This is a genomic window from Duganella phyllosphaerae (assembly GCF_001758785.1).
Classification (GTDB): Bacteria; Pseudomonadota; Gammaproteobacteria; order Burkholderiales; family Burkholderiaceae_D; genus Rugamonas; species Rugamonas phyllosphaerae.
This window is the reverse complement of the sequence record NZ_LROM01000050.1, coordinates 1-105,783: the sequence shown is the minus strand read 5'-3', so window position 1 is coordinate 105,783 and position 105,783 is coordinate 1. Positions and strand designations below refer to the sequence as shown.

The window sequence follows — 105,783 nt, the reverse complement described above, 5'->3', positions numbered from 1 at the left end:
CCGGTATCGTGACCAGTGATTCCGGTCACCCCATCAAACTGGGCACGATGGACCGGAATGGGTGGGCGCGATGGACCGGAATCGCTGGGCACGATGAACCGGAATCAGTGGGCACGATGGACCGAAATACCCAGTAATTTCGGATTAATCGAGAACGCTAGGAAAATGAGGGTGAGCAGGATTGACCCAGAGCTGACCGCATCAAGCTGCTGTCTTTCTAAGCCATAGGCACGCGCTGGCAAAAATCCATCCACGCCAGAGCTGCGGCTGACTGATATCAAGGCCAACGGCGCGGCTCGGGGCGTCTTCGCGTGCCCGCATTGCGGCGGCAAGAGGGGCTTTCAGACCAACGTAATGTTCAAGGCCATTCGGATGACTGGCTGGGATGGTGATGACGTTGACACTGAAGGCTATGTGTTGGCGCCGACCGAAAACTGACCCAAGTGTTCACTACTCTTGCCTAATCATTAGGCAGGAGAAATAATAGGTGATCACCATGGAAATGTTAGGCAAGAATCGACGCCAACACTGAGTTGGCTCCTTCAGTTCATTTATGTGGTACAAGTTGCGCCTCTTTCGCCCAACTTTCCTGCTCGCGCAGGTCGATTCCATAAGGCGGCTCGGGCCAGTCTTCGCCACAGCCCTCCTCGTACTCCATTGATGTTGTCCAAAAGCATTTGGTTTGTTCTGAAAAAGCCTCTCTCCAGCGGCTTTCGTCATCGAGTATCGCTTGTGCTTGTGCTGATAGGGGCTCGCTCTTCCTGCGCTGCTCGACGGCAGCGACTGCGGCAAGATACTCCCAGTAACGGCATTGATGGAGCGGCATGCTGATGGAATCGTCGTAAGGATGCGGCTGCCATCCGAACCAGCCGGTCAGCGCTGTAGCTCCTTCAAAGAGTGTGAGTGCCTCAGCGGCCACCTCCCCGCATAGACCGAACTGCCTCCGCACGAATTGATGGTGAAATAGGTGCGCATATTGCTGTAGGGCAGCATGACGAAGGCGTCCGTTGCTTTGCGCTTGCGTTTCCCTTAGCCATTTCGCGTAAGACTGCACTAGAGCAGCTGGGTGACTGTGGCGGCAGTAATGCGCCTGCCATAGCTTCGCTACAGTAGGATCCCGCATCAAGTTATCGGCCTGCGAGGCAAGCGGGCTTGTCGCAACTGCGGCCTGCAGTTTGGCCCAGTGCGCGTCGCAACCCTCCATGCGTAGCGCGAAGCGCAAGTGGTAAAGCTGGAAGTCAGTGGAGACTCTGCTACCCTCGATGATGTCAAAAAACTGCTGAGGCTTATCATCGTAGACAGCCAGGAGTCTAGTGATGGCTCGCGTTTCCTCTGCGGTGAATGATGAGCTTCCCGTCAATCCACTGCTCGACGCATATGGCTGCTTTCGGTGCTCAAGTTCCCATTCCAGCTCCAGGCCGTTCAGATGCGCCCACTGCTCCCGTGAGCCTGCTCGTTGGACATCGTGCACAGCAATCGCGAACATTCTTCCGACGAATACGTTGCGAACCTGCTTCCATAAATCGCCGTATTCACATCGCCCTGCATTTTGGGGCCAATGCAAAATGGCTTGCGGCAGTATCGCATCCAGAGACTGCTGGTGCTCCCAGGCATCGTTAGCTGACTCGTCGGCTTGTTCATTTGCCCATCGTTCATGCCCCGAGAGTGATTCCGCAAATTCCTGCGCCTCCATCCTCTTCCGATGGAATGTTCGCATTGCCGATTGACGGCGTCGGAGCGCGATCGCGACGCGGATAAACCAGCCTCGAGCGCAAGCTGCGTCTTGCGCGATAGCTGAGCAGGCATTTCTATCCGCATTCACCAAGTCGTCCAGCGCGAGGTAAGCATCCGCCCTTGATACAAACTCAGATGCACTTGGCAAGCCTGTCCGCGCCTTCGTTTCACTCGCCTCCTGCACTTGCAGTGCATGCAGCGCAAATGGAGCAATAGTAGGTATCTCAGTATTCCTGGCAGCCAACAACCTCTCATCCAGCCTGTCTACCTTTAAATTCAAATGAGCGTCAGCAAGAACGGAGCGCACTGACGAGATACGATCCAGCCAGTAGCGGTAGATATCGAGGCGTTGCTGCATGCTTTGCTCGACATCATTCAGCCGTTCGTTCAAGATATTCGCATCTATCGCACCAGTGACGACGTCTATCACCGTGGTTGTCTCACCGCTGAAGAGCGCATCGAGGTCCAGCAGGTTACGCACGAGGTTGTCAGTATCTGGGCCACGTAGCTGTCCCAGCTGTTTACGGCGACCATGTGTATTCCCCGCAGTCGCGCCTTCAAATAGCTGTTCCTGGTACAAATACTTGTTCAGCGCACTCCGTAAATACATAGGGCAAGGCACTTTGCCTGTCAGTCGCTCGATCGTTGCCAAAACTCCGTCATTATCCTTTTTTCTTGCCATTGCACACTCCATTTTGGAAGCGGGGCCCGCAAATTGATGCTGCCCGCCCCAAGATATTGCCTTCTATTTTATTTGCGTTCCACGGCCGGTTGCTGAATGGCTCTGCCTTTGTCATGCACCGGGCTTGTGGGATTTACCTGATTCGAACGATTGTCATTCACCTGCTTGTGCGTGATGTTGTTCGGGTTATGCTGGTTAGCGTTATGATCAGCTCGTTTTTGGTTCATTAAATGCTCCTTTTAACGTTGATGGAGCTTGCAGTGTAATTATGTGACCGTAACAGAAAAGCATTTTCTCGCGGTTCTGCCTCCAGCGGTCCAAATCCGTTCGTCGATGCCCATTTCGGGTGCTTTTCAGACTTTCCTTTCTGTGCTTATTTAGCCTGCTGATTCAATCGATCCTCCGATTGTCCGCCTAGGTTTGAAGCCATCTCGCAATAGGTGAGGACGAACTGGATGTCTCTTTCTGAGCCAGTTTGCCTGGTGCTGGTACGGGCTTTGCCGTTTCGCGAACTTGGGTTGCGCTCGCAGCCTCGACTAGGCGCGGCGCTCCGGAAGTGCTTGGAGTAGCCACCGTCGGTTCTTCCCGCCCACTTCGGAACCTCAGCCATGTCGAGATGGCATGGATCTGCTGTTCGATGTCACCTGCTGGATGACCTATCGCCGCGATGTATCGCTCCAAGGCCAGGCGCACGAGCTTGCCTCGTTCGCGCACTGGCGTCATCGCCAGCAGCGTGTGGACGTCCGGCGCCTCCTGAAAAGTCAGGCTGATGCGAACGGTGATCTCGGTGCCGATTTTCGGCGGCTTATCCATTGGTGTCGACATGGCAGATCCCTGGATCAGGACTGCAGCAGTGACAGCAGTCCGAGACGGCAGAAGCCTTCCGCGACCATCATCCGCGGCTCGTCGCTGGTGACAGCATTGGGATATCGTTGTTTGAGTCCATCAAGCATCATTTCAGCTCCTCCACCGCCAATGATGATGCCGTCCAACCCGGCCGCCCTTTGCCCAAATACCCGGTTCGCTTCATCCATGACGACCGCTTCGAAGCCTGCTTTCGCCTGATTGAGCAAGGTAGAGACGTCGACGCGCTGCCCGAAGTGTTTGATGCTTCCGCTGCGTACTGCTGCATCGACCACGTCCAGTGATGTTGGCAGCTTGGCCTGCGCCAGCGCGCTGGACATGCCGTCGTAGACCAGATGCATGCCTGCGCACGATATGGCCGCGTACTCCATCATGGAGCCGCGATCGCAAAGCGCGAAGTCGGTTGTGTAGTGGCCGATTTCGATGACGCCCCAGGCCTCGTTGTCGAGATCTCGCTGTGGGTGGAGACAACCGTTATTTTGAATCGAGAGCCACTGCAGTGGTGCATCCGCCTGGCTCTGCACCATTACCTTGAGCGTTTGGCCGGGTAGTAGGCGTGGAGTCAGCAAAGCCACGATGCGGTTGCGGAGCGTGTCGCGCTGCGACCCGACGAACTTGGCCGGCAAGCCCATCACCAGATGCATCCTTGCCGAAGGATTGCCGAACGCCTGCATGGCCTTGCGCCATGCTCCCAGTACCAGTGCATCGTGCTGGGGACTCTCGATCCAATCCGCATTTTGTCCCGTGTACACTTCTGAGCGGCCTTGCCGCAACGCGGTATCGCCGAAGAAGTATCTGCACCCATCCACCTCGACAGTCTCGAGCTCAGCTTTTTGTCGTGTCTGCTCGTTCGTCAGCGGGATCGCGGGGATCACGACAGTGGGAATCTGAAACGAATGACGCTCGTCTGGCGAAGCCAGCGAGGCTGCGCGTATTTTGAACATTGAGTGGCCTCCATCGATTGCGATTGAGATGTTTTCCATTTAGAACTCCAAGTGTCAGTGAAAGATTTAATGTAAAGCGCAAGCCGGCGTACGCAAGTCAGGTTTCCCTCGTGACCTGAAGATGCAACCGGAACCGGGAAGCAGTCCGTGTCGAATATCGAGGTTCGAAAATGCGCCTTTATTAGCTATCACCAAGTGCGGAAATCCAGACAAGCGGCGCAGCAAAAAATGTGTCTTGACACGCTAGCTACGCTTGTATAAATTACGCAGCGTCGGCCTTCGGCATTTTTGTTCCCCCGCAATTTCAAGTTGTTCTGTCCAGAGAGAGAACAGCTTTTCGCAACGCCAAGCGTCTGGCATCGCTCGCTTTCATCTGATCGCGAGCACTCATCACAATCAAAAAATCCAGTTCTTACTTGGCCAAGTCTTGTCTGCAAGGCTCTACAGGCAGGTACAGAGTGATCCCCAAAAGATGTCGTTATCTGCTTTCCAGCGCAATGGCAGGGAAAACCCGATCACAGATCGTCCTTCCTGCTTGAGTGGTTAGCGCAGACGGCCACGCTACAGCCATATCTCCATCCCTTCTTCGCTCCGAAGAGCACCAGCCTCCAACACGTCAACTGCAAACATCGTGATCGGGTTAGTTCCCCCTCAGTCCGCATGTGCATCAGGCACGGCGCCTGAGAACGTCACGCCAGCTCTCACTGGTTTTCCCATAACTGGAGGCGCGCACCCTCAACGCCCGGACCTAATCCGGGAGTGCGCAGCGAGAAACTGCTCAATGTTCAATTCTTTTCCCAGGAAGAGAAACCGAGTACCGCAAGGGCTCGGCGCATTCGTGGTTGGCAGTAAGGTCCACTGATGTGAAACCGGCTTATTTAAGACGGGAACCTTACCCCCGCCTGCCTGTTTTATCTGCCGCGCTTCCGCGTCTGCTGATAAGAGGTATCGATGGTTTTTTGGAGGACATATGTGGCAGCAAAAAGTGAACGACATCATGAAGCTAGCAGGCACACGCAGAGTCAATGGCAAGGTGTCGTCCGAACGCACCCAGACACTCACGAAAGAAGTTTTATATGCATCGATCCGGCGGCTACATGTACTCGGTTACAAAATTCAGGATCCGAAGAACCTCGGTGAACGGCATATCCAAGTGCTCGTCAAGCACTGGTGGTATTGCCAGCACAAAAAAGCCAAGACCATCCAGAACGACCTGTCCCGATTACGGGTTTTCTGCGCAATGCTCGGCAAGCCAGGAATGGTTGGCGCCGTCCAGAAATATCTGCCGGATGTAGATCCTGAATTGTTGAAAGTGCGTTCGGCCGCACGAACCACGAAGTCCTGGTCAGGACATGGCATTGATCTGGTCGAGACGTTCCGCAAGGTTGACGAGCGCGACCCATGCCTCGGTCTGATGTTACGCCTTGAGCTGGGCTTTGGACTGCGACGCGAAGAGGTCCTGAAATGCAATCCACACGTTCAGGACTACGGCCATTACCTGCAGGTTTTTCCGGGGATGGGCAAAGGCGGTCGTTGGCGAAATATTCCCATCGCGTCACACGCGCAGCGTGATTTGCTCGACTACGTCAAAGCACGCGTGTCGAAAAACAAAGCGCTTGGTTGGGGGTATTCCCGCTCAGGTCAGACAGCCAGTCTGGAGCAGAACATCCGCCGCTATGAGAACTTGATGACGTCATTCGGTTTCACCAAAGCCGATGCCGGCATAACAGGACATGGATTGCGCGCGCAATTTGCCGAGAACCATGCGTTGCTGCTCGGGATGATCCCGCCCACGATGGGTGGCACGGCAGGGCAGCTGGATGGCGCCGATAGCGGCGTCGTGAAGGCGAAGGTAGCGCAAGCATTGGGACACAACAGGGTGTCTGTGACGAGTGCGTATATCGGTTCCTCCGAGCCGTCTTCGGCACCTTTTCCGGACAGCGATCAAGGGATCTTAACGATTCAGAAAGCACTTCGAGTTCTTGACGCTGTTGCACTTCCCGAAGTCCCAGCCGATCGGTTGGAGGATTGTCGGCTTATTCAGGAAATGATGGCTTGCACAGGCCTGGCTTTGACTGCAGACCAGGCGCATATGTTGTTTGCGAAGCATGCCCGGCGTCACGGGGTGGAATGGATGTCTCCTGGACTGGAGACTCCTCTGGCGCTGCGCACCAGCGCTGAAGCGATGTTGAACGATTTTTTGTTGTGTTAAAAGGAGAAGTAGAGTGAATACCAATCGCGATATGGAAGTGAATGAAGCGGCGAGGAATTTGTTGATCAGCGCGTGTCCCGTACAGCTTGGGATGCCAGCAAAGCTTATACGGAAGCTTGTCCACGGCAAGTATTCATTTCTTGCTGCTGAAGACATGTGTAGTCTTTCCAAAGATGGATGGGACCTTAGCATGCTCGACGAATACCTGGATAAACAGGGGTATGTTTTTTCCTGGGGAACGTTAAGCGAGGTATCGAAGCCGAGTGATCCCGATGACGACAAGAGCCCGGCGATTTTGCGCTTTGAGTTCATGCCAATCGAGCTCCTGCTGGCTTTCCCGCAAAGTGCGCAGTTGGAAGACCTTTTCATGTGGCTGTACCGCAACCATCCCCAATATTATCCCGAGTTCGACTGTGATGAGGGGGGGGAGAGCTGGTCAGTCATTTCGTTTCAAAGTGAAGAGGGGGGTGGAGAAACGCTAAGGTCCTGGCTTGCCAATGTGTTCCTTCCACTCATCTGGCATGACCTGCTTGGCGAGGCAACACGGATTGTTCAAGAGAAGATCAAGGCAGCTGTCGCCCAGTCCCCGGATGGGTCGTTTCATGAACTTCTTGTCGAACACGATCGGTGCCAGCTGTGCATTGATCCTGCTGAGCTGCAGTTCGAGGTTGATGCGTTTTTAGAATAGGAATAACGGAATAGCTGGCCAGAGATGCTGCTGATTTTCCTCATGTTTAACCGGGGTTAAAATACTGGCCATTTTCGTGTTAGTGCCCGTTGCAGCCGTGCCCTACGCGAGGCACTAGTCAGGTTGGTGGCATCCGTTCAAGGGCGGCTGCAGTATCAAGCAGGCCGCCCAGAATTTTGTAGGCTACCTTTTCCGAAAAACCCACAGGCAGTTCGCTGCGGACCTTTTCCACGATGGCGGGTGTGCGGGCAATGAAATCGAGCAGGAGCGGTTCGGCGTCCGTACCGTAGCCGACCGCTTTTGCAGTGCTATTGAAGTGTCGCCGCTGTATGCCATGCGCGAGATAGTGCCGGTTTGTTCCGAGTAGCGCCATCGCCATCTTGAGCTTGCGTTCGGCCCACTGGTTGGGTCCTGGGCCGATCACAGGATAGCCGGACATCACATCATAGATGGGCGTCAGCTTGAACCGGCCTGCGCCTGCGAGTAGCTGGATGCTGAAGTTCTTGGCGTGGCCATCTGGGGCGCGCAGCATCCAGAACAGAAGTTGCGAGGCCATCAGCGTGTGCATGTCGGCAGCGCTATGCTGCGATTGCTGCAGCAGGGTAAACATCTGTTTTAACCCCGGCCCACCGTCATTTTCGTATTTCAGCAGCGGTGATGTTCCCGTTGCCTGGCAAAAATCCTCCTGAACCAGCCGGAACAGCTGCTTGCCATCGTTTGATCGCACGCGGTCAAAACGCTCGACAACGAGCACCCTTTGCGCGCCGAACGTCGCAATCTCGGCATTCGCCGTGGGTAGCCCGTACTCCTTGAACAGCCGCAGACATAGCCACTCGTTATCGACCGACGTGCTGAAGTCGGCTTTTTTCCCGCCTACCATGCCGATCGGGAGCTTGAAGATGTGCGTTGTTGGCGTCGCGCCGCGCGGCTTCATCCACTTCCCATTCCACCACAAGAAGGCGTCCTTCTCTTGTGCGCCAGCGAGCGAAATGCGGAAATCATCGTCGGCATCATCAGTGGCGCCGTGTCGCTCCGAGCTGACCACTTCGAGCAAGTGCCGCTCGATGTCTTCCTCGTCAAGGACGATGCCGTCAACCTGCGCCAGTCCTTCCGGTTTGCCGCCTTCGGGCAGCAACTGCAAGGCGCCGACGCAGTCCCGGCCGACAGCCGCGAGCAGATCGAAAGGCTCGAGAGAGCCCGTCTTGAACCGGGTCGCAACGCGTTTGCGAATGATGTCACTGTCCGGCAGCAAGCCCTCAAAGTAGTTTGCCACACTGGCACCCTTGAGCGGTTCATTGCGCAGATTGAACGGCAGCGACAGCGAGATCGGGCGCCCGAGCCTTGAGCTTTGCCAGGACGCATCGTACTGGAGTTCGGAGTCGCCGTTGGCCTTGACCGTCCAGCGTCCGACGTAATCGCCATTTGCCCAAAGATGGAGCGTCTGGCTGTGTGAGCGGCGGCCCATGACTACCACTCGGCCGTATTGCTTGCGGTGGACGTATCGCGCTCGCCCAACTGCAGTTCCAGCTCGAGTGCGGAGCACCAACTGAGTAATTGCTTGACGCTGATTTCGTCAGGATGGCTCTCCAGGTAGGAGATGCGATTCTGGCTCAAGCCGACACGCGTGCCTACAGTCGCCTGGGTGATCTTGTGCCGTTTGCGGGTGGATGCAAGCAACTGGCCGAGCTGCGACGCCGTGAGGAGACGGTGGGGGAGAGGCGAGAGGGACATATGCAGTATCCGTTATTCAGATATATCAATATTATCTGAAATGCAGATAAAGTCAAGATATCTGAATAACGGATGTAGTGAATATCCGGGAAGCAAGTAGATAGGAGCGAGTTGACGAACAGTGGGCTAGAAGATGCTACTGACTCCCTCGCGTTTCACCGCGGTATGCGAGGCACAAAGCCGACTGCCACGCGACGGTCGGCCTTGGCTGCTCAATCAGTCGTAGAAAGTGTATTCAGTCTCGTCCGGTTGGAGTTTCAGCAGAAGCTCGGTGTACTTTGCCTGAAGAATGGAGGCGCTGAGCGACACCAAAAAGAAGAGCGCAGCAATCACGATAATGCCCACCCAAGAGTCGTTGAAGAACATTCCGACCAACGTGATGATTGCGAGGAAGCCGCAGACCCGACACACAATTGTAAGGAGGATCTTCGCTATTGGATGGAAGTAGAGCAACAAATAGAAGGCGCCACTTCTCATTGGTCATCGTCCTTCCTGTCTCTTGGCTTCGATCGCCTGATCCGAGAAGTGATGGCCGTGGCCACGCGGCGAATCAGGCGTTTCACTGCAACGAGTGGTTCGAAAAAAAGGCGGGTGTCTTCGATCGCTATTTTTTTTATATGTTCAATAAGTTTATTCATTTTTTTCTTCATGATGTTCAGGGTGAAATCACTATGTCCCGACCACGCCAATCACATGTGTTGATCGGCAAGTGGATGTCAGGAGAGATGCGAGCACGCAGTTCCTTCGGACAAAGGTGTCTTGCAGGCTGAGGAAATCGCGAGTCGAATGCCTGCTACGACTCCCTCGGACTGGATTGCCTTTGCCACCTCCTGCACGTAGGCTTGATATGCCAAGTTGAACAGAGTGAGTGTTTGGTGGCGCGAGTGGAAGCAAAACATGATCTTCTCGAGCGAAGCTCTGGGTCTGAAATGCTGGTGAATGAAACGATTGATGTTCCACCACAGGACCCTGCCGTCGCCTTTGCCATTGAGGTAGGCCTTCACGGATCGGCGATCTTCTTTCGCCCAGTCGGTAGTAAAAATAGTTAGGTTCGTGACTTTGTCTGTACTCATCAAATAACTCCCTTAGTGGGGTTGGTTGAGCGGCATATGTGACCGCGACAAGAGTTATCGTAAGTCCAATTTGTCCCTGCGCAAGTCGAGTTTTTAAGGCAAAGTGAGTATTTTCCTTAGGTCGGACACCTATTCTCACCCGACATCGGACATTCGATGGCATTGGAATCCAGATACCATTTCTCTCAGTCATACAGTACCAAATGTGGTGAGGCCGGATCGGGATGTGGATGTTCTTACTGCATCGCAAGAAATAGGAAATTCCTCGAATTTTCTAAACTCTCCATGTTAAAAATTTGATACTATCGACTGTTATCGGAAATTACCGATAATTGCGCTTTTATAAATGTTAATAGTTTTTTATGTTAGGTTGGATCGGCTATTAATAATTCAATTAAATAGACAGTTAAAAACGAAGGGATCACGAAATGGCTAGATGCACCGCTCCAGTAAGAGGACATAGCTCAGCCTCTGCAGCTGCTGAATGTCCTGCATGCCGTCACAGTTCTAGGTACGCTTACAGTAGAAGCAGCTCGTCCTACGCTCCATCAGGAAGCACCGCTGGCTACAGCACTAGCGGTGGTAGCAGTAGTGTCAGGTCCAGTAGCGGTTCAAGGCCGAAGTGGTCGAACGCAGGCTCATCTATCGTCTACACTCCTGCCCAAGTACAGTCGCTCACACCAATCCGTGAAACAGTTGAGACGCGGGCGGAAACGCAACCTGATCTTCGTGATGTTTTCCTTTGCCATGCGTGGGATGACCGACAGGGGCCAGCAAAAGAATTGCACGATTTGCTTGTGGCGGCAGGTGTCAAAGTTTGGTTCAGTGAAAAGGATCTTGGACTCGGAGTGCCAATGATGCGCGCTATCGACAAGGGTTTAGCTAAGTCGCGAATCGGGCTTGTACTGGTAACTCCTGCATTGCTCGCTCGCCTTCCAAAAGAAGGCGTTGCCGACAAAGAGCTTTCAGCTCTCTTAGCAGGTAACCAACTTGTTCCCATCGTGCATAACACAACCTATGTAGCTCTTCGCGATATCAGCCCTTTGCTCGCCTCGCGCAGTGGCCTAGATACTGCAGAAGATTCAATGGCTGTAGTCGCGCGGAAAATTGCAGAGTTGGTTACTCTATAGATGCTTGACGAAAAAAGCAGCTACTGGCTGCTTCTGCACGGAATTTGTCAATGACGGCTATTAGCAGGAGCAGTCGTTCGTGATGGTTTCAATTATGAGATTTATGCAATACGATGTAGTTAAGATTGTGGAATTCAATGTTCCCCAAGCCGTATTTTCTGATGAATCTAATCTTCGGTATGCTGCAGCCGATGATATCGCACCATCATTGAAGTTTACTCATCACCTCTGGATTACGACTTGGAACGCAGTGATGCGAACCGTATTAAACAAGGGATAGTTGCGTTTCGACCTGAAGATGTAGTGCTAAACTTGCGCTACTAATTCAGCCGAGATCGGCCATTAGCGATCGTTGCAATTTACTGGAATATTTATTGGTGTAACTATGCGGCCGCACCGCGTCAACGTCGTCACCTTCGCGACGTAATGGAGTAATGGGGAGCGGTGCATGGTAAGTAATTTCGAACAGGGAGACAGCATGAAGGTAATTGTAAGTAATCCGTTTCTTTGTAACGGAGCCGTCAAAGAGAACTTAGCAGCGCTTAGGGAATTGTGTAGGCCGTACTCTGAGGAAGACGATCCCAACTTCGATCCGTTCAGCAACACTCCAATGGTCACCGCACTCAATTACAGGCCGCCAGAGTCTCTAGTGCTGCAGTCAGGAAAATTTGATATTGAAGAAGCATTGTGCGTCGATTTTGTGCGAAATTGGATCAAAAACGGCGGCCGACTTGTATTAATTTTGGGAATGTGGAAAACCGGATCACAAGGATTTACAAAAAAAGATGCAGGTACTATTTTGAAAAACCTGAATCAGAGTCTCGATGGTACTATTCTGTTCGGCCAAGATCCTATTCAGTTCTACTGCGTCCCAAAAATGCACGCAAAGTTAACAGCTCGATGTAAATATGATTCCGTATCAAAGAAACATTTGGCAACGAAAGCCATTATCGGCAGCACGAATCTGACGACAGGGGCGCTCGGAGGAAAGAATTATGAGCTTGATCTCTCATTTGATAGAAATTGTTCTGAGGATGTTGCGCCATTGGATTCTATTTCAGAGACTATCAATGATCAATTGAAAGACTTTGCTAACGGTTTGGGGGTTGATCAGAGTATCACTCGTCAAGTTCAGAGGGTTTTCGAAGTCTGGCGATTTAATCAACAAGTGCGTATCGCAGGGTATACGAATTCCAATTTACCGCCAGACGCCTAATCCAGTCGAGTCTGTGCTTTCTCCTTAGACTGTCAGAGGCATTTCATCTGCTGTGCCTGTGCCACACTTCTGGCTGGGCCCTTGACGTATCTGTCTTGCAGTCGTGAGCGAAGCCTTGTCCTTGTCGAGACTGGCTGCGTGATCGACAGCGTCGGGGCGACAGCGGCGTGTCGGGGCAGACCTTGATGTTTTCGCGACGGCAACATGCTATGCTGGCGCGACCGGCCGAGAACGGCCAGGCGCGGATGGTCAAAGCTGAATTTTTCCGGAACAGATTTTGAGGAGATTTTTGTGGATATTGAGCAAAACTAGTGGATCACTTCGAGAACATTGCAAAGACGCTTTTGGAGCGGGAAGGATATTGGGTCATCCAGTCCTTTAAGATCAATCTCAGTCCTGTACAGAAGGCGCAGATTCATCCCTCCAAATCTTCGATTCCACGCCCTGAAATTGATTTGCTTGCATTGCATGTACCTACGTCGACGATCATCGCGTTCGAAGTAAAGTCGTTCTTTGATTCTGTCGGTGTCAAGCTTGTTGATTTAGCAGTCGACCATCAAGTCCCGGAAGGCCGGTACAAACTTTTTACCTGTACCCCTTATCGTGAGATCGTCCTTCATCAACTGCGCACTGACCTGCTCGCTTTGGGACTGATGGGGCCTGCGTTTCAAATTCGCCTTGGTCTTATCGCTGGGAACGGCCGAAAAGCAGACATCGAGGCGATGCGGAACCATTTCGCTGAACGCAACTGGGAGTTTTGGGGTCCGGGGGATGTCAAGGAGCGTGTCCAGCGGTTTGCAAATGAAGGATATTGCAACGACCCAGCAGTTATAACTGCGAAAATTCTGCAGCGTTAAAACTGAGTGGACTAGTGAATCGTGTGTTCGGTTTGTGGCGAAAGCGGTCATTGTCTTGACCAACTTTTTCGCGTGGCAGAAAACTAAGTCCGTCATGTGAATGCTCGACCAACTTTACTTGGCACCTCTATAAGCTAAGAAAATTAAAGGTTTAGCCTCTCAGACCAACTTTATTTAGCTGCTCAACATTGATCGCGGCAAATAGAGTTGGTCGGGCTGGAATGACGTTGGTCGCTCACGTGAGGGCATACATGTAGCGCGGTCGAGGTTCGTAAGACGGATGTCCTCAGCACTCCTCTGTTTTGGCTACGATCTGATTGAGGTACGTCCGAAGCTGCTTGCGCAGAGCGGCGTCAGGTCATATAGGTCGATAGCATTCAGTTCGATCAAGTGATCAACTCAACTTCGCTTTCACCAAACCAGCCGTATTGGAGGATGGCGTCACGAGCCAACCCTGGCTCAGGCGAGTAGTAGACGATGGCCAAACTCTTCTCCGCTCGGCTGCAGGTAACGTAGAACAAGCGGCGGGTCCGGTCTGAACCAGTCTCACGGCCAACAGCTTCATTCTCTAGGTCCGCCTTTGTTTTCGCCTTGGTGCCAAAGAACTTGTCGTAGGCAAAAAGGAAGCCTCGCGCCTCGTCGTCGTTGATTACGACCAGAACTCGCGGGAATTCAAGCCCTTTGACGCCCTGATGCGTCCCGAACTGCGACTGCCCCCGCACGTACAGGTCATAGTGTTCGATCTGGTTAAGCGGAGCCTCAAGCGACTTGCCCCATGCGCTCAGCTCAGAGCTGGTATCTTCGGTTTCTTCGCCCTCGATCCCCTCGACCTGACCTCCCTGCTTTGCCTCGTCCTCGGCTGCTGCGGCTTTGGTGTGGGCGTCACCGCGAACGAAGGGAGCCAGGGTGTCCGGGATGGCAAACAGACCCGTCTGCGCAACAAGTTCGAGCACCGTCTGAGCCGTAACCTCGGGCCGTTCCGTGATCAGCGCCAGAAGCCCGTCGCATGCTGCCTTGGCCTTGCTAAGTTGCGCGACCTGATTCGATCCAGCTGCCTGAAGCGTTTCGTGACTTAAAAGTGGCGATGATGCCTTAATGATCGCCGTAGCCGCAAACCGGTCGTTAGCGCGAAGCGCCTTGACCAGCGGCAGCACACCCCGGATGAAGAATCCAAGGCCTGCGCCTGCGCCTTGCAGGAGGCTGGTCCTGAGCCTGTCGATCCCCCAAAGCGGTTCGAAGAATTCTACGAAACCGAATCGCCGGGCAGACATCAGATGCTCAAGGGCCAAAGTCTTCACCGTGTCCGAGCTATACCAAGCTGGATCACCAGCGATCGTCTCCATCCGCTGGCGCACCGCTGCTTCTATGGCGAAGGGATCGGCACCCGCTTGAGGCGCAATGAAGACGCGAACCACGCCCACATCAGCGTCGCTGCGGGGGACTTGTTTCTCGCCGTCGACATCATGGCGGATGCTGTTGATGACCTCGATAACCCGGGACGGACATCGATGGTTCATCCGCTTGCGTGGCATGGCCCATCTGGCAGGAATCGCTTTGTCTAGCCGGTCTTTCCCGTCCGAGTAGATGCGCTGCATCATGTCACCAAAAAGACCCAAGCTGAACCGGTCATGGAATTCTTCTTCCAAATTCAAGAAGGCGTCCATGAGGGCTTTGTTCGTGTCCTGGCTCTCATCAATGAGCAAGACCGGACACCTACTTACCAACATACGCCTTAACCCAGGTTTGTTGGTCAAGAAGCTGGCCGTCATGGCTATGACCTCTGAGTGGTTCAGAGAGTCGTGCGTGCGGTTGTCGCTTGTCGGGCTGTAGATGAACTTGATGATGGATTCCAAATATGCCAGACGGCGACGCTTGACCTCCATGGACCGGAGCCTTTCAATGCCCGCCTTTGTATTGGGGCGGCCCTTCCTGTGCTGTTCCTCGAGCTCGGCAATCTCTTCTTCAAGATTCTTCGCGACCCACTGACGGATCTCGACGTTGAAGCCCTCGATCAGCGACCATGAGAATGCGTGGATCGTCATGACCTCGACCCGGGGATCGAACTCGAGACGCTGCTTGATTTCGTCGCACGCAGCGTTGGTGTAGGTGATGATGCCAATTTTTTTGCCCGTCAAAGTGAGCTGCCTGCCGTGCTCACCATCGATCGCCTGTCTTACTGCGCTGACTAATGACCGAGTCTTTCCTGATCCAGCGCCAGCGTAAAGGAAGAAGCTTCTGGGCTTGCTCAGGTCAAGACATTCAATAATCGTTGCGTCAGCCTCGGCATCGAATTGATCGTCGGCGTCTGTCATGGTGCGCCCCCCGGCGCTGAGCCTGCGGCAGTCGTTATTGAAACGGCCGTACCCGGTGCTGTAGTCAGGATTTCCACTTGCTTCTTCTTCATCTGTTCCAGAAGCCACACCAAGCCTTCTGCGATGTACTGCGGCACCTTCAGATTATTGAAGTCATCCGCCATCAAGACATCGAGGGCGAACTCCGCTTTCTTGCCGTCCTTGAGCGCGGTGTACATGCTGGCACCTACCGCAGTTGCACCGCCCCCGGTGGCGATGGCAGTCCGGAACTTGGCATTTAATCCCGGTCCCGGAAACGTTGCGAAGAACTCCACGTTCTCGAAAACGAGCGCGTCTTCAAACGTGTAGGGGTAGGCTGTTTCCTTGACAGTGGCGCCCGGCATCGTGACCTCAACGGGTATCTGGTACGCCGCGCGGACGGCGAACAGCGTGTCACCAGCATCCGCGATCGTTTTGGCTGCAGGCGGCGCACCAATGAGGGTGTCGATATCGTCCAAGGCTGGTACCCAGGTTTTTAGGGTGGAGTTGTTGGTTTTTTGGCCAGTGCCCAAAGCGGGCTGGACTGATGAGCCGCCAGTCGCTGTCAGACTGTCCAGGTCGGTAACGATCAGCGTCAACAGACCCAGATGATCAATCAAGGGGCGCAAACGATGTGCGTGGCTACCGCCAATCTCCAGCAAGGTGACGTAGCTTTGGTGCAGCACCTTGTAGTGAGCACGAATGAAGTTTGGGATGAGCATGCGCTCGGCCGGACCTTCGACAAGGATCGCTGCGTCGGCGAAGAACAAGTCGGCGTGCTGCGCACGCAAGTACCGGGTGACGAAGCGCTCGGTCTCCGTGCCCTCCCCAAATACCTGTGACAGGTTGATGACCGTCGACACTGGCACGTTAGCCACCATGCCGGCCGGCAGCCTTCGGAAATACCGCAAGCTAGCGAAGGGAGTTTCGTGCGCGACATGGCTCGAGTGCGTGCTGACGATCAATTGCGTGCGCAGTGCATCGTTTTCCCCCAGCTCTGGCCGCCTGCGAAGTACCTCGTACGCCTTCTTAATGAATACTTGCTGCACCTGTGCATGCAAGTGGGCTTCGGGTTCCTCCACGAGGACCAGGTGCAGCGGTTCAATGCTCGCAACCTCGGCCCCCTTGGATGCTTTGCCGACGCGCATCCATGCATCCCGGAAGCTCATCAGTCGGAAGATCATGGAGATGAGATTCTGGTAGCCTAACCCGTTGCTGCCCTCTGGCAGCAGCAGGCGGGGCGTGACCGCGCCTGCATCCGAAACCACGTCGACCTCGAAATTGACTGCCGCGCTGTGGTTCAACCCATCGATCGCACGCAAGCGTGTCGATACGCGCGGCCGCGGGTCGCTAACGCCTGGATAACCCAGGCCCGCCACCTCTGTGAAGCATTCTTTGAAGCTCTCCGTCAGCTTCAGATCGAACGCACCCTCAGCCGCTTCCATGGCTTGAAGGGCCTCTAGATCCATCGGATCCGGCCCTTGGGCCGGATCCAAGTGTTTGGCATAGTAGCTTCTGAGCTGTTCCGACAGCCGCGCTCCGCCAGCCGAAGTTTGCAATTCGCCTTCTTCGACCCCACTCGGAATTTCGCCAAAGCCGCGCTGCGCGGGGATGTCATGCACCTTGATCAGGCCACGGAGAGGATCTCCGTCGATCGGCAATGCCGATGCAGGAAGTACCTGCGGCAGGGCCCTAAGCTTTTCAGGGGTGGCAAGTAGCGCCGGGTCCAGCGGATAGGCTCGGATCGTGAACATCGAGCTCAGCCGCTTGCTGAGGAAGTCGACCAAGGTTTCAGGCCAAACCGTCAGCTTGGGAACGGCTGCGATGCCGGCGGTCTTGGCGGTCGCGGCCGCCGCAGCTGCTGCGCGCATGACGTTGGCATCGACGACCGCCGTGATGAATTCCTTAAAAAGTGTATTCAGATCTTTAGGCTCGTATCTTAGTCGCACTCCCAGCCTTCCACCGGTCCACTCCATGAGCGGTACAAGATCTCGAACTCGGTGGACTTCGTCTTCCTTTACCTGCAGCCATAGATCCACGGTGGGAAGCGCATGCACCCAAGGGGCAAGGGTAAGGTCCGCCACGCCACCTGCCTGGTTCGTCTGAAGCCATGATTCGCCAATATTGACGAGCGCCCGCAAGTGGCACAACGTGAAGTCATGGATCTCGAAGGGACAGCGGCGCGGCGTCAGGAACCGCCTTAGTGCCAACATGGCCGATGTCTTACCGCTGTTGTTCGGACCCACGAACAGCGTCGTTTTGAGCGACAAATCCACGCGTGCTGACAGGAGCTTCCTGAAATTCGCGATCTCGACAAATTCGACGTGCATGTAGCCCTCTCATTTATTCTGTACTTTTTGCAACACTAACCTGAGCACTGGGCTGCCAATAGAAGTGCCGCTGTATTAGGTCGCTCGGACAATTTAGTCTGTCCCACGCGCGGCGTCGCTTTGCGTAGTCATAATCCCGGCTAGGTACGCGCTGTCGTTTTTGGGGCGACGATATCTGCGCTATCGTTAGGCCCTGAATGAAGTGACAAGGGCAAAATCAACCAAAAGTTGGTGTCAATGTCTTAGCATATCAGTTGCTGCCATGAAAAAATGCGCAAATTTTCACAGCAAGGTCGGCTGTGGAAATCAATCCACTTTTTGACAAGGGAGCAAGCCAGAACGCCTGTTGGTCTGCTCACTTCAGGACTTTGGCCGCTACTCTGCCGCGATTTCAACAAGGCTCATGAGGTCGCGCTGCTCATTGGTGCCAATTTCTTTCATGGGATTACCTATTAAATTTGCCACGAATTAATATATGTTGACAGGATAAAATTTTTGATGATATTATTCTGTGTCGCTACGCGGCATTGCCTCTCTGCGGCTTAGGCTGCATTCCCAACAGTCTCCTGGCACTTTGAATGGTTCCGACTCTCTATGAGTTGCGTTTCCGTGTACAGGCTCTCCACACCGCTTCACCAGCGTATTCAAATCTTTGTTTGGGGTATCCGCGTCTTTTTTTGCCGTGCGTGCCCATCTTGCTCTGCGTTGACAATTTTTTCCGTCTGACGCTTTACAGCCGTATCTTTCCTAAACTTCGTGCCTCTGTCTGGAGTAATGCCGTGTACTGCTCCACGGCTTGTTTCGCTTGTGCATGTGCAAAGGTTTGCCCGAGTACGACCGGGTTGAAGGGGGAGGCCTCTTCTAGTCGCACAGAGCTTCCGTCAAATCTTAGTTAAGCCTGTATTACTAGGGAAGGAAAGCATGTTTTTTACCCCAAACCAAATAGCCCATCTTGCCGTTGCGTTTGCGCAAGAACACTTGGACCAGATCAAAGCCAAGTCGGCAAAATATGGATTGCCTTGGGAAGATGGCCGCCAAGAAGTCAGTCTCATCATCGTGGACAAAGGTAAGGAGTTCGACCCAACGAGGGGTACGTTATGCCAGTTTATTTTCGGGCATTGGGAAAAGCGAATGCGGCGACAATTTGGCGCTCACACGTTCGCAATCTCGCTCGACAGTGACGACATCATTGGCGAACATACACGCGCGTTGATTGAGAATATCACTGTATCAACCGACGACGATAGCGAAGAAGGAACGTTCCTGTCGGATGAGACTACCGTAGCCAAGTTGCTATCGGTCGCACGCTTTATAAGTGGCAAGTCTATCTCTGATCTTGCGCAGATTTTGGGTGTTACACCACGCCGAGTACGTCAGATGCTGCAGCAGTTACGCGAAAAGAAAACGATCCCGGAACGGCTTCAATTTTGCGTAGAGCTGGCTTGCTGCAGTTGATCAACAGAGCCGGTTCTCCTCATCACAAAGTTCCTCGCCGGTTCAGGCCAGTTTTGTGGCGGCCTGAAACATGAGCCAGGCCAAATGGCTGGGATGATGTCCGCCGTCCCCATCTGTGAATATGAAAAACTGGTGTTGCGCCACAATAACTTGTCGTTTTTACCGGTAGAGCAACGCGGGAAACCGCATAACGGTTGTGCCCGGCGCCTGAAGCTTGGTGGGGGACAAGCGCCGAAAGGCGCTTGCGTATTGACTGCGCGTCACGGGCGACGTCGATACGGAACAGTATTCTTGGGCTGGGGCCGTGCCCCGGCGTTGTCGGATATGTGCCGGACGATGTGGCGATGACCATTGAGGTTGGCCTGTTGTTCGGCGCTCAAATTTCGAGGCGATGGATGGATCAGCAACAACCGCAAGCAATACAACACCTGATGGCAGGTGCTCAATCTTGGCTGGGCTTCATGCCGCTTGACCTGGAACGGCGGACACATGTCGATACCGCATGTGCTGCTTACCACTTGGGGAGAAAACCGCAGACATTGCGGGTATGGGCGTCCGCCGAAAATGGACCTCTGCGACCGGTTCGGGTGAACGGCCGGCTGGCCTGGCCGGTAGAGGCTATCCGGCGCATTCTTGGTGCTTGAGAGAAGGGCGTCGCACCTGTGCATGCGATGTATTCGATAAGAGCCCTTTTTGGCTCTTTGATCGCCCGTGCATGGTGCGACAGGCCGCTGGCCCTTCCGGCTTGATTGATCAAGCCGGGTTACACAGGGGTTACATGGCATCCAGAAAGCAAAAAGCCCAATCCTGAGGATTGGGCTAAGTGCTTGATTTTATTGGTGCCGACTGCCGGTTTCGAACTGGCCACCTGATGATTACAAATCAACTGCTCTACCAAATGAGCTAAGTCGGCGAAACTTGTACGGGGCAGATTATACGCTATTTAATCCGCGTCAGGGTCGGGCGGCCGCCCTTGCGTGGCGGTTCGTTGTCGTCGTCGGGCGACGTTTCGGTGTCCGGTTTGGCGGTCGACACCGGCGCTGGCGCCGGGGCGATCGACGGCACGGACGCGAGTACCGGTGCGGCCGGCTCGTCCACCACTGGCGACGACTGGCCTGCGCCAGCTTCGCCGCCCAGTTGTGGCTCGAACGCCATGCCCTGGCCGTTTTCGTTGGCGTAGATCGCCATCACGTTGTTGACCGGCACGTAGATTTCGCGCGAGACGCCGCCGAAGCGGGCGTGGAAGCGGATGGCGTCGTTGTCCATTTTCAGGCCGGACGTGGCGCCGAAGCTGATGTTGAGGACGATTTCGCCTTTTTTCACGTATTCCATCGGGACCGTGGTCGAAGCATCGACCTTGACGGCCAGGTAGGGCGTATAGCCGCTATCGGTGCACCATTCGTAGATGGCGCGCAGCATGTATGGCTTGGTAGAGATTTCGGACATGGTCTTCCAGACTACGGTAACACTCGGCGCGCTGCCGCTGTAAAACGTACGGCGGCGCGCCGATGATCAACTATTGCAGCATTTAACACGGGGCGCGGCTGCGCCCTGTGATTAACGACGCATCACTTTTTCGGACGGGGTCAGCGCTTCGATGTAGGCCGGGCGCGAGAAGATACGCTCGGCGTATTTCATCAGCGGCGCGGCGGTCTTCGACAGCTCGATACCGTAGTGGTCCAGGCGCCACAGCAGCGGCGCGACGGCCACGTCCAGCATCGAGAATTCGTCGCCGAGCATGTACTTGTTCTTCAGGAACAGTGGCGCGAGCGTGGTCAGGCGGTCGCGGATTTCGGCGCGGGCCTTGTCGTGGCTCTTGTCGTTGCCCTTGGCGCGTTCGCTCTCGAGCACGTGCACGTGGACGAACAGCTCTTTCTCGAAGTTGAACAGCATCAGGCGGGCGCGCGCGCGCATCAGCGGATCGGCCGGCATCAGTTGCGGGTGCGGGAAGCGCTCGTCGATGTACTCGTTGATGATGTTCGATTCGTACAGGATCAATTCGCGCTCGACCAGGATCGGCACCTGACCATACGGGTTCATGGTCGAAATGTCTTCCGGCTTGTTGAACAGGTCGACGTCGCGTACTTCGAAGTCCATGCCTTTTTCAAACAGCACCAGGCGGCAACGTTGCGAGAATGGGCAGGTAGTGCCCGAGTAGAGAACCATCATTTGTTATAGTTCCTTAGAAACAAAGGGGGCGAGCCGTCGAACGGATCACCCCAGAACCGATTGCCCGCTCAGGCGGGCATCGCAAAAACAAGCGCCGAAGTCTGCTCCGGCGCTCTCGATTATTTCACTTCTTTCCAGTACGACGCGTTCAAACGCCAGGCCAGCAAGACAAACAGGGACAGGAACAAGACCACCACCACGCCCAGTTTCTTGCGGGTTTGCGCCGCCGGCTCCGCCATCCATTGCATGTAGCCAACCAGGTCGGCCACCGCGTTATCGAATTCTAACTTACTCATGGTGCCCGGCGCGACTTGTTCGAAACCGTCGAACTGGTGGATCGTCTTGCCGTGCTCGTGCGGATCAGGCACGTCCTTCATCTTGATCTTCTGGATGCCTTGCAATTCCCACAACACATGCGGCATCGCGGCGTTTTCCAGCACCCGGTTGTTCCAGCCGTTCGGGCGGGTATCGTCCTTGTAAAACGTGCGCAGATACGTGTACAGGTAATCCGAACCGCTGCCCGAACCCGACGCCTTGGCCCGCGCGATCACCGACAAATCCGGCGGCACCGCGCCAAACCACGCCTTGGCGTCCTTCGGATTCATGGAGGTGGTCATCAGGGCGCCCACTTTATCTGCCGTAAACAACAGGTTATCGCGGATCTGCGCATCCGTCAGTCCCAGGTCCTTGAGGCGGTTGTACCGCATCGAGGACGCATTGTGACAGTTCAAACAGTAATTGACGAATAATTTTGCACCATGTTGCAGTGCTGCCATGTTATTCGAACGGTCAGGGGCCTTATCGTAAGGGAAACCGGCTTCATTCGCCAGTACCAGCGCCGGCACCAGGGCCAGCGCAGCCAGCAGTTTCTTCGCAAAATTCATGTCTTGTCCTTTATGTACGGGTTTCAGCGGCTCAGTGCGGATGGAAAACCACGCGGTCGGGCACTTTCTTGAACGTGCCCATCGTGCTCCACCACGGCATGAACAGGAAAAAGCTGAAGTACAACAGGGTGCACACTTGCGAAATGATGGTGCGGCCCTCGGTCGGCGGCAGCGTACCGAGCACGCCCAGGGTCAGGAACGACAGGAAGAACACAGCGTACACATACTTGTGCCAGGTCGGGCGGTAGCGGATCGACTTCACCGGCGAATGGTCGAGCCACGGCATGAAAGCCAGGATCACCACCGAGCCGCCGAAGAACACCACACCCCAGAACTTGGCGTCCAGCACCTGCGGCAGCATGCCGATAATCGCCAGCAGGGCGATCACGGCAATGACGATCTTGGTGATGAACGACAGGCGCGACTTGAGCCAGATGAACACGGTGTAAGCGGCCACAAAGCACATCAGCACCCACATGAAGTCGGCCGTGGTGGCGCGCAGCACCGAGTAGAACGGCGTGAAGTACCAGGTTGGAGCGATGTGCAGCGGGGTTTTGAGCGAGTCCCCGGGCAGGAAGTTGTTGTACTCGAGGAAGTAACCGCCCATTTCCGGCGCGAAGAACACCACGCAACTGAAGATCAGCAGGAATATCGACACGCCGAACAGGTCGTGCACCGTGTAGTACGGGTGCGACGGGATGGAGTCGAGAGGATGGCCGTCCGGTCCGAGGTTTTCCTTCACTTCGATGCCGTCCGGGTTGCTCGAACCGATTTCGTGCAGCGCGATCAGGTGGGCCGCCACCAGTCCCAGCAGCACCAGCGGAATGGCGATCACGTGGAAGGCGAAGAAGCGGTTCAGGGTGGCGTCCGATACTACGTAGTCGCCACGGATCCACAACGACAGGTCGGGGCCGATCACGGGAATGGCGCCGAACAGGTTGACGATCACCTGCGCGCCCCAGTACGACATCTGGCCCCATGGCAGCAGGTAGCCGAAGAACGCTTCGGCCATCAGGCACAGGAAGATGGCAAAGCCGAACAGCCAGATCAGCTCGCGCGGCTTGCGGTACGAACCGTACAGCAGCGCCCGTGTCATGTGCAGGTAGATGATGATGAAGAAGGCCGAGGCGCCGGTGGAGTGCATATACCGCACCAGCCAGCCCGACGGCACTTCGCGCATGATGTACTCGACCGAAGCGAACGCCAACGTGGCGTCCGGCTTGTAGTGCATGGTCAGGAAGATGCCGGTGACAATTTGCAGCACCAGCACCAACATCGCCAGCGAGCCGAAGATGTACCAGAAATTGAAGTTTTTCGGGGCGTAGTACTTGCCCCATTGATCGTTCCACAGCTTGGTCAGCGGGAAGCGGTCATCGACCCAGCCCAGCGCCTTTTTTGCGGCCGGTGCATTGGCCGGCAGTTTGGTCTCCTTGAACGCCATGTTATGCCTCGCCTTTCTCGTCTTTGCCGATCACGAGCTTGGTGTCGGTGAGGTACATATAGCGTGGCACCTGGAGGTTGTCCGGCGCCGGTTTGTTCTTGAAGACGCGGCCGGCCATGTCGAAGGTGGAGCCGTGGCACGGGCACAGGAAGCCGCCTTCCCAGTCGTCGGGCAGCGATGGCTGCGGACCGGGCTGGAACTTGGAGGACGGTGAACAGCCGAGGTGGGTGCAAATGCCGACCGCGACCAGGATTTCGGGCTTGCGCGAGCGCCATTCGTTGCGGGCGTATTCGGGCGTGAATTCGTCGGGATTGCGTTTCGATTCGGCATCGGCCACCTTGCCGTCGGTTTTCTTGAGCGAGGCCACCATTTCGGGCGTGCGCTTGAGCACCCAGACCGGCTTGCCGCGCCACTCGACGGTGACCATTTCGCCCGGATTGAGGGCGGCGATGTCGACCTCGACCGGCGCACCGGCCGCCTTGGCCCGTTCAGACGGCTGGAAGGTGGAGACCAGCGCCCCCGCCGTGCACAGTCCTACCACGCCACCCGCCGCGCCCGTCGCGACGAGCAAGCTGCGACGACCTGAATCGATGTGTTTTTCGTTACCCATTCTTACCCCAATCTGTCAAAGTGCCAACAAAAATCTGCCTGCCGTAAAGCGCGTATGCTCCGGAGAACCGACCAAGTCCCGAGCACTTGTGTGCTTCTTGCAACCTCAAAAATTATAAGGGAAGGGGAGTTCCACAAGGCGGGAAAAACTTTCTCGAAAGTAACACGAGCAGCTTCCGCCGATTTGCGCCAGTTTTCCGCGTACGGTGCGCTATTGAATCGTCCCCTGTTTTTTATTTTATTGATATAGGTCAAACTTAAACCAATTCCTTGTCAATGTGTGCAAACGGCAAGGGTGTTTGGAATCCAATTGAAAAAATAGTATGATCCTTGGGCAGTTTTGTAAACAAAAGACCACACGTCGAGGGATAAAAATATGGCAATGATGCAAGAATTCAAAGAATTCGCGATGAAGGGCAACGTCGTCGATCTGGCAGTCGGTGTGATCATCGGCGGCGCCTTCGGCAAGATCGTCGATTCCTTGGTGAAGGACATCATCATGCCCCCGATCGGTATCCTGTTCGGCGGCCTGGACTTCGCCAGCTACTACATTCCGCTCAATGGCCAAGCCCACAGTCTGCCCCTGGAAGAAGCCAAGAAACTCGGCGCAGTGTTCGCCTACGGTAACTTCATCACCATCCTGCTGAACTTCATCATCCTGGCCTTTATCATCTTCCAGATGGTACGCCTGATGAACCGCGCACGCCAACGTTTGGAAAAGCCGGCCACACCTGCCGCACCGGCCCCGACGCCGGAAGATATCGTACTGCTGCGCGAGATCCGCGATTCGCTCAAGCACAGCAACGATCCACTCAAGAATTAAGAGGACGCCCGCTTCCGGCGGGTTGAATTATGCGACGACTCTGGTTGTTGTTTGCGCAAACGGTCACCGTCGCGCTGGCACTGTATTTTGTCTACACCGCGGTTGTCACCGACCGTGGGGTACCCGTGCGCCTGCAGCAAATGGGCAGCGCCGAGCGTCCCGCGCCGATGCTCGAGGCCGGTCCATCGAAGCCGCCGGCGCTGGCGGGCGGCTCGTACCGCAACGCCGCCGCGCGCGCCATGCCGGCCGTGGTCAACATCGTCACCAGCAAGCGGCCCAAGCGCAGCAAGCATCCGTTAATGAAAGATCCGTTCTTCAAGCGCTTCTTCGGCGATGAAGGCGACGAGGAGGATTCGAGCCTCGGCTCGGGCGTGATCGTCTCGGCCGAAGGTTATATCCTGACCAACAACCACGTGGTGGAAGCGGCCGACGAGATCGAAGTGATGCTGGCCGATGGCCGCAAGGCTGCCGCCAAGGTCGTCGGTACCGATCCCGAGACCGACCTGGCGGTGATCAAGATCAAGCTGGAAAAGTTGCCGGTGATCGTGCTGGGCCAGGCCGAGCAGGCCCAGGTAGGGGACGTGGTGCTGGCGATCGGCAATCCGTTCGGCGTCGGTCAGACGGTGACCATGGGCATCATCTCCGCGCTGGGCCGCAACAACCTGCACATCAACCATTTCGAAAATTTCATCCAGACCGATGCCGCGATCAACTTCGGCAACTCGGGTGGCGCACTGGTCGATACCCACGGCAATTTGCTGGGGATTAATTCGGCGATTTATTCGCAGTCGGGCGGCTCGGTGGGGATCGGTTTTGCCATTCCGATGAGCACGGCCAAGACCGTGATGGAAGCGATCATCAAGTCCGGTCACGTGGTGCGCGGCTGGATCGGCGTGGAGACGCAGGACATCACGCCGGAACTGGCGCGCAGCTTCAGCCTGCCGCGCCAGAACGGCGCCATGATCGCCGGCGTGGTGCGCAACGGCCCGGCCTACAAGGGCGGCGTGCGGCCCGGCGACATCCTGCTGTCGGTGGACGACAAGCCGGTCAGCGACACCACCGGCATGCTCAATCAGATCGCTCAACTGGTTCCAGGGGAAAAAGCTAAAATGAAGGTCCTGCGCAAGAGCCGCGAGACCACGCTCGACGTTACCGTCGGCAAGCGCCCGCCCCCCAAATAAGGTTCAGTAACACTCATGCATTTACGCGATCTGACGCAATTTTTGCGCGAACTGGCGGAGAACAACAACCGTCCCTGGTTCGTGATGAACAAGCCGCGCTACGACATCCTGCGCGAAGAATTCCTGCAAGTGGTCACCGGCATGATTGCCGAGCTGGGCAAGTTCGATCCGGCGGTCAAGTTCAGCAATCCGAAGAAGGCGATGTTTCGCATCAACCGCGACGTCCGCTTCGCGCACGATAAAAGCCCGTATAAAACGCGCTTTTCGGCGGCCGTGGCTCCCAACGACATGCGCCGTCCCAGCAAGGCCGGCGGCCCCACCTACTACATGCAGATCGACGGTTCGGGCCGGCTGCTGTTCGGCGCCGGCGAATACATGCCGCCGGCCGGACGCCTGAAAGCGCTGCGCCAGCACATGGTCGATGATGCGGCCGGGTTCAAGAAGGTGCTGAAGAATAAAAAGCTGAAACTGACGTTTGGCGATATCCGCGACGAAGGCAAGCTGATGCGTCCGCCCAAGGGTTTCGATCCGGCGCATGAGCACATCGAATACATCAAGCTCAAGAGCTTCTTCGTGTGGACCGAGATCGACTTGCCGCTCAACCAGCCGGAGCTGCTGGTGCCGATGATTGCCAGTGGCTTGAAGGATGCGTTGCCGCTGGTGGAGTGGATGCGGGGTGCGAAGGAGGAGATTGTAGAGGAGTGACCGGTGACGCTAAACTTTGCTCCGTCATCCCCGCGTAGGCGGGGACCCAATTGTGCCGCGTCGCGGTAACGCATGGAACCTGGATTCCCGCCGGCGCGGGAATGACGGATCTGTTGCTAACGCTGAGTGCTGCACCTTTCTTAGCGCAGCACCTTCTCGTCGCGCGGATCGCGCGCCAGCAGGCGCAGTACCATCGCCTGCGGCTGGTCGCCGTCGAACAGCACGCCTGCCACCGCGTTGGTGATCGGCATCTCGACGCCGATGCGCGTCGCCAGCTCGCGCACGGCTTTTGCGCACGGCACGCCCTCGGCCACGTGGCCCAGCTCCTGCACGATGGTGTCCAATGCTTTGTTTTGCGCCAGCGCCAGACCGACGCGGCGGTTGCGCGACAGGTCGCCGGTGCAGGTCAGAATCAGGTCGCCCATGCCGGTCAGGCCCATGAAGGTCTCGGCCTGGCCGCCCAGGGCGGTGCCGAGGCGGGTGATTTCGGCCAGGCCGCGCGTGATCAGTGCGGCGCGGGCATTCAAGCCCAGGCCCAGGCCGTCGGCCACGCCGGTAGCGATGGCCAGCACATTCTTGACCGCGCCGCCCACTTCCACGCCCACCAGGTCTTCGCTCGAGTACACGCGCACGTTGCCGCCGTGAACAGCGGCCACCACGCTCTCGCGCAGCTTGCAGTCAGTGGAAGCGATGGTCAGCGCGCACGGCAGGCCGCGCGCCACTTCCTGCGCGAACGATGGGCCGGACAGGGCGCCGCCGGCAACACCGTCGCCAAGCTCTTCGCGCACGATCTGGTGCGGCAGCAAGCCGGTATCGTATTCGAACCCCTTGCACAGCCATACCACGTGGGCGACGTTGTGGGGTTTCAGTTGTTTGAGCAGGGGCCGCAGGCCGGCCACCGGGCAGGCGGCGATCAGCAGGCCATCAAGGCCGGCTGCATGGGCCAGGGCTGCTTCAAAACTGCCGGCCACGTGCAGCCGCTCGGGAAACGGGTGGCCGGGCAGGTAATCGGTATTTTCGCGGGCCTCGCCCATGGCGCGCAGGGCGGCGGCGTTGCGGCCCCACAGCAGCACGTCGTGGCGCTGGGCCAATGCCATGGCCACGGCCGTGCCCCAGGCGCCAGCGCCCAGCACGGTCACCTTGCGGGTACCGGCCACTGCGGTGTGTGGAGCGGGGATCATACGCCCCAGATGTCGGCGTTCTTGACGTAGCCGGTCACGCCGTCTTTATGGCGGACCTTGAGCCAGCCGCCGGCGGCGGTATCGAGTACTTCGAGCAGCACGCCCTTGTCGGCGGTAAAGGCCGCAGTGGCGGCGTCGTCCGGGGTGCTGCGGATTTTCAAGTTGGCGGCGCGCACGATGACGTTGCGCTTGCCGGTGAGATTGCGCGCTTCAGTCCAGGCCATGTCGCCGTTGATATCGCGGACCTTGATCCATTCGCCATAGGTGAGCACTACTTCGAGCGGGGCGCCGCGCGGCACCACGAACAGTTTGCCACCCTTGGTGGAAGGCGCGTCGTACAGCACCGCTGGTGCGGCGCCCACCGTTTTGAAATCGTATGCCTGGCTGGCGGCAGCGGCCAGCGTCATGGCCAGGGCGGCGATCAAACGGGGAATTGTCATTGCTTACCTTGTCTGGTGAAACTGCCGCCGGGGAAAAGATCCACCGGCGGCGGATGCTACTACTGGCTAATGCTTAGTGCGTGGTGGTGCTGTCGGCTGGTGCGGCAGCGGCGGCTTCGGCCACGGCTTGCAGGCGCTGCTGGTAGAACACTTCGAAGTTGATCTCGGCCAGGTGCACTGGCGGGAAGCCGGCACGGGTGATCACGTCGGCGATGTTGGCGCGCAGGTAAGGGTACACGATGTTCGGGCAGCCGATGCCCAGCAGCGGATCCAGCTGGTCGGCTGGAATGTTGCGGGCTTCGAAGATACCGGCTTGCTTGCCTTCGACCAGGAAAGCGACCTTGTCGTTGACCTTGGCGGTGACGGTGATGGTCACGGTCGATTCGAAGATGCCGTCAGCCAGTGGCTCGGCGCCGACGTCCAGGGCGACTTCGATGCTTGGCGCTTCCTGTTCCAGGAAGATAGCTGGCGAGTTCGGTTGTTCCAGCGACATGTCTTTCAGGTAGACGCGTTGGATTTGGAATACTGGTTGCAGATTTTCTTCAGACATGGAGCGCTTTCGTTATGGTGAACAAGAACGGCCGTGGCCGTTCAGTATAAGTTGTGCTTGGTATGGGCAATGCTACAGCTCAAATCAACGCGAAGGCAATTGTATCAAAACCATCATGGCAACCAAGACTTTCTGGGCCGACGTTGTATTTGGTCTTGCAATTGACCGGAAAGTTCCATCAACCGTTGAGCATCGGCATCAATTTGCCGGCCTGGTCCAGCGCATACAGGTCGTCGAAGCCGCCCACATGGGTGTCGCCGATGTAAATCTGCGGCACGGTGCGGCGACCGGTTTTTTCCATCATCAGCATGCGTTGCTGCGGATCGAGGTCCACGCGGACTTTTTTCAGGTCGGTCACGCCCTTCGCTTCGAGCAGGCGCTCGGCGCGGATGCAATAGGGGCATACGGCGGTGGTGTACATCGTCACTTCGGCAGTCATCATGCTTCCTTCCAGTTATTTGGCTTGTTTCACCGGCGATTTCGCCAGCGATGGCTTGGCCGCCGACGGTTTTGCCAGCGGCAGGTTGGCTTTTTTCCACGCGGCAATGCCGCCGTCGAGCGTCACCACGTCGGTGAAACCGGCCTTGGTGAGCTTGTTCGCAGCGGTGGACGCGCGCATGCCGCCAGTCTGGCATACAACGACCATGGTACGGCTTTTGAACTTGTCCAGTTCGCCGATGCGCTGGTCGAATTCGGCAAACGGGATGTTCTTCGCGTCCGGCAGGTGGCCAAGCGCGAAGTCTTTCGCCTCGCGTACATCTACAATGGTGGCCTTGCTGCGATTAATCAAGAGCGTGACGTCGGCCGGGGTGGCGCGCCTGCCGCGCTGGGTCAGCATCGGGAACAGCAGGGCGCCACCGGAAACGAGCACCACGGCGATCAGGAAAATATTGTCAATGAAGAATTTCACAGGGTTCCAATGGTTTAAATGAATCCGCGCATTATAAAATAGAAGCAGCGATCGAACTTACCCACTTACTCATTCACTTCTTTACTCACCTTTCTTTGAAGATATTCACATGTACAAAATCGTATTCATGCGCCATGGCGAATCCACCTGGAACCTGTCGAACCGCTTCACCGGCTGGACCGATGTCGATCTGACCGAAAAAGGCTGCAACGAAGCCAAGGCTGCGGGCAAGGTGCTCAAGGAATCGGGTTTCACCTTCGACCTGGCCTACACCTCGGTGCTCAAGCGCGCGGTGCGCACGCTGTGGCTGGCGCTGGACGAAATGGACATGATGTACCTGCCGATCAAGAACGACTGGCGCCTGAACGAGCGTCACTACGGCGCCCTGCAAGGCCTGGACAAGGGCGAAACCGCCGCCAAGTACGGCGACGAGCAGGTGCTGGTATGGCGCCGCAGCTACGATACCCCGCCACCGGCACTGGAAGCATCCGACGACCGCGTGTCGTTCAACGATCCGCGCTACGCCGGCCTGTCGAAAGAACAGATTCCGCTGACCGAATGCCTGAAAGACACCGTGGCGCGCGTGGTGCCGGTGTGGGACGAGGAAATCGCCCCGGCCATCCGCGCCGGCAAGAAAATCATCATCTCGGCCCACGGCAACAGCCTGCGCGCCCTGATCAAGATGCTCGACGGCATCAGCGACAACGACATCGTGGGCCTCAACATCCCCAACGGCCAGCCGCTGGTGTATGAACTCGATGCCGACCTGAAACCGATCCGTCACTACTACCTCGGCGACGCCGACGCCATCGCGGCAGCGCAAGCTGCGGTCGCCAACCAGGGCAAGGCCAAGTAATTTGTCTTCTTTTTCTCTTAACTGGCGCGGCATGTCCGCCGCGCTGCTGGTGACTGCCTCGTTGGCAACTTCGATGGCGGTCCCGGTTGCGCACGCCGCGCCGGGCAAGCCGACCGAACGCAGCAAGCAAAAGGCGCTGGCCGAGGCCGAACGAGCCGGCTTGCAGCAAAAACTCACCGCCCTCAAGAAAGATATCGGCAAGACCGAGAGCGCCAAGGAAGATGCGGCCGACACCCTGGCCGAATCCGAGGCGGCGATTTCGGACGCCAACCGCGCCTTGCGCGACCTGCAACAGGAACAACAAGACACCAACAGCAAGCTGACCGCGCTCGGTACCGAGCGCGAGCGCCTGAGTGCGACCGTCAAGGACCAGCAGCAGCAACTGGCGCAAATGCTGCGCCAGCACTACGTGGCCGGCAACGAGGACCGCATCAAGCTGCTGCTCTCGGGCGATAACCCGAACCGCATCAACCGCGACCTGCAAATGCTGTCGTACGTCTCGCAAGCCCAGGCCAAGTTGCTGGAAGGCCTGCGCGCCAGTCTCAAGGCGGTAGAAGACAACCAGGCCGCCACCCAGAACGCCAAGGACGAACTGGGCGAGATCGCCCAGGAACAGTTGCAGCAAAAGAACAAGCTGGAGCAGGAAAAGGCGCGCCGCGCGGCGCTGCTATCGCAGCTGTCGAACAAGCTGGTGGCGCAGCGCAAGGAAGTGGGCAATGTCGAGCGCGACGAGCAGCGCCTTGGCGGCCTGGTCACGCGCCTGAACAAGCTGATCGAGGAACAAGCCGCTGCAGCTGCCGCCGAAAAGCGCCGCCAGGAACAACTGGCCGCCGCCCGCGCCGCCGCCAAGGCCAAGGCCGAAGCGGAACAACGCGCGCTGGCCAAGGCCCGGGCGGCCGAAGCCGAGCGCCAGCGCCTGGCGCGCGCCGCCGCAGCCAGGGAGGCCGCCGCCAGGGCTGCCGCCATGGCCAATGCCGGCAAATCGGGCACCATCAAACCGCAAACACCAGCGCCGGTCACGTCGCCGGCGCCACCGGTCAAGCTCGACCCGATCGACGCCGACGAACCGAAAGTCGCTGCCACGCCGGCCCCGCCGGAAGTCAAGGAACCGAAAGAGCCGCCTGCCAAGGCCGCCGATATTGCGCTCGCTCCCGCCGCGCCGGCCGGCGCCTTTGCCAGCCTCAAGGGACAGATGCGGGCGCCGGTCAACGGTCGCGTGGCGGCCAAGTACGGCAGCAAGCGCGGCGACGGCCCGGCCTGGAAGGGCGTGTTCATCAAGGCTGCCGAAGGCGCCGAGATCCACGCCGTGGCCGGTGGCCGGGTGGTGTTTGCCGAGTGGTTGCGCGGCTTCGGCAACCTGATCATTGTCGATCATGGCGGCCAGTACATGAGTATTTACGGTAACAACCAGTCGCTGCTCAAGCGTCCCGGCGACGTGGTCAAGGCCGGCGACGCCATTGCCAGCGTGGGCAACAGCGGTGGCAACGAGGAATCGGGGCTATACTTTGAGCTTCGCCTGCGCGGCGCGGCCTTCGATCCGTCGGGCTGGGTGAAGTTCTAGTTCTACACACATGCGGAAACCAATGGCAAACAAGTTCAAGAGTATCAGTCTGATCGGTATCGGCATGGTGGCAGGCGTTGCCGCTTCCATGCAATTTTCCGCCATTGCACAAAAAGTCACCGGCGCGCCGTTGCCGCTGGCCGAATTGCGCCAGTTGTCCGATGTGTTCGGGCTGATCAAGACCGACTACGTGGAAGCGGTCGATGACAAGAAGCTCGTCACCGACGCCATCGCCGGCATGGTCTCCTCGCTCGATCCGCACTCGGTGTACCTCGACAAGCGGGCATTCCGCGACATGCGCGACACCGTGGCTGGCAAGTTCGTCGGCATCGGCGTGGAAGTGAGCGCCGAGGACGGTTATATCAAGGTGGTGTCGCCGATCGAAGATACGCCCGCCTTCAAGGCCGGCATCAAGGCCGGCGACCTGATCACCCGCATCGACGGCACGCCCATCAAGGGCATGAACCTCGACGAGAGTGTGAAAAAGATGCGCGGCGAGCCCGGCTCCAAGGTCACGCTGACCTTGAGCCGCAAGGACGAGGACAAGCCGCTGACGATGACCATCGTGCGCCAGGAAATCCGCGTGCAGAGCGTCAAGGGCAAGATCATCGAGCCCGGTTACGCCTGGCTGCGCATCTCGCAGTTCCAGGAACCGACGCTCGACGACATGGTCAAGAAGATCAACGAGCTGTACGCCAAGGAGCCGAACCTCAAGGGCCTGGTGCTGGACTTGCGCAACGATCCGGGCGGCGTGGTGCCGGGCGCCATCGGCGTCTCGGCCGCGTTCCTGCCGCGCGATGCGGCGGTGGTGTCCACCAACGGCCAGCTGGCCAGCGCCAAGGAAACCTTTTATGCGCGCCCCGAGTTCTATGCCCAGGGCGGCAAGGGCGACCCGCTGGCCAGGCTGCCGGCCGGCGTCAAGGATGTGCCGATTGTGGTGCTGGTCAATGCCGGCTCGGCATCGGCGTCCGAAATCGTCGCCGGCGCCCTGCAGGATTACAAGCGCGCCACCATCATGGGCACCCAGACCTTCGGCAAGGGCTCGGTGCAAACCCTGCGCCAGCTTACCGCCGACACCGCCGTCAAGATCACCACCGCGCGCTACTACACGCCGAAGAACCGGGCAATCCAGGCGCGTGGCATCGTGCCCGACCTGATGGTCGATGAAACCGCCGACGGCGACGGCTTGAACAGCCTGCGCATGCGCGAATCGGACCTGCAAAAACACCTGGGCAACGACAAGGACCCGGCCGCCGAAGCTGCCGAGCAAAAAGCCCTGAACGCCCGCCGCGACAGCCTGGAAGAAGAACAGCGCCTGATCGCGCTGGCCAAAAAAATCAAGCCGGTGGAATTTGGCACCAAGGAAGACTTCCAGTTGACCCAGGCATTGAACCATTTCAAGGGTTTGCCGGTCCAACTGTCCAAGGTGGAGCCGAAGGAGGCGCCTGGCGCGGCCAGCGGCGCGTCCAAGTCGGATCTCAAGCCTGACGGCGAGCCCGGCGGCAAGGCCGGCGACAAGCCAGCCAAGCCTGCCACCAAGCCAACCGACAAACCCCTGCAGCTGCCCAAGCCCAAGCCGGAAGCTGCCGCCCCGCAACCAACGCAACCCCAGCCGGCCGCGCAATAATCGGCTGGCGGCTGCCACATGAACGACGAGCAACTGCTGCGCTATTCGCGCCACATCCTTCTGGACCAGATCGGCATCGAGGGCCAGCAGCGCCTGCTGGCGTCGCACGCGCTGGTGATCGGCGCCGGCGGCCTCGGCTCGCCGGCAGCCATGTACCTGGCCTCGGCCGGGGTAGGGCACATCACCATCGTCGATGACGACGTGGTCGATCTGACCAACCTGCAACGGCAAATCGCCCACACCACCGGCCGCGTCGGCCAGCCCAAGGCGCACTCGGCCCGCGATACCATGGCGCGGATCAATCCAGAGATCACGATTACCGCGCTCACCGAGCGGGTCGATGATGCGCGCCTGTTGCAGCTGGTGGCGGCCGCCGACGTCGTGCTCGACTGCACCGACAACTTCGCTACCCGCCATGCCGTCAACCGCGCCTGCGTGGCGCAGTGCAAGCCGCTGGTGTCGGGCGCGGCGATCCGTTTCGATGGCCAGGTCAGCGTGTTCGATCCGCGCGGCGGCGACCAGCCGTGCTACTCGTGCCTGTTCCCGCAGGATCAACATTTCGAAGACGTGGCGTGCTCCACCATGGGCGTGTTCGCGCCGCTGGTGGGCGTGGTCGGCGCCATGCAGGCGGCCGAAGCCTTGAAACTGTTGATGGACGTGGGCCAGTCGCTGGCCGGCCGCCTGCTGATGCTCGACGGCCTGCACATGGAGTGGACCAGCATCGCCGTGGCCCGCAACGACCACTGCCCGGTCTGTGGGCACGCACAATAACGATTACCCGGAGAGACCCCTCATGCTGAAACGCGCACTTCCGCTGGCCCTGGCTGCTACATTCGTGCTGCTGGCCCACGGCGCCCATGCCGCCACCACGACCACTTTCCTCATCCTCAACGAGAGCAACAAGCAGATGGGCGAGCAGGTGGTCGAGCGCCAGGACGACGGCCGCACCACCGTGCGTTTCACGTACAAGAACAACGGTCGGGGCCCCGAGCTGACCGAGCAATTCCGCCTCGGCCCCGACCTGTTGATGACCGAATACCAGGTCAAGGGCAATTCCACCTTTGGCGCGGTGGTGGACGAGCGCTTTACGCGCCAGGGCAACCTGGCCGAGTGGACCACCACGTCCGACCAGGGCCGTGCCACCGTGGACGCGCCGGCCAGCTATGTGCCACTGAACAGCTCGTTCGAAGTGGTATCGAATGCGATTACCGCGCTGGCCGCCTCCAGGGATGGCAAGATCGCGCTGCTACCGACCGGCACGCTGTCGCAGACCAAGCTGGAAACGGCGGAAGTGACCAATGCCAAGGGCGAGAAGCAGACGGTGCAGTTGCTGGCGCTGACCGGCATCGGCCTGTCGCCATCGTTTTACTGGGCCACCACCGGCGACAAGCCGCGCCTGTTCGCGGTGGTGATTCCCGGCTTTTTGTCGATGCTCGAGCAGGGCTGGCAGGACGCCATCCCCGACCTGGCCCGCCGCCAAAAGGCTGCCGAGGCGCAGATGCTGACCGACGTGGCGGCCAAGTTGCAACACCCGCTTGACGGCTTGACCGTGGTGCGCAACGCCCGCATCTTCGACAGCGACAAGGCCACCGTCGGCCAGCCATCGGACATCTACCTGCTGCGCGGACGCATCACCGCAGTCATGCCGGCCGGCTCGCCCACGCGTGCTGCCAACAACGTCGTCGACGCCGGCGGCCGCATCGTGCTGCCGGGCCTGTTCGACATGCACGGCCACGTCGATCGCTGGTCGGGCGCGCTCAACATCTCCACCGGCGTGACCAGCGTGCGCGACATGGGCAACGACAATGCCCAGCTGCAGGCAATGCTCGACGAAACCGCCGCCGGCAAGCTGCTGGCGCCGCAAGTGGTACCGACCGGCTTCCTGGAGGGGGAAAGCCCGTACAGCGCCAACGGCGGCTTCCTGGTCAAGGATCTCGAAGGCGCCAAAAATGCGATCGACTGGTATGCCCAGCGCGGCTATCCGCAACTGAAGATCTATAACTCGTTCCCGAAAGACATCCTGAAGGACACCGTGGCGTACGCCCACAGCCGTGGCATGCGCGTTTCCGGCCACGTGCCGGCCGGCCTGCGCGCCCAACAGGCGCTCGACGCCGGCTACGACGAAATCCAGCACATCAACCAGGTGATGCTCAATTTCTTCGTCAAGCCCGACACCGAAACCCGCAACCTGAACCGCTTCGTGCTGCCGGCCGAAAAAGTGGCAGACCTCGACCTCAATTCGAAACCGGTCAAGGATTTCCTGGCGCAGTTGGCCAAGAAGCAGATTTCGATCGACCCGACCCTGTCGGCGTTCGCCTTCCTGAAGCAGCGCGACGGCGACGTCAACGAGCCGTATGCCGACTTCGCCGACTACATGCCGCCCGACGTCAAACGAAGCTTCTCGGTCGGCACCATGAAGATCCCGGCCGACAAGGAAAAGCGCTACGAAAAATCGTATGCCAGGATGGTCGATTTCGTCGGCGTGATGTACCGCGCTGGTGTGCCGATCGTCGCTGGCACCGACGACGTGCCGGGCTTTACCCTGCACTCGGAACTGGCGCTGCTGGTCAAGGCCGGGTTGACGCCGGCGCAGGCGCTGCAAGTGGCTACCCGCAACGGCGCCCGCTATACGCGCACCAGCAACGACCGCGGCAGCATCGTGGCGGGCAAGCTGGCCGACCTGGTGCTGGTCGATGGCGATCCGACCACGGATATCCGTGACGTGCGCAAGGTCTCGGCCGTGATTACGCGCGGCTTCATCATCTACCCGAACCAGATCGACGCCGCGCTGGGCATCAAGTCGTTTGTCGAAACGCCGCCGCCGGTGGTGCAGCAATCTGCGCTGGCCGCAAGCTCGGGGCAGGCCGTCGGTGGCGGTGGCAACGATGGCGCGCTGCAACGCATCGAAGGCAGCGCGCGCAAGCATGATTGATGGCAGCGCATGTAACAACGCATGTGACAACCGCGTGACAGCGCTGTGACCGCCGTGTGACAGGCAGCGGGCAAGCAGTAAAACCATGCAAAGTCCGGCGCCAATTAAGCCATTCTTCAGCACCGGCGCGCAAAAATCATGGTCGCGACTGGTTCGATGAACGTGTTTCGGCCTTATACTCTGCACTCACTAATTATTGCACCAGATTATGAAAAAGTTATCTCTTTCCCGACGCGCCGCCCGTGGCTTCACCCTGATCGAGATCATGGTGGTGGTGGTCATCATGGGCGTACTGGCCGCGCTGGTCGTGCCCAAGTTGCTCAGCCGTACCGGCGAATCGAAGGTGGCTGCCGCCAAGGTGGACATCGCCACCATCATGCAGGCGCTCAAACTGTACAAGCTCGACAACCAGCGCTACCCGACCACCGAGCAGGGCCTGCAGGCGCTGCGCGAAAAACCGACCAGCGGCCCGGCCGCCAACGGCTGGAAAGCGGGCGGCTACATCGAGAAAACCCCGAAAGATCCATGGGGCGCGCCGTACCAGTACCTGTCGCCGGGCGTCAAGGGCGAGGTCGATGTGTACTCGCTGGGCGCCGACGGCCAGCCGGGCGGCACCGGCGACGATGCCGACATCGGTTCCTGGGACGAGTAAGCACCCGGTATTATTTTAAGGACAACGCCCATGGTAGCGGGCCGCGCGCGTGGTTTCACGCTGATTGAATTGCTGGTGGTGATGGTCATCCTGGGCATCACCCTGGGGCTAGTCTCGCTCAACGCCATGCCCGACCAGCGCCAGACCGTGCACCAGGAGGCGCAGCGCATCGCGCTGCTGCTGCAAATGGCGCGCGACGAAGCCATTGTGCGCAACCGGCAAGTGGCGTTCGAGGCCAGCAGCGACGGCTACCGCTTTTTGATCCGCAACGGCCGCCAGTGGGACGTGGCGGTGCAGGACGACCTGCTGCGCGCGCGCGAGTTCAAGCGCGGCCCCTACACCTTGCTGCTCGACCCGCAACCGAATGTGCAGGACGGCGTGATGCGCATCGTGTTCGGCCGCGAACCGGTGGACAAGCCGTTCGTGCTGACCATGGCCAGCAACAACGGCAGCAGCGTCGCCATCCGCGCCGATGGCGTCGGTCACTTTACCGTGGATTGACCATGCGCCGCTCTTCATCCTCCGGCTTTACCCTGCTCGAAGTGCTGGTCGCCCTGGTGATCGTGGGCACGGCGCTCGGTGCGTCGCTGCGCGCCGTGGGCAGCCTGACCCAGAACAGCGCCGGTCTGCGCGCGTCCATGATGGCCACCTGGTCGGCCGAGAACCGCCTGGTGCAACTGAGCCTGGCCCGCGTGTACCCGGCCATCGGCAAGCAAACCTACGAATGCCCGCAAGGCGACATCAAGCTGATGTGCGAGGAAGCCGTGATCGCCACCGCCAATCCGCGCTTTCGCCGGGTGGAGGTGAGCGTGTACGACCAGGCCAACCCGGAACGCCGCATCATCAAGCTGGCGCAGGTGCTCAGTCCATGATGGCGCAGTCCCCGCTGAACCACCGTCCGCGCCCGCGCGGCTTTACGCTGATCGAGTTGCTGGTGGCAATTACCATCCTGGCCTTCGTGGCGGTGCTCGGCTGGCGCGGCCTCGACGGCATCATCCGCTCGCGCGACAAGCTGACCGCCGAAATGGCCTACACGCGCGGCCTGCAACTGGCGTTCGCGCAGCTGCAAAGCGACACGTCCAACCTGGCCGGCACCGCGTACCTGAATCGCCGCCCGATGATCGCGGCCGACAATAACCGCATCACGCTGGTGCGCATGTCGATGCTGGAAAATGAACCAACCCGGCTGCTGGTGGTCTCATACCGGGTGCGCGACGATGGCGTGCTGGTACGGCGCGAGTCGAATCCCACCCGCGACCTGCGCGAGCTCGACACGCTGTGGCAGGCCGCACTGGGCGACACCGATACGTCGGCCAGCGTGGTCTTGCAATCGGGCGTGCAGGCGATGGCCATGCGCTACTGGGCCGACAACCAGTGGCTGCCGGCCAACGGCACCGCGCCGGTCAGCGGTACCGGCGTGCCCACCGGGCTGGAAGTGACGTTGGCGGTGCAGGGACAGGAAGCGCCGCTGGTGAAATCCTATCTGCTGGGGGAATTGTGATGGCCGGGCAAAGCAGGCACCGGCAGCCCCGCACACTGCTGCGCCAGCGCGGCGTGGCGGTGGTGACCGCCTTGCTGCTGACCACGCTGGCGGTGACCATCGTGGCCAGCCTGTTCTGGCAGCAGCAGGTGCAGGTGCGTTCGATGGAAAACCAGCGCCTGCAATTCCAGACGCGCTGGATCGTGCGCGGCGCGCTCAGCCTGAGCCGGCTGATCTTGCAGACCGACTTTTTCAGCAAGGGCGGCTTGACGATCGAAAACGGCATCTGGGCCCAGCCGCTCGAGGAAACCAGGATCGACGATTACATCGAACGCGAGCAGCGCGAGAACGAGAATTTCAATGCCACGCTGTCGGGCCGGATTGTCGATGCGCAGTCGCGTTACAATCTGACCAATCTGACCACCGGCAATACGGTGAGCCAGGTCGATGTCGCGATGTTCCAACGCCTGCTGACCGTCTTGCAGCTCGATCCCGCCCTGGCTTTGCCGCTGGCCAGGCAGGTCGCCAGCAGCCAGCCGCCGGCTCCGCCGCAGGCGGGGGCGGGCACGGTGACGCCGCCCCTGCAACAGCAGCAACAGCAACAGCAGCAGGGGGGGGAGCCGATGGGACTGGTGCGGGTGGACGATCTGCTGACGGTGAGCGGCTTTACGCAGCCGGCGGTGGAGCGGTTGCGGGACTTTTTGATCATTCTGCCGCAGCGCACCGAGCTTAACCTGAACACGGCAGCGCCGGAATTGCTGGCGGCGCTGTCGCCGAGCCTGCCGTTGGCCGACGCCAACGTGATGGTGAACGCGCGCAAGCGCGGTGGTTTTTACCGTACTACGACAGATTATACGGGCCAGTCGCAACTGGGGGCGGCCAACCGTCTGCCTGTGCAAGGGCTGCTTTTCGGTGTGAAGAGCGATTTCTTCCTGGTCTACAGCCGGGTGCGGCTGGACCGGGCCGCGCTGGACGCGGTGTCGCTGCTGCAGCGCGATAACGCGGGGCAGAGCAAGGTGTTGTGGATACGCGAAAACGAGAACGGCGATCAACGAAAGCGAGAACTTTGACTACTTTATTTATCCGCTACCCGGCCAAGGCCAGCGTCGACAGCGGCGCCGCGCAAACCTGCGCGTTTGCCCTCGTGGCCGACGGCGGCGCTGTGCAACAACAGGGCAACGCGCCGCTGGGCAACCTCGGCGCGATGGTGGCCTCGGCCCGCCGCGTGACCCTGTTGCTGGCCGCCTCCGACGTGACGCTGCTGCGCGTAAAGACGCCGCCGCTGGCGCCGGCGCGCCTGAAGGCGGCGCTGCCGGCGCTGGTGGAAGAACATGTGCTGGGCGATGTGGCCGACTGCGTGCTGGCTGCGGCCGCCACGGCCCCCGACGGCCTGCGCACGGTGGCCGTGGCGCAGCGCGCCTGGCTCGAGGTGCTGGTGCAGGCGCTGATCGCCCAGGGCGCGCATAGCGTGTCGGCGGTGCCGGCGCAGCTATGCCTGCCGTTCCAGCCCGGTTCGGTCTCGGCCAGCCTGCACACCAACGATGCCGGTTTCGAACTGACCATGCGCCGCGACCAGTTCGACGGTCTGGGCCTGACCCTGCCGGCGCAGCCGCTGGCCGCGCTGCAGACGGTGCGCGCGCTGGCCGGCGCCGAGCCGGTTACGCTGTATGTACCGGCCGACGACGCCAAGCTGTTCGCGCCGCACCTGGCCGAAGTGAACCAGAACGGCGACAGCCTGACGCTGGAAGAAGACCGCTGGGAACACTGGGTGGCTGCGGCCCGCGCCGCCGGCCTCGACCTGGCGCCGGCGCTCGGCACTTCTGGTGCTGCCGCGCGCGAATGGCGCCGCTGGCGCTGGCCGCTGCGCTTTGCCGCGCTGGCGCTGCTGGTCAACGTGGTGGGCCTCAATATCGACTACTTCGGTCAGAAGCGCGAAATGGCTGCAGTCGAGCAATCGATGACGCAGGCGTTCCAGTCGGCGTACCCGAACCAGCCTGTCAGTACCGACCCGATCCGGCAAATGCGCCAGAACGTGGAGCGCGCCAAGGGCGGCGACGGCCAGGCGCCGACCGATAGCTTCCTGGCGCTGTCGATCGACGTGGGCGAGGTGCTGGCCACCTTGCCCAAGCGCGACGTGGTCGCCAGCATCGATTACCGCGAACGCGCCTTGCAGGTCAAGGTCAAACCCAATACGGTGGACGGCGCCGCCATGGCGCTGCTGCGCACCGCCTTGCAGGCGCGCCAGCTGGAGCTGACGGAAGCGACGCCGGGCACCTGGCAGATTCGCCGCCAGGCCACCCCTAAACCATCGGCGAAGGCATCAGTGGCATGAGCAAGTTCGATCAAAAAATACAAGACCTGCGTGGCCGCGCCACCACCTTCTGGATGGCGCGCACCGAGCAGGAACGCAAGTTCCTGGGCGTGGGCGGCGTGGTGCTGGTCCTCGGCCTGTTCTACGGCGTGCTGCTCGACCCGGCGCTGTCCGGACGCGCCCGGCTGGCAACCGAATTGCCGCTCAAACGCCAGCAGGCAGCTGAAATGCAGGCGCTGGCGCGCGAAGCGATCGCCCTGCGCGGCCAGAACAATATCGCGCCGCCACCAATGACGCGCGAAAGCCTGGCCGCCAGCCTGGCCGCGCAAGGCCTGGGTTCGCCCACCGTCAACATCACCGGCGAATACGCCAGGATCCAGCTCACCAACGTGCCGTTCGCGGCCGTGGTGACCTGGCTCGAAGCGGCGCGGGTGGACAGCCGCATCGCCGTGCAGGACGCCAATTTTGTCGCGCAGGACGTGGCCGGCATGGTCAACGGCAATATCACCTTGCGCCAGAGCCAGCAATGACAACAGCCCAGATGATCCTGAAAGCCCGTCCGTGAAGCGCGCCCTGCTGTGGGTAAGCACCTGCGTGCTCAGCGTGCTGTTAACGCTGGCCATCTTCTTTCCCGCCGCCTGGCTCGGCGCGCTGGTCGAGCAGCGCACGGGCGGGCGTTTGACCCTGGGCGACGCGCAGGGTACGCTGTGGCGCGGCTCCGCCTTTATCGGCGGCGCGGCCGGCGGCAATGGCCCGGTCACGCCGCTGCTGCCGGGGCGCTTTACCTGGACCGTGTCGCCGCTGGCGCTGATCGGCATGGTCGATCTGCGGCTGGAAAACCCGCAGGCGCTGGCGCAGCCGGTCACCTTCAAGGGCAGCTGGTCGCAGTGGCAACTGAGTCCGTCGGCACTGCTGCTGCCGGCCGAGGGCCTGGCCGGGCTGGGCGCGCCGCTGAACACGCTGGCGCCGAGCGGCACCATGCGCCTGTCGTGGACCGGCCTCGAGCTGGCGCTCGACCAGAAACAGATCGGCGTCAACGGCCGCACCACGCTGGAGATGACCGACATGTCGTCGCGGCTGGCGCCGGTGCGCCCGCTCGGCAGTTATGCGCTGGCGCTCGACTGGCGCGGCCAGCAGGCGGCGCTCACGCTGAGTTCCGTCAAGGGACCCCTGCTGCTCAGCGGCAGCGGTAACCTCAACCGTGGCCGCCTGAATTTTTCCGGGCAGGCCGAAGCAGCACAAGGATACGACGACGTACTGGCCAACCTGCTGACCTTGCTAGGCCAGCGCCGTCCCGGCACCGACCGCACCATCATCGCTTTAGAGTTCCATTCTTAAAAGTTCAGCCCCATGAAAAAACAGAGCCCAACCCAACTTCCCGCGCTGCGCCGCCTGAACGCTGCTGCGATGCTGTGCTGCGCGCTGGTGGCGCCTGCCGCCACGGCGCTGCTGCCGGGCGTCGCGCACGCCGCTGCCAAGGCCGCGCCTGCCGATGACGCCGCCGCGCTCAATTTCGTCGGCGCCGACATCGAATCGGTGATCAAGGCCGTGGGCCATTACACCAATATCACCTTCGTGATCGACCCGCGCGTGAAGGGCACCTTGACCCTGGTGTCGGAAAAATCGATCACCAAGTCGCAGGCGTTCAGTTTGCTGACCTCGGCGCTGCGCCTGCAGGGCTTTGCGGTGGTGAGCGGCGACGGCTACGCCAAGGTGGTGCCGGAAGCGGACGCCAAGCTGCAGTCGTCGCCCACGCAAGTGGGCTCGGCGCCTACCCAGATCAAGGGCGACCAGATCGTCAGCCAGATCTTCCAGCTCAATTACGAGTCGGCCAACAACGTGGTCACCGTGCTGCGCCCGCTGATCTCGCCCAACAACACCATCAACGCCAACCCCGGCAACAACACGGTGGTGATTACCGATTACGCGGACAACCTCAAGCGCCTGGCGAAAATCATCGCCGCGCTCGACGCGCCCGCCACGGCCGACCTCGACGTGATCCCGGTGCGCTACGCGATCGCCAGCGACATGGCCGCCATGATTAACAAGCTGATGGATGCCAGCGGTGGCGGCGGAGCTGCCGGTGGCGCCGGCGGCGATGCCGGCCGGGTCAACGTGCTGGCCGATCCGCGCACCAACTCGCTGGTGCTGCGGGCGCCGTCGCAGGCGCGCGCCAACCTGGCCAAGTCGCTGATCGCCAAGCTCGACCAGCCGACCCAGGAACTGGGCAACGTCCACGTCGTGTACCTGAAAAATGCCGAAGCGACCAAGCTGGCGCAAACCCTGCGCTCGCTGGTGTCGGGCGACACGTCCAACCCGAACCAGAACAGCGGCGGCACCAGCAACAACGGTGGCCAGGGCATGAACAACAATTCGTTCGGCGGCCAGAGCAGCAATACCGGCATGAATTCGGGCTCGGGCAGCAATACCGGCGGCACCAACGGTCCCACCAACCCTCTGCTGACCGGCAATAACAACCAGCAGCAACAGGGCGGCGGCGGCCAGGCCGGCTTCATCCAGGCCGACGCCACCACCAACACGCTGATCATCACCGCACCGGAATCGATTTACCGCAACCTGCGCGCCGTGATCGACCAGCTCGACGTGCGCCGCGCCCAGGTGTACATCGAATCGCTGATCGTCGAAGTGTCGTCCGACAAGGCGTCCGAATTCGGTGTGCAGTGGCTGGGCGCCACCGGCGACGCCAACAGCAAGTACCGCCTCGGTGGCGTGCAGTCGTCCGGCGTGGCCGGCGCCAACAACAACATCCTCGGCGTGGCACAGGCGCTCAGCGGCTCGGCCACCGCCACCGCCGCCAGCCTGCCTGGCGCTGGTTTGACCGTGGGCATCTTCAAGCAGGTTGCGGGCGGCCTGGGCCTCGGTGTGCTGGCCCGTTCGCTGGAATCGGACGGCAACGCCAACGTGCTGTCCACGCCGAACATGATCACGCTCGACAACGAGCTGGCCACCATTTCGGTGGGCCAGAACGTGCCGATCCTGACCGGCCAGTTCACCACTACCTCGGGCACCAACACCAACCCGTTCCAGACCATCGACCGCAAGGAAGTGGGCCTGACGCTCAAGGTGCGGCCGCAAATTTCCGAGGGTGGCACCATCAAGCTGGCGATTTACCACGAGACCTCGAGCGTGGACCAGTCCACCCTGTCGGCGCCGGCCGGCATCACCATCAACAAGCGCGTGATCGAAAACAACGTGGTGGCCGACGACGGCCAGATCATCGTGCTGGGCGGGTTGATCGAAGACACCGAGGGTGACAGCGTGGACAAGACCCGTGGCCTCGGTGACATCCCGATCCTGGGCAACCTGTTCAAGTACCAGAAACGCTCGCGCAAGAAAACCAACCTGATGGTGTTCCTGCGCCCGGTCGTGATCCGCAGCAAGGATCAAAGCACCAGCCTGGCCACCGACCGCTACGACTACATGCGCGGCGCCCAGGAGGCGATCAAACCGCCGGACAGCATCCTGGTCAAGGACCTGGGCCAGCCGATGTTGCCGAATATGCAGAGCGGCCAGCCGACCGCCAGCGGCACCATGGCGCGGCCGATCCAGACCGTGCCGTCGCAAACCGTGCCGGGCCGGGCCGAGAACATCGCGCCACTGCCTTCTGCGCAGCCGCAGCAACCGCAGCTGCCACCACCGCTGTATCAACCACAGCCGCAACAACAGCCACAGCAGCAATAATGATGGAACGCCTGCAATGAACAATCTTCTGCCCTTCGCCTTTGCCCGCGATTACGTGGTGCTGGCGCAGCCAAGCGATACCGCCGAGAACACGGTGGACGTGCTGGTGTGCGGCGCCACCGCGCCGGCCGCCATTGCCGAGGTGTCGCGCCGGTTCGGCCGCATCCAGCTCAAGAACCTGGCCCGCGCCGACCTCGAAATCGCCATCGCCTCGGCCTACGCCGGCGCTGGCGGCAACGCCTCGATGGTGGCCGACGAGTTCGACGCCAACCTCGATCTGACCAAGCTGCTGCAGGACGTGCCGGCCATCGAAGACTTGCTCGAATCGTCCGACGACGCCCCGGTGATCCGCATGATCAATGCGTTGCTCACGCAGGCGCTGCGCGACAGCGCGTCCGACATCCACATCGAACCGTTCGAGCAGACCTCGGTCGTGCGGTTCCGCGTCGATGGTGCGCTACGCGACGTGGTGCGCCCGCGCAAGGCGATCCACGGCTCCTTGATTTCGCGTATCAAGATCATGGCTCAGCTCGACATCGCCGAGAAACGCCTGCCGCAGGATGGCCGCATCACCTTGCGCATCGGCGGCAAGCCGGTCGATGTGCGCGTCTCCACCTTGCCCACCGGCCACGGCGAGCGCGCCGTGCTGCGTTTGCTCGACAAGGAAGCGGGGCGGCTCGACCTGAACCACCTGGGCATGAGCGCGACCATGCTGCCCAAGTTCGACGCGCTGATCAACCAGCCGCACGGCATCGTGCTCGTCACCGGCCCGACCGGCTCCGGTAAAACCACCACGCTGTACGCGGCGCTGTCGTTGCTCAACGCCACCACCACCAACATCATGACGGTGGAAGACCCGATCGAGTACGACTTGAATGGCGTCGGCCAGACCCAGGTCAACGCCCGCATCGACATGACCTTCGCCAAGGCCCTGCGCGCGATCTTGCGGCAAGACCCGGACGTGATCATGATCGGCGAGATCCGCGACCTGGAAACGGCGCAGATCGCCGTGCAAGCGTCGCTCACCGGCCACCTGGTGCTGGCCACCCTGCACACCAACGACGCTGCCGCCGCTGTCACGCGGTTGCTGGACATGGGAATCGAACCGTTCCTGCTGTCGTCGTCGCTGCTCGGCGTGCTGGCGCAGCGCCTGGTGCGCAAGCTGTGCGGTCACTGCAAGAGTTTCGACGGCCAGCTGTGGCAGCCGGTCGGCTGCGAACATTGCGGCCATACCGGCTATACCGGCCGGGTGGGCGTGTACGAATTCCTCGAGACGACCGAGCAGATCCGCGCGCAGATCCACAACCGCGCCTCGGAAGCGGAAGTCAAGGCGGCGGCCGTGGCCAGCGGCATGATCACCATGCGCGAGGACGGTGAGCGCTGGTTGGCAAGCGGCGTGACCACCCAGGCCGAGTTGCTGCGCGTGACCAAGGATTAAGGACTAGGGACCAAGATGCCAGCATTCCGTTACGAAGCCGTCGATGCCGGCGGCGCCACCAGGAAAGGTGTGCTCAACTCCGACAGCGCCCGTTCGGCGCGCGCCGAGTTGCGCACGCTGGGCCTGGTGCCGCTCAAGGTGGACGCCATTGCCGCCCAGCTTGACGCGGCCGGCGTGGCCAAGCGGCGCGGCTTCGGCGAGCGCCTGTCCACCACCGAGCTGGCGCTGTTTACGCGCCAGATGGCCAGCCTGCTCGAGGCCGGCCTGCCGCTGGAACAGGCGTTTACCGCGCTGCTGGAACAGGCCGAGCGCGCCTACCTGCGCGACCTGATCGCCTCGATCCGCGCCGAGGTGATCGGCGGCGCCGCGCTGTCGGACGCACTCTCGCGCCACCCGCGCGATTTTGCCGAAATTTACCGTGCGCTGGTGGCGTCCGGCGAGCAGATCGGCCAGCTGTCGCGCGTGCTCTCGCGCCTGGCCGACTACATCGAGCGCCGCAACGCGCTGGTGCAAAAGGTGCGCCTGGCGTTCACCTATCCGGCCATCGTCACCGTGGTGGCGTTTGCCATCGTGATCTTCCTGCTCACGTACGTGGTGCCGCAGATCGTCTCGGTGTTTGCCAACACCAAGCAAAAACTGCCGCTGCTCACCGTCATCATGCTGGCCATTTCCGACTTCGTGCGCAATTACGGCATCGTGGTGGCGATCGCGCTGATCGGCGCCTGGTTTGCCTGGCGGCGGGCGCTGGAAAATCCGTCGCTCAAGCGCCGCTGGCACACCTGGCTGCTCACGGCGCCGCTGTACGGCAAGTTCGAGCGCAGCTTGAACACCGCACGCTTTGCCAGCACCCTGGCGATCACCACCGGCTCCGGCGTGCCGATCCTGCGCGCGCTGGAAACCAGCCGCGACACCTTGTCCAACGTCGCCATGCGCGAACTGGTGGAAGAGGCCAGCGACGCCGTGCGCGAAGGCGTGAGCCTGGCGCGGTCGCTGTCGGCCCAGCGCCACTTCCCGCCGATGCTGGTGCACATGATCCGCGCCGGCGAAATCACCGGCGAGCTGCCGGCCATGCTGGACCGCGCCGCGTCTGCCCAGGAAGCCGACCTCGAACGTCGCACGCTCACCATCGCCGGCCTGCTCGAACCCGCACTGATCCTCGCCATGGGCGTGGTGGTGCTGCTGATCGTGCTGGCGGTGCTGATGCCCATTATCGAAATCAACCAGCTTGTGCGCTGACCCGGAAAGACCGTTATGAAGCGTTTGCCCCTGTTTGTTACCGTCCTGGCCGTGGCGCTGTTGTGCGCGTCGCTGGCCTATTGGGTGCTGCAGTTCAACCAGCCCCGCCAGCGCGCGATTGCCGCGCCGCCCCCGGCGCCGCCGGCCGTCCTCAACCTCGACGCCGCCAAGGGCCTGTTCGGCGGCCAGATCACGGTGGCTGCCGCCAGCAACTACCAATTGAAGGGCGTGGTGGCCGCCGGCGCCAGCGGCAGCGACCGCGACAGCGCCGCCATCGTGGTGGTGGACAACCAGCCGGCCCAGGCCTATGGACTGGGGCGCGAACTGGTGCCCGGCGTGATCGTCAAGGAAATTTATCCGAAGTTCGTGCTGCTGTCCGAAGGCGGCGCCATCAAGCGCCTGGACTTGCCCAGCGATGCCGGCGCCACCAGCACCGCACCTGCGCTGTCGGCGGTCCAGCCGGTGCAGCCGCCACCGCCACCACCTGCGATGCCCGCGCCGCAGGTGCAGATGCAGCCGGCGCCGGCCATGCAACCGGCCGGCACGGTGCCGCCGGCTGCCGGCCAGCAAAATCCGCGGCCGCAGAATAATCCCGGTGTGCCCAGCAACGGCAACGGCAACGGTAACGGCAATGGCAACAATCCGAACAACGCCAACAACCCCAGCAACCCCAACGCGATCGGCCCGGTCCCCGGCTTCGGCCGCCAACAATGAACCGGGTCCAGCCCATGACAGGTTTCCGTCTCCTGGCCGCAGCCCTGTGCTGCGGCTTTTTCTTGTCCGCGGCAGCAATTGCCCAACCTGTCTCCCCGGTCACGCCCGAGGTGCAATCGAAGCCGCGTCCCAAGGTGGCGCTGGTGCTCTCGGGCGGTGGTGCGCGCGGCTTCGCCCATATCGGCGTGCTCAGGGCATTGCAGGAATTGCGGGTGCCGGTCGATATCGTGGTGGGCACCAGCATGGGCAGCGTGGTCGGCGGCGCGTACGCGGCCGGCAGTTCGGTCGAACAACTGGAACTGCTGGTGCGGCGCACCGACTGGGCGGCGGTGGTGGCCGACCGTCCGCCACGTGACGAGCTGGTGTTCCGCCGCCGCGAAGAGGATTTATTGCTGCCCTCGCGCATCGAACTGGGCGCGCAATGGGATGGCGTGACCCTGCCGCCGGCCGCTGCCGGCAACGAGGCGCTGGAACTGGCGCTCACGCGCGTGCTGCCGCACGGCGCGCGCGACAAGCCGGTCAACCTGCTGCAACTGCCGTTCCGCTCGGTCGCTTCCGACCTCGTCACCGGCGAACTGGTGGAGTTGTCCGATACGCCGCTGTTCCTGGCCATGCGCGCGTCGCTGGCGGTGCCGGGCGTGTTTGCGCCGGTGCGCATCAAGGACCGGCTGCTGGTCGATGGCGGCCTGGTGCGCAATCTGCCGGTGGACGTGGCGCGCGAAATGGGCGCCGACATCATCATTGCCGTCAACGTGGGCACGCCGCTGGCGCAGGAGAAGGAACTGGTCAGTGCGGTGAGCGTGGCGCAGCAGATGCTGCAAATCCTCACCGAGCAGAACGTCCAGCGCTCGCTCAAGGAACTGCGGCCCGGCGACATCCTGCTGGCGCCTGACCTGGGCGGGATCGGCTTTCTCGATTTTGGCCGCCACGACCGCGCCATGCGGGCGGGCGAGGCGGCGGTGCGCGCCATGAGCGACAAGCTGGTTGGCCTGGCGCTGCCCGAGGCGCAGTATGCGTCGTACGAATTGAGCCGGCTGTCGGCGCCGGTGCCGATCGACCAGCCGATGCGCCTGGCCAGGCTCGACGTCGCGCCGAGCGGCCACATCAATCCGCAAGAACTGGCCGTGCAATCGGGCCTGAAAGTGGGGCAGATGGTCACCGGTGAGCAGGCCCAGCGTGCCGGCAATTCGCTGTTCGGCCGCGGCGACCTGGCGCGGGTGGAAACCGAGGTGCGCGACGACGGCGATGGCCGCAGCGTGCTGATCAAGCCGACCGAGGCCGACTGGGCCCGCAGCCGCCTGCGCGTGGGGCTCGAGTTCAGCAGCGACTCGCACGACAACAACACCTTCCAGTTCAAGTTCATGCACGTGCTGTCGTCGGTCAACGATTGGGGCGCCGAATTGCGCACGGTGGTCAACCTCGGTACCCAGCGCACCTTCGGCACCCAGTTCTGGCAACCGCTGGGCGCGGGCTCGCAATGGTATGTGGCGCCGTCGCTGCAACACGGCATCGTCACGCGCGACATCTTCGATACGGGCGGCTTTCGCCAGGCCCGCTACGGCTACAACGCCCACAGCGCGACCTTTGCGATCGGGCGCCAGCTGGGCCGCTGGGGCGACCTGCGCTACAGCGTGTCGCGTCAGCGCGCCAACTCGCAGCAGAGCATTCCCTACCAGCCCGAGGTGATCAGCGACCGCGAGACCGTGCGCGCAGTCTCCTACAACGTCGATAGCCTCGACACCATCGCCTTCCCCACCCGCGGCCGGCTGTTCAACATCGAATGGCAGGGACGCCAGAACGGCGATGCCAATGCCGCCGTGGCCACCCAGCAGCGCGTGCAATGGCTCGAAGCATTCCACCTCGAGCGCTGGGCCGGCCACCTGTACGGCGAATGGTCGCGCAACCGGGGCGCGTCGTCCACGTCGAACCTGGGCGGCTTCCTGCGCCTGTCGGGCACCATGCCCGAATCGGTGGCCGGCGCCCGCACCGTGCTGGCGCGGGTGGTGACTGCGCGCAGCATCGGCAGCATGCCAGCCGCCTTGGGCGGCGACGTGCGAGTAGGCTTCTCGCTGGAAACTGGCGGCGCCTACAGCGACAGCGCCTCCCTGCACCGCAACACCCTGCGCCAGGCAGCCAGCGCCTTCATCTCGGTCGATACGCGGTTCGGCCCACTGTACTTCGGCGCCGGCAAGACCCGCGACGGCAGCACCAGCGGCTACCTGTTCCTGGGCCCGGTGTGGTGAACTTCGGGGTCAGTGCCGACATTCGGACACGAGCCCAGCTTATAGCGCTTGAGGCCGTGTCTAAATGTCGGCACTGACCCCGAACCTTGGGTATATCAGCGGGTTTCGGCGCGGCGCAGGGCGGTGAAGGCGGCGAACTCCCATGACCGGAAACCGACCAGCAGCGTAAAGCCGTCGCGGTCGCCGGGGGCGAGTTTGCGGTCGCCCTGGTGCAGGCGCGCCAGTTCGCCGGCCAGTTGCTGGATACGGCCGACCAGTTCCTGGGCGCTGGGCAGCGACAGCCGGGCCGGCAGGCACAGCAGGGTCTCGCCGGCGCCGGCGAAGCTGCCGCTGAAGTAATCGCTGACCGCGTGATCGCGGAAGAATTGCTGCACCGGGCCGTCCGGCAGCCAGCGAAACGCGTTCGATACGCGCAGCCGGTAACGATTCAACGGCTTTAGTTCGATCACGCCCAGTCGGTCGAGTTCGGCCAGCAGCATGATGCATTCGGGTTCGGTGAGATTGTAGGTTTCCAGTACCTGCTCCACGGTCCAGTGGCCGAGGCAGCAAATCGCCATCAGCAGCAGGTGCGGATGCGCCAGCAGCGCTTTTTCCTGGGTGAGGGTGAGGGCGTCGGTTTGCGGGGTGGCGTCGGCGGCGCCGCGCAGCACGTCTTCCATCGGCACGCCGGCCGCCTTGCAGATCTGGGCCAGCCGCGAGAGCGACATGTCTTGCTGCCCGAACATGCGCTTGACGCTCGATTCGCTCATGCCGATGCGCTCGGCCAGCATTTTATAGGTGACGCCGGCAGTGCGCATTTGCGTGCGCAGCACCTGCAACAGCAATTCGGGAGAGCTCATGATACGCCTGGTGGAGAGTCGAAAGGTATCGTATCACGATACCAGGCGTGGCGAGAAGTGATGCCTGGGACAACACGCTAGGACTGGCGCCGTAAGTGGCGCACACTGCTTGCATGGATTCGGAGCGGACGCCATCACCGGTGTCCGCCAAAGATCCAAACCAATTCCAGCAAAAGGCCTCGAACACCGCAGCGATGTTCGAGGCCTTTTTTATGACTCGTCGGGATCGGGCTTGAGCGCAATTTTTGCCAGTTGTCGCTTGGCGGCCTGGCGCTCGGTAGACGGCGGCTTGGCATGCGGTCCGGCGCCCCCAGCGCGTGCCTTGGCAGCGACCGCCACCGGGTTGCGCGGTGGCGGCGATGGCGGCACCCTGGTAGGTGCGACCTGTTTCTTTTGCCGCGTTGCCAATGCTTTATTCGCCATCGCTGTTCTCCTATGGAAGCTTGAAAACCGTAGCGAGCGGCTTGCTGTCGTCTTGAGTAGCGGAAGCGTACGAAGGTACGCTGAGCAACGGAGAGGCGATAGCAGGCCGCGCAGTAGGTTTGCGAGCTTTCATATTAAAGCACGTAGCGCGACAGGTCCTCGTTGACCGCCAGCGCATCGAGCCGCTCGTTGACATACGCGGCGTCGATCGTGACGACCTTGCCGCTGGTTTCGCTGGCGCTGAACGACACTTCCTCCAGCAGCTTTTCCATCACCGTGTACAGCCGGCGCGCGCCGATGTTTTCGGTGCGCTCGTTGACCGAGAAGGCGATTTCGGCCAGGCGCGTAATGCCTTCCTGCGAGAATTCCACTTTGACGTCTTCGGTCGCCAGCAGTGCCTCGTACTGCTTGGTCAGACAGGCATCGGTGCTGGTGAGAATGCGCTCGAAATCGGCGATCGACAACGATTCCAGTTCCACCCGGATCGGGAAGCGGCCCTGCAGCTCGGGAATCAGGTCCGATGGCTTGGCCAGGTGGAACGCGCCGGACGCAATGAACAGGATGTGGTCGGTGCGTATCATGCCGTACTTGGTGTTGACGGTGGTGCCTTCCACCAGCGGCAACAGGTCGCGCTGCACGCCGGCGCGCGAGACGTCGCCGCCGCCCATCTCGGAACGGGTGGCGATCTTGTCGATCTCGTCGAGGAACACGATGCCGTTCTGCTCGACGTTCTGGATCGCCTTCTGCTTCATTTCCTCGTCGTTGATCAGCTTGGCGGCTTCCTCGTCGACCAGGAACTTCATCGCTTCCTTGATCTTGACCTTGCGCGCCTTTTTACGGGTGTTGCCGATGCCCGAGAACATGGTCTTGATCTGTTCCGTCATCTCTTCCATGCCCGGCGGCGCCATGATTTCCATTTGCGGGCCGGCGTCGGCGATGTCGATCTCGATTTCCTTGTCGTCGAGCTCACCCTGGCGCAGGCGTTTGCGGAAGGTCTGGCGCGTGCTGTCGCCTTCCTTCGGCGCATCGGCCGGCGCGGCATTGTTCGGCTGGAAGCCGAAGTCGCGCGGTGGCGGCAGCAGGATGTCGAGCACGCGGTCTTCGGCGGCATCTTCGGCGCGGGCGCGTACCTTGGCCATTTCGGCCAGGCGGGTTTGCTTGATGCCGATGTCGATCAGGTCGCGGATGATGGTATCCACGTCGCGGCCGACGTAACCGACTTCGGTAAACTTGGTGGCCTCGATCTTGATGAACGGCGCATCGGCCAGCTTGGCAAGGCGACGGGCGATCTCGGTTTTACCGACGCCGGTCGGACCGATCATGAGGATGTTCTTGGGCGTGATTTCGTGGCGCAGCGGTTCTTCCACCTGCTGACGGCGCCAGCGGTTGCGCAGCGCGATGGCGACGGCCTTCTTGGCCTTGCCCTGGCCGACCACGTGTTTGTCGAGTTCGCCGACGATTTCCTGGGGAGTCATATTCATGCGGGTTCCAGTGTTTCGATGATGTGGTTCAAGTTGGTGTAGATGCACAACTGGCCGGCAATCGTCAGTGATTTTTTGACCACTTCCGCAGGCGAGAGTTCCGTGTTTTCCACCAGCGCCTTGGCGGCCGACTGGGCATACGTGCCGCCCGAGCCGATCGCGCCCACGCCGTCTTCGGGCTCGAGCACGTCACCGTTACCGGTGATCACCAAAGTCGACTCGCTGTCGGCCACCAGCAGCATCGCTTCCAGGCGGCGCAGCACGCGGTCGGTGCGCCAGTCCTTGGCCAGCTCGACGGAGGCGCGCAGCAGGTTGCCCTGGTGCTTTTCCAGCTTGCCTTCGAAGCGGTCGAGCAGGGTGAAGGCGTCGGCAGTGCCGCCGGCGAAACCGACCAGGACCTTGCCGTTATAAACCTTGCGCACCTTGCGGGCCGTGCCCTTCATGACGATGTTGCCGAGCGTGACCTGGCCATCGCCGCCGAGCGCGACATCCTTGCCGCGTCGCACGCACAAGATGGTGGTGCCGTGAAATTGTTCCATGTTGACCTCAAATATTCAGTTGGTTGATGCCGCACTGCGTCTTGAAGGTGGAAATGGGGACGGAAAACGCAATTGCAATCCCTGAGCCGGACACGGCGACAGGACAAAAAAAAGCACGCGGGGTGAGGCGCGTGCTTGGGGAGGGTTGCTGCCGGGCTTAGTCGCCGTACAGCTTTTGCTTCAGTTCGCGGCGCTGCTGCGCTTCGAGCGACAACGTGGCGGTCGGGCGGGCGATCAGGCGCGGGATGCCGATCGGCTCGCCGGTCTCTTCGCACCAGCCGTAGTCGCCGCCGTCGATGGCCACGATTGACTGCTGGACTTTTTTCAGCAGCTTGCGCTCGCGGTCGCGGGTGCGCAGTTCCAGCGCATGCTCTTCCTCGATGGTGGCGCGGTCGGCTGGATCGGGGACCAGCACGGTTTCGCGCAGGTGCTCGGTGGTTTCGCCGGCGTTCTTGAGCAGCTCTTTTTCAAGCTGTTGCAGTTTCGCCTTGAAAAAAGCCATCTGCGCCGGGTTCATGTAGTCCTTCTCATCCATCTTGAGAATTTCTTCTTCGGTCAGGATGCGCTCGGCTGCGGTCGATTTATTAGTTTTAGTGGTCATAACTTCGCTTACCTTCGATACGACAGAGTTTTCAAATTGATCAGCAGAAGGGCCCCAGGCCGTTACGCTGCACCGGTATCCGCCAGTGGCTTGCCAGCTTGCAGATGGTGTGGTGTTTATGCTATCCCCACAAAACCCGGATAGTTTATACCAGACATTGTTCTAATCCGCTAATAAAGATATCTTTTGGCAGATTTTTACCTATAAATACCATTTTGCTGCCACGAACTTCATTCTCGCCCCACTTGGCGCCCAGGTCGCTGCCCATGATCTGGTGCACGCCCTGGAACACGACCTTGCGATCGGCGTCCTGCATTAACAATACCCCTTTATAGCGCAGCATGCGAGGACCGTAGACATTGACTAGGCCGCCGAGGAATTCGTCCAGTTTGGCGGTGTCGAACGGACGTGTGCTTTTGAACACAAACGCGGCAATGTCGTCGCTGTGGTGGCCCTGGTGGTGGTTGTGCTCGTGGCCGTGCTCATGGGCGTGGTCATGCTGGTGACCATGGCCGTGGCCGCAGTGCTCGTCATGCACGTGGTCGTCGTCGTGGACCTGGTCGGTTTCCAAAAAGTCCGGGTCGAGTTCGAGCTTGTCGTTGAGATTGAAACCTTTCAGGTCCATCACCTCGGCCAGCGGCGCGCGGCCGAAGTCGGCGGTGCTGATCGGCGCGCGCGGGTTGATGCGTTTCAGGCGCGCGGTCAGCGTGGCCAGTTCTTCCGGCGTGACCAAATCGGTTTTCGACAGCAGCAGCTTGTCGGCAAACCCCACCTGGCGCTGGGCTTCCTCGTGCTGGTCCAGCTGGTCCATGGCGTGACGCGCATCGACCACCGTGACCACGGCGTCGAGCATGAAGTGAGCGCCTACTTCCTCGTCCACGAAGAAGGTTTGCGCCACCGGGCCCGGGTTGGCCAGGCCGGTGGTTTCGATCACCACGCGGTCAAAGGTCAGTTCGCCGGCTTCGCGCTTTTGCGCCAGGCTCGACAGTGCCACGATCAGGTCGCCGCGCACGGTGCAGCAGATGCAGCCATTATTCATCTCGACGATCTGTTCGCCGCTGTCCTGGACCAGGATCTCATTGTCGATGTTTTCCTGGCCAAACTCGTTTTCGATCACGGCAATGCGCATGCCGTGCGGTTCCTGCAGGATGCGGTTGAGCAGCGTGGTCTTGCCGGCGCCAAGAAAGCCGGTCAGGATCGTGGTAGGTATCATATGCGCGCCAGTCTGGTGTGTGGGTCCCCTAGATGGGGATCAAGTGCAAAAATGCAATCGCAGATTATGCCGGAAAATCAATGGGAGCCATGTTTCGTCCGATTGAGGCGCGTCAGTACTATCTGCGCTGCGTAGTTACTTGATTTTTGCGCGCGGATGCGCCTTGTCATACACCTCGGACAGGCGCTGAAAGTCGAGCGACGTATACACCTGGGTGGAACTGATGCTGGAGTGACCGAGCATTTCCTGCACCGCCCGCAAGTCGCCCGACGATTGCAGCACGTGCGAGGCAAACGAGTGGCGCAACATGTGCGGATGCACGTGCACCGGTGCACCGCTGGCCACGCCGTGCGCCTGCAGGCGCTGCTGGATCACGCGCGGCGAGACGCGGGTGCCGCGCGTGCTTAAAAACAAGGCAGCGCTGCCGTCGGACGGGGCCGGGCGCACCGCCAGCCAGGCGGCCAGCGCGTCCATCGCGGCACGGCCCACCGGCACCACGCGGCGCTTGTTGCCCTTGCCGGTGACGATGACTTCGCGGTTTTCCATCACCACCCAGCCGAGCGCGTCCTTGCCCGCGATGGCGTCCAGGCCGGCCAGCTCCGACACCCGCAAGCCGCTCGAATAGAGCAACTCGAACATGGCGCGGTTGCACAGCTCGGCCGGCTCGGCGCCGTGACCTTCGCCAGTGCCGGCGCGCAGCTTCATCTGGGCCGGCGCCACCAGTTGCATGGCGTCGTCCACCGACAGCGCCCGTGGCAGGGTCTTGGCGCGCTTGGGCGCGCGCACGCCTTGCACCGGGTTGGCGGCTAGCGTGGTCTGGGTGCCGAGCCAGTCGAAAAAGCCGCGCCAGCTCGAGAGCTTGCGGGCGATCGAGCGCGGATCGAGTTCGCGTGCATGCAGCTTGGACGTCAGGCGGCGGATCAGGAAGTGATCGATGTCGGCCCAGTCGCGGCCATCGGCCAGCGTGCGCAGCTCGACCAGGTCGCGGCCGTAGGCGGCCGTGGTATTACTCGATAATTGCCGACCGTGGCGCAGGTGCGCCAGGTAATCGGCGATCCAGTCGCCGCTGGCAGTCGAGCCGGCTGGGAAGTCGGTCGCAGGCTCGGTCGCCACTGTCGCCGTCGTGGCAGCGGTCACCCCGGCGCCCGCGCCTGCCATGGTCAGGCCAGCAGCCAGGCCAGGGCGGTGCTGCTGGTTTCGCCCATGTGGACCAGGAAATCGGTAGCCATCAGCGAGGTGAAGCGGTTGGCGTCGGCCGAACCCATCACCAGCAAACCGAAGGCCTGCTTGTCGCCGGCCTTGCGCAGCGGGATGATCACGGTGGACACCACGCTGGCGGAATCGTCGAGCCAGCGCACGGCTTCGAAATCTTTGTTGCTGCCGCAGTAAGGCGACAGCAGGCTGTTGGCGAAGATGCGCACATCGTCGGTCACGTCCTTGGTGAACCATTCGCCGGCGTAGTCGGGTGCGGTATTCCACAGGCGCACCGTTACTTGCGGCACATCGAAAGCGGACTTGAGGCCGCTGACCACAGAGTGTGGCATGGAACCCACATCTTCCGCTTCGAGCAGCACCTTGGTCCAGCGGTGGAACTTGTTGGCGATGGCTTCGTTCTCAGAAGCGAGGCGCATCAGATTGCTCATGCGCAATTCCAAGGTCTTGTATTTCTCGCGCATGACTTCCATTTGCCGCTCTTGCAGCGAGACCGCGCGACCGGTGATAGGGCTGGCGAGCTTGATTTCACCGAGCAAATCGGCGTGTTCGTCGAAGAAGTTCGGGTGCTCGGTGATGTACTGCGCGACAAGTGTGGAATCCAGTTGGACGGTCATGGCTGCTCTATCGAAATCGGGGTTGGGACTAACCAGCCATTTTACCCGACGCGGACAAAAAAAACGGACAAGGTTGCCCTTGTCCGTGCTGGCCACGCCTGGCGGTCAGAAGTTGTGGTGGATACCGACGCTGACGAAGTTGAACGCGGTGACGGCCTTCTTGCGGGCCGCATCGACGTACAGGTACGTGCGTGGCGACAGGTTGTAGTCGTAGCCGAGCGAATACTGGCGCGTCTTGGCGATGCCCGGATCGTTGAACTGGTTATCCGGGCGCTTCTGGCCGTAGCCAGCGCGGATCAGGCCGGCACCCAGGGTGTAGTTGGCGCCCAACACCCAGGCCTTGGTTTCGGGATTGACGAACACGGTTTCTTCCTGGTCCTGCTTCTGGTACGTGGCCATCAGCTTGAGCGGTTCGATCGGCTTGAACCAGGCGCCCACCGACCACAGCGTGGTGTCCACCGCGTTACGCTCGTAGGCGGCATACGCGGAGAACTTGCCCTGCGTGGCCGTGGCGCTGACCGAGTAAGGCACCACGGCAGCCTGGCTGTTGGCCGGGAACTGCGGCGCCAGCGCGGTGCCCCGCCCGATAATGGCCGGGTTGTTGTTGGCCTCTTTTGATGCCACCGTGGCATTGAGCTGGAAGATGCCGGCAATCAGCGGCGTGTTGTAGAACACCGCGTTGGAGAAGCGGTTGAGCGAGTTGCCGGCGGCGCTGAGCGGATCGCTGGTGTAGCCGGCCACTTGCAGGTCGGTCTGGTAACCGGCCACGGCCGGCATGCCGCTCCAGGGTTCGTAGGCGGTGCTGGTTTCCTGGAACGCGGTCAGGCCGCGACCGAGACGCACGGTGCCGAAGTTACCTTGCAGGCCAACCCGCGACTGGCCCTGGAACAGCGGCCGGGTGTTGCTTTCGAGCGTGCCGGTATCGGGCTCGTAGCGGATCTCGAGCTGGAACAAGGCTTTCAGGCCATTGCCCAGGTCTTCGACGCCGCGAAAGCCCAGCTTGTTGTTGTCGCGCTTGCCCACTACGGTGGGCGTGTTGGGGCCGCTGCGGTTGGCAATGCCCGCGTCGAGCGTGCCGTAGATGGAAACCGACGATTGCGCTTGCGCGCCGGAATGCGCGCCGAGTACCGCGCCGGTAAGTGCCAGGGCCACGAGAGATTTCTTCATTGATAGGTTCCTTTTTTAAGTAGATCGAACAAGCGTCCGCCGCTGTATCGGTACTGGTAGGTCCTTGGTTCGGAACCTTAATGGCTCGCCGGGCAAAATGCGCGGGAGTGGTCGATTGGAGAGGCTAGTCTTGGTTGAAAGCCCCGGAACGACGGCTGCTTGTGGTTTTTTTGAAACGCGGGTGTACGCCCGCCAGATCACGCCTTCTTTGCAAGGGTTGACGCTAAATCCTTTCAATCAGGCACTAAAACAGCTCTAGGCTACAAGCGCGGGCGGGGTGCGCGATTTGTGGGAGATCAAGCCGTGGCGCGGTTTCCCTAGGATGTGGCGTGGATCGCACGCTACACTGGACGACAACTGCGCAGTTCCCAACCCTCTGTCCCTGATCAATCTTCCCCCGGTTAAATAATGGTCAATCGAGCTGAACTAGGCGTCATTCGCGGCGCGCGCGCCGGTGATCCCGCTTGCCAGCTGGCCCTGGGCAAGCTGTACCTGTTCGGCGGCACCAGCCTGCCGCGCAATATGCCTACCGCGCTGCACTGGCTCAACCGCGCCGCCCGTCAGCAGCAGGCGGAAGCGTGGATGCTGATCGGCAGCCACGTGCCGTTCGAACATGCGCGGCATTGCGTGGACGAAGTGTTGCCGTGGTATGAGCGCGCGTTTGCGGCCGGGGTCGAACAGGCGGGGCTGGTGCTGGCGCAACTGGCACCACCGAGTGATGGGGAAATGCAGGAGGGCTTGCTGCAGCAGGGGCGCTTTGAAGCGATTACAGCTGAGACTGCCTTGAGCGGGCCGGTTCCGCTGCATTGCCGCGCGTACGTGGAAGACAGTAGCGAACAGGCTGCGCAGGCAGGCGACCGCGCGGCGCAACTGGCCCTCGGTTTGTGGTTTGCGCGCATGCAGCGCGATGGCAGTCGGCAGCCGGACGGCATCGCCACCGTCAACTTCAAGCGTGCGATTCGCTGGCTCACGCTGGCCGGCGAGCAGGGCGACCCCGATGCCTGGTTCGCGCTCTCGCGCATTTATGGCAAGCCGGAGTTTTCGCAGCGCAGCGTAGTCGAGGCGCAAGTCTGCCTGGAGCGCGCAGCCGAGCTCGGTCATCGCGTTGCGCAATGCGAGTGCGGCATGGTGGCGTGGCGCCACCGCCGCCACCAAGCGGATGGCGACGTGCGCGCGGTGTACTGGTTGCAGAAGGCGGCAGCGCAGGGTTGCGAACAGGCGCAGCAGCAGCTGGACCGCATTGCATTGAAGCCACGCCAGGCGCCGTGGCTTCAGGCACTGGCGCCGGCAGCATTGCAGGCGCTGGCCGTGCGCCAGCCGCTGCTGGCGGCGCGCCTGACATTGGCGCGGGCCTTCGGCTTGAACCGGGCCGAAGCGTTGTTACTCGATGTGAAAGCAGCCGATCACGGCCATTGCGTGGTGATCGATATCCGCGCCAGTTACGGGCGCAGCAAGCGGCGCCTGGTCGCGCTGCGCACGGCGCAGGAACGGCAACTGCTCGACCAGGTGGTGGCGCAGTTCGACCTGCTGGGCGGTTGCGTGGAAGGGAATTACCGCCAGCGGCTGTACCGCCTGAAGACCTGCCTTTAAATCTCGATCTCGCCTTCGAACACCGTCACCGCCGGTCCCGTCAACAACACCGGCTCGCCTTCGCCAGCCCAGCTGATCGACAACTGCCCGCCGCGCGCATCGACCCGCACCGGGCTGTCGAGCACACCACGACGGATACCGGCCACCGCTGCCGCGCAGGCGCCGGTGCCGCAAGCCAGGGTTTCGCCCACGCCGCGCTCGAATACGCGCAGCTTGACGTGCTGGCGGTCGATCACCTGCATGAAGCCGGCATTGACGCGGTTGGGGAAACGCAGGTGGTGCTCGATCAGCGGGCCGGTCAGTTCCACCGGCGCTGTTTCCACGTCGTCGACGATCTGCACCGCGTGCGGATTGCCCATCGAGACCGCCGAGATCCAGACCGTCTCGCGCGCGCCACCCAGTTCCAGCAGCAGCGGCCACAGCGTGTCTTGGGCCTGGGCCTGGCCCTGCAGGCCATCGGCGTCGAACGGTACTTTGGCCGTTTCCAGCACCGGCGCACCCATGTCCACCGTGATGCTGCCGTCCGGTTCCAGGCGCGGGGCGATCACGCCCGCTTTGGTTTCGACCGTGATGCTGCGCTGGTCGGTCAGGCCTTTTTCGGCCACGAACTTGACGAACGCGCGCGAGCCGTTGCCGCATTGCTCCACTTCACCGCCGTCGGCGTTGAAGATGCGGTAGCGGAAGTCGCAGCCGGGCTGGGTTGGCTTTTCCACCAGCAGGATCTGGTCGGCGCCCACGCCAAAGCGGCGGTCGCCCAGCAATTGCCACTGCGCCGGGGTGAAGTCGATGTGCTGGTTGATGCCGTCGATAACCACGAAGTCGTTGCCGGCGCCGTGCATCTTGGTGAATTTGAGTTTCATAATTATTTACGACGTGGATACAACGATGGTTCGCCATTGGGGCGGGTTTTGAAGCGCTTGTGCGTCCAGAAATATTCAGCTGGCGCCTCGCGTACACGCTCCTCGATGAATTCGTTCATGCGGCGGGTGGCGGCCACCATGTCGGGCCCCGGGTAATTGTCCCACACCGGGTAGAACTTCACACGCCAGCCCTGGTAATTCGGCAGGAAGGTGGCGATCACCGGCATGACCTGGGCGCCGGTGGTGGCGGCGATGCGCGCGGTGGCGGTCAGGGTGGCGGCGTCGATGCCGAAGAACGGCACGAACTCGGCATCCTTTTCGCCGAAGTCCATGTCGGGCAGCATGAAGTACGGCAGCTTGTCGCGCAGCGCGCGCAGGATCGGCTTGATGCCGTCCTGGCGGGTAAACAGCTTGACCGGTTTGAAGCGTGCCCGGCCGGCGCGCAGCACCTGGTCGAAGGCGGCGTTTTTTTGTGTCACGTACATCGACGACGCACTGGCCACCATCGCGATCGAGGCGCCGGCCACGTCCAGGCACACGAAGTGTGGACACAGCAAAATCGTGGGTTTGGCGGTCATTTCGGCCACCGGCACCGGGCCCGGTTCCACCTTGATCAGGCGGTTCAGCCGTGCTTCCGACGCCCACCACAGGATGCCGCGCTCCCAGATGCTGCGCGCATAGGCCTGGAAGTGCTGGCGCGCCAGCGTGACGCGTTCGGCCTCGGTCAGCTCAGGCATGCACAGGCGCAAGTTGGTCAGCGTAATCTCGCGCCGTGCGCGCAGGGCGATGAACAGCAGGCTGCCGGTGAATTTGCCAAAGCGGCCCAGCACGGGCAAGGGCAGCCAGTGCAGCAGCCACATCAATCCTAATACGAGCTTCATGCTGCTTCTCCAGTCTGTGGCGCATCGATGCCGTGTGGCACCTTGTAGCGGTTGTAGCTCCAGTAGTACTGGGTGGGGTTACGCGCGATCAGGTGTTCCATCGCGGTGTTGATCGCTTGCGCCTGGCTGGCGGTGTCGCCCGCCAGTGATTCGGAAAACGGCACGAAGTGGATCACGTAACCCTTGCCGCCCGGCAGGCGCTCCGCATACGTGACGATCACGGTGGCATTGCCCATCTGCGCCAGCTTGGCGGGCAGGGTCATGCTGTAGGCGTCGCGGCCGAAGAACCTGGCCCATACGCCTTCGCCTTCCTGCGGCACCTGGTCGGGCAGCAGGCCGATCGGCTGGCCCTTCTTGAGAAACTTGGCAAGCATGCGCACGCCGCTCATATTGGCCGGCGCCAGCAGCAGGTTCTTGCGCGCGCGCGCGCCTTCGATCAGCGGTTTCAGCGCTTCTTTTTTCGGCGGCCGGTACATCACCATCAGCTCGGTGCGCAGGGCGATTTCCTGCGCCACGATTTCAAAGCAGCCCAGGTGGGGCGTGAGGAAGACGATACCACGACCGGCGTCGAGCTCGGTTTGCACCAGTTGCCAGTTCTCGAGCGTGGCGTGGCGCGAGACGCGCGCCGGATCGGCGCACCAGATGAACGGCAACTCGATGATGCTTTTACCGGCCTCGGCAATGGCGGCGGACAGGTGTTGCGAGTAGCCGGCCTGGGCCATGTTGGTGCGCATGCGGCGCCGGTACGACGGTGACGCCAGGTACACCACCCATCCCAGGGCGCTGCCGGCGGCGTGCAGGAAGGACAAGGGGAATATGGAAAGGAAACGAAAAATGGGTACGAGCATGAAAGTGTTGTGTGCCTGTGTTGATGACTGCTTTGGTACTGGACGAGAAGCAAGTTTTTTTAAAAAAGCGTAAAATAACACGTTAGTAGGGACCGCTGAGTTAATGACAACTTGCGATGCGGGATATAAATATCGCTAAAGCGTCGCAAGCCGTACTGGTATGCGACAACCAATTTTTAGTCACTATCAGGAGCTTGCGATGTCTAATGACTACCTTTTCACTTCCGAATCCGTCTCGGAAGGCCACCCCGACAAAGTTGCGGACCAGATCTCCGATGCGATCCTGGACGCCATCCTGACCCAGGATCCGAAAGCGCGCGTTGCCGCCGAAACCCTGTGCAATACCGGCCTGGTCGTGCTCGCGGGTGAGATCACCACCCACGCCAATGTGGATTATATTCAAGTTGCCCGCGAAACCATCAAGCGCATCGGTTACGACAATACCGACTTCGGTATCGACTACCGTGGTTGCGCCGTGCTGGTGGCCTACGACAAGCAGTCGCCGGACATCGCGCAAGGCGTCGATGAAGGCGCAGGTATCGACCTCGACCAGGGCGCCGGCGACCAGGGCCTGATGTTCGGCTACGCCTGCGACGAAACCCCGGAACTGATGCCAGCGGCCATCCACTACGCCCACCGCCTGGTCGAGCGCCAGTCGCAGCTGCGCAAGGACGGCCGTCTGCCATGGCTGCGCCCGGACGCCAAGTCGCAGGTGACACTGCGCTACGTCAACGGCCGCCCGGTGGCCGTGGACACCGTCGTGCTGTCCACCCAGCACGCGCCGGAAATGCAGCACAAGCAGATCGAAGAAGCGGTGATCGAAGAGATCATCAAGCAGGTGCTGCCGCGCGAATGGCTGACCGACACCAAGTACCTGGTCAACCCGACCGGTCGCTTCGTCATCGGCGGCCCGCAGGGCGACTGCGGCCTGACCGGCCGCAAGATCATCGTCGACACCTACGGCGGCGCCAGCCCGCACGGCGGCGGCGCTTTCTCGGGCAAGGATCCAACCAAGGTTGACCGCTCGGCAGCGTACGCCGCCCGCTACGTGGCCAAGAACGTGGTCGCTGCCGGCCTGGCGCGCCAGTGCCAGGTGCAGGTATCGTACGCGATCGGCGTGGCCCGTCCGATCAACATCACCGTGTACACCGAAGGCACCGGCGTGATTCCGGACGAGCAAATCGCCAAGCTGGTGATGGAGCACTTCGACCTGCGTCCGAAAGGCATCGTGCAGATGCTCGACCTGTTGCGCCCGATCTACGCCAAGACCGCCGCTTACGGCCACTTTGGCCGCGAAGAGCCGGAATTCACGTGGGAGCACACCGACAAGGCCGCGATTTTGCGCGATGCGGCTGGCTTGAAGCCGGCGTAATACCGTCGCCGTTGTACCTGTCGTGCCGGGCGCCAGCAGGCGTCCAGCCGGCATTACCGGTCTGAAGCGCCAGGGCGTTCCAGCGTGAACGCATAGCGGTGGCGCAGCAGCCAGGCCTGATCCGGCTGCTGCGTGGCGCGGCTGATAGTCAAGGCGTCGCCACGGCGCAGCACCACCATGCGTACCTGCACCGGCGTGCCGTTCTCTGTGCCGGTGCCCAGTACCACCAGCAACAAGTCCGCTCCTGTTCCCGCCCTGTAATCACTCACGTCCAGTTGGTCGCGCTTCATGCGCAAGCTGTGACCGTCCGCACTCAACGCCCAGGTATCGTTGGAGCGCACCGTCTTGCCCGGGCCGTCGTCGTAGATGAAGCCGACCTCCAATGTCGCGTCCGCTGCGACAGTGACGCTGGCGCTGGTCGGCAGCACCACCCTTTTGCCCGAGCCGTAATCGCGGTAGGTGAGGCTGCCGCGCCAGGCGCCTGCCAGTGCGGCGCCCAGTCGTGCCGGCGTGGCGCCGGCAGCCAGGTCGGCTGTCGCGGTCGCTGGCGGCAGTTCGGCCAGCGCGGCCCAGTCAGCCTCCTGCGCCTGCGCTTGCAGGCACAGCGCCAGGCAACCCATTCCCAATAGTGCACAAAATTTCAGCATCGATCTTCCCTGGTGAATCGGGGCGGGACGGTCCCGCCACGTGCCCCCAGACTAGGTGCGGGGACCGGGCGACGTCGCCTCGAAAGGCGCCATTGCGCTGATTTTCGTGATATGAGCCGCACGCCAGGCGCTGGGGCTGGCACCTGCCTGTGCGCGAAATACCCGGTTGAAGCTGGCCTTGGACGAGAATCCACAGTCGAGCGCCAGGGTGAGCAACTCGGCGCCATGGTCTGCCAGCATCCGGCTTTGAACCGCTTCCACCCGCATCGCGTTAATGACAGCGTTGAAATTCTGGCCCGTGCCGAGGTTGAAGGCGCGCGAAACATAGTTTTCGTTGGTGCCCAGGTGGCGGGCCACATCGGCCAGGGTGAGCCCCGGCTGGCGCCACCAGCCCTGGTCGCGGATTTGTGCGCGCCAGTTGGCCGCCGTGGCATGCCAGTCGCGCGTGGCGGCTGAAGGAGCAGGTGCTGGTATGGCCGGGGGTGCCACCACCGCAGTGGCCATCTGCACAAACGGGTGCCCGGCGTAACGCCAGCCTTCGAGTCCCAGCCACAGCACGATCGCGGAAAACGCCAGGTATTGCGGAAAGCGGTCGTAATAGTTGAGCTTGTCGACCACGCTGCTGTACAGGTCGAACCCGGTGGACACCAGCAGCCACAGTCCCAGCGCCGCCAGCGTGGTGCCGATCCACGGCTGGCGCCGGGCATCCTGGTCGCTGACGTGTTCGCGCAACCATTGCAGGTAGCGCCGCCGCAGCTGCACCGCCAACACCAGGTACGCGGCCAGCGATACCGCACCGGCCACGTCCAGCAGCGGCGCGATCCACGGCTCGTGCACGTGGTTGTTCCAGGCCATCTTGCGGCCGAGCGGCAGCGCGAACGCGCCCAGCAGGTAGGCCAGTTCCAGCGCCGCGGGCAGCAAATGCCAGCCCCAGCGCGGCGGCAGCGCCGGCGTGGCCAGGCGCAGCAAGTACAAATACAACAGCGGCCCGATGGCCAGGCCCAGCTGGAACGGTGCGAACGACAGCCACGGCCAGGCGTCATAGGCGCCGGCAAAGCCGAGCACGTAGGGCATCAACCGCAGCACCGCCACCAGCAACAAGGCCGCCAGCAGGCGGTGCGCAGCCCGGTTGCCGGGTGCGCGCCACAGCAGAAACGCCACCAGCGCGCCGAATCCCGCCGCCAGGCCCAGCGTGGTGCTCCAGGGGCCGAATCGTATCAAGTGCGCTCCTTGGTGAACTTGTCTTTTGCGCCAGTATAGCGACGTGGCATACCCGCCACGCCGCTTTTTTTGGCGATGTTCGGCGCTACGGTGCTAAAATGCATGTTCCGAGGAGCGCTGCGACGAATCCTTTTCGCCAGGCTCGGAATCTGCAACCGCGCTCACGTTACTTTTTTCTAACTGAAAGGAGGGCGTGATGAACGCCGTACTCAAACCTCTGCAAGACTACCTGGTCGCCGATATCTCCCTGTCCCCGTGGGGCGACAAGGAAATCAAGATCGCTGAAACCGAAATGCCGGGCCTGATGGCCATCCGCGAAGAATTCGCGGCAGCCCAGCCGTTGAAGGGCGCGCGCATTACCGGTTCGCTGCACATGACCATCCAGACCGCTGTGCTGATCCAGACGCTGGAAGCGCTGGGCGCCACCGTGCGTTGGGCTTCGTGCAATATTTACTCGACCCAGGACCATGCCGCCGCCGCCATCGCTGCCGCCGGCACGCCAGTGTTTGCCATCAAGGGCGAAACCCTGGACGAATACTGGGACTACACCCACCGCATCTTCGAGTGGCCAGCGGACGCTGCCGGCAATGCCGTGTACTCGAACATGATCCTCGATGACGGCGGCGACGCCACCCTGCTGCTGCACCTCGGCGCCCGCGCCGAGCAGGACATCTCGGTGGTCGGCAACCCGACCTCGGAAGAAGAAATCTGCCTGTTCAACGCCATCAAGGCCAAGCTGGCGATCGACCCGACCTGGTACTCCAAGCGCCTGCCGCACATCCTGGGCGTGACCGAGGAAACCACCACCGGCGTGCACCGCCTGTACCAGATGCACAAGGACGGCAAGCTGGCCTTCCCGGCAATCAACGTCAACGATTCGGTCACCAAGTCGAAGTTCGACAACCTGTACGGTTGCCGCGAATCGCTGGTTGACGGCATCAAGCGCGCCACCGACGTCATGATCGCCGGTAAAGTGGCTGTCATCGCCGGTTACGGCGACGTCGGCAAGGGCTCGGCCCAGGCCATGCGCGCGCTGTCGGCGCAAGTATGGGTGACCGAGATCGACCCGATCTGCGCCCTGCAAGCGGCGATGGAAGGCTACCGCGTGGTGACCATGGATTACGCTGCCGAACACGGCGACATCTTTGTCACCTGCACCGGCAACTATCACATCCTGACCGAAGCGCACATGCTCAAGATGAAGGACCAGGCGATTGTCTGCAACATCGGCCACTTCGACAACGAAATCGATGTCGCCGCGCTCAAGAAATACACCTGGGAAAACATCAAGCCACAGGTCGATCACGTGATCTTCCCGTCGGGCAAGCGCATCATCCTGCTGGCCGAAGGCCGCCTGGTGAACCTCGGTTGCGGTACCGGCCACCCGTCGTACGTGATGAGCTCGTCGTTCGCGAACCAGACCATCGCCCAGATCGAACTGTTTGCCAACACCGGCAAATACCCGGTCGGCGTGTACGTGCTGCCGAAGCACCTGGACGAAAAAGTCGCGCGCCTGCAACTCAAAAAGCTCAACGCGCAACTGTCGGAACTGACCCCGGAGCAGGCGGCCTACATCAACGTGTCCGTCGAAGGCCCGTACAAGCCTGACACGTACCGCTATTAATTAACGGTATCCAAGCGGGGTCGGCAGAAGTTTGCCGGCCCTGTTTTTTATCGACATTTTTTACTGCAGCGAGAATTTATTATGCGTTTGGTCCTTACCTGGTTAATCAATGCGGTTGCCTTGCTGGCGATCCCTTACCTGATGCATTCCGTCAATGTCACAAGCATTAGCGCCGCTCTCTTTGCCGCTCTCGTACTGGCCCTGGTCAATACGCTGATCCGCCCCGTGCTCCTGATCCTGACCTTGCCCGTGACCGTGGTGTCGCTGGGCCTGTTTATCTTCATCATCAATGGTTTTTCGTTCTGGCTGGCGGCGCAATTCGTGCCCGGCTTTAGCGTGGACAGCTTCCTGTCGGCCGTCGGTGGCGCGCTGTTGTACAGCATTATTTCCTGGGCCCTGTCTACCTTACTTTTGAAGAACGCAGATGGCACATCATAATTTCAGTATTGAATTCTTTCCGCCCAAGACGGTGGAAGGAGCGGAAAAGCTGCGCGCCACGCGCGCCAAGCTGTCCGAGCTGAAACCCAAGTATTTTTCGGTGACCTTCGGCGCCGGCGGCAGCACCCAGCGCGGCACGCTCGACACGGTGGTGGAAATCCTGGCCGCCGGCGAAGACGCCGCACCGCACCTGTCGTGCGTGGGCGGCACCCGCGCATCGATCCGCGAGATTCTCAACGAGTTCAAGTCGCACAACATCCGCCGCATCGTGGCGCTGCGCGGCGACCTGCCCAGCGGCTACGGCGCCGCCGGTGAATTCCGCTACGCCAACGAGCTGGTCGAGTTCATCCGCCAGGAAACCGGCGACTGGTTCCACATCGAAGTGGCGGCCTATCCCGAGGTGCATCCGCAGGCCAAATCGCCGCAGGATGACCTGCTGGCGTTCGAGCGCAAGATCAAGGCTGGCGCCAACGCCGCGATCACCCAGTATTTCTACAATGCGGACGCGTACTTCCAGTTCGTCGAGCAAACCCGCAAGCTGGGCATCGACGTACCGATCGTGCCGGGCATCATGCCGATTTTAAACTACACGCAGCTGATGCGTTTTTCCGACATGTGCGGCGCCGAGATTCCGCGCTGGGTGCGCCTGAAGCTGGCCAGCTTCGGCGACGACTCGGCCTCGATCAAGGCGTTCGGGCTGGACGTGGTGACGCAGCTGGGCCAGCGTTTGCTGGCCGGCGGCGCGCCGGGGCTGCATTTTTACAGCATGAACCAGGCGGCGGCGACGACGGCGTTGTGGCAACGGCTGGTGTGAAAATTGGAACCCCGCCTGCGCGGGGATGACGGAGCAGACATCGTCAGCTAGCCGAAAAGCCGTCATTCCCGCGCAGGCGGGAATCCAATTGACGCGGGCGTTGTTTCGGTAACGATCCGATCCAGCGCCACGTCGTACCCACCCGCCTCAAACGCCACCTGCAACGCCGAATAGGCAATCCCCAGCGTCACCGGCCGTGGCGCCCGCGCCAGGGTGCGGTCATAAAACCCGCCGCCATACCCGAGCCGGTACCCCTGCGCATTAAACCCCAGGCAGGGCACCAGCAACGCCGCCGGATAATCCTGCACGCGCAAGTCGGCCGGCACTGCCACCCCCATCCCATCCTTGACCATCGCTTCGCCGATGCGCCAGTCGGCAAATTCCAGCGGCGCATCGCGGGCCACCACCACCGGCAGCAGCAGCCGTGCCCCCAGCGCCGCCAGCTCCGCGTACGCCGCCGCCAGATCGGGCTCGCCGCGCAGCGGCCAGTACACAGCCAGGGTAGCTGGCCGCGTCTCGCGCCACCACGCCACCACCTGGCGCCCTATCGCCTGGTCCCACTGCGCTCGCGTGTCCACATCGAAGGCGCGCCGCGCAGTGAGCAACTGCTGTCTTAATTCTGCCTTGCCAGGTGCGGACGGGGCTATTGCTTCGTTCTCGCTGCGTGGTATTCTAGGGTCGCTGGTCATGGTTGGCGTGGTTGGCGTGGTTGGCATGGTTGGTTTACAGGTTCAAGACTAATAGAGAGTTGCACATTGATTTCCGTTTCGAAATGGATCGCCGGCGCAGTCGTCGCCATGGTGGCCGTCACCGCCTTTGCCCAATCCGAGGAGTTCGGCGCTGAAACCCGGCGCGAGGACGATGCCTTTTTGCTCATGCGCGACGCCGTGCGCAAGGACGATGCGTCCAAGGTCGATTTCTACGCGGCGCGCCTGGCCAATTATTCGATTCCATCGTACGTCGACTATTATCGGCTCAAAGCGCGCCTGCGCGATGCCTCGCAGGCCGAAATTCGCGGCTTCATGCAGCGCTACCAGGGCCAGGCCATCGTCGACCGGCTTCGCAACGACTGGCTGCTGGAACTGGGACGCACGCGCGACTGGACCACCTTCGACGAACAATTGCCGCTGTTCGTGCTCAACGACGACACGCAAGTAAAATGCTACGCGCTGCAGTCGCGCGCGATCAAGGGCCAGAACGTGGCCAACGAAGCGCGCGCGCTGCTGATTTCCCCCAACGGCTACGGTGAGCCGTGCGCGGGCCTGATCGGCACCCTGTACCAGTCGCGCCAGTTCGACGCCGAAGACCTGTACACGCAACTGCGCCTGTCCGGCGAATTCAACTCCACCGGCCAGGCGCGGCGCATTGTCGCGCTGCTGGGCGGTCCCGATAAAAAAGTGGTGCAGGCGGTTGACCTGCCGGCAGTGGCCGTGGCCAAGGGCCCGGGCGAGGGCCGCACCGAACACGAAATCTTCATCGTCGCCGTGGGCCGCCTGGCCAAGACCAGCATCAAGCTGGCCACGCTGGCCTTGAACAAGGCATCGTCAAGCCTCTCGACCCAGGAGCAGCGCGAAGGCTGGGCCGCGATCGCGCTGCAGTCGTCGTACTCGCTGTCGGATGACACCACCAACTACTGGAAGCGTGCCGATGGCGCGCCGCTGTCGATCGACCAGGCCCAGTGGAGCACCCGCATCGCGCTGCGCAACGGTGACTGGCGCCAGGTGCACAAGAATATCGACGCCATGCCGGCCATCCTGCGTGAAGACCCGACCTGGATCTACTGGAAGGGCCGCGCCCTGATGGCCGACGGCAGCGACACCAGCCCGCCGTCGGGCGAGGCGCTGCGGCTGTTCAACAGCATCGCCGACCAGCCCAACTTCTATGGCCAGCTGGCGCGCGAGGAAACCGGCCGCCTGGTGTCGATCCCGCCGCCGGGCGCGCCGATCACCGCTGCCGAAATCGCGCCGATCGCCGCCAACCCCAACTTCCAGCGCGCACTGAAATTTTTCGGCATGCGCCTGCGCTTCGAAGGCACGCGCGAATGGAACTGGGGCCTGCGCGGCCTGAGCGAACGCGAACACCTGGCCGCCGCCGAATTCGCGCGCCAGAACCACATCCTCGACCGCATGGTCAACACGTCGGACCGCACCCGGGTGCTGGTCGATTACACCCAGCGCTTCCCGTCGCCGCACGACGACATCATGCACCCGGCGACCAAGACGCTGGGCCTGGACAAGGCCTGGGTGTATGGCCTGATCCGGCAAGAGTCGCGCTTCATCATGGACGCGCAATCGCACGTGGGCGCGTCGGGCCTGATGCAGGTGATGCCGTCCACCGGCCGCTGGGTGGCGAAAAAACTGGGCCTGACCGACTTCGCCGCGGACATGCTCTCGGACGTCAAGACCAACATCATGCTGGGCACGAACTACCTGAACATGGTGCTCGGGAACATGGACGGTTCGCAGGTGCTGGCCACCGCCGCCTACAACGCCGGCCCGGGACGCTCGCGCACCTGGCGCGCCTCGCTCGACAAGCCGATGGAGTCGGCCGTGTTCATCGAATCGATTCCGTTCTTCGAGACCCGAACTTACGTCAAGAACGTCATGTCCAATGCGAACTACTACGCCGCGCTGTTCGAGGGGCGGCCGCAGTCGCTCAAGGCGCGCATCGGCGTGGTCACCCCCAAGGGTTACACCTTGCAGGAAGAGCAGGAAGCCACTTTCGCCCGCTGATCAGATTTACTCATACTACTAAGCCACCATGCAGACCACCCAACTCGATCCCAGCCTGTCCAACGCCCTGGCCGCCGCGCGCTCGCCCGGCCTGACCCTCGTCATCGGCACCAAGAACCTGTCGTCGTGGTCGATGCGGGCGTGGGTGGCGATGACCGCGTTCGGCATCCCTTTCCAGGAAGTGCGGGTTGAACTCGACAAGCCCGACACCGCCAACCGCATCTGCAGCTACTCGGCCTGCGGCCGGGTGCCGGTGCTGCTGGCGGGCGAGATCACGATCTGGGACAGCCTGGCCATCGTCGAATACCTGGCCGAGCAGTTCCCGGAGCAGCACCTGTGGCCGCAGGACGTGGCCGCGCGCGCGATGGCGCGGTCGATCTGCGCCGAGATGCACTGCGGCTTCACCGACCTGCGCAATGCGATGCCGATGAACATCAGCGCCAGCCTGCCGGGCAAGGGCCGCACCAACGGCGCGCAGGCCGATATCGGCCGCATCAGCGAGATCTGGGAAGAATGCCTGTCGCGCTTCGGCCACCACCAGTTCCTGTTCGGCGACTTTTCCATCGCCGACGCGTATTTCGCGCCGGTGGTGTCGCGTTTCCGCACCTATGGCGTCTCGCTCGCGCCCGCGCTGGACGCCTACTGCCAGCGTGTGCTGGCCCATCCTGCGGTGGCGCGCTGGGTCACCGAAGCGCTGGCCGAAACTCAGGCCGCACCCCACGCCGACGCTGCGGACTGACCATGAAGAGTTACGTTGTAGGCGGCGCCGTGCGCGATGCGCTGCTTGGCCTGCCGGTCAAGGACCACGATCACGTGGTGGTCGGCGCCACGCCCGACGACATGGTGGCGCAGGGCTATCGCCCGGTCGGTAAAGACTTCCCGGTGTTCCTGCACCCGCAGACGCAGGAGGAATACGCACTGGCGCGCACCGAGCGCAAGACCGCACCCGGCTACAAGGGATTCGTTTTCCACACCTCCACCGAGGTCACGCTGGAAGAAGACCTGGTGCGGCGCGACCTGACCATCAATGCGATTGCCCGCGCCGACGACGGCACGCTCACCGATCCGTTCGGCGGCCAGCGCGACATCGCCGCGCGCATCTTCCGCCACGTATCCGACGCCTTTGCCGAGGACCCGGTGCGCATCCTGCGCGTGGCGCGCTTTGCTGCGCGCTATCCCGACTTTCGGGTGGCGCCGGAAACCAATCAACTGATGCGGCAGATGGTCGAGCAGGGCGAGGTCGATGCCCTGGTGGCCGAACGCGTATGGCAGGAACTGTCGCGCGGGCTGATGGAACAACAGCCGTCGCGCATGCTGGAGGTGCTGCGCGACTGCGGCGCGCTGGCGCGCATTCTGCCGGAACTCGACGTTCTGTGGGGAGTACCGCAGCCGGAAAAATGGCATCCGGAGATCGACACCGGCGCCCACATCCTGCAAGTGATCGACTGCGCCGCCAAGGCGAACCTGGAGCTGCCCACGCGCGTGGCCTGCCTGATGCACGACCTGGGCAAGGGCGTGACGCCGTCGAACAACTGGCCCGCGCACCACGGCCACGAGGAGCTGGGCGTGAAACTGGTGGAGCAGGTGTGCAAGCGCCTGCGCGTGCCCACCGACTGCCGCGACCTGGCCGTGATGACCGCGCGCGAACACGGCAACGTGGGCCGCGCGCTGCAGCTGCGGCCCAATACCATCGTCAAGCTGCTCGAGCGCTGCGACGCCTTCCGCAAGCCGGCACGGTTTTCGCAAATGCTGCTGGCAACCGAATGCGATTCGCGCGGACGCAGCGGACCGTCGGCCAGTTACAGCGACGCGCCATTCCCGCAAGGGCCGTACCTGGAAACGGCCATGGCTGCCGCACGCGCGGTGAACGCCGGCGAAATTGCGCAAGCGTGCCTGGACAAACCGCAACGCATCCCTGAACTTGTGCATCGCGCACGGGTCAATGCGGTCAAGCTGGCACTGAGCGTCGATGATGCCGACGACGAGGCCTGACCCGCAAAGCCAACCGGGACCGGGTTCGGGGGTAAACTGAGCATGCCGCCGATCGACCTGTTCCAGAATCCGCTGCGCGCGCGCCATAAAACCACCGACGGCAAATATGGTCCGCGCGTGCTGGTCAAGCAGCTGCACCCACGTGACCGGCGCCGCATGCGCCGCCACTTCCTCGACCTGGAACCGGCCGACCGCCTGCTGCGCTTCGGCACAGAATTACCCGACGAGCAGATCGAGCGCTACGTGGCAGGCATCGATTTTTCGCGCGACATTGTCTTCGGCGTGTACAACCGCGTGTTCCGGCTGGTGGCCGTAGGTCACCTGGCTTTCGCCCCGCGCGACGCCGCCAGAGAAGCGGTGACCGACAAGGCGCGGGTGGCGGAATTCGGCGTGTCGGTCAGCCGCAGCGCACGCGGTATCGGCGTGGGCTCCAAGATGTTCGAGCGCGCCGCCATCCACTGCCGCAACAACGACGTCGATACCCTGTATATGCACTGCCTGTCGTCGAACAAGACCATGATGCACATCGCCAAAAAGGCAGGCATGGAAATCCACCGCGAATACGGCGAAGCCGACGCCTACCTCAAGCTGCTGCCGGCCGACCCTTCCAGCGTGATGCAGGAAGCGCTGGACGAACAATTCGCCACCCTCGATTACACCTTCAAGGCTAATAAAAGAGCTGCCCTCAAGTGGCTCGAACGCCTGACGCTCCACAAGCCGAAAAAAAAGTAGTGCTCTCTTAGAACCTTTGCTGCCCGAACCGGAATGAACGGTTCGACAAGATACGCAACTGGCAGCGAGGCTTACTTTTACCGTGTCGCTGATTTCATCGATCCTGCCCTGGACCTGGGACGCCGCCTGCGGCGCGCACCTGTACGCCCCTTCGGCGTGGGACTGGTTACGCCTGCTACTGCTGTCGCCACTGCTGGAAGAACTGGTGATTCGCGCCGGCTTGCAGGAGTGGCTGATGCGGCGCCGGCCAGGGTCGGTGTGGCCGGTACTGGTGTCGGCCGGCGCTTTCAGCCTGCTGCACCTCGGCAGCGGCTGGCACGTGGCGCTGGCGGTGCTGGGGCCGGGACTGGTGCTGGCGATGCTGTATGCGCGCACCCGCAGCTGGCGCTGGTGCGTGCTAGCGCACAGCGGCATGAATGCCTTTGCGATCTCCGTTTGCAGTATTTAAATTCACTTCAGGAGAACAGGCATGGGCGGGACAATGTGGACGGGCAGGACCAAGGCAGGGCGCTGGCAGCAGGCTGCCGGCGCAGTATTGATGATCGGTGCGGCGGTGGTCGTACCGCATGCAGGCGCCGCCGATGCGCTCAACGGCAGGAACCTGTACCTGAACGGTCCGGTGACCGGCGGCGCCAGTTGCGCCTCGTGCCACGGCGCCTCGCCGGCAGCCAATGTCAACGGCATCACCCGCGCGGCCAACCAGCCGTCCGTGATCGCCAATGCGATTGCCAATAATCGCGGCGGCATGGGCAGCCTGTTCGCCGGCCGGTTCTCGTCCACCGAGCTCGATGACCTGGCCGCCTTCATCGGCAACCCCACCGTGACCGCTGCGCCGGCCGCCACCCTGGCCCCGGCCAGCCTGACGTTTACCGGCACCGCCATCGGACAGACCAGCGGCCCGCTGTCCGCTACGCTGAGCAACACCGGCAGCGCCGCGCTCAATATCGGCACCATCGCCCTGGGCGGCGCTGCCGCCGGCGACTACAGCATCGGCGGCGGCTCTTGCGCCAACGGCGCGGCAATTGCCGCCGGCGCCAGCTGCACCGTGCAAACCAGCTTCCGTCCCACCGCCGCTGGCAGCCGCGCCGCCACCCTCACCATCACCCACAATGCCACCGGCGGCAGCAGCACCGTGGCGCTGGCAGGCACCGGCAACAGCACGCCGCAGGCCACCATCGGCCTGTCGGCCGCCACCGTCAATTTCGGCGCCCAGCTGACCGGCGCCGCGTCCGCACCGTCCACCGTCACCGTCACCAATAGCGGCCAGGCCGCGCTCACGTTCAGCAGCATCGCCGTGGGAGGCGCCAACGCCGGCATCTTCACCATTGGCGGCACCTGCGCCACCACCACCCCGGTCGCCGCCGGCGCCAGCTGCACCGTCACCGTGCGCGCCACGCCCACTGCTGCCGGCGCCTTTGCCGGTACCTTGACGCTGGCCTCGAACGCAGCCAATGGCAGCGCCGGCGTGGGCCTCTCCGGCACCGCCAGCGCCGCCGCACCAGCGGTGACCGCCACGCCGTCGGCCATCGCCTTCGGCGCCCAGACCGTCAATACCCCGGCCGCCGCGCAAACCGTGGTGCTGGCCAATACCGGCAACGTGGTGCTCAATCTCTCCAATATCGGCGTGACCGGCGCGGCCAGCGTAACCATCGCCGGCAGCGATTGCGGCAGCACGCTGGCCGTGGGCGCGCGGTGCTCGGTGCCGCTGCGCTTTGCACCGACCACCGCCGGCGCGGTTGCCGCCACGCTGGCCGTGATCTCGAACGCGGCGCCGCTGCAAGTGGCGATCACCGGCACCGGCAGCGCCCAGGCAGTTGGCGTGCCGGTATTGTCCGAAACCGGCCCGATCACGTTTGCCGACACCCAGGTGGGCGCCACGGCTGCCGTGCACACGACCACGTTCAATAACGCCGGCACTGCCGCGCTGCGTATCTCCACGCTCACCCTGGCCGGCGCCAATCCGGGCGACTTCGTTCTCGGCGGCACCTGCGTGGCCAATGCGGCAGTTGGCGCCGGCGCCAATTGCACACTGACCACCGCGCTGCGTCCGACGGCAGCCGGCGCCCGCAGCGCCACGCTGATGGTCGTCACCGACGGCGGTGCGCAGTTCTCGCTGGCGTTGACCGGCAATGGCGTGGCCGTGGCAGCTGGTGCACCGGCACTCGGCGTCAACCCGCAAAACTTCGACTTCGGCGCGGTGACCATCGGCGCCACGCCGACCCGTCGCTTTACCCTGACCAACAGCGGTTCGGCTGCGCTCACGCTGTCTGGCGCCACCTTCAGCGGCCCGTTCGCCCAGGCCACCGACAGCACCGGCTGCGCCGCCTTCCCGCTCACGCTCAACCCCGGCGCCACGTGCGAGCTGGTGGTGCGCTACACCCCGGTCAACCCGGGCAATAACAGCGGCTCCGTCGTGCTCAATTCGAACGTGGCCGGCGGCAGCTCGACCATCGCCCTGACCGGCCAGGCCAGCGCCGCAGCTCCAGCGAACGCCACGCCGCAGAACACCGGCGGCGGCGGTTGCTCGGCATCGAAAGACGTCAATGACCCGATGCTGGCCTTCCTGGTCTTGCTGGCCGGTGGGGTCATCTTCTGGCGCCGCAAGCGCAACGTTCAATAAACCCACCGAGGAGTTAAGTGATGAAAATGTTATCGATGGTATCGGCGGCCGCACTGGCCGTTACGCTGGCCGCAGCGCCCGCGCTGGTGCTGGCCCTGGACAAGGGCGCACCGGCGCCGCAGTTCACGCTGCCTGGCGCCGACGGCGAAGTCAAACTGGCCAGCCTGCAGGGCAAGGTCGTGTACGTGGATTTCTGGGCGTCGTGGTGCGGTCCGTGCCGCCAGTCGTTCCCGTGGATGAACGAGATGCAGGCCAAGTACGGTACGCGCGGTTTGCAGATCGTCGGCGTCAACGTGGACGGCACCAGCGAAGAGGCACGCAAGTTCCTCGCCACCACGCCGGCCAAGTTTACCATCGCTTTCGATCCCAAGGGCGCCACCCCGCGCCAGTACGGCATCAAGGGCATGCCCAGCAGCGTGCTGGTGGGCACCGACGGCAAGGTGATCGCCGAGCACTCGGGCTTCCGCGACAGCGACCGCGCCGCACTGGAAGCGCAGATCGTCGCCGCGCTGGGAGCGGCCAAATGAAGCTTCTGTCAGCAATGCTGATCGCCGCCGGCCTCACTACGCTGACCGGCTGCGCAGGCTTCGGCCAGGTGCAGCCGTGGGAAAAGGGCAACCTGGCCAAGCCCGAAATGACTTTCAACGACGGCGGTTTGTTCAACCGCTATGACGACCATATCTACACCAGCCGCGAATCGTCTTCGGGCGGCGCCGGCGTCGGTGGCGGCGGCTGCGGCTGCAACTAGGAACAGTACATGGAACCTATCAAGACCGAAACTTCTTCCGGGGCGGCCCCGCCTTCGCCGTCAGCTGTCGCGGCTTCCGCCATCCTGGCCGCCGCGCTGCTGCTGCCGGGCGTGCAGGCCCATGCCGAGGCGCCACCCACCAATGGCGTGATCAGCGTCGGCTACCTCGATTACAAGGACAGCCAGTCGGGCCTCGACCGCATCCACGTCAAGGCGCCGTCGGTGTCTGTCATGGCGCCGGTGGCCGGCGTGTGGAGCATCAGCGCCTCGGCCGTGAACGACGACGTCTCGGGCGCCACGCCGCGCTATCACAGCGCCATTTCGGGCGCCTCGCGCATGAGCGACCACCGCACTGCCGGCGACGTGTCCGTCAAACGCTACTTCGACCGCGGCAGCCTCTCCGTGGGCGCGGCGTATTCGTCCGAGGACGATTACCTGTCGCGCGCTCTCTCGGTGTCGGGCACCTTCGAGAGCGAAGACCGCAATACCACCTGGTCGGCCGGCATCGGCCGCGCCAATGACCACATCAACCCGACCAACCAGATCGTGCGCAACGAGCGCAAGCAAAGCACCAATTTCCTGCTCGGTGTGACGCAAGTGCTGGGCAAGGCCGACGTGGTGCAGGTCACGCTGGCGCACGACACCGGCAAGGGTTACTTCAACGATCCGTACAAGTTCCCCGACAACCGCCCGCGCACCCGCGACGAAAGCACGCTGCTGCTGCGCTGGAACCACTACGTGGAAGCGACCGGTGGCACCAGCCGCACGTCGTACCGCTACTACCGCGACAGCTTCGGCGTGCGCGGCCACACGCTGGGCCAGGAGTACGTGCAGCCGCTGGCCGATGGCTGGACCGTCACGCCGGAAGTGCGGCTGTACACCCAGCGCGCGGCCGACTTCTACTTCGATCCCGTGTACGACCAGACGCTGGGCCAGCCGTTCCCGCCGGGCTACAACCCGAACAACTTTGCGTCGGCCGATTACCGGCTCTCGGGTTTTGGCGCGGTCACGCTGGGGCTCAAGGTGAGCAAGCAGATCGACAAGAACTGGTCGGTCGATGCCAAGGTCTCGGCCTACCAGCAGCGCGGCAGCTGGCGCGTGTTCGGCTCCGGCAGTCCTGGCCTGGACGCGGTACGGGCACGCACCATCCAGCTGGCGGTCAATCGCACATGGTAACGGCCATCCACCGCCAGCAGTTCGACGCCATGGGCAGCCGCTGCGAGCTGCGCCTGGCGGCGCCGAACGTGGCGGCGGCCGAAGTCCTGGCAGCTCGGGCAATCGCCGAGGTAAGGCGCATCGAATACAAGTACTCGCGCTACCGCGCCGACAGCATCGTCTCGCGCATCAACGCCGCCGCCGGCCAGGCGCCGGTGGCGTGCGACAACGAGACCATGGCGCTGATCGACTACGCCGCCGCGCTGTTCGCGGCCAGCGGCGGCCTGTTCGACATCACCTCGGGCGTATTGCGCCGTGCGTGGGACTTCAGCAATCCACGCGTGCCCGATGCCGACACCCTGGCGCCGTTGCTGGCGCTGGTGGGCTGGCGCCATGTCCATTGCGAGCGGCAGCAGGTGCACCTGCTGCAACCGGGAATGGAGATCGACTTCGGCGGCTTCGGCAAGGAATACGCGGCCGACCGCGCGGCAGCGGTGCTGATCGACGCCGGCGTGCGGCATGGCTATGTGAACCTGGGCGGCGACATGCGCTTCATCGGTCCGCGCCTGGACGGGCGGCCGTGGAGCATCGGCATCCAGGATCCACGCGACCCCACCGCGACCATCGCCAGCATCCCGATCAGTTCCGGGGCGCTGACCACCAGCGGCGACTACGAGCGGTTTTTCGAGCTCGATGGCGTGCGCTATTGCCACATCCTCGATCCGCGCACCGGCATGCCGGTGCGGTACTGGCGCTCGGTGAGCGTGATGGCGCCGATGGCGGTGGCGGCGGGCAGCTGCTCCACCATCGCCATGCTCAAGCAACACGATGGACACAATTTTCTCAAGACCTCCGATATGGGCTACCTCGCCATCGACGAGCACGGACAGACGCTTTACAGGAATCTCTGACATGAAAACACAACAACTGCTGTGGCGCCGCATGCACATGTCGGCCGCCATGATGGTGGCCGCCCTCGCCATGATGACCATGCTGATCACGCTGGTCATCAGCATGGCCAACCCGGCGCGCGCCGCCGACTTTTTGGAACCCGAGCAGGCATTCAAGCTCACCGCAACGCAAACCGACCCCCACACCGTGCGCCTGGCGTGGAAGATCGCCCCCGAATACCACCTGTACCGGGAACGCCTGGGCTTCCAGGCCGACGGCGTGGCGCTGGCCACCCCGCGCCTGCCGGACGGCATCCGCAAGTTCGACACCAACTTCAACAAGGAGATGGAGACTTACCAGGACCAGCTGGTGGTTGACCTGCCGCTGGCATCGAACAAGCCGATCAAGCTGACGGTGAACTACCAGGGTTGCGCCGATGCGGGCCTGTGCTATTCCCCGGCCTCGGCCACCTACGCGATCGACCCGGCCAGGACCGGCGTGCTAACGGCGTTGCCGGCTGATGGCGAAGCGCCGGCACTGGCGGCGCCGCCCACCGCTGCGCCATCAACCACTGTGCCATCAACCGCTGCAGCGGCAGCGGCAGCCGCACCAGCGGTGCACGAAGACGACAGCTCGATTGCCCAGCGCACCCTGGAGAGCGGCAGCGCCTGGCGCATCGGCCTGGCGTTCCTGGTCTTCGGCCTGCTGCTGTCGTTCACACCCTGCGTGCTGCCGATGGTGCCGATCCTGTCGTCGATTATCGTCGGTGAAGGCAACCCGTCGCGTGGCCGTGGCTTTGCACTGGCGCTGGCCTACAGCCTGGGCATGGCGCTGGTGTACACCTCGCTGGGCGTGGCTGCCGGCCTGGCCGGCGAAGGCCTGGCGGCGGCGCTGCAAAAGCCGGCCGTGCTGCTGACCTTTGGCGCGCTGCTGTTCGTGCTCTCCTTGTCGATGTTCGACGTCTACCAGTTGCAGCTGCCGAGCAGCCTGCAAAGCAAACTCAGTTCCGCCAGCGGCAATATGGGCGGCGGCAAGTTCGCCGGCGTATTCATCATGGGTGCGCTGTCGGCCCTGATCGTCGGCCCCTGCGTGGCAGGCCCGCTGGCTGGCGCGCTGCTCTACATCAGCCAGACCCGCAACGTGTGGACCGGCGGCTGGGCGCTGTTCTCGATGGCAGTGGGCATGAGCGTGCCGCTGCTGCTGACCGGGATCTCGGCCGGCAGCCTGCTGCCGCGTGCCGGCGGCTGGATGAACGGCGTGAAAAAGCTGTTTGGCCTGCTGCTGATCGCCACCGCGATCTGGATGATCACGCCGGTGTTCTCGGCCACCACCGGCATGGTGTTGTGGGGTGTGTTTGCGCTGCTGTGCGCAGCCTTCCTCAACGTGTTCGAGTCGGCCGCCAAGGGTGCAGGGCTGGGTACCTATGTCGGCAAGGCGCTGGGCATGGCGCTGCTGCTGGTCGGCGTGCTGGAATTGACGGGCGCCGCCAGCGGTGGCCGCGACGTGCTGCAGCCGCTCGGTCACCTGACTGGCGGCCGTGGCAATGCAGAAGGTAGTGCGCCTGCCGCCGCCGACGCGCACTTCCCGCGCATCAAAACGGTGGCGGAGCTGGACCAGATCCTGGCCACCACCAAGACTCCGGTGATGCTGGACTTCTACGCCGACTGGTGCGTGTCGTGCAAGGAGATGGAGCGTTTCACGTTTTCCCAGCAGCCGGTCAAGGACAAGATGGCCAGGATCCGCGTGCTGCAAGTGGACGTGACCGCCAATAACGCCGACGACAAGGCGCTGATGAAGCGCTTCGGCCTGTTCGGCCCACCGGGCATGATCCTGTTCAAGGACGGCGAGGAAGTGCCGGGTAGCCGCGTGATCGGCTTCATGAAAGCTGACCCATTCCTGGCGCATTTGAACCGCCACTTCCCATAACGGCTTTACGGCTGGCTGGTCAGCGGCAGGGCGGTGGTGTCCTTGATGCGCTGCAGGGCGAAGCTCGATTTCACGTCGAGCACCGCCGGGTGGCGCAGCAGGGTCGCCATCATGAAGCGCGAGAAGTGTTCCATGTCTTCCACGTGCACGCGCAGCAGGTAGTCCATCTCGCCCGTCATCGCGTAGCAGGCCACCACCTCGGGCCACTGGCCCACCGAGTCGGCAAAGTCGGCGCGCGGCGAGGGCGGGGCGTTGGGCGCACCCAGCGCGCGGGCGTTGCTGTGGGCGCCGGCGTCGCTGTGCTTTTCCAGCCGCACGTTCACATAGGCCAAGAGGCCCAGGCCGATCTTGTCGGGGTCGAGCAGCGCCACGTACTGGCGGATCACGCCCGCTTCCTCGAGCCGCTTGATGCGGCGCAGGCAGGGCGATGGCGACAGCGCCACCATCTCGGCGACGTCCTGGTTGGACAGCCGGCCGTCGGCTTGCAAAATGGACAGAATTTTGCGGTCGGTTTTGTCCAGCGCAACTTTGGTCATAAATCCCTCAATAAATCAGCGTTAAGGCAATATTATTGCGCACATCGGCGATGCCGGGGAATTGTTTGCAATTAAATGCCGGGTGGGCGGGTCTATACTGGGCGATAAATTCGCATAACAAACCCAGGAGACACACATGCAATTCCAGCCATGGGATAACCCGATGGGCACCGACGGCTTCGAGTTCGTCGAATATGCCGCCCCGGACCCGCAAGCGCTCGGCGCCCTGTTCGAGAGCATGGGCTTTACCGCCATCGCGCGCCACCGCCACAAGAACGTCACGCTCTACCGCCAGGGCGACATCAACTTCCTCATCAACGCCGAGCAGGATTCGTTCGCGCAGCGCTTCGCGCGCCAGCATGGCCCGTCCGTGTGCGCGATCGCGATCCGGGTCAAGGACGCCGCGTTTGCCTACCAGCGCGCGCTCGAGCAGGGCGCCTGGGGTTTCGACAACCGCACCGGCCCGATGGAACTCAACATCCCCGCCATCAAGGGTGTGGGCGACTCGCTGATCTACCTGGTCGATCGCTGGCGCGGCAAAAATGGCGGCCAGCAGGGCACCATCGGCGACATCAGCATCTATGACGTCGATTTTGTCGCCATTCCCGGCGCCGAAGCCAACCCGGTCGGCCATGGCCTCACCTATATCGATCACCTGACCAACAACGTCCATCGCGGCCGCATGAAGGAATGGGCCGACTTCTACGAGAAGATGTTCAACTTCCGCGAAGTGCGCTACTTCGACATCGAAGGCAAGCACACCGGCCTGAAATCGAAGGCGATGACGTCGCCATGCGGCAAGGTACGGATTCCGATCAACGAATCGTCGGACGACAAGTCGCAGATCGCCGAATACCTGGACCAGTACCACGGCGAGGGCATCCAGCACATTGCGCTGGGCACCGACGACATCTACACGTCGATCGAGGGCATGAAGACGGCCGGCATCGCCTTCCAGGACACCATCGAAACGTATTACGAACTGGTCAACCGCCGCCTGCCGAGCCACGGTGAGCGGCTGGAAGACCTGCGCCGCCTGCGCATCCTGATCGATGGCCAGAGCAACGAGACGGAACGTGAACTGCTGCTGCAGATTTTCACGCAAAACGTGATCGGCCCGATCTTCTTCGAGATCATCCAGCGCAAGGGCGACCAGGGCTTCGGCGAGGGCAATTTCCGCGCGCTGTTCGAATCGATTGAACTCGATCAAATCAAGCGGGGAGTATTGACCGCGTCTTGACCGCATAATCGTTATCTTCGCCGGCAGCGCCTCACAGATTGGCGCGCCGGCACTCGTAACAGAAACACATTCCATGCGCTCTCACGAGGAGCGTATTGCAAAGAATAGTGGAGACAAAATGAACGCACCTCAAAAGGGTTTGCTATTGGACCCGGCCATCCCGCCGGCAGCGCCTGAATTCTCGCTCGACGACAAGTGGACGCTCGAGCGCGGCCGCGCCTTCATGACCGGCACCCAGGCGCTGATCCGCCTGCCGATGATGCAGCGTGAACGCGACCTCAAAGCTGGCCTGAACACCGCCGGCTACATCACCGGCTATCGCGGCTCGCCAGTCACCAGCGTCGACATGACGGCCATGAAGGCCAAGAAATACCTCGACGCCCACCACGTCAAGTTCCATCCCGGCATGAACGAAGACCTGGCCGCCACTGCCGTCTGGGGCACCCAGCAAACCAACCTGTTCAAGGACGCCAAGTACGACGGCGTGTTCTCGATGTGGTACGGCAAGGGACCGGGCGTCGATCGCTGCGGCGACGTCTTCAAGCACGCCAACAACGCCGGCTCCGCCCAGCACGGCGGCGTACTGGTGCTGGCTGGCGACGACCACGCCGCCAAGTCGTCGTCCACCGCCCACCAGTCCGACCATATCTTGAATGCCTGCGGCATCCCGGTGCTGTACCCGGCGTCGGTGCAGGAGTACATCGACTACGGCCTGCACGCGTGGGCGATGAGCCGCTATACCGGGCTGTGGGTGTCGATGAAGTGCGTGACCGACATCATCGAGTCGGGCGCTGTGGTCGATTTCGACCCGGACCGCGTCAAGATCGAACTGCCAACCGACTTCGAACTGCCAGCCGGCGGCTTGAATATCCGCTGGCCCGACACCGTTCTCGACATGGAAGTGCGGATGAATACCTACAAGTGGTACGCCGCGCTGGCGTACTGCCGCGCCAACAAGCTCAATAAAATCATCTGGGACAGTCCCAAGCCCAAGATCGGCATCATCACCGCCGGCAAGTCGTACCTCGACACGCGCCAGGCGCTGGCCGATCTGGGCATCGACGAACAGTCGGCTGCCGACATCGGCATCCGCCTGTATAAAATCGGCATGACCTGGCCGCTGGAAGCCGACGGCGTGCACGAATTTGCCAAGGGCCTCGACGAGATCCTGGTGGTCGAAGAAAAACGCCAGATCCTCGAATACGCGTTGAAGGAAGAGTTGTATAACCTGCCCGACGGCCAGCGGCCGCGCGTGGTGGGCAAGTTCGACGATACGGGCGAGTGGAGCAACAAGGGCAAGACCGGGCACGGCGACTGGCTGCTGCCAGCCACGTACGAACTCAATCCCGCGCAGATCGCCCGCGCGATTGCCTCGCGCATCGCCCACTACTGCGACGGCCACCCGGTGGCCGAGCGCGTCAAGCAGCGCATCGCCTTCCTCGAAGCGAAAGAGCTGGCGCTGACCACGCTGCCGGCCAAACCGAATCCGCAGACCGACCGCACGCCGTTCTTCTGCTCCGGCTGCCCGCACAACAGCTCGACCAAGGTGCCGGAAGGCTCGCGCGCGCTGGCCGGCATCGGCTGCCACTACATGGTGCTGTGGATGGACCGCGAAACGTCCACCTTTACCCACATGGGCGCCGAAGGCGTGACCTGGGTAGGTCAGGCGCCGTTCACCAACGAGAAGCACGTGTTTACCAATCTCGGTGACGGCACCTATTTCCACTCCGGCATCCTGGCGATCCGCGCCGCAGTGGCGGCCAAGGTCAACATCACCTACAAGATCCTGTTCAACGACGCGGTGGCCATGACCGGCGGCCAGTCGTTCGACGGTCCGCTCGATCCCGGCATGATCTCGCGCCAGATCGCCGCCGAAGGCGTCACGCCGATCATCGTGGTCACCGACGAACCCGATAAATACCCGGCCGATTACAAGTGGGCCGAAGGCGTGATCGTGCGCCACCGGTCGGAACTGATGGACGTGCAGCGCGAGCTGCGCGACCAGCCGGGCGTGTCGGCCATGATTTACGACCAGACCTGTGCGTCGGAAAAACGCCGCCGCCGGAAACGCAACGAGTACCCGGATCCGGCCAAGCGCGCCGTGATCAACGAGGCCGTGTGCGAAGGCTGCGGCGACTGTTCGGTACAGTCGAACTGCCTGTCGGTCGAGCCGCTGGAGACGGAACTGGGCCGCAAGCGCCAGATCAACCAGTCGTCGTGCAACAAGGACTTCTCGTGCACCACCGGTTTCTGCCCGAGCTTTGTGACGGTGGAAGGCGGGGCGCTGAAAAAGCCGAAGAAGGCCGCTGCGGGCAAGGATGCCGCGCCGCCTGCCGCGCTGCCAGCGCCCGTATTGCCTTCGACCGCGCAACCGTACGGCATCCTGATCACCGGCATCGGCGGCACCGGCGTGGTGACGGTTGGCCAGATCCTGGCCGTGGCCGCGCACGTGGAAGGCAAGGGCGCCATCGTGCTCGACATGAGTGGCCTGGCGCAAAAAGGCGGCCCGGTGATGTCGCACGTACGCCTGGCCGACCGCCAGGCCGACCTGCATTCCACCCGCGTGGGCACCGGCAGCGCCGACCTGGTGATCGGCTGCGACCTGATCGTCACTGCCAGCCGCGACGCCCTGTCGCGCATGGGCGAAAACCGCACCCGCGCCATGATCAACAGCACCGGTTCGTCCACGGCGGCGTTCGTGAAGAACCCGGACTGGCAGTTCCCGGACGCCAGTTCGCGCAGCGAGATCGTGCGCGCCTGCGGCGAGAGCATGACCGACTTCGTCGATGCCGGTCACATCGCCACCGCGCTGATGGGCGACTCGATCGCCACCAATATGTTCATGCTCGGCTACGCGTTCCAGAAGGGCCATGTGCCGCTCTCGGAGTCCTCGATCGTGCGTGCGATCGAACTCAATGGCGTGTCGGTGGCATTCAACCAGGCCGCATTTACCTGGGGCCGCACGGCCGCGCACGACCTGGGTTCGGTCACGCGCCTGACCGCGCCGTCGAAGGTGATCGAATTCAAGCGCAACCAGACGCTCGACGACATCATCGCCAAGCGCGTCGATCTGCTCACCGCGTACCAGAACGTGGGCTACGCGCAGCAGTACGTGACGCTGGTGGAGGAAGTGCGCGCCGCCGAAGCGAAACTGGGCAAGGGCACGCGCCTGGCCGAAGCCGTGGCGCGCTACTACTACAAGCTGATGGCCTACAAGGACGAGTACGAAGTGGCCCGCCTGTACACCGACGGCGCGTTCCAGAAAAAGATCGCCGCTATGTTCGAGGGCGACATCACGCTCAAGTTCCACCTGGCGCCGCCGATCATGGCCAAGCATGACGCCAGCGGCCAGCTGGTGAAAAAAGAGTTCGGCCCGTGGATGATGAAGGCCTTCGGCGTGCTGGCCAAATTTAAAGGCCTGCGTGGCACCGCGTTTGACATCTTTGGCTACACCGAAGAGCGCAAGACCGAGCGCGCGCTGGTCAAACAGTACCGCGAGACGGTGCGGGCGCTGTTGCCCAAGCTGACGGCAGAGAACCTGGCGCAGGCGGTGGCGATTGCCAGCATTCCGGAAGACATTCGCGGTTATGGCCACGTCAAGGAACGTCACCTGAAAGCGGCGAAACTGAAGGAGGCGGGCTTGATCGCTGCTTTCGATCAGCCAGCTGAAAAGGTGATAGAACTGGTGCGCCAGGCGCACGTGGCCTGACGGTGGGCCAGGCTATGCTGCGAGGATCTGGCGAAACAGCTCGCGGTCGCCAGGCTCCGTAAAGCGCGAGTTATGCCATAGCAGGTTGAAGTCGCCGTAGCGCAGCGCGGTGTGTTTCATCCGCGCCATGTGCTCCAGCGCCGAACCGGGATCGCCGAGCACCGCACTTTCCATCAGCATCAAGGGCCGCTGCCGCAAACGCAGCGGCCCTTGTTTTTTCCAGCTCCACATCGGGAACTCGCGCGCGGTGCCGTGGCGAAAGCCGGGATCGTACGGAAAGCCTCCGCTGGCGTCGTAGTCGAAGCCGGCCTGCTCGAGCAGGTCCGGCGTGGTGGCCGCATCCCAGCGCAGATAGTGCTGGCGGTTGCCGCGTACCAGGGGATCGTCGCTGGCACCTGGCCCCGCCTTCGCACCAGTGCTGCCACCGGCACCGGCATCCGTGCCAGACCTGGCCTCGGCGCGTGCGCGTACCAAAGCGGCGCGCAGGCGCTCGCGATCCCGGCCCAACTGCGCGCCATCGCGGTAGGTGTTGAAACTGCCATGCAGCCCGATCTCGTGGCCGCGCGCGGCAACTTGCGCCAGCAGCGCCTGCATCCTCGGTTCTTCCAGCGCATAGGCGCAGTCGTAGCGCGTGCGTCCCGGCGTGGCGATGAAGTAGAACGCGCCCCGGCTGCCGCACAGTTCGAGCTGCGTCATGTACCAGTCGAAGGTCCAGTGCGGATCGTAGAAATAGTCGCCCCGGCGACTGTGCCAGGCGTTTTTTACGCGGGTGGCAGCGCCCGCGAGCGAGCGCTTGCGCAGCAGCGCGCCGGCCACGCCCTGCGCCAGCAGCCACGGGTTGCGTATCCAGCGCTCGTACGGTTCATCGACGTCGCAACTGACGCGCATCGTGCCTCGCGCGGTCTTGCGGGTCAGGCCGGGCCAGACGCTGCGCAGCGCCGCCCACAGGATTTCGATGTATTCGTCCACCAGCGGCCGCTGCAAAAAGCCGCGCTGCACCGCCAGTGACGCCGCTGCCGGAAAACGGTCGTACTGGTCGCGCGCGGGATCGATCACTTCCTCGTAGCGCGAGAGCAGGAAGAAGATCGACCCGATCACGTCAAGTTTCAGGTATGCGCCCTGCGGCGTACGGACCAGGCCCGGCTCGCCCCACAGTACCGGGATCGATGGGTCTTCCAGTTCCACGTCGAGCATGGCGCGCACGTGAATCCACTGGCGCGGCGGCGCGATCAGCAACGTTCCCGGTTGCCGCCACAGGGGCAGGTGCCGGCGCAAGAAGTCGTTTTCCAGCGTCAGCACCCGGCCGCGCCAGCGGATCTCGAACTGGTCGCCAGTGTGTTCCACCACGCGCGCCGGCACGCCCAGCACGTCGTCGAAGATCCAGCGCAGCACCCACTGCGCCGGCTGGCGGCACGCGGCCGGGACAAAAATCTCGAGAGCGTTATCCATCGGGCCTCCGGAACCAGGTTGGGGATTGGCGCCGCGCCCGCCGCCACAGCCACAGCGGCCAGCGGTGGAGGCGGTCCCAGCGCAGGGCATTGCAGGTCAGGCAGTCGGGCGAGTCGCACAGGTTGAAGCGGCTGTCGCGCGCCAGGATGTCACGCTCGATGGCGTAGCACTGCGCGGCCGGCGCGCAGATGGCGTAGGCGTTGCCGACCTTGCCGGTGGTGAGGATGCCTGCCCGCACGTAGGCGCCGTAAAACTTCCAGTACGCGCTCGAGCAGCAGCCGGGATCGCGGCGGTGGAACACGCGCACCTGGCCCTGGTCGTCCAGGTAGCGGCTGACCGACAGCCAGGGCAAGATGCGGCGCCGGTGCAGGCCCAGGTCCACTTCGGCCAGGTGGGTGGTGGTAAAGCCCGGATTGACCGCCACGCAGCCGGCCACCAGCATCTTGGCGTCCAGCGCGATCAGCTTGCGCATCGGTTCGTAGGCGCCATCGCCAGGGCCGTGGCCTGCGGTGAGGGCGCGGGCATGACGGCCGATGGCCACGAACGAGCATTGCGGATGCGTGCTGCGGTGGACGCCCGGGTGGGCCAGCATGGCATTGGGCAGGGCGCCGGCGTACGAGGGGGTGGCCGGCGTGAAGGGAGGCAGTTGCCCGGCCTGCCACCACCACCCGCCTTTGGTAAACGCCAGGCAGGCCACCGTGCCCTGGTCACCCACCAGGTCGAGCAGCTCGGCCAGGAAGTCGCCGCCGCCATCGCCTGCGCGACCGACGGCGCGGTAGGCGGCGCGCGCCAGCACCACGTCGCCAGGGGCGATGCCCATTTGCAGTAGATCGTGACGCAGCGAGGTTGCCATGGTTTCAGCGATAAAGTGGACGGACGAGTAACCACCGTAGCAGCGCCGTCAAGCCATCCCTCGACCTGCCTCAAAAGTGCCGCATCAAGGGAACCTCGAAAAACCTGCTGCGCGATCCGCTATCGCCACGGTTTTTCGAGGTCCCCTCAAGCCGTCGATTTATGCATAAGCTTGTACGCAAACGGTATTTCACTCATGAAGTAAATTTTGGTAAAGTTCCGCCCCCGTACCCTATTTGCTTTCCGGACAACTCAATGACAACAAAATTCGAATTGACGCCGCTGGCCGCTGGCGCCATCGCGCTGCTGTGCAGCGTGGCCGACCCGTCGCTGGCCGTGGCGCAAACCCAGGACCAGGGCGCCGCCCCGGCCACCGTCGTCGTCACCGGCTCGCGCATTCCGCGCGCCACCCTGGAAGGCCCCTCGGCCGTCACCGTGATCACGGCTGCCGATCTGACCAAACAGGGCTTCACCAACGTGTTCGACGCGCTGTCGAACCAGTCGCAAAACAGCGGCTTTACCCAGGGCGCCGACTACGGCAACACGTTTACGCCGTCGGCCAATGCCATCAGCCTGCGCGGCCTCGGTCCCAATCACACGCTGGTGCTGCTCAACGGCCGCCGCATGGCGGACTTCCCGGTCGCCTATGACGGCGCCGTCAACTTCACCAACCTGGCCAATATTCCGTCGAGCGTGGTCGAACGCATCGAGATCCTCAGCGGCGGCGCGTCCGCCATCTATGGCTCGGACGCGATTGCGGGCGTGGTCAACATCATCCTGAAGAAAAAATACGACGGTTACGACATCAACCTGAAGGCCGGCGGCACCTCGCGTGGCGGCGCTGCCAACCAGCGTTTGCAGTTCTCCGGCGGCCAGACCTTCGGCAAGCTCAATACGCTGTTCAGCGTGGAGCTGCTCGAGCGCGATCCGCTCTCGAGCGCCGACCGCGATTTCATGAGCGTCAACCGGGGCACGTACACGTCGGTGCTGGGCCGGCGCGACCTGGGCACGGGCCGCTATGTCGATCCGGGCGACACCTGCGCCAACCTGGGCGACCTGTTTGGCGGCACCACCGTCAAGCGTACCGGCAGCACCGGCAGCTATTGCGGCAGCGAGAAGGTACGTCCTACCTTCTGGACCACGCAGACCAGGAACAGCAGCCAGAACGTGTTTGGCGGCGCCAACTACGCGCTCTCGCCCACCACCACCCTGTTTGCGGAGGCGCTGTTCGGCAAGAACCGCAGCATCAACAACACGCGCGGCCCGATCTGGGAATCGCGTTCACTGTCCGACAAGGCGTTCCTGAACCAGAACAGCGGCAGCTACGAAAACTGGAACCGCTACATCTCGCCCGAAGAAATGGGCGGCGTGGACCGCTTCAATCGCCGCTGGGACGACGAAGCGACGTCGCTGTCGCTCGGCGCGCGCGGCGACATTCCGGGCACCAGCTGGCAGTACGAGGCCGGCTACACGGCGTCGCTGTACAAGAGCCAGAGCTTTACGCCGCGCGCACTGTCCACCATCGACAGCTTCTTCCTGGGACCGCAGCAGGGCGTGGACGCCAACGGCGTGGCAATCTACGCGCCCGATGCGGCGCGCCTGGCGCAGCGCCTCACGCCCACGGAGTTCAACAGCATCTACGGCACGGCGGTGAGCAACGACAAGTCGTGGACCAATACCGTGAGCCTGTCGGCCAATGGCGAGGCGTTCTCGCTGCCGGCCGGCCCGGTGCGCCTGGCTACAGTGGCCGAAGCGGGCAAGCAGGGTTTCTCGAACCGTCCCGACGGCCGACTCAATCAAGGCTACTTCAACCTGGCCGGCTCGGACGTGACGTCCGGCACCCGTGAGCGCTACGCGCTGGGCCTGGAAGCGAACGTGCCGATCATCGACACGCTGTCGGCCACGCTGGCCGGCCGCTACGACCGCTACAGCTTTGCCGACCGCCACGACGGCAAGGCCACGTACAACGGCGGCCTCGAATGGCGCCCGGTCAAGCAGCTGCTGGTGCGCGCCACGTACGGCACCAGCTTCCGCGCACCGGACATGAACTACATCTACAAGGCGCGCGGCACCGGCTATTACGAGTCCACCACCGATTACTACCGCTGCGCCCAGAGCGGCCAGCCGGCGTCCACGTGCAAATATGCGCCGGGCGCCGACTACGTGCAAACCGGCAGCCGCGACCTGCGCTCGGAAAAGGGCCGCTCGACGGGCCTGGGCCTGGTCTGGTCGCCCAGCGCGGATTTCGACGTGACGGTCGACTACTGGAACATCAAGATCGACGACCTGGTGACCAACCTGAATGCGGATAAACTGCTGCGCGACGAGTCGGACTGCCGCATGGCCGGCGACCTGGCGTCGCCGACCTGCGCCGACACCATCCGCCGCATCGTGCGCAATCCGCTGACGGCGCTGAACAAGCCGGGCGAGATCAACACCATCCTGGTGAACCCGATCAACGCCGCGTCCACCAGTGTGGATGGCATCGACATCAGCGGCCGCTACGCTTTGCGCACGCAAAACCTGGGCACGTTTACCACGCGGGTGAACTACTCGAAGACGCTCGACAAGCACTCGCGCCAGTTTGCCGGCGATCCGCTCAACGACGACAAGGCCGACCTGGAGAACCACGACTGGCGCGACAAGCTCAATGTCAGCCTGGCGTGGAACAAGGGCGACTGGTCCAACACGGTATTCCTGCAACGCTACGGCAAGGTGCCGAATGCGGCGTCGGATGCGTACCTGACGCCGACGGTGCTGGTCAATGCCAGCGTGGTCTATCGCTTTGACGAGCGCACCACGGTGTCGGTATCGGTGAACAACCTGTTCAACAAGGTCAAGCAGGATGGCAGCGACGGCTGGCCTTACTACCCGATAGGCAACTACAGCCCTGTCGGGCGACAGGGCTGGCTGGAAGTGAACTACCACTTCTGACACATTTTTTCACGACCTTCAGAGCAAGGCGCCGTGACGAAGACAGTACGACTGTACGGCGAGGAGCGGCAACGCCGCTCTGGAGATCGTGTTAGGCTGGGTTGCGCTGCGTGGAAGTAGCGCCGGCGTACTCGGTCATCCAGTAAATCAGCGCCAGGCCGGGGAAGGCCATCCCGGTCAGCAGCGCCGCATGCCAGCCATGTTCGGCGTACACCCAGCCGCCCAAAGCCGAACCGAGGGCGCCACCGGCGAAGAACAGCGCGAAGTACACGCCATTGAGACGGCTGCGCACATGGGCGCCCAGCGAGAAGATGGCGCGCTGGCCCAGCACCAGGTTGGCCGCCACACCCATGTCCAGTACGATCGACGCCACCACCAGGATCCCCAGCGACACATTGCGCATGGCAGCCGATTCAGGCGCCAGCATCGGCAAGGCAAACGCGATAACGCCCAGCGCCAGGGCCGCTGCGGTCGCCATCAGCGTGTGGCCGGCATCGGCCAGGCGGCCGGCGATTGGCGAGGCCACTGCACCAGCCATACCCACCAGCGCAAAAATGGCGATGCCGGTTTGCGACAGGTGGAACTGCGGGCCGGCCAGCATCAGCGGCGCCACGGTCCAGAACAGGCTGAACGAACCGAACAGGCCAGCGTGGTAAGCGGCGCGGCGACGCAGGACCGGCGTGGTCGCAAACAGGTGCCACAGCGATGCCAGCAGGGCTGGGTACGTAATCTCCGACACCGGCACGCGTTCCGGCAGCTTGGCGCGCAGGATGATGGCCACGGCCAGCACGATCACTGCGGCGCCGCCGAAGACCACGTGCCAGTTGGTGGCGTCGGCCACCAGGCTGGCGACCGGGCGCGCCAGCATGATCCCCAGCAGCAGGCCGCTGACCACTTTGCCGACCGTGTGGCCGCGCGTGGCCTCTTTCGAGAGGTGGGCGGCAAACGGCACGATGATCTGCGCCGCCACCGAACCCAGACCAATGCCGAGCGCGGCGACCAGGAACAGCCAGGCGCTGGTGCTGAACGCCGCGACGATCAGCATCGCGGACGTAAACAGCAGGCCGGTGAAGATCAGGCGGCGGTTTTCCAGCAGGTCGCCCAAGGGCACGATAAACAGCAGGCCGATGGTGTAACCGATCTGCGTGAGGGTGACGATCAGGCCGGCCGCTTCGGCCGACAGGCCGGTGGCGGCGCTGATCGGACCGACCAGGGTTTGCGCGTAGTACAGGTTGGCGACGATCAGGCCGGTGGCCACGGCCAGCAGCATGACCATGCCATTGCTGATGTCGGGGGCGTCTTTTTCTGCGACGTGTTGCGATGAACTCATGATGAACTCCGGTGGGGATAACGATGACTCAGTGTAGGCCGATTGCGTGTAAAGATAATCAGGGCATAATGGTCATATACCATTCATTTAATGTGAACAATCATGGATAGATTGAAGGCCATGCAGACCTTTGTGCGCATCGTCGAAGCCAACAGCTATACCAAGGCTGCCGCCACGCTCGATTTGCCGCGCGCGGCGCTCACCGCCACCATCAAGAAGCTCGAGGCGTTCCTCGGTACGCGGCTGCTGCACCGGACCACGCGCCGGCTCTCGCTCACGCCCGACGGCGCCGAATACTTCAAGAAGTGCCTGGACATATTGGAGGCGGTGGAAGACGCCGAAAGTACTTTTCGGGGGCAGGATGCGCAGCGTCCGCGCGGCAAATTGCGGGTGGATTTGCCAGGTGCGGTGGGCCGCCACCTGGTCATGCCGCGCATTGCAGACTTCACTCGCGCCTATCCCGAGATCGAACTGGTGGTCAGCATGACCGAGCGCGTGGTGGACCTGACGCAGGAGGGCCTGGACTGTTCGCTGCGCGTGGGCGAACTGCAGGATTCGTCGCTGGTGGGGCGGCGCCTGGGCAATATGGGCTTTCTCACCTGCGCCTCGCCGTGGTACCTGGCGCAGCACGGGGCGCCGCAAACGCTCGACGACCTGCCCGGCCATCGCGGCGTGCTGCATTTTTCCGGGCGCACCGGGCGCGTGTTCGACTGGGACTTCATGGTCGATGGCCGCCCGGTAGTGGTGCCCATCCGCGGCGCGATTGCCGTCAACGAACCCGATGCGTATATCAGCTGTGCGTTGCAGGGCATGGGCCTGATCCAGGCCGCGCGCTACCAGGTGCGCGCGCACCTGGCCAGCGGCGCGCTGGTGGAAGTGCTGGCCGCCACGCCGCCGGCGCCCATGCCGATCTCGCTGCTGTACCCGCAGGGCCGCATGGCGTCGCCGCGCCTGGGAGTGTTCGCGGCCTGGCTGGGCGAGCTGTTGCGTAGCGACCCCGACTTGCAGGCATAACGGCGATCGATTGCAAATTTAGGTAGCTTAATTTGCACCTCTGCATGTACTGCCAGCTATAATGTTGCACATGAACATTAAATTATCTCCTGCATTCATGGCTGCGCTCGCTGCCGTGGCCGTGTTGTCCGGCTGCGGTGGTGGCGGCGGCTCCGCCGGCACGACCGCCGGCAACGGCGCCAGCACGGGCACCGGCTCCACTGGCTCCGGCGGCGCCACCGGGTCTACCGACACGCGCAGCGACTACGTCAAGCTGGCTGCTTCATGCCAACGTCCGCGCAGCGGCGTCTCGGCGGCCGGCGTGCGCTTCCCCGACCGCCAGGGCAGCCTGAGCGACGAACTGAAATGGGTACGCTCGTTCATCGACGAGAGCTACCTGTGGTACCGCGAGGTGCCCACCGGCCTGCGCCAGGAAAACTACAGTAATCCGATCGATTACTTCGACGTACTCAAGACCACCGCCATCACGTCCTCGGGCCGTCCCAAGGACCAGTTCCACTTTACCTATGCCACCGACGAGTGGGAAGCATCGTCCACCAGCGGCATTGAACTCGGCTATGGCATCAGCTGGTCGTCCAGTGCCCCCGACGTGTTCCCGCGCGTGTGGCGCGTGGCGCTGGTGGAGCCGGGTTCGCCGGCCGCCGTCGCCGGCGTGCAGCGTGGCGACTCGCTGCTGACCGTCGATAGCGTATCGCTGGCCGACACCACGCAAGCGGGCGCCAATACGCTCAATGCCGGCCTGTTCCCGCAGTCGGCTGGCAGCGTGCACCGCCTTGGCCTGAGCCGCAACGGTTTCCCGGTCAATGTGCAACTGACAGCCACCCGGCTGTCGCTGCAGCCGGTGGCCAACGTCAAGGTCATCGACACCCCGACCGGCAAGGTCGGCTACCTGCTGTTCAACGACCATAACGCGGTGGCCGAAACCCAGCTGATCGCCGCCATCAACACCCTGAAGGCGGCCAACGTCACCGACGTGGTGCTCGACATGCGCTACAACGGCGGCGGTTACCTGAACATCGCCAGCGAACTGGCCTACATGATCGCCGGTCCGGTACCGACGGCCGGCAAGGTGTTCGAGCGCCTGCAGTTCAACGACAAGGTTTCGGCCGCGTCGACGCCGCCACCGCTCAGTTTCCTGACCAGCGCAAGCGGCCTGGCGTCGCCGGTGCCGACGGCGGCCGGCACCGCGCTGCCTTACCTGGGCCTGCGCCGGGTGACCATGCTGACCACGCCGGGCACCTGCTCGGCCAGCGAGGCGGTGGTCAACGGCTTGCGCGGCGTCGATGTGGAAGTAAACCTGATCGGCGGCGAAACCTGCGGCAAGCCCTATGGTTTCTACCCCGAGGACAACTGCGGCACCACGTATTTCGCGGTGCAGTTCCAGGGCGTGAACAACAAGGGCTTCGGTGACTACGCCAACGGCTTCCAGCCAACCTGCCGTATCAGCGACGACCTGTCGCGCCCCGTGGGCGACACCGGCGAAGGCATGCTGTCGGCGGCGCTCAGCTACCGCGCCAACGGCATCTGTCCCGCCTCGGCGTCGCGTTTTGCCGCTGGCGACGCCACCCCGCTGAAACTGGTACGCCCGCTGGCCAAGCAGGTCGCCATCCTCAAGTAGGCTCCAGGCGCCGAAGCGGATTATAATTTTCCAGGTTACGACGCCGTTCCGGCGTCGGCCCACCTGGAAGCTCCTCCATGATCCGTTTCGCCGTCTCGCTTGCCCTTGCCACGCTGGCCGCCAGTGCCAGTGCAGCACCTTCTGCTACATCCTCCACATCGCCACTGACCACCGTCTCCGAACGTTCGGGCTTCAAGAGCACCGGCCGTTATGCCGAGGTGGTGGACTTGTGCGCGCGCTTTCAAAAAGCGTATCCGAAGCAGGTGCGCTGCTTCGAATTTGGCCGCACGCCGGAAAACCGGCCGATGCTGGCGCTGGCCGTCACCCGCACCGGCGCACTGACCGCCGAGCAGGCGAAAAAGAAGGGCGTGCCCGTGCTGCTGATCCAGGGCGGCATCCACGCCGGTGAAATCGACGGCAAGGACGCCGGCTTCCTGGCCCTGCGCGAGGTACTGGAAGGGCGCGCCGCGCCCGGCGCGCTGGACCAGCAGGTGCTGCTGTTCGTCCCTGTCTTCAACGTCGATGGCCACGAGCGCTTCGGCCCCTACAATCGTCCCAACCAGGTCGGCCCGGAGGAAATGGGCTGGCGCACCACGGCGCAGAACTACAACCTCAATCGCGACTACGTCAAAGCCGACACCACCGAGATGCAGGCCATGCTGGCGCTGGTCAACGCCTGGGATCCGCTGGCGTACGTCGATCTGCACGTCACCGACGGCGCCAAGTTCCAGCCCGATATCTCGATCCAGGTGGAACCGGTGCACGGCGGCGACGCGCCGCTGCGCGTAGCCGGTAGCGCGCTGCAACAAGGGATCCTGGCCGATCTGAAGGCCCAGGGTTCCGATCCCAAGCCGTATTACATCTCGTTTGCCAAGGAAGACGACCCGATGTCGGGCTTTGTCGACAGCATGCCCACGCCGCGCTTTTCGCACGGCTACTTCGTCATGCGCAACCGCTTCGGCGTGCTGGTGGAAACCCACTCGTGGAAGGATTACCGCACCCGCGTGCGCATCACCCGCAACACCATCGTCTCGCTGCTCTCGCAGGTAGGCCAGCACGGCAAGGAGTGGGCGCGCATTGCCAAGGATGCCGACGCGCGCGCCGCTGCGCTGGGCGGCACCGATTTCACGCTTACGTACCGCACCACGTTCAACGCCAAGACCATCGACTTCCCCGGCTACGCCTACACGCGCGGCCATTCGGAAATCTCGGGCGCCTTGATGACGCAGTACGACGCAGCCATCCCCCAAACCTGGACCGTGCCGCTGCGCGACGAGATCGTGCCGGAACTGAAGGTGAGGGCGCCGCAGGGCGGCTACCTGGTGCCGCTGGCGGAAGCGGCGCGCGTGGCGGCCAAGCTCAAACAGCACGGCATCACGTACAAGGTGCTGGGCGCCGACGAGATGTCGGCCGAAGTGGAAACCTTCCGCGCCACCAAGACCACCTTCGGCGCCAAGTCGTTCGAAGGCCACCAGGCGCTGGCGGTAGAAGGCGAGTGGGCGCGTGAGCGTCGCAGCCTGGCCAAGGGCGCGCTGTTCGTGCCGATCGCGCAGCCGAAGTCGCAACTGGTGATGACCATGCTCGAGCCGCGCGGCCCCGATTCGCTGCTGGCCTGGGGCGCGTTCAACAACTGGTTCGAGCGCAAGGAGTACATGGAGGACTACGTGGCGGAAGAGGTGGCGCGCGAGCAGCTGGAAACCAACCCGGCACTGCGCGAAGAATTCCGCAAGAAGCTCGACACCGATGCGGACTTCAACAAGAGCCCGCAGGCGCGGCTGGAATTCTTCGCGCGCCGCCATTCGTCGTGGGACGAGCGCTTCAACCTGTATCCGGTGATGCGCACGGCGGTGAAGTACTGACCGCCAGCGTATGCCGTCATCCTCGCGTACGCGAGGATGACGGATTTAATGCTAACTAATCTTCCCGCTGCAAGGAAATCACGCCGAGCCCCGTGGTCGGCGTCGAACACGGTTCTTCGTCGAAGGCGATATCGCCGAGCGGGTTGGCCTGGCCATCGGCCTTCAGTTCGGCGAAGCCGAACAGGTCGCGGTCCATCAGGTGCGATGGCACCACCGTGGAGAGCGACGAGAAGATGCTCTCCACGCGGCCCGGGAATTTCTTTTCCCAGTCGCGCATCATGGCCTTGATCTGCTTGCGCTGCAGGTTTTCCTGTGAGCCGCACAGGTCGCACGGAATGATCGGGAAGCCTTTGACTTCGGCATAGCGCTCGGTGTCTTCTTCCTTCACGTACGCCAGCGGACGGATCACCATGTGCTTGCCGTCGTCGGACATCAGCTTGGCCGGCATGCCCTTGAGTTTACCGCCGAAGAACATATTCAGGAAGAAGGTCTCGAGGATGTCGTCGCGGTGGTGGCCCAGCGCGATCTTGGTCGCTCCCAGCTCGTCGGCCACGCGGTACAGGATGCCCCGGCGCAGGCGCGAGCACAGTGAGCAGGTGGTTTTACCTTCCGGGATCAGGCGCTTGACGATGCTGTACGTGTCCTGGTTTTCGATGTGGTACGGGATGCCCAGTTTTTCCAGGTACGCCGGCAGGATGTGGTCGGGGAAGTTGGGCTGCTTCTGATCCAGGTTGACGGCGATGATCTCGAAATTGATCGGCGCGCGTTCGCGCAAGGTCATCAGGATGTCGAGCAGGGCGTAGCTGTCTTTGCCGCCGGACAGGCACACCATCACCTTGTCGCCTTCTTCGATCATGTTGAAGTCACCGATGGCCTGGCCCACCAGCCGGCACAAACGCTTGTGCAGCTTGTTGTTCTCGTGGGCGATCTTCTCGGCCGACTTGCCCAGCGGGGCCTCGATGGTGTCCATCACGGCGTTCATACGGTCTCCTTGGTCTTGAACACTTCCACGCCCACGCCTTCGCAGTCCGGGTAGACGTCCGGCTTCATGGTGGACACATTGGCCGCGCGCACGCGCGGGTGGGCCAGCATGGCGCGTACGATGTCGTCGCACAGGGTTTCCTGCAGCTGCACGTGGCCGCGCGCCATCAGCTTGGCGATGGTGTCGCGGATGAAATCGTAGTCCACCACTTCGTCGAGCTGATCGTGGGACGGCGTCGATTCGGCCAGCGGGATGTACAGGTCGACGTTGATCAGGAGGCGCTGCTCGCCCTTCTTCTCGAACTCGTACACGCCGATGTTGATCATCACTTCGTAATTGCGCAGGAACAGGCGGCGGCAGTCGGTCAGACTGGGGTGCATCAGGGAGGACAACATGGGCGTTACCTTCTTTCGGTTGAATAGTGTCTTGCTAAATTTGCTGAGTTATTTGGCCACGAACATCACGTCGCGCTGCAGCGGCACCAGGTGCTGGCCGCCATCGACGAGCAAGGTGGTGCCGGTGAGCGCGCGCGCCGACGCCACGTACACCACGCTGTCGGCGATGTCGTCGGGGGTGCTCGAGCGCCCCAGCGGGGTCTTGCGGTGGGCGCTTTTGAATGCTTCTTCGGTCTGGTCGCCGGACACCATGCTGATGCCGGGCGCCACACCCACCACCCGCACCGTGGGCGCCAGTTGCTGCGCCAGCATGGTGGTGGCCGTGTGCAGCGCCGCCTTCGACAGCGTGTACGACAAAAAATCGGGGTTCAGATTGTACAGTTTCTGGTCCAGCAGGTTGATCACCACGGCCTGGCCGGGAGGCGCGTCGGCCGGCGTGGCCGCGTGCAGCGCCTGCGCCAGCAGGATCGGTGCGGCGACGTTGGCGTGCATATGGGCGTCGAGCCGGGCCAGCGTGAAATCTTCAGCGGTGTCGAAGTCGAACAGCGAGGCGTTGTTGACCACGCAGCGCACCGGGCCTAGGGCGGCAATCGCCTGCGGCAGCAGCGCGCGCACGGCCGCTTCATCGGCCAGGTCGCATTGCAGCGTGACCGCGCGCCGCCCCAGGGCCGTGATCTCGGCGGCTACCTCGATTGCTTCGGTTTGCGAGCCACGATAGTGCACTGCCACGTCCCAGCCGGCGCGCGCCAGGCCCAGCGCAATGGCGCGGCCCAGGCGGCGCGCGGCGCCGGTGACGAGGGCAACGGGAGCAATGGCAGTGGCAGATTGGTTGGTTGTCATGATGGTCTGATCGTTTAAAAAGAGGCTGGGCGTGCCGATTCGCTACAATATCGGGATGTCCCTACCCGAACCTTCCAGTGACGCGCTGGCCGCGTCCCACGCCCTGCAGCACCTGATTGCCGCCGAGATCGAACGCAACGCAGGCGCCATTTCCTTTGCCCGCTACATGGAGCTGGCCCTGTACGCGCCCGGCCTGGGCTACTACAGCGGCGGCTCCGCCAAGCTGGGAAAAGATGGCGATTTCACCACTGCGCCCGAGCTCACGCCGCTGTTCGGCGCGACCCTGGCGCGGGTGGCAGCCGCTATTATCGCCCAAAGCGCGCCGTACATCCTCGAATTCGGCGCCGGCACCGGCAAGCTGGCGTTCGATATCCTGACCGAACTGGCGGCGTCCGGCGTCCACGTCGAGCGCTACCTGATCGTCGAACTGTCGGGCGAGCTGCGCGCGCGCCAGCAGCACCAGCTGCGCGACTTCCCGCAAGTGCAGTGGCTCGATGCCATGCCCGACGCCTTTGACGGCGTGGTATTCGGCAACGAGGTGCTCGATGCGATGCCGGTGCACCTGGTCACCAAACACCCGGACGGCTGGCGCGAACTACAAGTGACCGTCAACGGCGGCCGCTTTGATTACCTGGAAGCGCCGATCAGCGCCGAGCTGCTGGCGCAGGTGCAGCGCCAGATCGCCCACCACGCCGAACTGCCGGTCGGTTACGTGACCGAGGTGCATGGCGTGGCCTGCGGCTTCATGGCCAGCCTCAGTCGCATGCTGCTGGCCGGGCGCGCCAACGCCGCGTTCCTGTTCGACTACGGTTTTCCGGCGCACGAGTTTTATCTCGACCTGCGCGCCACCGGCACGTTGATGTGCCACTACCGCCACCATGCCCACGCCGAGCCGTTTTTCCACCCGGGCTTGCAGGACATTACCGCCCACGTCGATTTCACGGCGATGGCGCTGGCCGCGCAGGATGCGGGCATCGACATCCTCGGCTACTTCAACCAGGCCGGCTTTTTGCTGGGCGCCGGGGTAGGGGATCTGCTGCTGCGCACCGATCCGGAGCACGTCATCGCCTACATCCCGCAGTCGAAGGCGGTGCAGAAGCTGGTGTCGCCGGCGGAGATGGGCGAATTGTTCAAGGTTTTGGCGATCGGCAAGAATGTCGCATTGCCAGAGGCGATCCTGGCGCAGGACCGCAGCCATCGTTTATAAATAGAAGTGTAGTCAAAAAAGCACGATGATCGATCAAGCAAGTGATCTGACCGCCCAGCACGGTTGATTGCTGCTGCGTGCGGCGCAAGATCGGCTATCATGAATGATTCGTCAACCTCCTTTCAACCTCCTTTACCGCCGCGGCCAGCATTGCACAGATGGGCAAAGTACATACTCACTATGACAACCTGAAGGTGTCGCGCATGGCGCCGCAGGAGGTCATACGTGCGGCCTACAAGGCGCTCAGTCAGAAATATCACCCGGACAAGAACCCGGGCGATGAAAAAGCCGCGCGCATCATGGCCATCGTCAATGGCGCTTACACCACCTTGTCCGACCCCCAGCGCCGCAAGGAGCACGACGAGTGGATCGCGGCCGAGGAATGGGAAGTGGACTGGGTGGAAAGCACCCGCCACGAAGACCATCGCGGCGACAAGGGGCGTCCCGACGCCGACCATTGGCAGCCCGAGACGGTGGACCGCGCGCCGCGCAAGCGCAAGCCGCTGGCGCGCTGGAAGTGGGGCTGCATGCTGTTCGGCTGCCTGGCGGCGGGCTGGGTGGGCGGCACGGTAACGTCCGAGCCACGCTGGCTGGAGAAAGCCTGGGGCGGTAAAGCGCCGCCGGGCATTTCGCAGGCCCGCGCCGCCGAGCCGGAGGCACCGTCCGAACCGCACGACGCCCTGGCTGCGGCCGACCGCATCGGCCTGTCCGACCGGCCGGCCGGCGTCAAGGTGGTGGCCATGTCGCAGGTGGTGCTGCCGCGCGGCGACTGCGACAATAACGACACCGCCACCCTGGCGCAAACCGGGCTGGCGCCCAATGGCGAACCCTGGCCGCGCCAGTCCGGCTATCTCGACGGTTTTTCGGTTGGCAACCGCGGTGACGACATGCAGCTCATGCTCGACAACGCCAACAACGCCTCGGCCGTGTTCATCAAGGTCTACGATGTCGATCGCCGTGCCAACGTGCGCTACGCGTACGTGCAGGCGCACGACAAGTACATGGTCGATCAGCTGGCCAATGGCAAGTACGAAATCCGCTACCAGAACCTCGACAATGCCGCCTCCTGCGCGGCGTCCGTCACGCCCGTCTCGAGCCACGCGGGCGACGCCAACTCACGCCCTGGCTCGCTGCTATAGGTTTTCCATTAAGCAAGTCGCAAGCTTGCCTGCAGCGCCGCCAGACGCGGTTGTTGCGCGCCGGTTTGCCGACTTCCATCGGGCTTGTCACCACGTAGGATTCTGATTATGCTAGGCAATATCATCCGCACGTGACACTACAGGAGATAGTCCGCATGACCGATTCCCACGCCACCGAGGACGACTGGCTGATCGAGGAAGACGAGGAGCTTCCCCCGCCAGTCGCCGGCGGCCCGGAACCGCGCCACTGGCGCGTGCTGATCGTCGATGACGACGTCGATGTACATGCGGTCACGCGGCTGGCGCTGCGCAATGTGAGCTTTAAGGGACGCGAGCTGGAGCTGTTTTCGGCCTACAGCGGCCGTGAAGGCTACGCCATCCTGCGCGACACGCCCGACATTGCGCTGGTGCTGCTCGACGTGGTGATGGAAACCGACGACGCCGGGCTGATCCTGGCGCGCCGCATCCGCGAGGAACTCGACAACCAGATCGTGCGGGTGGTGCTGCGCACCGGCCAGCCGGGCCAGGCGCCCGAGCAGCGCGTGATCATCGAATACGACATCAACGACTACAAGGCCAAGACCGAGCTGACCACGCAAAAGCTGTTCACTACGGTGATCTCGTCGCTGCGCGCGTACGAGAGCCTCAATATGCTCGAGCGCAGCCGCGCCGGCCTGGGCAAGATCCTGTCGGGCGCCACTAACCTGTACCAGATCCATTCGCTGCGTGAATTCGCCTCCGGCGTGCTCCACCAGGTCAGCGCCATCCTCGACGTGGGCGCCGACGGCGTGCTGTGCGTGATGCAGGGCGGCACCGGCGCCACCAGCGTGGTGGCTGCCACCGGCGGCTATGCGGCGCTGGCCGAGTCCGAAGCCATGCCCTTCGAGCACCCACTGTGGCCGGCCATTGCCAAGGCCTTCGCTGAAAAGAAAAGCCAGTTCGACCACCCGGCCAACGTGCTGTTCATCCACACGCAGGAAAACCGCGAAGTGGCCATTTCGGTCTCGCCGCCGTGGCCGCTGGCGCAGATCCAGCGCGACCTGCTGGAGGTGTTCTGCCAGCGCATTGCGGCGGCGTTCGACAACCTGTACATGTTCGGCCAGTTGCGCAAGGCGCAGGAAGCCACGGTGGTGGCGCTGGCTGACCTGGCCGAGTTCCGCGACGACACCACCGGCGGCCATGTGCGGCGGGTACAGCAACTGTCCACGGCGCTGGCGCAGCGGGTGGCCGAGCGCGGCGCGTATGCCGACGAGATCACCCCGCAGTTGCTGGAAATGATCGGCCTGGCCAGCATCCTGCACGACGTCGGCAAGGTGGCCACGCCCGACGCCGTGCTGCTCAAGCCCGGTCCGCACACACCGGAGGAGCGCGTGCGCATGCGCGAGCACGCGGGCGTGGGGCAGGCGATTCTCGAGCGCGCGGCCAACATGGTCGATGGTGTCAGCTACCTGACCTACGGCGCCCAGATCGCCGGCGGCCACCACGAGCACTTCGACGGCAACGGCTACCCGCAGGGCCTCAAGGGCCGCGCCATTCCGTTTGCTGCGCGCGTGGTGGCGGTGGTCGATGTGTTCGACTCGCTGCTGCACGAGCGGCCGTACAAGGACCCGTGGCCGCACAGCGAAGTGGTGCAGTACATCCGCGAGCGGTCCGGCGCCCAGTTCGACCCGGAGGTGGTGGCGGCGCTGTTCGACCTGATCGAGCGCGATCCGTCGATCGGCCACACGCCGGCTGCCTGAAATTTCGGCATCCCATTCAACTTAAAAACAACACTTGCACATTTGCAGTTCGAGCAGTTACAATCTCGCCCCGAAGCAGACAGTTAATTGCAACGACACGAAATAATGTCAGACGCAGTTGACAGGTCAAAGAAGTTGCTTCATACTCTGCGGTTCCTCGCGGAGGGGTGGCCGAGTGGTTAAAGGCGACGGACTGTAAATCCGTTCTCTATGAGTACGCTGGTTCGAATCCAGCCCCCTCCACCAAGTTGTTGCAGTGAGACTGATAGTAGTGAAATGAACGATACCTCGCGGGTGTAGCTCAATGGTAGAGCAGAAGCCTTCCAAGCTTACGACGAGGGTTCGATTCCCTTCACCCGCTCCAGTGTTGTTGCAATGCCGATGCGCAATCAGGGCATCACCGTAGTACACAATAAAGCAGTACCCAATCAGCCCTTTTAGCTCAGTGGTAGAGCACTCCCTTGGTAAGGGAGAGGCCACGTGTTCAATCCACGTAAAGGGCACCAGAATTCGCAGTACGCAGTATTGGCTGCCTTGCGCAGCCATCAGTTTTTCCAAAGTATACAAGTATCAAGTCAGCAGTCGGGCGTAGGCCCGGGCAATCACCCCACATCGTTAGGAGTCTAAAATGGCAAAAGAGAAATTCGAGCGGACCAAGCCGCACGTCAACGTCGGCACCATTGGTCACGTTGACCACGGCAAGACCACCCTGACCGCTGCAATCGCTACCGTTCTGTCGAAGAAATTCGGCGGCGAAGCTAAAGCCTACGACCAGATCGACGCTGCACCAGAAGAAAAAGCACGCGGCATCACCATCAACACCGCCCACGTCGAGTACGAAACCGCTGCCCGTCACTACGCGCACG

Annotated in this window: 95 protein-coding genes, 4 tRNA genes and 1 riboswitch; of the genes, 56 read left to right on the top strand and 43 right to left on the bottom strand. The window is 62.3% G+C overall.

Going from position 1 to position 105,783, the window contains the following annotated elements:
- Positions 1–547: 547 nt before the first annotated feature.
- The 4 genes from DUPY_RS04460 to DUPY_RS04455 all read right to left on the bottom strand — a co-directional run bounded on the left by DUPY_RS04460 (position 548) and on the right by DUPY_RS04455 (position 4,263).
- The gene (locus DUPY_RS04460; protein WP_141749419.1) at positions 548–2,416 is read right to left on the bottom strand and encodes a hypothetical protein; all 1,869 of its coding nucleotides are present in this window, start codon (positions 2,414–2,416) and stop codon (positions 548–550) included.
- Between the two features lie 68 nt (positions 2,417–2,484).
- Positions 2,485–2,643: a hypothetical protein gene (locus DUPY_RS28300; protein WP_167359025.1), complete on the bottom strand. Its 159-nt coding sequence runs from the start codon at positions 2,641–2,643 to the stop codon at positions 2,485–2,487.
- A gap of 187 nt (positions 2,644–2,830) precedes the next feature.
- Positions 2,831–3,241, bottom strand: a complete 411-nt coding sequence (locus DUPY_RS27740) for a hypothetical protein (protein WP_141749418.1) — start codon at positions 3,239–3,241, stop codon at positions 2,831–2,833.
- A gap of 14 nt (positions 3,242–3,255) precedes the next feature.
- Complete coding sequence (locus DUPY_RS04455; RefSeq protein WP_070246629.1) at positions 3,256–4,263, bottom strand: ParM/StbA family protein; 1,008 nt, start codon at positions 4,261–4,263, stop codon at positions 3,256–3,258.
- Positions 4,264–5,194: 931 nt separating this feature from the next.
- Here DUPY_RS04455 and DUPY_RS04450 point away from each other — a divergent pair.
- Both DUPY_RS04450 and DUPY_RS04445 read left to right on the top strand, forming a co-directional pair.
- Entirely contained in the window at positions 5,195–6,436 is a 1,242-nt protein-coding gene (locus tag DUPY_RS04450; protein ID WP_070246628.1) for a phage integrase N-terminal domain-containing protein, read from the top strand.
- Positions 6,437–6,449: 13 nt separating this feature from the next.
- Positions 6,450–7,124, top strand: a complete 675-nt coding sequence (locus DUPY_RS04445; protein WP_141749417.1) for a hypothetical protein — start codon at positions 6,450–6,452, stop codon at positions 7,122–7,124.
- Positions 7,125–7,242: 118 nt separating this feature from the next.
- Here the strand turns inward: DUPY_RS04445 and DUPY_RS04440 are convergent, their stop codons facing one another.
- The 4 genes from DUPY_RS04440 to DUPY_RS04425 form a co-directional block, all read right to left on the bottom strand.
- On the bottom strand, positions 7,243–8,589 hold the full coding sequence (locus DUPY_RS04440; protein WP_070246626.1) for a type II toxin-antitoxin system HipA family toxin: 1,347 nt from the start codon (positions 8,587–8,589) through the stop codon (positions 7,243–7,245).
- A 2-nt stretch (positions 8,590–8,591) separates the two neighbouring features.
- Positions 8,592–8,855 carry a helix-turn-helix domain-containing protein gene (locus DUPY_RS04435; RefSeq protein ID WP_070246625.1) on the bottom strand — a complete coding sequence of 88 codons (264 nt, stop codon included), beginning with the start codon at positions 8,853–8,855 and terminating at the stop codon, positions 8,592–8,594.
- 216 nt (positions 8,856–9,071) lie between these two features.
- The gene (locus DUPY_RS04430; RefSeq protein ID WP_070246624.1) at positions 9,072–9,332 is read right to left on the bottom strand and encodes a hypothetical protein; all 261 of its coding nucleotides are present in this window, start codon (positions 9,330–9,332) and stop codon (positions 9,072–9,074) included.
- 239 nt (positions 9,333–9,571) lie between these two features.
- A complete protein-coding gene (locus DUPY_RS04425) occupies positions 9,572–9,928 on the bottom strand; it encodes a hypothetical protein (RefSeq protein WP_070246623.1) in 357 nt (118 codons plus the stop codon).
- Between the two features lie 428 nt (positions 9,929–10,356).
- Here DUPY_RS04425 and DUPY_RS29030 point away from each other — a divergent pair, with 428 nt between their 5' ends.
- From DUPY_RS29030 to DUPY_RS27110, 3 genes are all read left to right on the top strand, one after another.
- Positions 10,357–11,058, top strand: coding sequence for a toll/interleukin-1 receptor domain-containing protein (locus tag DUPY_RS29030; protein WP_071651578.1), 702 nt, complete (start codon positions 10,357–10,359; stop codon positions 11,056–11,058).
- A 478-nt stretch (positions 11,059–11,536) separates the two neighbouring features.
- Complete coding sequence (locus DUPY_RS27735) at positions 11,537–12,274, top strand: phospholipase D-like domain-containing protein (RefSeq protein WP_141749416.1); 738 nt, start codon at positions 11,537–11,539, stop codon at positions 12,272–12,274.
- A gap of 311 nt (positions 12,275–12,585) precedes the next feature.
- On the top strand, positions 12,586–13,131 hold the full coding sequence (locus tag DUPY_RS27110; RefSeq protein WP_071651577.1) for a hypothetical protein: 546 nt from the start codon (positions 12,586–12,588) through the stop codon (positions 13,129–13,131).
- 386 nt (positions 13,132–13,517) lie between these two features.
- Here the strand turns inward: DUPY_RS27110 and DUPY_RS04415 are convergent, their stop codons facing one another.
- On the bottom strand, positions 13,518–15,443 hold the full coding sequence (locus DUPY_RS04415) for a UvrD-helicase domain-containing protein (RefSeq protein WP_070246621.1): 1,926 nt from the start codon (positions 15,441–15,443) through the stop codon (positions 13,518–13,520).
- Entirely contained in the window at positions 15,440–17,791 is a 2,352-nt protein-coding gene (locus tag DUPY_RS04410) for an AAA family ATPase (RefSeq protein WP_070246620.1), read from the bottom strand. Before DUPY_RS04410 ends, DUPY_RS04415 begins: the two co-directional genes overlap by 4 nt.
- Positions 17,792–18,712: 921 nt before the next feature.
- On the opposite strand from DUPY_RS04410, the gene DUPY_RS04405 reads away from it, so the two are divergent.
- A complete protein-coding gene (locus tag DUPY_RS04405; RefSeq protein ID WP_070246619.1) occupies positions 18,713–19,246 on the top strand; it encodes a sigma-70 RNA polymerase sigma factor region 4 domain-containing protein in 534 nt (177 codons plus the stop codon).
- 837 nt (positions 19,247–20,083) lie between these two features.
- On the opposite strand, the gene DUPY_RS04400 is transcribed toward DUPY_RS04405, so the two are convergent.
- From DUPY_RS04400 to petA, 6 genes are all read right to left on the bottom strand, one after another.
- Positions 20,084–20,159, bottom strand: a tRNA-Thr gene (locus DUPY_RS04400).
- A 26-nt stretch (positions 20,160–20,185) separates the two neighbouring features.
- Positions 20,186–20,692, bottom strand: a complete 507-nt coding sequence (locus tag DUPY_RS04395; RefSeq protein ID WP_070246618.1) for a ClpXP protease specificity-enhancing factor — start codon at positions 20,690–20,692, stop codon at positions 20,186–20,188.
- 111 nt (positions 20,693–20,803) lie between these two features.
- A complete protein-coding gene (locus tag DUPY_RS04390; protein WP_017877976.1) occupies positions 20,804–21,415 on the bottom strand; it encodes a glutathione S-transferase N-terminal domain-containing protein in 612 nt (203 codons plus the stop codon).
- Between the two features lie 119 nt (positions 21,416–21,534).
- On the bottom strand, positions 21,535–22,299 hold the full coding sequence (locus DUPY_RS04385; protein ID WP_070246617.1) for a cytochrome c1: 765 nt from the start codon (positions 22,297–22,299) through the stop codon (positions 21,535–21,537).
- 31 nt (positions 22,300–22,330) lie between these two features.
- A complete protein-coding gene (locus DUPY_RS04380; protein ID WP_070246616.1) occupies positions 22,331–23,740 on the bottom strand; it encodes a cytochrome b in 1,410 nt (469 codons plus the stop codon).
- A 1-nt stretch (position 23,741) separates the two neighbouring features.
- On the bottom strand, positions 23,742–24,350 hold the full coding sequence (petA, locus tag DUPY_RS04375; protein ID WP_070246615.1) for a ubiquinol-cytochrome c reductase iron-sulfur subunit: 609 nt from the start codon (positions 24,348–24,350) through the stop codon (positions 23,742–23,744).
- A gap of 375 nt (positions 24,351–24,725) precedes the next feature.
- Here petA and mscL point away from each other — a divergent pair, with 375 nt between their 5' ends.
- The 3 genes from mscL to DUPY_RS04360 are packed head-to-tail and all read left to right on the top strand — an operon-like array spanning position 24,726 to position 27,058.
- Positions 24,726–25,172 (top strand): large conductance mechanosensitive channel protein MscL, encoded by a 447-nt coding sequence (gene mscL / locus DUPY_RS04370; RefSeq protein ID WP_070246614.1) that lies wholly within the window; start codon positions 24,726–24,728, stop codon positions 25,170–25,172.
- Between the two features lie 29 nt (positions 25,173–25,201).
- Positions 25,202–26,353 (top strand): Do family serine endopeptidase, encoded by a 1,152-nt coding sequence (locus DUPY_RS04365; protein WP_070246613.1) that lies wholly within the window; start codon positions 25,202–25,204, stop codon positions 26,351–26,353.
- A gap of 15 nt (positions 26,354–26,368) precedes the next feature.
- Entirely contained in the window at positions 26,369–27,058 is a 690-nt protein-coding gene (locus DUPY_RS04360) for a DUF2461 domain-containing protein (RefSeq protein WP_070246612.1), read from the top strand.
- A gap of 140 nt (positions 27,059–27,198) precedes the next feature.
- On the opposite strand, the gene DUPY_RS04355 is transcribed toward DUPY_RS04360, so the two are convergent.
- The 5 genes from DUPY_RS04355 to DUPY_RS04335 all read right to left on the bottom strand — a co-directional run bounded on the left by DUPY_RS04355 (position 27,199) and on the right by DUPY_RS04335 (position 30,139).
- The gene (locus tag DUPY_RS04355; protein WP_070246611.1) at positions 27,199–28,239 is read right to left on the bottom strand and encodes an NAD(P)H-dependent glycerol-3-phosphate dehydrogenase; all 1,041 of its coding nucleotides are present in this window, start codon (positions 28,237–28,239) and stop codon (positions 27,199–27,201) included.
- Positions 28,236–28,679: an SH3 domain-containing protein gene (locus tag DUPY_RS04350; RefSeq protein ID WP_070246610.1), complete on the bottom strand. Its 444-nt coding sequence runs from the start codon at positions 28,677–28,679 to the stop codon at positions 28,236–28,238. Before DUPY_RS04350 ends, DUPY_RS04355 begins: the two co-directional genes overlap by 4 nt.
- A gap of 73 nt (positions 28,680–28,752) precedes the next feature.
- Positions 28,753–29,229 (bottom strand): protein-export chaperone SecB, encoded by a 477-nt coding sequence (gene secB / locus DUPY_RS04345; protein ID WP_070246609.1) that lies wholly within the window; start codon positions 29,227–29,229, stop codon positions 28,753–28,755.
- A gap of 178 nt (positions 29,230–29,407) precedes the next feature.
- Complete coding sequence (gene grxC, locus DUPY_RS04340; protein ID WP_070246638.1) at positions 29,408–29,668, bottom strand: glutaredoxin 3; 261 nt, start codon at positions 29,666–29,668, stop codon at positions 29,408–29,410.
- A 15-nt stretch (positions 29,669–29,683) separates the two neighbouring features.
- Positions 29,684–30,139 (bottom strand): rhodanese-like domain-containing protein, encoded by a 456-nt coding sequence (locus DUPY_RS04335; protein WP_070246608.1) that lies wholly within the window; start codon positions 30,137–30,139, stop codon positions 29,684–29,686.
- A 109-nt stretch (positions 30,140–30,248) separates the two neighbouring features.
- Between DUPY_RS04335 and gpmA the strand changes: the two genes are divergently transcribed.
- From gpmA to DUPY_RS04245, 18 genes are all read left to right on the top strand, one after another.
- Complete coding sequence (gpmA, locus tag DUPY_RS04330) at positions 30,249–30,995, top strand: 2,3-diphosphoglycerate-dependent phosphoglycerate mutase (RefSeq protein WP_070246607.1); 747 nt, start codon at positions 30,249–30,251, stop codon at positions 30,993–30,995.
- A 73-nt stretch (positions 30,996–31,068) separates the two neighbouring features.
- Positions 31,069–32,556, top strand: a complete 1,488-nt coding sequence (locus DUPY_RS04325; RefSeq protein WP_070246637.1) for a murein hydrolase activator EnvC family protein — start codon at positions 31,069–31,071, stop codon at positions 32,554–32,556.
- Between the two features lie 22 nt (positions 32,557–32,578).
- The gene (locus DUPY_RS04320; protein WP_070246606.1) at positions 32,579–34,183 is read left to right on the top strand and encodes a S41 family peptidase; all 1,605 of its coding nucleotides are present in this window, start codon (positions 32,579–32,581) and stop codon (positions 34,181–34,183) included.
- Between the two features lie 18 nt (positions 34,184–34,201).
- Positions 34,202–34,954 (top strand): HesA/MoeB/ThiF family protein, encoded by a 753-nt coding sequence (locus tag DUPY_RS04315; RefSeq protein WP_070246605.1) that lies wholly within the window; start codon positions 34,202–34,204, stop codon positions 34,952–34,954.
- A gap of 22 nt (positions 34,955–34,976) precedes the next feature.
- A complete protein-coding gene (locus DUPY_RS04310) occupies positions 34,977–37,115 on the top strand; it encodes an amidohydrolase family protein (RefSeq protein WP_070246604.1) in 2,139 nt (712 codons plus the stop codon).
- A 208-nt stretch (positions 37,116–37,323) separates the two neighbouring features.
- Positions 37,324–37,767, top strand: coding sequence for a type II secretion system major pseudopilin GspG (gene gspG, locus DUPY_RS04305; RefSeq protein ID WP_019924706.1), 444 nt, complete (start codon positions 37,324–37,326; stop codon positions 37,765–37,767).
- Between the two features lie 30 nt (positions 37,768–37,797).
- Positions 37,798–38,268 carry a GspH/FimT family pseudopilin gene (locus DUPY_RS04300; RefSeq protein WP_070246603.1) on the top strand — a complete coding sequence of 157 codons (471 nt, stop codon included), beginning with the start codon at positions 37,798–37,800 and terminating at the stop codon, positions 38,266–38,268.
- A gap of 2 nt (positions 38,269–38,270) precedes the next feature.
- Positions 38,271–38,639, top strand: a complete 369-nt coding sequence (gene gspI / locus DUPY_RS04295) for a type II secretion system minor pseudopilin GspI (protein WP_070246602.1) — start codon at positions 38,271–38,273, stop codon at positions 38,637–38,639.
- Positions 38,636–39,268, top strand: a complete 633-nt coding sequence (locus DUPY_RS04290; protein WP_070246601.1) for a PulJ/GspJ family protein — start codon at positions 38,636–38,638, stop codon at positions 39,266–39,268. Before gspI ends, DUPY_RS04290 begins: the two co-directional genes overlap by 4 nt.
- Positions 39,268–40,317 (top strand): type II secretion system minor pseudopilin GspK, encoded by a 1,050-nt coding sequence (gspK, locus tag DUPY_RS04285; protein WP_070246600.1) that lies wholly within the window; start codon positions 39,268–39,270, stop codon positions 40,315–40,317. Before DUPY_RS04290 ends, gspK begins: the two co-directional genes overlap by 1 nt.
- On the top strand, positions 40,314–41,579 hold the full coding sequence (gspL, locus tag DUPY_RS04280) for a type II secretion system protein GspL (protein WP_070246599.1): 1,266 nt from the start codon (positions 40,314–40,316) through the stop codon (positions 41,577–41,579). The genes gspK and gspL overlap by 4 nt, the downstream gene beginning before the upstream one ends.
- On the top strand, positions 41,576–42,088 hold the full coding sequence (locus DUPY_RS04275; protein ID WP_070246598.1) for a type II secretion system protein M: 513 nt from the start codon (positions 41,576–41,578) through the stop codon (positions 42,086–42,088). Before gspL ends, DUPY_RS04275 begins: the two co-directional genes overlap by 4 nt.
- A 31-nt stretch (positions 42,089–42,119) precedes the next feature.
- Complete coding sequence (gene gspN, locus DUPY_RS04270) at positions 42,120–42,896, top strand: type II secretion system protein N (protein WP_070246597.1); 777 nt, start codon at positions 42,120–42,122, stop codon at positions 42,894–42,896.
- Between the two features lie 12 nt (positions 42,897–42,908).
- Positions 42,909–45,260 (top strand): type II secretion system secretin GspD, encoded by a 2,352-nt coding sequence (gspD, locus tag DUPY_RS04265; RefSeq protein WP_070246596.1) that lies wholly within the window; start codon positions 42,909–42,911, stop codon positions 45,258–45,260.
- A gap of 16 nt (positions 45,261–45,276) precedes the next feature.
- A complete protein-coding gene (gene gspE, locus DUPY_RS04260) occupies positions 45,277–46,698 on the top strand; it encodes a type II secretion system ATPase GspE (protein ID WP_070246595.1) in 1,422 nt (473 codons plus the stop codon).
- A 15-nt stretch (positions 46,699–46,713) separates the two neighbouring features.
- Positions 46,714–47,934: a type II secretion system inner membrane protein GspF gene (gene gspF / locus DUPY_RS04255; protein WP_070246594.1), complete on the top strand. Its 1,221-nt coding sequence runs from the start codon at positions 46,714–46,716 to the stop codon at positions 47,932–47,934.
- A gap of 15 nt (positions 47,935–47,949) precedes the next feature.
- Positions 47,950–48,648 (top strand): type II secretion system protein N, encoded by a 699-nt coding sequence (locus DUPY_RS04250; RefSeq protein ID WP_070246593.1) that lies wholly within the window; start codon positions 47,950–47,952, stop codon positions 48,646–48,648.
- A gap of 62 nt (positions 48,649–48,710) precedes the next feature.
- Positions 48,711–50,891 carry a patatin-like phospholipase family protein gene (locus tag DUPY_RS04245; RefSeq protein ID WP_229255234.1) on the top strand — a complete coding sequence of 727 codons (2,181 nt, stop codon included), beginning with the start codon at positions 48,711–48,713 and terminating at the stop codon, positions 50,889–50,891.
- 95 nt (positions 50,892–50,986) lie between these two features.
- On the opposite strand, the gene DUPY_RS04240 is transcribed toward DUPY_RS04245, so the two are convergent.
- From DUPY_RS04240 to DUPY_RS04200, 9 genes are all read right to left on the bottom strand, one after another.
- Positions 50,987–51,730 (bottom strand): helix-turn-helix domain-containing protein, encoded by a 744-nt coding sequence (locus tag DUPY_RS04240; protein ID WP_070246591.1) that lies wholly within the window; start codon positions 51,728–51,730, stop codon positions 50,987–50,989.
- 210 nt (positions 51,731–51,940) lie between these two features.
- Entirely contained in the window at positions 51,941–52,153 is a 213-nt protein-coding gene (locus DUPY_RS04235) for a hypothetical protein (protein ID WP_070246590.1), read from the bottom strand.
- A 134-nt stretch (positions 52,154–52,287) separates the two neighbouring features.
- The gene (gene hslU, locus DUPY_RS04230) at positions 52,288–53,634 is read right to left on the bottom strand and encodes an ATP-dependent protease ATPase subunit HslU (protein ID WP_208599994.1); all 1,347 of its coding nucleotides are present in this window, start codon (positions 53,632–53,634) and stop codon (positions 52,288–52,290) included.
- Complete coding sequence (hslV, locus tag DUPY_RS04225; protein WP_070246589.1) at positions 53,631–54,173, bottom strand: ATP-dependent protease subunit HslV; 543 nt, start codon at positions 54,171–54,173, stop codon at positions 53,631–53,633. The genes hslU and hslV overlap by 4 nt, the downstream gene beginning before the upstream one ends.
- Before the next feature lie 157 nt (positions 54,174–54,330).
- The gene (gene dksA, locus DUPY_RS04220; RefSeq protein ID WP_019924723.1) at positions 54,331–54,774 is read right to left on the bottom strand and encodes an RNA polymerase-binding protein DksA; all 444 of its coding nucleotides are present in this window, start codon (positions 54,772–54,774) and stop codon (positions 54,331–54,333) included.
- Positions 54,775–54,919: 145 nt separating this feature from the next.
- Positions 54,920–55,987 carry a CobW family GTP-binding protein gene (locus DUPY_RS04215; protein WP_070246588.1) on the bottom strand — a complete coding sequence of 356 codons (1,068 nt, stop codon included), beginning with the start codon at positions 55,985–55,987 and terminating at the stop codon, positions 54,920–54,922.
- 135 nt (positions 55,988–56,122) lie between these two features.
- Positions 56,123–57,145, bottom strand: a complete 1,023-nt coding sequence (locus DUPY_RS04210; protein ID WP_084640537.1) for a tyrosine recombinase XerC — start codon at positions 57,143–57,145, stop codon at positions 56,123–56,125.
- Positions 57,146–57,147: 2 nt separating this feature from the next.
- Complete coding sequence (locus DUPY_RS04205) at positions 57,148–57,816, bottom strand: DUF484 family protein (protein WP_070246587.1); 669 nt, start codon at positions 57,814–57,816, stop codon at positions 57,148–57,150.
- 105 nt (positions 57,817–57,921) lie between these two features.
- The gene (locus DUPY_RS04200) at positions 57,922–58,983 is read right to left on the bottom strand and encodes a porin (protein ID WP_070246586.1); all 1,062 of its coding nucleotides are present in this window, start codon (positions 58,981–58,983) and stop codon (positions 57,922–57,924) included.
- A gap of 408 nt (positions 58,984–59,391) precedes the next feature.
- Between DUPY_RS04200 and DUPY_RS04195 the strand changes: the two genes are divergently transcribed.
- On the top strand, positions 59,392–60,573 hold the full coding sequence (locus DUPY_RS04195) for a tetratricopeptide repeat protein (protein WP_070246585.1): 1,182 nt from the start codon (positions 59,392–59,394) through the stop codon (positions 60,571–60,573).
- Here DUPY_RS04195 and dapF read toward each other — a convergent pair.
- Genes dapF through DUPY_RS04180 form a run of 3 tightly spaced genes read right to left on the bottom strand, consistent with a single transcriptional unit; the run spans position 60,570 to position 63,243 of the window.
- A complete protein-coding gene (dapF, locus tag DUPY_RS04190; RefSeq protein ID WP_070246584.1) occupies positions 60,570–61,433 on the bottom strand; it encodes a diaminopimelate epimerase in 864 nt (287 codons plus the stop codon). The two genes, DUPY_RS04195 and dapF, sit on opposite strands and share 4 nt — an antisense overlap.
- Positions 61,434–61,435: 2 nt before the next feature.
- Positions 61,436–62,314, bottom strand: a complete 879-nt coding sequence (locus DUPY_RS04185; protein ID WP_070246583.1) for an LpxL/LpxP family acyltransferase — start codon at positions 62,312–62,314, stop codon at positions 61,436–61,438.
- Positions 62,311–63,243 carry a lysophospholipid acyltransferase family protein gene (locus DUPY_RS04180; protein WP_267875803.1) on the bottom strand — a complete coding sequence of 311 codons (933 nt, stop codon included), beginning with the start codon at positions 63,241–63,243 and terminating at the stop codon, positions 62,311–62,313. The genes DUPY_RS04185 and DUPY_RS04180 overlap by 4 nt, the downstream gene beginning before the upstream one ends.
- Before the next feature lie 118 nt (positions 63,244–63,361).
- Between DUPY_RS04180 and metK the strand changes: the two genes are divergently transcribed.
- A complete protein-coding gene (metK, locus tag DUPY_RS04175) occupies positions 63,362–64,534 on the top strand; it encodes a methionine adenosyltransferase (RefSeq protein ID WP_070246581.1) in 1,173 nt (390 codons plus the stop codon).
- A 53-nt stretch (positions 64,535–64,587) separates the two neighbouring features.
- Here the strand turns inward: metK and DUPY_RS04170 are convergent, their stop codons facing one another.
- The gene (locus DUPY_RS04170) at positions 64,588–65,181 is read right to left on the bottom strand and encodes a hypothetical protein (RefSeq protein ID WP_141749415.1); all 594 of its coding nucleotides are present in this window, start codon (positions 65,179–65,181) and stop codon (positions 64,588–64,590) included.
- A gap of 51 nt (positions 65,182–65,232) precedes the next feature.
- Positions 65,233–66,402, bottom strand: a complete 1,170-nt coding sequence (locus tag DUPY_RS04165; RefSeq protein ID WP_070246579.1) for a helix-turn-helix domain-containing protein — start codon at positions 66,400–66,402, stop codon at positions 65,233–65,235.
- Positions 66,403–66,505: 103 nt separating this feature from the next.
- Positions 66,506–66,572: riboswitch (S-adenosyl-L-homocysteine riboswitch) on the top strand.
- A 26-nt stretch (positions 66,573–66,598) separates the two neighbouring features.
- On the opposite strand from DUPY_RS04165, the gene ahcY reads away from it, so the two are divergent.
- From ahcY to metF, 3 genes are all read left to right on the top strand, one after another.
- Positions 66,599–68,026: an adenosylhomocysteinase gene (gene ahcY, locus DUPY_RS04160; RefSeq protein ID WP_070246578.1), complete on the top strand. Its 1,428-nt coding sequence runs from the start codon at positions 66,599–66,601 to the stop codon at positions 68,024–68,026.
- 81 nt (positions 68,027–68,107) lie between these two features.
- Entirely contained in the window at positions 68,108–68,464 is a 357-nt protein-coding gene (locus DUPY_RS04155; protein WP_070246577.1) for a phage holin family protein, read from the top strand.
- The gene (gene metF, locus DUPY_RS04150; protein ID WP_070246576.1) at positions 68,451–69,278 is read left to right on the top strand and encodes a methylenetetrahydrofolate reductase [NAD(P)H]; all 828 of its coding nucleotides are present in this window, start codon (positions 68,451–68,453) and stop codon (positions 69,276–69,278) included. The genes DUPY_RS04155 and metF overlap by 14 nt, the downstream gene beginning before the upstream one ends.
- A gap of 62 nt (positions 69,279–69,340) precedes the next feature.
- On the opposite strand, the gene DUPY_RS04145 is transcribed toward metF, so the two are convergent.
- Entirely contained in the window at positions 69,341–69,994 is a 654-nt protein-coding gene (locus DUPY_RS04145; protein WP_229255233.1) for a 5-formyltetrahydrofolate cyclo-ligase, read from the bottom strand.
- 39 nt (positions 69,995–70,033) lie between these two features.
- Here DUPY_RS04145 and DUPY_RS04140 point away from each other — a divergent pair, with 39 nt between their 5' ends.
- The 11 genes from DUPY_RS04140 to dsbD all read left to right on the top strand — a co-directional run bounded on the left by DUPY_RS04140 (position 70,034) and on the right by dsbD (position 82,074).
- On the top strand, positions 70,034–72,010 hold the full coding sequence (locus DUPY_RS04140) for a lytic transglycosylase domain-containing protein (protein WP_070246574.1): 1,977 nt from the start codon (positions 70,034–70,036) through the stop codon (positions 72,008–72,010).
- A 28-nt stretch (positions 72,011–72,038) separates the two neighbouring features.
- Positions 72,039–72,749 (top strand): glutathione S-transferase family protein, encoded by a 711-nt coding sequence (locus DUPY_RS04135; RefSeq protein ID WP_070246573.1) that lies wholly within the window; start codon positions 72,039–72,041, stop codon positions 72,747–72,749.
- 2 nt (positions 72,750–72,751) lie between these two features.
- Positions 72,752–74,002: a multifunctional CCA addition/repair protein gene (locus DUPY_RS04130; RefSeq protein WP_070246572.1), complete on the top strand. Its 1,251-nt coding sequence runs from the start codon at positions 72,752–72,754 to the stop codon at positions 74,000–74,002.
- Positions 74,003–74,044: 42 nt separating this feature from the next.
- Complete coding sequence (locus tag DUPY_RS04125) at positions 74,045–74,734, top strand: GNAT family N-acetyltransferase (protein ID WP_070246571.1); 690 nt, start codon at positions 74,045–74,047, stop codon at positions 74,732–74,734.
- Between the two features lie 82 nt (positions 74,735–74,816).
- Positions 74,817–75,182, top strand: a complete 366-nt coding sequence (gene mrtJ, locus DUPY_RS04120) for a JDVT-CTERM system glutamic-type intramembrane protease MrtJ (protein ID WP_084640535.1) — start codon at positions 74,817–74,819, stop codon at positions 75,180–75,182.
- Positions 75,183–75,203: 21 nt separating this feature from the next.
- Complete coding sequence (locus tag DUPY_RS04115) at positions 75,204–77,354, top strand: choice-of-anchor D domain-containing protein (RefSeq protein WP_229255232.1); 2,151 nt, start codon at positions 75,204–75,206, stop codon at positions 77,352–77,354.
- A 20-nt stretch (positions 77,355–77,374) separates the two neighbouring features.
- A complete protein-coding gene (locus DUPY_RS04110; protein ID WP_070246570.1) occupies positions 77,375–77,881 on the top strand; it encodes a TlpA family protein disulfide reductase in 507 nt (168 codons plus the stop codon).
- A complete protein-coding gene (locus DUPY_RS04105; protein WP_070246569.1) occupies positions 77,878–78,102 on the top strand; it encodes a DUF4266 domain-containing protein in 225 nt (74 codons plus the stop codon). Before DUPY_RS04110 ends, DUPY_RS04105 begins: the two co-directional genes overlap by 4 nt.
- Positions 78,103–78,111: 9 nt before the next feature.
- Positions 78,112–79,278, top strand: a complete 1,167-nt coding sequence (locus tag DUPY_RS04100) for a DUF3570 domain-containing protein (protein WP_084640534.1) — start codon at positions 78,112–78,114, stop codon at positions 79,276–79,278.
- Positions 79,272–80,168: an FAD:protein FMN transferase gene (locus DUPY_RS04095; RefSeq protein ID WP_070246568.1), complete on the top strand. Its 897-nt coding sequence runs from the start codon at positions 79,272–79,274 to the stop codon at positions 80,166–80,168. The genes DUPY_RS04100 and DUPY_RS04095 overlap by 7 nt, the downstream gene beginning before the upstream one ends.
- Position 80,169: 1 nt before the next feature.
- Positions 80,170–82,074 carry a protein-disulfide reductase DsbD gene (gene dsbD / locus DUPY_RS04090; RefSeq protein WP_084640533.1) on the top strand — a complete coding sequence of 635 codons (1,905 nt, stop codon included), beginning with the start codon at positions 80,170–80,172 and terminating at the stop codon, positions 82,072–82,074.
- 5 nt (positions 82,075–82,079) lie between these two features.
- On the opposite strand, the gene DUPY_RS04085 is transcribed toward dsbD, so the two are convergent.
- Positions 82,080–82,610 carry an Lrp/AsnC family transcriptional regulator gene (locus tag DUPY_RS04085; protein ID WP_019924749.1) on the bottom strand — a complete coding sequence of 177 codons (531 nt, stop codon included), beginning with the start codon at positions 82,608–82,610 and terminating at the stop codon, positions 82,080–82,082.
- A 136-nt stretch (positions 82,611–82,746) separates the two neighbouring features.
- Between DUPY_RS04085 and hppD the strand changes: the two genes are divergently transcribed.
- Together hppD and DUPY_RS04075 are read left to right on the top strand one after the other, a co-directional pair.
- Positions 82,747–83,850, top strand: a complete 1,104-nt coding sequence (hppD, locus tag DUPY_RS04080; RefSeq protein ID WP_070246567.1) for a 4-hydroxyphenylpyruvate dioxygenase — start codon at positions 82,747–82,749, stop codon at positions 83,848–83,850.
- Positions 83,851–83,968: 118 nt separating this feature from the next.
- On the top strand, positions 83,969–87,559 hold the full coding sequence (locus DUPY_RS04075; RefSeq protein ID WP_070246566.1) for an indolepyruvate ferredoxin oxidoreductase family protein: 3,591 nt from the start codon (positions 83,969–83,971) through the stop codon (positions 87,557–87,559).
- A gap of 12 nt (positions 87,560–87,571) precedes the next feature.
- On the opposite strand, the gene DUPY_RS04070 is transcribed toward DUPY_RS04075, so the two are convergent.
- Positions 87,572–89,008: a polysaccharide deacetylase family protein gene (locus DUPY_RS04070; RefSeq protein WP_070246565.1), complete on the bottom strand. Its 1,437-nt coding sequence runs from the start codon at positions 89,006–89,008 to the stop codon at positions 87,572–87,574.
- Positions 89,001–89,861, bottom strand: a complete 861-nt coding sequence (locus DUPY_RS04065) for an AAC(3) family N-acetyltransferase (RefSeq protein WP_084640532.1) — start codon at positions 89,859–89,861, stop codon at positions 89,001–89,003. Before DUPY_RS04065 ends, DUPY_RS04070 begins: the two co-directional genes overlap by 8 nt.
- A gap of 254 nt (positions 89,862–90,115) precedes the next feature.
- On the opposite strand from DUPY_RS04065, the gene DUPY_RS04060 reads away from it, so the two are divergent.
- Positions 90,116–92,794 (top strand): TonB-dependent receptor plug domain-containing protein, encoded by a 2,679-nt coding sequence (locus DUPY_RS04060; protein ID WP_070246563.1) that lies wholly within the window; start codon positions 90,116–90,118, stop codon positions 92,792–92,794.
- A 91-nt stretch (positions 92,795–92,885) separates the two neighbouring features.
- On the opposite strand, the gene DUPY_RS04055 is transcribed toward DUPY_RS04060, so the two are convergent.
- Entirely contained in the window at positions 92,886–94,124 is a 1,239-nt protein-coding gene (locus DUPY_RS04055) for an MFS transporter (RefSeq protein ID WP_070246562.1), read from the bottom strand.
- 102 nt (positions 94,125–94,226) lie between these two features.
- Between DUPY_RS04055 and DUPY_RS04050 the strand changes: the two genes are divergently transcribed.
- The 3 genes from DUPY_RS04050 (at position 94,227) to DUPY_RS04040 (ending at position 98,615) form a co-directional block, all read left to right on the top strand.
- On the top strand, positions 94,227–95,138 hold the full coding sequence (locus DUPY_RS04050; RefSeq protein WP_070246561.1) for a LysR family transcriptional regulator: 912 nt from the start codon (positions 94,227–94,229) through the stop codon (positions 95,136–95,138).
- Positions 95,139–95,208: 70 nt separating this feature from the next.
- The gene (locus DUPY_RS04045) at positions 95,209–96,756 is read left to right on the top strand and encodes a S41 family peptidase (RefSeq protein WP_229255231.1); all 1,548 of its coding nucleotides are present in this window, start codon (positions 95,209–95,211) and stop codon (positions 96,754–96,756) included.
- Between the two features lie 77 nt (positions 96,757–96,833).
- On the top strand, positions 96,834–98,615 hold the full coding sequence (locus DUPY_RS04040) for a M14 family metallopeptidase (RefSeq protein ID WP_070246559.1): 1,782 nt from the start codon (positions 96,834–96,836) through the stop codon (positions 98,613–98,615).
- A gap of 55 nt (positions 98,616–98,670) precedes the next feature.
- On the opposite strand, the gene ttcA is transcribed toward DUPY_RS04040, so the two are convergent.
- Genes ttcA through DUPY_RS04025 form a run of 3 tightly spaced genes read right to left on the bottom strand, consistent with a single transcriptional unit; the run spans position 98,671 to position 100,832 of the window.
- Positions 98,671–99,597 carry a tRNA 2-thiocytidine(32) synthetase TtcA gene (ttcA, locus tag DUPY_RS04035; RefSeq protein ID WP_070246558.1) on the bottom strand — a complete coding sequence of 309 codons (927 nt, stop codon included), beginning with the start codon at positions 99,595–99,597 and terminating at the stop codon, positions 98,671–98,673.
- Entirely contained in the window at positions 99,594–99,992 is a 399-nt protein-coding gene (locus tag DUPY_RS04030; protein ID WP_070246557.1) for a dihydroneopterin aldolase, read from the bottom strand. Before DUPY_RS04030 ends, ttcA begins: the two co-directional genes overlap by 4 nt.
- Before the next feature lie 48 nt (positions 99,993–100,040).
- Complete coding sequence (locus tag DUPY_RS04025) at positions 100,041–100,832, bottom strand: SDR family oxidoreductase (protein ID WP_070246556.1); 792 nt, start codon at positions 100,830–100,832, stop codon at positions 100,041–100,043.
- A gap of 55 nt (positions 100,833–100,887) precedes the next feature.
- Here DUPY_RS04025 and DUPY_RS04020 point away from each other — a divergent pair, with 55 nt between their 5' ends.
- The 7 genes from DUPY_RS04020 to DUPY_RS03990 all read left to right on the top strand — a co-directional run.
- On the top strand, positions 100,888–102,039 hold the full coding sequence (locus DUPY_RS04020) for a class I SAM-dependent methyltransferase (RefSeq protein ID WP_070246555.1): 1,152 nt from the start codon (positions 100,888–100,890) through the stop codon (positions 102,037–102,039).
- Between the two features lie 158 nt (positions 102,040–102,197).
- Positions 102,198–103,178, top strand: a complete 981-nt coding sequence (locus DUPY_RS04015) for a J domain-containing protein (protein ID WP_070246554.1) — start codon at positions 102,198–102,200, stop codon at positions 103,176–103,178.
- Between the two features lie 155 nt (positions 103,179–103,333).
- The gene (locus tag DUPY_RS04010; protein WP_070246553.1) at positions 103,334–104,917 is read left to right on the top strand and encodes a DUF3369 domain-containing protein; all 1,584 of its coding nucleotides are present in this window, start codon (positions 103,334–103,336) and stop codon (positions 104,915–104,917) included.
- 161 nt (positions 104,918–105,078) lie between these two features.
- Positions 105,079–105,163: transfer RNA gene (locus DUPY_RS04005), tRNA-Tyr, on the top strand.
- 44 nt (positions 105,164–105,207) lie between these two features.
- A tRNA-Gly gene (locus DUPY_RS04000) sits at positions 105,208–105,281 on the top strand.
- Positions 105,282–105,348: 67 nt separating this feature from the next.
- Positions 105,349–105,423 (top strand) — tRNA-Thr (locus tag DUPY_RS03995).
- A gap of 122 nt (positions 105,424–105,545) precedes the next feature.
- The coding region (locus DUPY_RS03990) for a GTP-binding protein (RefSeq protein ID WP_229255230.1) at positions 105,546–105,783 on the top strand (238 nt) is incomplete at its 3' end.

Bases quoted from the DNA above. Each gene is read 5' to 3' on its own strand.
- DUPY_RS04025 (WP_070246556.1), bottom strand. From the start codon at position 100,832: ATGACAACCAACCAATCTGCCACTGCCATTGCTCCCGTTGCCCTCGTC.
- gspI (WP_070246602.1), top strand. From the start codon at position 38,271: ATGCGCCGCTCTTCATCCTCCGGCTTTACCCTGCTCGAAGTGCTGGTC.
- DUPY_RS04020 (WP_070246555.1), top strand. From the start codon at position 100,888: ATGTCCCTACCCGAACCTTCCAGTGACGCGCTGGCCGCGTCCCACGCC.
- DUPY_RS04100 (WP_084640534.1), top strand. From the start codon at position 78,112: ATGGAACCTATCAAGACCGAAACTTCTTCCGGGGCGGCCCCGCCTTCG.
- DUPY_RS04130 (WP_070246572.1), top strand. From the start codon at position 72,752: ATGAAGAGTTACGTTGTAGGCGGCGCCGTGCGCGATGCGCTGCTTGGC.
- DUPY_RS04395 (WP_070246618.1), bottom strand. From the start codon at position 20,692: ATGTCCGAAATCTCTACCAAGCCATACATGCTGCGCGCCATCTACGAA.
- DUPY_RS04355 (WP_070246611.1), bottom strand. From the start codon at position 28,239: ATGATCCCCGCTCCACACACCGCAGTGGCCGGTACCCGCAAGGTGACC.
- DUPY_RS29030 (WP_071651578.1), top strand. From the start codon at position 10,357: ATGGCTAGATGCACCGCTCCAGTAAGAGGACATAGCTCAGCCTCTGCA.
- dsbD (WP_084640533.1), top strand. From the start codon at position 80,170: ATGAAAACACAACAACTGCTGTGGCGCCGCATGCACATGTCGGCCGCC.
- DUPY_RS04045 (WP_229255231.1), top strand. From the start codon at position 95,209: ATGAACATTAAATTATCTCCTGCATTCATGGCTGCGCTCGCTGCCGTG.
- DUPY_RS04205 (WP_070246587.1), bottom strand. From the start codon at position 57,816: ATGACCGTCCAACTGGATTCCACACTTGTCGCGCAGTACATCACCGAG.
- DUPY_RS04300 (WP_070246603.1), top strand. From the start codon at position 37,798: ATGGTAGCGGGCCGCGCGCGTGGTTTCACGCTGATTGAATTGCTGGTG.
- DUPY_RS04235 (WP_070246590.1), bottom strand. From the start codon at position 52,153: ATGGCGAATAAAGCATTGGCAACGCGGCAAAAGAAACAGGTCGCACCT.
- DUPY_RS04185 (WP_070246583.1), bottom strand. From the start codon at position 62,314: ATGAAGCTCGTATTAGGATTGATGTGGCTGCTGCACTGGCTGCCCTTG.
- DUPY_RS04425 (WP_070246623.1), bottom strand. From the start codon at position 9,928: ATGAGTACAGACAAAGTCACGAACCTAACTATTTTTACTACCGACTGG.
- DUPY_RS04030 (WP_070246557.1), bottom strand. From the start codon at position 99,992: ATGTTGTCCTCCCTGATGCACCCCAGTCTGACCGACTGCCGCCGCCTG.
- DUPY_RS04155 (WP_070246577.1), top strand. From the start codon at position 68,108: ATGCGTTTGGTCCTTACCTGGTTAATCAATGCGGTTGCCTTGCTGGCG.
- DUPY_RS04440 (WP_070246626.1), bottom strand. From the start codon at position 8,589: ATGGGCCGCCGCTCACACAGCCAGACGCTCCATCTTTGGGCAAATGGC.
- DUPY_RS04060 (WP_070246563.1), top strand. From the start codon at position 90,116: ATGACAACAAAATTCGAATTGACGCCGCTGGCCGCTGGCGCCATCGCG.
- DUPY_RS04435 (WP_070246625.1), bottom strand. From the start codon at position 8,855: ATGTCCCTCTCGCCTCTCCCCCACCGTCTCCTCACGGCGTCGCAGCTC.
- DUPY_RS04415 (WP_070246621.1), bottom strand. From the start codon at position 15,443: ATGACAGACGCCGACGATCAATTCGATGCCGAGGCTGACGCAACGATT.
- DUPY_RS04010 (WP_070246553.1), top strand. From the start codon at position 103,334: ATGACCGATTCCCACGCCACCGAGGACGACTGGCTGATCGAGGAAGAC.
- DUPY_RS04145 (WP_229255233.1), bottom strand. From the start codon at position 69,994: ATGCCAACCACGCCAACCACGCCAACCATGACCAGCGACCCTAGAATA.
- DUPY_RS04250 (WP_070246593.1), top strand. From the start codon at position 47,950: ATGAAGCGTTTGCCCCTGTTTGTTACCGTCCTGGCCGTGGCGCTGTTG.
- DUPY_RS04410 (WP_070246620.1), bottom strand. From the start codon at position 17,791: ATGCACGTCGAATTTGTCGAGATCGCGAATTTCAGGAAGCTCCTGTCA.
- DUPY_RS04135 (WP_070246573.1), top strand. From the start codon at position 72,039: ATGCAGACCACCCAACTCGATCCCAGCCTGTCCAACGCCCTGGCCGCC.
- DUPY_RS04115 (WP_229255232.1), top strand. From the start codon at position 75,204: ATGGGCGGGACAATGTGGACGGGCAGGACCAAGGCAGGGCGCTGGCAG.
- DUPY_RS04095 (WP_070246568.1), top strand. From the start codon at position 79,272: ATGGTAACGGCCATCCACCGCCAGCAGTTCGACGCCATGGGCAGCCGC.
- metF (WP_070246576.1), top strand. From the start codon at position 68,451: ATGGCACATCATAATTTCAGTATTGAATTCTTTCCGCCCAAGACGGTG.
- DUPY_RS04275 (WP_070246598.1), top strand. From the start codon at position 41,576: ATGAGCAAGTTCGATCAAAAAATACAAGACCTGCGTGGCCGCGCCACC.
- DUPY_RS04125 (WP_070246571.1), top strand. From the start codon at position 74,045: ATGCCGCCGATCGACCTGTTCCAGAATCCGCTGCGCGCGCGCCATAAA.
- hslU (WP_208599994.1), bottom strand. From the start codon at position 53,634: ATGAATATGACTCCCCAGGAAATCGTCGGCGAACTCGACAAACACGTG.
- DUPY_RS04290 (WP_070246601.1), top strand. From the start codon at position 38,636: ATGATGGCGCAGTCCCCGCTGAACCACCGTCCGCGCCCGCGCGGCTTT.
- DUPY_RS04215 (WP_070246588.1), bottom strand. From the start codon at position 55,987: ATGATACCTACCACGATCCTGACCGGCTTTCTTGGCGCCGGCAAGACC.
- DUPY_RS04170 (WP_141749415.1), bottom strand. From the start codon at position 65,181: ATGCTGAAATTTTGTGCACTATTGGGAATGGGTTGCCTGGCGCTGTGC.
- DUPY_RS04430 (WP_070246624.1), bottom strand. From the start codon at position 9,332: ATGAGAAGTGGCGCCTTCTATTTGTTGCTCTACTTCCATCCAATAGCG.
- DUPY_RS04195 (WP_070246585.1), top strand. From the start codon at position 59,392: ATGGTCAATCGAGCTGAACTAGGCGTCATTCGCGGCGCGCGCGCCGGT.
- mscL (WP_070246614.1), top strand. From the start codon at position 24,726: ATGGCAATGATGCAAGAATTCAAAGAATTCGCGATGAAGGGCAACGTC.
- DUPY_RS04040 (WP_070246559.1), top strand. From the start codon at position 96,834: ATGATCCGTTTCGCCGTCTCGCTTGCCCTTGCCACGCTGGCCGCCAGT.
- dksA (WP_019924723.1), bottom strand. From the start codon at position 54,774: ATGACCACTAAAACTAATAAATCGACCGCAGCCGAGCGCATCCTGACC.
- DUPY_RS04325 (WP_070246637.1), top strand. From the start codon at position 31,069: ATGGCGGTCCCGGTTGCGCACGCCGCGCCGGGCAAGCCGACCGAACGC.
- DUPY_RS04065 (WP_084640532.1), bottom strand. From the start codon at position 89,861: ATGGCAACCTCGCTGCGTCACGATCTACTGCAAATGGGCATCGCCCCT.
- DUPY_RS04310 (WP_070246604.1), top strand. From the start codon at position 34,977: ATGCTGAAACGCGCACTTCCGCTGGCCCTGGCTGCTACATTCGTGCTG.
- dapF (WP_070246584.1), bottom strand. From the start codon at position 61,433: ATGAAACTCAAATTCACCAAGATGCACGGCGCCGGCAACGACTTCGTG.
- metK (WP_070246581.1), top strand. From the start codon at position 63,362: ATGTCTAATGACTACCTTTTCACTTCCGAATCCGTCTCGGAAGGCCAC.
- ttcA (WP_070246558.1), bottom strand. From the start codon at position 99,597: ATGAACGCCGTGATGGACACCATCGAGGCCCCGCTGGGCAAGTCGGCC.
- DUPY_RS04385 (WP_070246617.1), bottom strand. From the start codon at position 22,299: ATGAATTTTGCGAAGAAACTGCTGGCTGCGCTGGCCCTGGTGCCGGCG.
- hslV (WP_070246589.1), bottom strand. From the start codon at position 54,173: ATGGAACAATTTCACGGCACCACCATCTTGTGCGTGCGACGCGGCAAG.
- gpmA (WP_070246607.1), top strand. From the start codon at position 30,249: ATGTACAAAATCGTATTCATGCGCCATGGCGAATCCACCTGGAACCTG.
- DUPY_RS04360 (WP_070246612.1), top strand. From the start codon at position 26,369: ATGCATTTACGCGATCTGACGCAATTTTTGCGCGAACTGGCGGAGAAC.
- DUPY_RS04105 (WP_070246569.1), top strand. From the start codon at position 77,878: ATGAAGCTTCTGTCAGCAATGCTGATCGCCGCCGGCCTCACTACGCTG.
- DUPY_RS04200 (WP_070246586.1), bottom strand. From the start codon at position 58,983: ATGAAGAAATCTCTCGTGGCCCTGGCACTTACCGGCGCGGTACTCGGC.
- DUPY_RS04390 (WP_017877976.1), bottom strand. From the start codon at position 21,415: ATGATGGTTCTCTACTCGGGCACTACCTGCCCATTCTCGCAACGTTGC.
- ahcY (WP_070246578.1), top strand. From the start codon at position 66,599: ATGAACGCCGTACTCAAACCTCTGCAAGACTACCTGGTCGCCGATATC.
- DUPY_RS04380 (WP_070246616.1), bottom strand. From the start codon at position 23,740: ATGGCGTTCAAGGAGACCAAACTGCCGGCCAATGCACCGGCCGCAAAA.
- DUPY_RS04110 (WP_070246570.1), top strand. From the start codon at position 77,375: ATGAAAATGTTATCGATGGTATCGGCGGCCGCACTGGCCGTTACGCTG.
- DUPY_RS04460 (WP_141749419.1), bottom strand. From the start codon at position 2,416: ATGGCAAGAAAAAAGGATAATGACGGAGTTTTGGCAACGATCGAGCGA.
- gspK (WP_070246600.1), top strand. From the start codon at position 39,268: ATGGCCGGGCAAAGCAGGCACCGGCAGCCCCGCACACTGCTGCGCCAG.
- DUPY_RS04050 (WP_070246561.1), top strand. From the start codon at position 94,227: ATGGATAGATTGAAGGCCATGCAGACCTTTGTGCGCATCGTCGAAGCC.
- gspF (WP_070246594.1), top strand. From the start codon at position 46,714: ATGCCAGCATTCCGTTACGAAGCCGTCGATGCCGGCGGCGCCACCAGG.
- DUPY_RS04075 (WP_070246566.1), top strand. From the start codon at position 83,969: ATGAACGCACCTCAAAAGGGTTTGCTATTGGACCCGGCCATCCCGCCG.
- secB (WP_070246609.1), bottom strand. From the start codon at position 29,229: ATGTCTGAAGAAAATCTGCAACCAGTATTCCAAATCCAACGCGTCTAC.
- gspD (WP_070246596.1), top strand. From the start codon at position 42,909: ATGAAAAAACAGAGCCCAACCCAACTTCCCGCGCTGCGCCGCCTGAAC.
- DUPY_RS04365 (WP_070246613.1), top strand. From the start codon at position 25,202: ATGCGACGACTCTGGTTGTTGTTTGCGCAAACGGTCACCGTCGCGCTG.
- DUPY_RS04450 (WP_070246628.1), top strand. From the start codon at position 5,195: ATGTGGCAGCAAAAAGTGAACGACATCATGAAGCTAGCAGGCACACGC.
- gspG (WP_019924706.1), top strand. From the start codon at position 37,324: ATGAAAAAGTTATCTCTTTCCCGACGCGCCGCCCGTGGCTTCACCCTG.
- gspE (WP_070246595.1), top strand. From the start codon at position 45,277: ATGAACAATCTTCTGCCCTTCGCCTTTGCCCGCGATTACGTGGTGCTG.
- DUPY_RS04210 (WP_084640537.1), bottom strand. From the start codon at position 57,145: ATGGCAGGCGCGGGCGCCGGGGTGACCGCTGCCACGACGGCGACAGTG.
- petA (WP_070246615.1), bottom strand. From the start codon at position 24,350: ATGGGTAACGAAAAACACATCGATTCAGGTCGTCGCAGCTTGCTCGTC.
- DUPY_RS04085 (WP_019924749.1), bottom strand. From the start codon at position 82,610: ATGACCAAAGTTGCGCTGGACAAAACCGACCGCAAAATTCTGTCCATT.
- grxC (WP_070246638.1), bottom strand. From the start codon at position 29,668: ATGACTGCCGAAGTGACGATGTACACCACCGCCGTATGCCCCTATTGC.
- DUPY_RS27740 (WP_141749418.1), bottom strand. From the start codon at position 3,241: ATGTCGACACCAATGGATAAGCCGCCGAAAATCGGCACCGAGATCACC.
- DUPY_RS04350 (WP_070246610.1), bottom strand. From the start codon at position 28,679: ATGACAATTCCCCGTTTGATCGCCGCCCTGGCCATGACGCTGGCCGCT.
- DUPY_RS28300 (WP_167359025.1), bottom strand. From the start codon at position 2,643: ATGAACCAAAAACGAGCTGATCATAACGCTAACCAGCATAACCCGAAC.
- DUPY_RS27735 (WP_141749416.1), top strand. From the start codon at position 11,537: ATGAAGGTAATTGTAAGTAATCCGTTTCTTTGTAACGGAGCCGTCAAA.
- DUPY_RS04015 (WP_070246554.1), top strand. From the start codon at position 102,198: ATGGGCAAAGTACATACTCACTATGACAACCTGAAGGTGTCGCGCATG.
- DUPY_RS04055 (WP_070246562.1), bottom strand. From the start codon at position 94,124: ATGAGTTCATCGCAACACGTCGCAGAAAAAGACGCCCCCGACATCAGC.
- DUPY_RS04455 (WP_070246629.1), bottom strand. From the start codon at position 4,263: ATGGAAAACATCTCAATCGCAATCGATGGAGGCCACTCAATGTTCAAA.
- DUPY_RS04320 (WP_070246606.1), top strand. From the start codon at position 32,579: ATGGCAAACAAGTTCAAGAGTATCAGTCTGATCGGTATCGGCATGGTG.
- DUPY_RS04240 (WP_070246591.1), bottom strand. From the start codon at position 51,730: ATGAGCTCTCCCGAATTGCTGTTGCAGGTGCTGCGCACGCAAATGCGC.
- DUPY_RS04405 (WP_070246619.1), top strand. From the start codon at position 18,713: ATGTTTTTTACCCCAAACCAAATAGCCCATCTTGCCGTTGCGTTTGCG.
- DUPY_RS04070 (WP_070246565.1), bottom strand. From the start codon at position 89,008: ATGGATAACGCTCTCGAGATTTTTGTCCCGGCCGCGTGCCGCCAGCCG.
- DUPY_RS04315 (WP_070246605.1), top strand. From the start codon at position 34,202: ATGAACGACGAGCAACTGCTGCGCTATTCGCGCCACATCCTTCTGGAC.
- hppD (WP_070246567.1), top strand. From the start codon at position 82,747: ATGCAATTCCAGCCATGGGATAACCCGATGGGCACCGACGGCTTCGAG.